At 35.1% G+C, this 82432-nt stretch carries 79 protein-coding genes and 1 riboswitch; of the genes, 40 read left to right on the top strand and 39 right to left on the bottom strand.

Annotated features, from left to right (window positions below; all coding sequences use genetic code 11):
* Nucleotides 1–138 precede the first annotated feature (138 nt).
* From B2R82_RS06515 to B2R82_RS06485, 7 genes are all read right to left on the bottom strand, one after another.
* The gene (locus B2R82_RS06515) at nt 139–1419 is read right to left on the bottom strand and encodes a hypothetical protein (protein ID WP_286924083.1); all 1281 of its coding nucleotides are present in this window, start codon (nt 1417–1419) and stop codon (nt 139–141) included.
* A 755-nt stretch (nt 1420–2174) separates the two neighbouring features.
* Nucleotides 2175–3224 carry a 2,3-butanediol dehydrogenase gene (locus tag B2R82_RS06510; RefSeq protein WP_286924082.1) on the bottom strand — a complete coding sequence of 350 codons (1050 nt, stop codon included), beginning with the start codon at nt 3222–3224 and terminating at the stop codon, nt 2175–2177.
* Between the two features lie 143 nt (nt 3225–3367).
* Nucleotides 3368–3967 (bottom strand): nitroreductase family protein, encoded by a 600-nt coding sequence (locus B2R82_RS06505; RefSeq protein ID WP_286924081.1) that lies wholly within the window; start codon nt 3965–3967, stop codon nt 3368–3370.
* 467 nt (nt 3968–4434) lie between these two features.
* On the bottom strand, nt 4435–4908 hold the full coding sequence (locus B2R82_RS06500) for a DUF4358 domain-containing protein (protein ID WP_286924080.1): 474 nt from the start codon (nt 4906–4908) through the stop codon (nt 4435–4437).
* Between the two features lie 21 nt (nt 4909–4929).
* Nucleotides 4930–6069 (bottom strand): DHHW family protein, encoded by a 1140-nt coding sequence (locus B2R82_RS06495; RefSeq protein WP_286924078.1) that lies wholly within the window; start codon nt 6067–6069, stop codon nt 4930–4932.
* Between the two features lie 36 nt (nt 6070–6105).
* Complete coding sequence (locus B2R82_RS06490; protein WP_286924077.1) at nt 6106–7512, bottom strand: MBOAT family O-acyltransferase; 1407 nt, start codon at nt 7510–7512, stop codon at nt 6106–6108.
* Nucleotides 7513–7592: 80 nt separating this feature from the next.
* Nucleotides 7593–8282: a GDSL-type esterase/lipase family protein gene (locus tag B2R82_RS06485; RefSeq protein WP_286924076.1), complete on the bottom strand. Its 690-nt coding sequence runs from the start codon at nt 8280–8282 to the stop codon at nt 7593–7595.
* Nucleotides 8283–8865: 583 nt separating this feature from the next.
* Between B2R82_RS06485 and B2R82_RS06480 the strand changes: the two genes are divergently transcribed.
* The 8 genes from B2R82_RS06480 (at nt 8866) to dut (ending at nt 17023) form a co-directional block, all read left to right on the top strand.
* Nucleotides 8866–10026, top strand: a complete 1161-nt coding sequence (locus B2R82_RS06480; RefSeq protein WP_286924074.1) for a sensor histidine kinase — start codon at nt 8866–8868, stop codon at nt 10024–10026.
* Between the two features lie 2 nt (nt 10027–10028).
* Nucleotides 10029–10712 carry a response regulator transcription factor gene (locus B2R82_RS06475; RefSeq protein WP_286924073.1) on the top strand — a complete coding sequence of 228 codons (684 nt, stop codon included), beginning with the start codon at nt 10029–10031 and terminating at the stop codon, nt 10710–10712.
* A gap of 330 nt (nt 10713–11042) precedes the next feature.
* Nucleotides 11043–12059, top strand: coding sequence for an alpha/beta hydrolase (locus tag B2R82_RS06470; RefSeq protein WP_286924072.1), 1017 nt, complete (start codon nt 11043–11045; stop codon nt 12057–12059).
* A gap of 589 nt (nt 12060–12648) precedes the next feature.
* Nucleotides 12649–12826: riboswitch (cobalamin riboswitch) on the top strand.
* Between the two features lie 120 nt (nt 12827–12946).
* Nucleotides 12947–13171, top strand: a complete 225-nt coding sequence (locus B2R82_RS06465) for a glutaredoxin family protein (protein WP_286924071.1) — start codon at nt 12947–12949, stop codon at nt 13169–13171.
* Nucleotides 13168–13527: a class Ib ribonucleoside-diphosphate reductase assembly flavoprotein NrdI gene (nrdI, locus tag B2R82_RS06460; RefSeq protein ID WP_286924070.1), complete on the top strand. Its 360-nt coding sequence runs from the start codon at nt 13168–13170 to the stop codon at nt 13525–13527. Before B2R82_RS06465 ends, nrdI begins: the two co-directional genes overlap by 4 nt.
* Nucleotides 13524–15617: a class 1b ribonucleoside-diphosphate reductase subunit alpha gene (nrdE, locus tag B2R82_RS06455; RefSeq protein ID WP_286924069.1), complete on the top strand. Its 2094-nt coding sequence runs from the start codon at nt 13524–13526 to the stop codon at nt 15615–15617. The genes nrdI and nrdE overlap by 4 nt, the downstream gene beginning before the upstream one ends.
* A complete protein-coding gene (nrdF, locus tag B2R82_RS06450) occupies nt 15605–16573 on the top strand; it encodes a class 1b ribonucleoside-diphosphate reductase subunit beta (RefSeq protein WP_286924068.1) in 969 nt (322 codons plus the stop codon). The genes nrdE and nrdF overlap by 13 nt, the downstream gene beginning before the upstream one ends.
* Nucleotides 16574–16585: 12 nt before the next feature.
* The gene (gene dut / locus B2R82_RS06445; protein WP_286924066.1) at nt 16586–17023 is read left to right on the top strand and encodes a dUTP diphosphatase; all 438 of its coding nucleotides are present in this window, start codon (nt 16586–16588) and stop codon (nt 17021–17023) included.
* A gap of 156 nt (nt 17024–17179) precedes the next feature.
* Here dut and B2R82_RS06440 read toward each other — a convergent pair whose 3' ends face one another.
* Nucleotides 17180–18178: an NADPH:quinone oxidoreductase family protein gene (locus B2R82_RS06440; RefSeq protein WP_286924065.1), complete on the bottom strand. Its 999-nt coding sequence runs from the start codon at nt 18176–18178 to the stop codon at nt 17180–17182.
* A gap of 126 nt (nt 18179–18304) precedes the next feature.
* Between B2R82_RS06440 and B2R82_RS06435 the strand changes: the two genes are divergently transcribed.
* Nucleotides 18305–18892 (top strand): TetR/AcrR family transcriptional regulator, encoded by a 588-nt coding sequence (locus tag B2R82_RS06435; RefSeq protein ID WP_286924064.1) that lies wholly within the window; start codon nt 18305–18307, stop codon nt 18890–18892.
* A 228-nt stretch (nt 18893–19120) separates the two neighbouring features.
* Nucleotides 19121–19897, top strand: a complete 777-nt coding sequence (locus B2R82_RS06430) for a DUF817 domain-containing protein (protein WP_376781221.1) — start codon at nt 19121–19123, stop codon at nt 19895–19897.
* A gap of 239 nt (nt 19898–20136) precedes the next feature.
* Here the strand turns inward: B2R82_RS06430 and B2R82_RS06425 are convergent, their stop codons facing one another.
* Both B2R82_RS06425 and B2R82_RS06420 read right to left on the bottom strand, forming a co-directional pair.
* Nucleotides 20137–21138: a LysR family transcriptional regulator gene (locus B2R82_RS06425; protein ID WP_286924062.1), complete on the bottom strand. Its 1002-nt coding sequence runs from the start codon at nt 21136–21138 to the stop codon at nt 20137–20139.
* Nucleotides 21139–21193: 55 nt separating this feature from the next.
* On the bottom strand, nt 21194–21823 hold the full coding sequence (locus tag B2R82_RS06420; RefSeq protein WP_286924061.1) for a YczE/YyaS/YitT family protein: 630 nt from the start codon (nt 21821–21823) through the stop codon (nt 21194–21196).
* Between the two features lie 113 nt (nt 21824–21936).
* Between B2R82_RS06420 and B2R82_RS06415 the strand changes: the two genes are divergently transcribed.
* From B2R82_RS06415 to B2R82_RS06395, 5 genes are all read left to right on the top strand, one after another.
* Nucleotides 21937–22389, top strand: coding sequence for a MarR family winged helix-turn-helix transcriptional regulator (locus tag B2R82_RS06415; protein WP_286924060.1), 453 nt, complete (start codon nt 21937–21939; stop codon nt 22387–22389).
* Between the two features lie 181 nt (nt 22390–22570).
* Nucleotides 22571–23089: a GNAT family N-acetyltransferase gene (locus tag B2R82_RS06410; RefSeq protein ID WP_286924059.1), complete on the top strand. Its 519-nt coding sequence runs from the start codon at nt 22571–22573 to the stop codon at nt 23087–23089.
* A gap of 534 nt (nt 23090–23623) precedes the next feature.
* The gene (locus B2R82_RS06405; protein WP_286924058.1) at nt 23624–23929 is read left to right on the top strand and encodes a hypothetical protein; all 306 of its coding nucleotides are present in this window, start codon (nt 23624–23626) and stop codon (nt 23927–23929) included.
* 3 nt (nt 23930–23932) lie between these two features.
* Nucleotides 23933–24565 carry a hypothetical protein gene (locus B2R82_RS06400; protein ID WP_286924057.1) on the top strand — a complete coding sequence of 211 codons (633 nt, stop codon included), beginning with the start codon at nt 23933–23935 and terminating at the stop codon, nt 24563–24565.
* A 251-nt stretch (nt 24566–24816) separates the two neighbouring features.
* Complete coding sequence (locus tag B2R82_RS06395) at nt 24817–26091, top strand: NtaA/DmoA family FMN-dependent monooxygenase (RefSeq protein WP_286924056.1); 1275 nt, start codon at nt 24817–24819, stop codon at nt 26089–26091.
* A 683-nt stretch (nt 26092–26774) separates the two neighbouring features.
* On the opposite strand, the gene B2R82_RS06390 is transcribed toward B2R82_RS06395, so the two are convergent.
* Nucleotides 26775–27671: a LysR family transcriptional regulator gene (locus B2R82_RS06390; RefSeq protein WP_286924055.1), complete on the bottom strand. Its 897-nt coding sequence runs from the start codon at nt 27669–27671 to the stop codon at nt 26775–26777.
* A 136-nt stretch (nt 27672–27807) separates the two neighbouring features.
* On the opposite strand from B2R82_RS06390, the gene B2R82_RS06385 reads away from it, so the two are divergent.
* The 8 genes from B2R82_RS06385 (at nt 27808) to B2R82_RS06350 (ending at nt 36124) form a co-directional block, all read left to right on the top strand.
* The gene (locus B2R82_RS06385) at nt 27808–28773 is read left to right on the top strand and encodes an ABC transporter ATP-binding protein (RefSeq protein ID WP_286924054.1); all 966 of its coding nucleotides are present in this window, start codon (nt 27808–27810) and stop codon (nt 28771–28773) included.
* Complete coding sequence (locus B2R82_RS06380) at nt 28770–29795, top strand: ABC transporter substrate-binding protein (RefSeq protein ID WP_376781220.1); 1026 nt, start codon at nt 28770–28772, stop codon at nt 29793–29795. Before B2R82_RS06385 ends, B2R82_RS06380 begins: the two co-directional genes overlap by 4 nt.
* 60 nt (nt 29796–29855) lie before the next feature.
* Nucleotides 29856–31517 carry an ABC transporter permease gene (locus B2R82_RS06375; protein WP_376781223.1) on the top strand — a complete coding sequence of 554 codons (1662 nt, stop codon included), beginning with the start codon at nt 29856–29858 and terminating at the stop codon, nt 31515–31517.
* Complete coding sequence (locus B2R82_RS06370) at nt 31510–32601, top strand: MBL fold metallo-hydrolase (protein WP_286924052.1); 1092 nt, start codon at nt 31510–31512, stop codon at nt 32599–32601. The genes B2R82_RS06375 and B2R82_RS06370 overlap by 8 nt, the downstream gene beginning before the upstream one ends.
* A 274-nt stretch (nt 32602–32875) precedes the next feature.
* Nucleotides 32876–34186: a M48 family metallopeptidase gene (locus B2R82_RS06365; RefSeq protein WP_286924085.1), complete on the top strand. Its 1311-nt coding sequence runs from the start codon at nt 32876–32878 to the stop codon at nt 34184–34186.
* 85 nt (nt 34187–34271) lie between these two features.
* A complete protein-coding gene (locus B2R82_RS06360) occupies nt 34272–35087 on the top strand; it encodes a YitT family protein (protein WP_286924051.1) in 816 nt (271 codons plus the stop codon).
* A gap of 95 nt (nt 35088–35182) precedes the next feature.
* On the top strand, nt 35183–35557 hold the full coding sequence (locus B2R82_RS06355; protein WP_286924050.1) for an MmcQ/YjbR family DNA-binding protein: 375 nt from the start codon (nt 35183–35185) through the stop codon (nt 35555–35557).
* A gap of 414 nt (nt 35558–35971) precedes the next feature.
* Nucleotides 35972–36124 carry a hypothetical protein gene (locus B2R82_RS06350; protein ID WP_286924049.1) on the top strand — a complete coding sequence of 51 codons (153 nt, stop codon included), beginning with the start codon at nt 35972–35974 and terminating at the stop codon, nt 36122–36124.
* Nucleotides 36125–36219: 95 nt separating this feature from the next.
* Here B2R82_RS06350 and B2R82_RS06345 read toward each other — a convergent pair whose 3' ends face one another.
* From B2R82_RS06345 to B2R82_RS06320, 6 genes are all read right to left on the bottom strand, one after another.
* Nucleotides 36220–36564, bottom strand: a complete 345-nt coding sequence (locus B2R82_RS06345; RefSeq protein WP_283871456.1) for a GIY-YIG nuclease family protein — start codon at nt 36562–36564, stop codon at nt 36220–36222.
* 87 nt (nt 36565–36651) lie between these two features.
* Complete coding sequence (locus tag B2R82_RS06340; RefSeq protein WP_286924048.1) at nt 36652–37404, bottom strand: DUF2087 domain-containing protein; 753 nt, start codon at nt 37402–37404, stop codon at nt 36652–36654.
* 120 nt (nt 37405–37524) lie between these two features.
* On the bottom strand, nt 37525–38400 hold the full coding sequence (locus B2R82_RS06335; protein WP_286924047.1) for an ABC transporter permease: 876 nt from the start codon (nt 38398–38400) through the stop codon (nt 37525–37527).
* Nucleotides 38400–39320, bottom strand: coding sequence for an ABC transporter ATP-binding protein (locus B2R82_RS06330; RefSeq protein ID WP_286924046.1), 921 nt, complete (start codon nt 39318–39320; stop codon nt 38400–38402). The genes B2R82_RS06335 and B2R82_RS06330 overlap by 1 nt, the downstream gene beginning before the upstream one ends.
* A 6-nt stretch (nt 39321–39326) precedes the next feature.
* Nucleotides 39327–39731 (bottom strand): DUF3021 domain-containing protein, encoded by a 405-nt coding sequence (locus B2R82_RS06325; RefSeq protein WP_286924045.1) that lies wholly within the window; start codon nt 39729–39731, stop codon nt 39327–39329.
* A gap of 1 nt (nt 39732) precedes the next feature.
* Nucleotides 39733–40182: a LytTR family DNA-binding domain-containing protein gene (locus B2R82_RS06320; RefSeq protein ID WP_286924044.1), complete on the bottom strand. Its 450-nt coding sequence runs from the start codon at nt 40180–40182 to the stop codon at nt 39733–39735.
* 230 nt (nt 40183–40412) lie between these two features.
* Here B2R82_RS06320 and B2R82_RS06315 point away from each other — a divergent pair, with 230 nt between their 5' ends.
* On the top strand, nt 40413–41441 hold the full coding sequence (locus tag B2R82_RS06315; RefSeq protein WP_286924043.1) for an AbrB family transcriptional regulator: 1029 nt from the start codon (nt 40413–40415) through the stop codon (nt 41439–41441).
* Between the two features lie 158 nt (nt 41442–41599).
* Here B2R82_RS06315 and B2R82_RS06310 read toward each other — a convergent pair whose 3' ends face one another.
* Nucleotides 41600–43294 (bottom strand): methyl-accepting chemotaxis protein, encoded by a 1695-nt coding sequence (locus B2R82_RS06310; RefSeq protein ID WP_286924042.1) that lies wholly within the window; start codon nt 43292–43294, stop codon nt 41600–41602.
* Between the two features lie 236 nt (nt 43295–43530).
* Here B2R82_RS06310 and B2R82_RS06305 point away from each other — a divergent pair, with 236 nt between their 5' ends.
* The 3 genes from B2R82_RS06305 to B2R82_RS06295 all read left to right on the top strand — a co-directional run bounded on the left by B2R82_RS06305 (nt 43531) and on the right by B2R82_RS06295 (nt 46360).
* Entirely contained in the window at nt 43531–43674 is a 144-nt protein-coding gene (locus tag B2R82_RS06305) for an RAxF-45 family protein (protein ID WP_283871464.1), read from the top strand.
* A 102-nt stretch (nt 43675–43776) separates the two neighbouring features.
* Entirely contained in the window at nt 43777–45576 is a 1800-nt protein-coding gene (abc-f, locus tag B2R82_RS06300) for a ribosomal protection-like ABC-F family protein (protein WP_286924041.1), read from the top strand.
* Nucleotides 45569–46360, top strand: coding sequence for a GNAT family N-acetyltransferase (locus B2R82_RS06295; RefSeq protein WP_286924040.1), 792 nt, complete (start codon nt 45569–45571; stop codon nt 46358–46360). The genes abc-f and B2R82_RS06295 overlap by 8 nt, the downstream gene beginning before the upstream one ends.
* Nucleotides 46361–46424: 64 nt before the next feature.
* Here B2R82_RS06295 and B2R82_RS06290 read toward each other — a convergent pair whose 3' ends face one another.
* Nucleotides 46425–47987 (bottom strand): bifunctional metallophosphatase/5'-nucleotidase, encoded by a 1563-nt coding sequence (locus tag B2R82_RS06290; RefSeq protein ID WP_286924039.1) that lies wholly within the window; start codon nt 47985–47987, stop codon nt 46425–46427.
* A 215-nt stretch (nt 47988–48202) separates the two neighbouring features.
* Here B2R82_RS06290 and B2R82_RS06285 point away from each other — a divergent pair, with 215 nt between their 5' ends.
* From B2R82_RS06285 to B2R82_RS06260, 6 genes are all read left to right on the top strand, one after another.
* Nucleotides 48203–49243, top strand: coding sequence for a phosphate/phosphite/phosphonate ABC transporter substrate-binding protein (locus B2R82_RS06285; RefSeq protein ID WP_376781222.1), 1041 nt, complete (start codon nt 48203–48205; stop codon nt 49241–49243).
* Between the two features lie 130 nt (nt 49244–49373).
* Entirely contained in the window at nt 49374–50177 is an 804-nt protein-coding gene (gene phnC, locus B2R82_RS06280; RefSeq protein WP_286924037.1) for a phosphonate ABC transporter ATP-binding protein, read from the top strand.
* On the top strand, nt 50134–50949 hold the full coding sequence (phnE, locus tag B2R82_RS06275; RefSeq protein WP_286924036.1) for a phosphonate ABC transporter, permease protein PhnE: 816 nt from the start codon (nt 50134–50136) through the stop codon (nt 50947–50949). The genes phnC and phnE (B2R82_RS06275) overlap by 44 nt, the downstream gene beginning before the upstream one ends.
* 10 nt (nt 50950–50959) lie before the next feature.
* On the top strand, nt 50960–51766 hold the full coding sequence (gene phnE, locus B2R82_RS06270) for a phosphonate ABC transporter, permease protein PhnE (protein WP_286924035.1): 807 nt from the start codon (nt 50960–50962) through the stop codon (nt 51764–51766).
* Nucleotides 51767–51935: 169 nt separating this feature from the next.
* Nucleotides 51936–52670 (top strand): hypothetical protein, encoded by a 735-nt coding sequence (locus B2R82_RS06265; RefSeq protein ID WP_283871470.1) that lies wholly within the window; start codon nt 51936–51938, stop codon nt 52668–52670.
* Nucleotides 52671–53511: 841 nt separating this feature from the next.
* Nucleotides 53512–54387 carry a helix-turn-helix domain-containing protein gene (locus tag B2R82_RS06260; protein WP_286924034.1) on the top strand — a complete coding sequence of 292 codons (876 nt, stop codon included), beginning with the start codon at nt 53512–53514 and terminating at the stop codon, nt 54385–54387.
* 180 nt (nt 54388–54567) lie between these two features.
* Here the strand turns inward: B2R82_RS06260 and B2R82_RS06255 are convergent, their stop codons facing one another.
* The 20 genes from B2R82_RS06255 to B2R82_RS06160 all read right to left on the bottom strand — a co-directional run bounded on the left by B2R82_RS06255 (nt 54568) and on the right by B2R82_RS06160 (nt 77590).
* Nucleotides 54568–54933, bottom strand: a complete 366-nt coding sequence (locus B2R82_RS06255; protein WP_286924033.1) for a hypothetical protein — start codon at nt 54931–54933, stop codon at nt 54568–54570.
* 63 nt (nt 54934–54996) lie between these two features.
* Nucleotides 54997–55656, bottom strand: coding sequence for a M23 family metallopeptidase (locus tag B2R82_RS06250; protein ID WP_286924032.1), 660 nt, complete (start codon nt 55654–55656; stop codon nt 54997–54999).
* Between the two features lie 2 nt (nt 55657–55658).
* On the bottom strand, nt 55659–55937 hold the full coding sequence (locus tag B2R82_RS06245) for a phage holin (RefSeq protein ID WP_286924031.1): 279 nt from the start codon (nt 55935–55937) through the stop codon (nt 55659–55661).
* A gap of 17 nt (nt 55938–55954) precedes the next feature.
* A complete protein-coding gene (locus tag B2R82_RS06240) occupies nt 55955–56368 on the bottom strand; it encodes a hypothetical protein (RefSeq protein ID WP_054771196.1) in 414 nt (137 codons plus the stop codon).
* 485 nt (nt 56369–56853) lie between these two features.
* On the bottom strand, nt 56854–57174 hold the full coding sequence (locus B2R82_RS06235) for a hypothetical protein (protein ID WP_286924030.1): 321 nt from the start codon (nt 57172–57174) through the stop codon (nt 56854–56856).
* An 85-nt stretch (nt 57175–57259) separates the two neighbouring features.
* Entirely contained in the window at nt 57260–58591 is a 1332-nt protein-coding gene (locus tag B2R82_RS06230) for a hypothetical protein (protein ID WP_286924029.1), read from the bottom strand.
* Nucleotides 58566–58775, bottom strand: coding sequence for a hypothetical protein (locus B2R82_RS06225; RefSeq protein WP_286924028.1), 210 nt, complete (start codon nt 58773–58775; stop codon nt 58566–58568). The genes B2R82_RS06230 and B2R82_RS06225 overlap by 26 nt, the downstream gene beginning before the upstream one ends.
* Nucleotide 58776: 1 nt before the next feature.
* Nucleotides 58777–59064, bottom strand: coding sequence for a hypothetical protein (locus tag B2R82_RS06220; RefSeq protein ID WP_286924027.1), 288 nt, complete (start codon nt 59062–59064; stop codon nt 58777–58779).
* Between the two features lie 21 nt (nt 59065–59085).
* Nucleotides 59086–62157, bottom strand: coding sequence for a hypothetical protein (locus tag B2R82_RS06215; protein ID WP_286924026.1), 3072 nt, complete (start codon nt 62155–62157; stop codon nt 59086–59088).
* A 27-nt stretch (nt 62158–62184) separates the two neighbouring features.
* Nucleotides 62185–62613 carry a DUF1617 family protein gene (locus tag B2R82_RS06210; RefSeq protein ID WP_286924025.1) on the bottom strand — a complete coding sequence of 143 codons (429 nt, stop codon included), beginning with the start codon at nt 62611–62613 and terminating at the stop codon, nt 62185–62187.
* A gap of 103 nt (nt 62614–62716) precedes the next feature.
* Nucleotides 62717–62857 carry a hypothetical protein gene (locus tag B2R82_RS06205; protein WP_286924024.1) on the bottom strand — a complete coding sequence of 47 codons (141 nt, stop codon included), beginning with the start codon at nt 62855–62857 and terminating at the stop codon, nt 62717–62719.
* 202 nt (nt 62858–63059) lie between these two features.
* The gene (locus B2R82_RS06200) at nt 63060–66026 is read right to left on the bottom strand and encodes a phage tail protein (RefSeq protein ID WP_286924023.1); all 2967 of its coding nucleotides are present in this window, start codon (nt 66024–66026) and stop codon (nt 63060–63062) included.
* Complete coding sequence (locus tag B2R82_RS06195; protein WP_286924022.1) at nt 66014–66823, bottom strand: distal tail protein Dit; 810 nt, start codon at nt 66821–66823, stop codon at nt 66014–66016. The genes B2R82_RS06200 and B2R82_RS06195 overlap by 13 nt, the downstream gene beginning before the upstream one ends.
* On the bottom strand, nt 66823–73218 hold the full coding sequence (locus B2R82_RS06190; RefSeq protein ID WP_286924021.1) for a peptidoglycan DD-metalloendopeptidase family protein: 6396 nt from the start codon (nt 73216–73218) through the stop codon (nt 66823–66825). Before B2R82_RS06190 ends, B2R82_RS06195 begins: the two co-directional genes overlap by 1 nt.
* A gap of 162 nt (nt 73219–73380) precedes the next feature.
* The gene (locus tag B2R82_RS06185; protein WP_286924020.1) at nt 73381–73896 is read right to left on the bottom strand and encodes a hypothetical protein; all 516 of its coding nucleotides are present in this window, start codon (nt 73894–73896) and stop codon (nt 73381–73383) included.
* Between the two features lie 71 nt (nt 73897–73967).
* Entirely contained in the window at nt 73968–74966 is a 999-nt protein-coding gene (locus B2R82_RS06180) for a hypothetical protein (protein ID WP_286924019.1), read from the bottom strand.
* A gap of 36 nt (nt 74967–75002) precedes the next feature.
* The gene (locus B2R82_RS06175) at nt 75003–75758 is read right to left on the bottom strand and encodes a hypothetical protein (RefSeq protein ID WP_286924018.1); all 756 of its coding nucleotides are present in this window, start codon (nt 75756–75758) and stop codon (nt 75003–75005) included.
* Complete coding sequence (locus B2R82_RS06170; protein ID WP_286924017.1) at nt 75755–76297, bottom strand: hypothetical protein; 543 nt, start codon at nt 76295–76297, stop codon at nt 75755–75757. Before B2R82_RS06170 ends, B2R82_RS06175 begins: the two co-directional genes overlap by 4 nt.
* 247 nt (nt 76298–76544) lie before the next feature.
* Nucleotides 76545–77021 (bottom strand): hypothetical protein, encoded by a 477-nt coding sequence (locus B2R82_RS06165; RefSeq protein WP_286924016.1) that lies wholly within the window; start codon nt 77019–77021, stop codon nt 76545–76547.
* Between the two features lie 65 nt (nt 77022–77086).
* Nucleotides 77087–77590, bottom strand: coding sequence for a hypothetical protein (locus B2R82_RS06160; RefSeq protein WP_286924015.1), 504 nt, complete (start codon nt 77588–77590; stop codon nt 77087–77089).
* A 186-nt stretch (nt 77591–77776) separates the two neighbouring features.
* Here B2R82_RS06160 and B2R82_RS06155 point away from each other — a divergent pair, with 186 nt between their 5' ends.
* The 7 genes from B2R82_RS06155 to B2R82_RS06125 all read left to right on the top strand — a co-directional run bounded on the left by B2R82_RS06155 (nt 77777) and on the right by B2R82_RS06125 (nt 82361).
* Nucleotides 77777–79093, top strand: a complete 1317-nt coding sequence (locus B2R82_RS06155; RefSeq protein WP_286924014.1) for a hypothetical protein — start codon at nt 77777–77779, stop codon at nt 79091–79093.
* Nucleotides 79094–79103: 10 nt separating this feature from the next.
* Entirely contained in the window at nt 79104–80093 is a 990-nt protein-coding gene (locus tag B2R82_RS06150; RefSeq protein WP_286924013.1) for a hypothetical protein, read from the top strand.
* A 164-nt stretch (nt 80094–80257) separates the two neighbouring features.
* Nucleotides 80258–80719: a hypothetical protein gene (locus B2R82_RS06145; protein WP_286924012.1), complete on the top strand. Its 462-nt coding sequence runs from the start codon at nt 80258–80260 to the stop codon at nt 80717–80719.
* Between the two features lie 41 nt (nt 80720–80760).
* On the top strand, nt 80761–80937 hold the full coding sequence (locus B2R82_RS06140) for a hypothetical protein (RefSeq protein WP_286924011.1): 177 nt from the start codon (nt 80761–80763) through the stop codon (nt 80935–80937).
* 58 nt (nt 80938–80995) lie between these two features.
* A complete protein-coding gene (locus B2R82_RS06135; RefSeq protein ID WP_286924010.1) occupies nt 80996–81289 on the top strand; it encodes a hypothetical protein in 294 nt (97 codons plus the stop codon).
* A gap of 41 nt (nt 81290–81330) precedes the next feature.
* Complete coding sequence (locus B2R82_RS06130; protein ID WP_054771232.1) at nt 81331–81513, top strand: hypothetical protein; 183 nt, start codon at nt 81331–81333, stop codon at nt 81511–81513.
* A 125-nt stretch (nt 81514–81638) separates the two neighbouring features.
* A complete protein-coding gene (locus B2R82_RS06125) occupies nt 81639–82361 on the top strand; it encodes a 3D domain-containing protein (RefSeq protein ID WP_286924009.1) in 723 nt (240 codons plus the stop codon).
* Nucleotides 82362–82432 lie beyond the last annotated feature (71 nt).

Here is an 82432-nt window from a genome sequence, read left to right as displayed (position 1 = left end):
TATATATAGCTCTCTTATTTATAAGGGGGCTATTTTTTATGGTTTGTTGACATGCGGATAGGATGTTTATCGATGTCATGGGCATAAGCGGATAAATTAAAAAGACCACTCCGTGATGGGGGTCATAATTGATGTGTCTTATATAGGTGGAAGAGTCCCACCTCCAACCCAAATCGCTGTAATTTGCCCAAGAGCTGTTAAGGTAGCTGTACCGCCCCCAATTGCATTGCCAAACAAACTGCCCACAGAGCCAGCTAAGGAAATACCTGAGAAGCCAGAGCCATCTAACCCAGTAATGGCACCGACGACTGCTAAAGTGATGACTGCGATTTCCTTTGTTAACGGAACTACTGCAGCAAGACCAACACCGAGATCATTGACAATGCCATGAGAGGTAGCGGGTAAATGGTCTCCAATAATTTGTATGAAGCCGGCATCTCCAAGATAGAAGAAAGCGGCAATGGGAATAACGGGCCCAAAAACCTTAAAGCCGAATTGGAATCCTTGAATCAAATAGCTTGTAGTCTTTTCTAGCCCATCTTTTTTATGTGCCACAACACTAAGCAGAAGTAAGATAAAAACAGAGGTCCCACCGATTAAGGCTGTAGCATCTCCACCTTGTAGCTTGAAAACCGACATAGCGATAACATCTACTATAAAGGCGATTGGAATAAGCAGGGCAAAGAAACGTTTTTGCCCAACAGACAGTAAATTTTCCACCGTTGCTTGTTCTGTATTTTCAGATGTTTCATTGGCCATGTTTAGTAGCAAAGTCCCTCGTCTCATATCTCGTCTTAAAAAAATATAAGCAGTAATTGTCGTTACTACGCCCATGGTGATAACGAGAGGGATACTAGCTGAAACAACTTCACCGACTGGAATCCCCGCTGCATCAGCAGTAAGCTTTGGAGCCCCCTGTATAACAAAATCGCTCGATAGTGCAATTCCATGTCCAAATAAATTCATAGCCATCGCAACTCCCAGTGCTGGTAAGCCCGCTCGAATCGCAACAGGCAACAGAACCGCCCCTAACAATGCTACTGCAGGTGATGGCCAGAAAAACCAGGAGATTAACATCATTAAAAGACCAATCGTCCAATAGGCTAGAGTAGGAGTTTTAATGAACTTTGTAAAAGGAGCAATCATGACCTCATTAATGCCAGCAGTCATCATCACCCGGCTCATGGCAACAATAATAGAAATAATCAGAATGGTCGATAACAGCTCTGTAATGGCATAAATAAAGCTATTAAAAACACCACTAATGGATGAAGTTAAATCGCCAGTAGCAACAATCGCAAGCATGAAGATGCCTAGTACACAAATGAGGGTGGTATCGCGACGTTTAACCATAAATCCAATGATAAGCACAATAAAAACAACATAAATCCAATGGAGAGCTGTGAATTCAATCCCCATATGTTTCCCCCTCAATATTCGATCTGATTCTATAGAATATGAAGAGAAAAAAAGTTGGTGATGATTTTGAAAAATTTCGTTTAAGTAGATAGGTAGTATAAATGGATAATTGAAAAAGTATCAATAATATAAAATGAAAGCTATTTTTCTGAAGGGTTTGGTGCAAAAAACCATAAGATTAAGATAAGGAAAAAATGTAATCATTACGTTTGGTATTTCAGCATTTTTAGTAGGTAGTGGACATACTTACGCTAAACAAATTCAGAAAGATGAATCAGTATTATCAATGGAATGGTTCGCGGAAAATGGCGATGGGTAGATGTATTATCCTAGAAGCCCACACCTTCAAGCTATCAAGTAGCGAATGGAAAGAAGGAGTGGAGTGTTGGGGAAATTTCCCTTACCCACTCCTTTTTTTAATTCCTTGTTTAAACAATACAACTCTGTTCAGTTTTATTTCAAAATAAGTAAATCCCTTTTTAGAATGTAAATTGTAAGACCAGGAACTCAAAAATAATCGTCAAAATAAAGTAGCAAAAGCATTAAGAGGTGAATCAGACTGTATTGAACTTCACTTTATTATGCTTTCGCTAACAGTTCCTACTGCTGAGCCTGAAATAGTCTTTCATCACCTAGTTGTTGCCATGTCAAGTATACATAAAAAGGGCATGTTTTGAAAAAAATTCAAAACATGCCCAATACTATTTTTTATGCGGCTACAATAGTAGGAAATCTAATCTTTCGATGGTAAATAACTATTCAGCTTTTACCAAAATTTTAATATGATTTCTTTCTTTTAATAGTCCTTCGAAACCTTCTTCTATGACTTCATCAAGTTTAATACGTTTTGTCACTAATTTATCAGCAGCAAAGTATCCTTGAGCCATTAAATTAATAACAGCTGGGAAAACATCACGGTATCCAATAATACCAGTAAGATTACGCTCTCTTAGCACAAGATCTTGTGGATGAATAGGTGCTTCTTTTTCGAAGATACTAACAACCATAGTTTCACCGTTAAATTTTGTAGAGTGGATGGCCTGTTTTAATACTGGCGGAACACCAGTAACTTCAAATGCAACATCAACGCCACCATTAGTAAGTTTTTGGATTTGTTCTACCGCATCACCAGTAGCAGGATCAATAGCAATTGCACCAAATTCTGCCGCTTTTTCTCTACGTTGCTCAGATAATTCCACAGCATAGATTTCAGATGCACCAGCAGCTTTTAATGCTTCAATTACTAGTAGACCGATCGGACCTGTACCAAATACAGCTGCTTTATCGCCTACTTTTAATTTACTTTGTTTTACTGCGTGAAGTGCTACAGCAGATGGTTCAACAAGTGCCCCTTGTTCATAAGAAACACCTTCTGGTAATTTGTGTAGCATGTGCTCTGGAACAGAAGTGAATTCAGAGAAACCACCGCCGCCTCCAGCAAGACCATAGAAGCCCATTTTTTCGCAAAGATTGTATAACCCTTGTTTACAAGGCTCACATTCACCGCAATTATAGATTGGCTCTACTGCAACACGATCACCAACTTGTACTGTCGTTACACCTTCGCCAACTTCTACAACTTGTCCTGAGAATTCATGTCCCATAACAATTGGTGCTTTATCGCCAGTTAAAGGATGTGGTTGATCTGCTGGTATAAAGATAGGACCTGCTGTATATTCGTGTAAATCACTACCACAAATACCGCACCATTCAACTTTAAGTTTTACTTCGCCTTTTTTTGCAGAAGGCTCTTCAATATTTTCTAATCGTAAATCTTTAGCGTTGTGCCATCTTAATGCTTTCATTATATTGCATCTCCTAACGATAAAATCTATTACAAATCTATTATAGTACTATAATACAAATAGGGGAACTATAATATCTTATTCGAAATTATTAGATTCTTTAATCATTCTGAATAGTGTTTTCTTTCTACTACTCAAAATAATTATTTATAAAACTTTACACGTCCTTCAAGTGGTTGGTACTCTTTTTCACCTGGTTGAGCAACTGGATTACCAAACGGCATTTGCGCAATTAATTTCCAGTCTTCAGAAATATTCCATTCTTTTTTCACTTCATCATCAATTAACGGATTATAGTGTTGTACAGAGACTCCTAGTCCTTCTGCTTCTAATCCAGCCCATACTACTAACTGATGCATCCCTGACGCTTGGTTAGACCAGATTGGGAAGTTTTCAGCATAAGAAGGGAATTGCCCTTGAAGAGATTTAATGATTGACTCATCTTCGAAGAATAATACTGTCCCGTATCCTGATTTAAATGAATCCATTTTTTGTTGAGTTCCTGTGAAATCTCCTTCTCCAACTACATTGCGTAAAATGTCAGTTGTAATATTCCATAATTTATCATGAGCTTCACCTGTTAATACTACTAAACGAGCAGTTTGCGAGTTGAAAGCTGAAGGTGTATGCTGAACAGCAAATTCAATAATTTCCTTAATTCTCTCATCAGATACTTGTACATCTTTATTAATTCCATAGTAAGAGCGTCTTTCTTTTAATGCAGAATAAAATTCAATTGCCATAATGTTTGTTCCTCCTAGTAATTCCTATAAATGTTGAGGTTTCAATATATCTTATATGATGCTACTAATTGTAATCAGTCATTCTGTCAAAATGATAGACAGTACAAGTGAACATTCAATTAATATCTCTATTCAATATATCTCGAGCTCGAGATAATTTTAGTACAAATATATTTTCAAAGTCAAAGCCTATGCTCACTAATATTCTAAGAGCTCCAATTATTTTCACATACTTAAGCCAATAGCTTTAAAAAAACATTGTCAAAATCCCCAGCTATTATCCTCAAAAATTGCTAAATTATACGGCGATAACACTGGAGAACTGTGAATTCAATCCCCATATGTTTTCCCTCAAAATCAAGCTAATTCTAAAGAATATGAAAAGAAAAAGGGTGGTGATGAATGACTTAAGTCCTTCATTCAAGAAAAAAATAGAGAGTGGGGAACACTTTCTATTTTAGTCAATTTTATTTAAGCGCTTTATCAAACGCCTTTTCTATTTCTTCAGAGTCTTTTGAAATAGCTAAGAGAATATAGCTATCTTTTGTTTTCAAGACATGCTTTTCTATTAAGAAATGTTCTTCTGGTAAATAGTTTTTAAAGCTTTTTGATTTTTTTTCGATTCTATTGGAAATTTTCTCTTTCATGTTGTCTACATTTTTCACATCTTTCGCTTTAATCACAGCAATTTCATCAGCTTTAATGTTTGTGGGGGCAGTATAAAGAACAAAGCTTTCAACTTCATCGGTATTTATGTGATATAACTTTTGAAGTTTTTTATGATCTCCTTCTTTCATTTCGTCTAAGTTTGTGGTGTGACCAATTTGTTCTCCTATTTCTGTAGCGGATGGATTCGTTTGTTTTCCTGAACAACCACTTAAAACTACTAGAATAATAGTGCAAACAAAAATAGTCATACCGGATTTTATTAAATTTCTCATAGGGCTAATTCTCCTTGTCGTTTATTCGGATAAGTCAGATATAGATGAATCCTCAAAGAAAGTATTTGCATTGTAAATTAGTAGCATTTCATCGATTTTGTTTTTTTGTATGAATAAATGTAGGCTATCGCTATAGTATCTAAGATCAATCACTTGAATTTCACTAAAATGTGGTAGTAAAAAAGGAAGTAAGGCATTTGCATAAGAATCCTTTACAACTACTATTTTTTTTTCACTCGTATTTTCAGTTGTTATCTTCACTAATGGATGATTTCCGTTGAAAAAGACGGTATATTTATCTTTTTTCTTGATGTTATTCATCTCATAAAGGGTGCTAGAGGTTTTATCTTCATCAACATATTCTACTTTGTATTTGATAGCTTCCTTAGGCTCGTATAATTCAATGCTATCAGGATCTATATGTCGAAAACCTCCTTTAGAATATAGTGAACCATAGAAACTATTAGTAATTTTTTTTATGTTGAATGACTCTTTTTGGGTGGGAGTAAAATTTAAATTTTTACTCAACTCTAGGTAGGCATAATATGCGCCTTTAGTAGTCCAATGATGATCGGTTTTATAATAGATATATTCATTCTCTTTTGAACGCAATGTAGGATATACATCAATAAAATTGATTTTCGTATTCAAGGATTTCTTTACTTTATCAATATACGTAAGCTCATCATCATGAGAAACAAAATTAGGAAGTTTCTTATCTAAAATACTAATTGCTGTAGGAATCAACATTATGTGCTTTTCCACATTTGGATTTGCTAAATGAAAATCATTTATTGCTGCAATTTTACTTTTCACATCTTGATCTTCAGGTTTATTAAATTTTTGAAGTAAAAAACCATTCTTACCGATATATACTCCGTTATTTTCTTTTTTCCCTATTGTTCGATCTATATCAGATTTCATGCCTATCCAAAAATCTCTAAATGCAAACTGGTCAGACATATATGTTTCATAGTGTGAAGTGAATTTTTTATCTAAAAGATTTTGAATAGAGAACGTTGGTAACGGTTCTAAGTTTCTATTCTCTGAATCAGAAAATGATTTGTTTGGAGTTAATAAATTAATACTGAACATGCCACCTATAAATAGCGACAACAAACTCGCCATTGTGTATTTGTATATTTTTTCATACTGATTCAAGCAACTCACCTCTTTCAAACTAAATATAGCTAATACTTAAAATCTAAAATATAGGAATGGATTATATGTGTCGTTTACTAAATATGCAGTTGATAGAACTACTAGTATCACATAAAAGATTGGCATACAAATAGCTCCTGAAATTTTCAACTTTTCTCTTAAATATACAAGTGTCTTTTGGGGGAATGGTGTTGAACAAATTGCTAAGATACAAAATAATGTAAAATTAGTTGTGAGATAATAGAGTGTATTCTTATCCAAGAAAGCAGTTTGATTAAAGCCAAACATTGTTCCAATGAAGCTAATGGCTACTGATAAGTTATCAAATTCAAAAAATACCCATCCAATTAATACGATGATAAGTGTGTACACATGTGCAAAAACATGCATTCTTTTTTTAAGCCATTTTAAAAGAAAAAGCTTTTCAAGTGTTACAAATAATCCAAAATAAAGTCCCCATACAACGAAATTCCAGCTAGCCCCATGCCATAATCCTGTTAAGAACCAAACTATAAACAAATTTCTAAGCTGTTTGAGTAATCCTGACCGATTTCCCCCAAGAGGAATGTATACATACTCTCTAAACCAAGAGCCTAATGAAATGTGCCATCTACGCCAAAACTCAGTGACACTTTTAGATATATAGGGATAGTTAAAGTTTTCTGGCAAATCAAAACCAAACATTTTTCCTAAACCTTGCGCCATAGCTGAATATCCCCTAAAATCAAAGTAAATTTGGAAGGCAAAAGCAATAATCCCAAGCCATGCTGTTAAAATAGTTAGTTCTGACATTGAGGTTGATTTAACACTCGTCCAAAGAAGTCCTATATTATTAGCTAAAAGTACTTTTAGGGCAAGACCTCTAATAAATAGCTCCATTCCTTCGCCAAAACGATCTAATGTTACTTTTCTATGTTGTAATTGGGTTTCAATATCACTGTATTTTACAATAGGCCCTGCGACCAGTTGTGGGAACATCGTTACATAAGTACCAAAAGAAATAATATTTCTTTGTGCAGATACTTTACCTAAATATACGTCTATCACATAAGACATAGTTTGAAATGTATAGAAAGAGATTCCAATTGGAAGAGGGAGAGTGTCAACATGAATATTTAAGTGAAAAATGGAATTGATGTTGTCCACTACGAAACCATAATATTTGAAGAATCCAAGTATTCCTAAATTTATAATGATTGAGTTAATGAATATAGCTTTTGTAATACCCTTGTGACCTCTATATTTGTCTATAAGTACTCCGTTCATATAATCAAATAGGGTGGAGAATATCATAATTACTATATATACTGGTTCACCCCATGCATAAAAAATTAGACTAACTACAAATAATACAAAATTCCGAAGAGCCTTAGGAGATATATAATATAGAAGAATGGCTAATGGTAAAAATACAAAAAGAAAAATTAAGCTACTGAATACCAATATTTGTCACCACCTAAATAATTACACTTTTTTTAAGTACAGTTCCTTTATTAGAACTGTGAATTTTTAGAATATGGACACTACTTAACAGAAATTTTTAAAATATCGAGTAGCTGCGTATAATATTTAGCTTTAAAGTGTACGCCATCTTCATCATGTAAATCAGTGTTTTTATCAAAAATCGGGGATAAATCAATGTATTCTGCTTTTTCAGCTTTTGCTAATTCTTTAAGTTTCACATTATATTCATCAATGTGTTTATATTGTGAAAACTCCTGTAATGCTTTATCAGTAACAGGTGTTACAGATAAAATGTGTATTTTTACATTAGGAAGCTTTTCCTTCACTTTCTGTACTAGTTTTGAATAATTATCTATTGAATACTCAACTGGGTTATCGATTGGATTTCCTTTAAGATCCATTCGCATCAGTAAATCATTAATACCAAAACTCATAAAAATGTGTTCAGGGTTTTTTTCTACTACTTTACCAACATCTTCTTCTACGGCCATAACTGTAACTTTACCTGCGTCAGCGATAACATTTGTATCATCGATTAATTCTTGATAATTAAGTCCCTCTGTAATAGAATCTCCAAAAAATAAACTATTTTTAAAAATAGACTCATACTTCCTACTTTCCGATTCCTTCTTATAAGCCGTATTTTGTGTGATTGTATTCGATGTCTTTTCGGTCCCATTGTCTACACAGGCTACTGAGCACAATGCAATAGCTCCCATTAGTACACAAATAAATATTTTCTTTATCATTTTATTCTTCCTCTCAAATCATATTTTGTAAGCGATCGTCATTGTATAAGCAACTGCCGTTTACAAAACATAGACTAGCTGCTATAGATAAAGATAATGTGCAGATAGGATAGAAATTATTTAAAGAATAGTCCAAGTAAAGAAGAGAACTAAAAATGACAATGTGGTTATCTGTAGAAAAAACATTCAGACGCTAATTTAAATTAGAGACAATAGATATGAAAAAAGGAAGCAAATCTGTTATTACCAACTTGCAAAATAGAAAAAACTATTCTTTCTTATTTTAAAATCAGAACGAATAGCATTTTGTATGTATTGGTTTATTATTAGCTTAGGAAGGAAATGGTCTAATCAAAAAATAAAAAATTATTATTAAAATACACATAATGGATATTTTTCTATAAAAAATGTATCTCTTAAAAGAAGTACAGTTTGCAGATATAGTCAAGTACATACAAATAAAAATAGGGAAATATTGTATAATGTGAACAACAGTACAGTCACTTTATCATCATTAACTATGAGCGGAAAATAATTATTTATAGGAATGGTGGACTACACACCGAAGATAGGGGAATTAAGTATGAAAGCAATAAAAGATCAAAGGAAATGGCATTGGTTGGACTATTTTTTATTTCTAATGCGTACGATATGGTTTGCATATAATGGCAATTCAATATTCATTAGTACGATTGGTTCAGAAAAGTGGATTTTACTTTTATGGGCTAGTTGTTCTTATATAATACCCCATCTATTTTATCGACCTGGGCTTATAAAGTTCCAATATTATATAATGACCGAGGTGTTGTTAACTGGTTCATTGTTTATTTACTTATCAAGTCAGCATGAAATAGCAGTGACTTATAGTTTTTTACTCGTGCCTATCCTAACTGTTGCCTATGCTTGTCAAGTTAAGCCATTAATTTGGTTAGGTCCTTTCTTAGTAGTTGGTACATGGGCCGGCAGTCTTTTCATTAATAAGGATTTCTTTGCACTTTTTATAGACACAATTATTTTTTATGGGATTGGGTTTTGCCTAGGAAGAACGACTATTGTCATTACCGCTAATAAAGAGTTAATTGCCTCTATTGAGGAAAAAAATAAGCATTTGGAATACTATTCAAAAAGGATTGAGGAACTGACGATTAGAGAAGAACGAAATCGAGTTTCACAAGATTTGCATGATACCGTCGGCCATATTTTTACATCAGTCATAACCAGTTTAGATGCCCTTCCTTTTCTATATCAGGCAGATAAAAAAGAAGCAGAAAAAAGTATAAAAGAGATTTCGGATTTAGCACGAAATGGATTGAATGATGTGAGAAAAACAATTCATCATATGTCGCCAATGGACCATCAAACACTTGTTGAATCGGTGCAAGAATTGATTGCTGATTTTATGAAACATACAGCAACAGATATAAAGCTGAATGTTGAAGGGGAAGCTATCAAAGTTAGTGAAAGATTAAAGTTTGTTATTATTCGTTGTATACAAGAAGGGCTTACAAATGCGAAAAGACATGGTCAGTCAACTTTTATTAAGGTAAATATTTCGTTTAAACAAGAAGAATTAATTATTCTTATTGAAGATAATGGAAATGGTTGTGATGAATTGAATTTAGGATTTGGATTACGCTCAATGAAAGATCGAATATCGGCATTAGCGGGGACAGTTACCTTTTATTCTAAATTGAATAATGGTATGAGAATAACGTGTAACATACCAATAGCAAAGGAAGTTTAATGATGGTGATTAAAGCGGCAATAGTTGAAGATCAAGAGATTTTAAGAAAAAGCTTAAAAATTGTGATTGAAAGTATTTCTGACATTGAGATTGTTGGTACTGCAGAAAATGGGGAAAAGGCAATTGATTTATGCGAAATGGAAAGCCTTGATATTCTATTAATGGATATTCAAATGCCAGTGATGGATGGTGTAAAGGCAACAGATGAAATAAAAAAACGTTGGCCACATATAAAAGTGATAATACTGACTACTTTTCAAGAGGTTAATCACGTTTTGGATGCTTTAAACGCCGGTGCAGATGGTTATATATTAAAGGCTGTTGATCCAGAATTTTTAATTCAGGGTATTAAAATGGTCTACAACGGAGGTTCTCTCATCCCTCAACAATTAGCAAAAGAGGTGTTTGGTCAGATACAAATAAAGAAAAACGAGCACCCAGAACATCTTGACGATAACCTTATAAATCATCCATATGATTTAAATAATCAAGAATTAAGGGTTTTAAAATATTTAACCCAAGGATTATCCAATAAAGACATTTCAGAAAAGATGTTTCTTTCAATTGGAACTGTAAAAAACTATATTTCTACCATTTATTCAAAATTAAACGTTAAAAATAGATCTTCAGCTATTATTAAAGCAATGGAAGAGAGTCTTATAGTAGATAAAAAAACATTAAAGTAAAAGAGTGTAGATAAAGTTCAACCGACTTTGTCTACGCTCTTTTTTTATATTAGTAGATTTAAATTCATGGCAAAAGCCACTTATTTTTAAAGAAGTAATATGTATTAGCCAAAGGTCATAAAATGTCGTTTTTTAATGACTTTTTATTGACTTGCTGGCACTACAGCATATTACCTTTCATTGGTAGAGTAATGAATAAGGGAGGTAAAAATACACAAGCTTAAATCCATTTCATAATAAGGATTGCTAAAAAATGGCCTCACAATATTTAAAAGCATGTATTGGATCATAAATTAAATTACATTAGCAGAAAGGAATTAATAGAATTAGATGAAAAATATAAAGAAAATAATAAAATATATGGGAGTAATTATTATAATAATATTGTTATTAGTACTTTTTCGTCCCACATGGACTTCGAATATAAAAGGGGATAACAGTATTAGCGTTTTAGAACAAGTTAAGATCAATGGTACAAAACAGCAAATCATGATTAGAGGTCGTGATCAAAATAACCCGGTCATTATATATGTACACGGGGGACCGAGTGTGTCCGAAATTCCTTATGCCAAGTACGAAGACTTATTAGAAAAGGATTTCACTGTCGTTAATTACGATCAAAGAGGAAGCGGTAAATCGTATCATTTTAATGAGGATTATTCTAACTTAACGGCAGATGTACTTGTAGATGATTTATTAGAACTTACGGATTATATTTCAAAACGATTTGGTAAAGAGAAAGTGATCCTAATAGGTCATTCTTACGGCACATACTTAGGAACAATGGCTGCTTATAAAGCTCCAGAAAAATATGAAGCCTATATTGGGATTGGTCAGATGAGCAATATGCAAGAAAGTGAAATAGATAATTTGAATAATACGATAAGTGAAGCGAAAAAAGCCGGAAATACAGAAGATGTGAAGTACTTACAGGGGGTCGCTGAAAAAATACATGCTGGAGAGGCAGTGACTCCAAGAGGCTATGTGTATAAGTACGGCGGCGCTACAAGACTTATTAATATGTCGGATGGCGATATACTATTAAGTCGTGAATATAATTTATTAGATTTAATTCGCTATACATATGGAGTTGCTAATTCACAAGAACAGCTTGTAAAAGAAACCTTGGATAAGCCGCTACCTAAGATCGTTACCAAACTTGAGCTACCATTTTATTTTGTAATGGGTAAATACGACGCTATGACTTCATCTAATGCAGCAAAAAATTATTTTGATAGGATTGAAGCGGATCAAAAGGAGTTTATTTCTTTCGAGGAGTCAGCTCATTATCCAAATTTTGAGGAGAAGGAAAAATTTTATCAATGGATGTGCGATACATTTAAGTAGAGCAGCATAGATACATGCCTAAATGGAATGAAAATACTTTTCCTAACAAATAGAATTTACGACAAATGGAAAAATGATATTTAAAGAGTGAAGAGGCTAATAGTTTCTTTTGTAGTTCAAAAAATGGTAAAGTGAAGGAAGTCTATGATAGAGAACATAAAATGCGCTGGACGTCTGAATTTAATAAGGACTATCTTTATTTATCGGCTAGAATAATATGTAAGGATTTATCAACAATCAAAAGTTTAACAGTCTATTATTCTTCGGAATAAGGACTGTTTTTATGTAAAGAATTATTGTATTAGCTTATGCCTATATTTTTGATGTTATATTCCAAAAAAGTATTTACATAATTACTTCTTGCAAGGAAAGGCAGGAAAATGACTTTAAATACATAGTGTTACTACTTTCATAAAAATAATTCTTTATCAGATGTCTATTATTGTTTATAGCGTTAGGAACTATTTATCCACTTGCTTAATATCATTTTGCGGAAAATATCGAATAATCTTACTATTAAGAAGTCTCTAATCTAGATTTACTTTTATTTTGAAGGATGGTACACTTAGTTCTATCGGAAAACAATATATTGTGTTTGTTTTATTAAGGTACTACTATATGTAGTTTAATAGGGAAGTTCGGTGCAATACCGACGCTGTCCCCGCAACTGTAAAGCTGACGATGATTTAAGCCACTGTGCTTTCGCATGGGAAGGAAATCAGAGAATGAAGCAAAGCCAGGAGACCTGCCTATATAAAACACAACAATCATTTCTTCGGGGATTAAGGAATGGGGACGTAGCTATTTTTATGTGTTTTTAACGTTTCCATTTTAGGCTGTCTCTCTTTGAAGAGATAGCCTTTTATTTTATGAAAAGAGGGATTTATATGAAACTTTATACAAAAACAATTTGTCCTAAATGTCTTTGGGTAAAATCTGAATTACAACGAGTAGGAATTGAAGCAGAAATTGTAAATATTGACCATGATGAAAAAGCAAAGCAAACTATTATAGATGCAGGATTTTTAAGCGTGCCAGTTCTTGAATATAATGAGACATTTATAGGGGATGTTAAGGAAATTGTTTCTCAAATCGAGCTGATTTCACTATGATTATTTATGCTAGTCGTACAGGTAATGTCCGAAATGTTGTCTCAAAATTAAAGGGGAAATCAATGGAGCTGTCTGAGGAATTACAGTTGAGTGAGCCCTACCTTTTAATCACATACACAGACGGATTAGGTGATATCCCTGCAAAGGTAGCTCGTTTTTTAGAACAAAACGGAAATTACTGTAAGGGAGTAGTTGTAAGTGGCAACAGTAATTTCGGCCATACAGTATTTGGCGCTGCTGGCGAGAAAATTGCAGCAAAGTATCATGTGCCTCTAGTGCGTAAATTAGATTTACGAGGAAATCAAACTGATTATGATGCAATACAAACGTTTTATGAAATGAGGGTCATCGCGTGAAAACATATTTAAAGCTTAATAATGATGTACTAAATCGTTATAGTACAACAGGTCAATTAGAGTTAGAAAAGGATCGAGAAGCAACACGCCGTTACTTTTTAGAATATGTAAACGTGCGTCTCCGTTACTTTATTGATATTGAAGAAAAAATCCGTTATTTAGTCGATGAGGGTTATTATGAAAAAGAATTTATCGATATGTATGAGATGGAATTTATTAAAAAGCTATACAAAAAGGCATATGATTATCATTTCCGTTTTCCATCCTTTATGAGTGCAAGTAAATTTTACGATAGTTATGCCATGAAGAGTCGTGATGGGGAAGAAATTTTAGAAAAATATGAGGACCGTATTGTCATTATTGCTTTGTATTTAGCACAAGGCGACACAATATTAGCAGAACGCTCTGTTGAAGCGATGATGGAGGCGTATCAGCCTGCAACTCCAACGGCTTTAAATAGTGGAAAGAAAGCACGTGGAGAACTAGTAAGCTGCTTTAAATTATCAATGGATGACTCTATGAATAGTATTGCTGAAAATATAGGGTATTGTTTGGAGCTATCACGCCTTGGTGGTGGAGTTGGAGTAAACTTAACAGATTTACGTCCTTTAGGAGATCCAATTAAAGAGATTCTAAATCGTGCAAGTGGTGTAATCCCAGTAGCGAAACTATTAGAAAATTCTTTCAGTTATTCCAATCAGCTTGGACAACGAAATGGCTCGGGCGTAGTCTATCTAAATATTTTTCATGCTGATATAGAAAATTTTATTTCATCCAAAAAACCAAATGCTGATGATAAAATTCGTCTCGCAACTCTATCGACAGGCATTATTATACCAAGTATTTTCTTTGAACTTATGAAACGTGATAAAGATATTGTATTGTTTAGTCCTTATGATATTTTTAAAGAATATGGTAAGCGTATGTCTGAAATTTCAATTACAGAAATGTATTACGAGCTGCTAGATAATCAGAAAATTCGTAAAATTAAGCGTTTGAATGCACGTAAGCTTTATACAGAGGTAAAAAAAGCGCAATTTGAATCGGGCTATCCATTTGAAATTTTTGATGATAATGTTAATAACGTGCATCCGCTTAAAAATATTGGTCGTGTGAAAATGTCAAATTTATGTACAGAAATATTGCAAGTTCAAGAAACAAGTATTATTACTGACCAAGATGTGCCGAATGAATATGGGCTAGATGTATCCTGTAACTTAGGTTCAATTGATATCCATGCAGCAAGCAAAGTAACTAATTTTGAAACATTAGTCGATACAGCTATGCATCTATTAACAAATGTGTCACAAATGACGAACATCAAGAATGTACCCCCTGTTGCAAAAGCAAATAAATTAATGCATTCAGTAGGGCTTGGTTGTATGAATCTCCACGGCCATCTTGTTACTGAGGGAATCATGTATGGCTCAAAGGATTCTATTGATTTTATGGACCATTTTATGGAGGCGATGAATTATTTTTCACTCAAATCTTCAATGGTGATGGCAAAAGAAAGAGGCGAAACATTCTACCGATTTGAGGAAAGTGACTATGCTTCAGGTATTTACTTTAATCAATATATAAATAAAACAGAGGAAGAACTGTCACCTGCTGTGCTAAAAGCGCTTGGAAATATTCCAATCATAACAGCAAAAATGTGGGAGAATTTAAAGCAGGATGTTATGCAATATGGATTATTTCATTCATATCGTTTGGCGATTGCACCTACTGGAAGTATTTCTTACATCCGTAGCTGTACGGCTTCTATTGCTCCTTGTACAGAGCGCGTAGAGGTACGTGATTATGCGGATAGCCGAACAATTTATCCAATGCCACATTTAACAAATGAAAACAGTCATTTATATGTAGAAGCATATGATATTGATCCATATGACTTAATCGATTTATATGCAGCCTCTCAAAAACATGTTGACCAAGGCATTTCGATGACGCTTTATGTAACTGACAATTGGACTACAGAACAATTGGCTAAAGTATATATTTATGCATGGATAAAGGGAATTAAGTCCGTTTACTATGTTCGCCAACGTTTACAAAGCTTAGAGGAGTGTGTAGCATGTCAAATATAATATATGAGGCAGTCAATTGGAATAAGGCAACGAGTGAACTTGCACAAATATTTTGGGACCAGCAATGGAAGCAAATTTGGTTTCCTGAAGAAATTGCGGTCAGCAAAGATATTAAACAGTGGAAAAGCTTTGAGCATCAAGACACGTATAAAAAAGTGTTCGCAGGATTAACGTTACTGGATACCGTCCAAACAAATATAGGGATGAATCGTGTGGCCGCTTATACAGACGATTTACAGGAGAAGGCGGTCCTAACTGTTTTTGATGCATTTGAGGCCATCCATGCCAAATCCTATTCTTATATTTTCACAACGCTTTGTACAAACGAAGAAATAGATGAGCTATTTGAATGGGTTAAGAAAAATGAATTTCTACAGTATAAGGCCAATAAAATTGCAGCTATTTATAATAGTATTGAAGAAGACAATCCAGAAAGCTTATGGAAAGCGATGTTCTCCTCCGTTATGCTTGAATCTTTCCTTTTCTATTCTGGCTTTTTCTACCCGCTATACTTAGGAGGACAAGGCTTCCTACGAAACAGTGCTGAAATTATTTCGCTTATTTTACGCGACGAATCCATCCATGGTGTCGCAGTTGGCTTTTTTGCTCAAAATCTATTCAAGAAATTTTCAAAAGAAAAACAAGAAGAGCTACGTTTATGGGGCTATGAATTATTACTAGATTTATATCAAAATGAAATGAAATATACGGATGATATTTATGCGGAAACAGGATTATCTCCTGAAGTCAAAGCCTATGTACGCTATAATGCTAATAAAGCGTTAATGAATGTCGGCTTCGAATCAATGTTCCCAGAAGAAGAAGTCAATCCTATTGTGATGAATGGTATTCGTAATGAAGGCTCCACATATGACTTCTTTTCACAAAAGGGCTCGACTTATGCCAAGGCAAAAGTAGCACCGATTACAGACGACACATTTAATTTTAATCGTTAAGGATGAAAAATAATGAACTTAGACGTAAAAATCAAAAGAATACATGCTGATGCTATGCTTCCGATGCAGGCCAATCCAGGTGATGCTGGAATGGATCTTTATTCAATTGAGGCAGCAGAGATTCCAGCAGGACAAGCTAAACTAATTAAAACAGGCTTACAAATTGAATTACCAAAAGGAACGGAAGCTCAAATTCGTCCAAGAAGCGGACTAGCATTAAAACATAGTATAACAGTTCTAAATAGTCCAGGCACAATTGATGAAGGCTATAGGGGCGAAATAGGTGTTATCTTAATCAATCATGGTAAAGAGACATTTATAGTAGAAAAATCAATGCGTATTGCTCAAATGGTCATTCAGCTTGTGCCTACAATTCAATTGCTAGAAGTAAATGAATTATCGCCTACTGTTCGTGGAACGTCTGGGTTTGGGGCAAGTGGTGTAAAATAAGGTTAGTTAAATTTTGAAAGAAATTCTATAACTGAAAAGGAATTAGGTTCGGTATTACTGAACTTAATTCTTTTTTTATTGCCACCATAAACAATGCAACCAACTGGCATCCGATAAAATAAAGAAAGCAGATGGCTGCATAGTATTTTTAGGCTACTAATCGCATAATTTCACAAGTATTCTCCCTCTAGCTTGACCTTTTAGTAAAATAGGGAGAACATCAGGAAGTTGCTGAAGTGTTACTTCTTGATGAATGAAATTTTCAAGATTTGCTGGTTTAAAATCCTCCGCTAAACGATTCCATGTTTTCAATCGAATGTCCATTGGGCAATAAACAGAATCAATCCCCAGTAAATTAACCCCTCGTAAAATAAACGGGAAGACGCTTGTAGGAAGTTGTGTTCCAGCTGTTAATCCGCTGATAGCAACAGCCCCACCATAGTGAATTTGACTTAATAAGGAGGCGAGTGGCTCTCCACCTACAGAATCAACAGCAGCTGCCCATTTCTGTTTGCCTAATGCTCTGATTTTCCCGTCAAATACTTCTTCACGAGAAACAATCGAAGTGGCTCCAAGACTATTCAAATACTCATGTTCAGATTCTTTTCCAGTACTTGCTTCTACCTGATAACCTAGTGTTGATAAGATAGACACAGCAAAGCTGCCTACACCACCTGTTGCACCAGTCACAAGTATTTTCCCTTTTTCAGGGTTAACACCATTCTCCTCCAACCTTTGAATAGACAATGCTGCTGTAAATCCTGCAGTGCCAATAACCATTGCTTCTTTTAGGGAGAGACCCTTTGGAAGTGGAACAACCCATTTAGATGGGATACGAGCATATTCACTAAAGCCACCAAAATGGGTTACACCAATTTCATAGCTAGTTGCAATCACCTCGTCACCTTCTTTAAATTGAGGATCTTCTGAGGAAACAACGATCCCAGCTAAATCTATTCCAGGTACGAAAGGATATGAAGTAACAATTTTACCATTGGGAATCGTAGCAAGACTATCTTTATAATTAATGCCAGAGTAACTTACTTTAATTAATACCTCACCATTTGGTAGATCATTTAAAGTAAGATTGTTAACATGTACTGTGAATTCTTCATCTTGATTGACTACTAACGCTCTAAAGCTTTCTATTGTCATCGTAAACATCCTCCTACAATTTAATTCCATTAAACAGTAACAAAATTATTCTGACCGGTCAATATAAAAATTGGCATTTACCCTTTATTCATGTATAATGCTTTTAACAAGTCACTGGAGGCTCCTATGAAAAAGAAAGAGGAAGAACGAAAAAAGCAGATTATGAAAGCAGCCTTTAATGCTGTTTCAAGCTTAGGCTATGATAATGTCACACTACAGGATATTGCCAATCATGCGAATGTTTCAAAAGGAGTAGTTCACTACTACTTTACGAGCAAACAAAACATATTATTAGAATTACTGGAATCTATTACCAATAAAATATATAGTTATGAAATAAAAGAAATCGCCAAGTATCAGACGGCTATTGAAAAACTTCAAGCCTACGTAAATGCTGTTTTTGTATCACCCCAAGAAAATAAAAAATTTTATAGAGTGTATTTAGATTTTTTAGCTCAAGCAAACGGTAATGAAGAGTATAAAAAAATCAACTTAAAATTTTACGAGAATTGTTGGGGAATTGGACGAGAAATCATTGAATTAGGAAAAACTGAAGATGTTTTTAGTCAGGATATTGATTCACTAACAAATGCAAAAATGATACGTGCCATTATTGATGGTTCATTAATTCAATGGCTAACATGTGATTTAGAAGAACAACATAAATTTTATAAAGATACCTGTTTTCATAGTTTGTTGAAATTATTAAAATAGCAGGAGTGAGTTTATTACCCGATAGTTAGATAAAAATCTAACTATCGGGTTTTTTATGACGTATATAAGTATTACCACCAATGAAGAAAAGAAAAGACGTTTTTCACATATTTTAGTTCCAAGATACAGCCTAATAAATTTATTGATTATCAATAAAAATATATTCATTTTTGATAAAATATCTTATATTCTTCTAACAAGAGTTTGAAGTTAGTTCTATTGAGGTGAATGAATTTGAAGAGTTTTTTTAAAGATTTAGCTTACTTTATTTATCATCAATCATTATCTTGTATTTTCCCTGTTGTGATATTTATGACACTTGCACTTTCAAACGCAATCCAAATACCTGGCATTTCAAGATACGACTTTATATTAATCATTTGTCTTTTGGCACAATATCTTATGTATAAATTTAAATTGGAATCAAAAGATGAATTGAAAGTTATTTTTCTATTTCATATGATTGGGCTTGTACTAGAAATATATAAAGTGAATTTTAACTCTTGGTCATATCCAGAAGAAGCGTGGACAAAAATTTGGGGGGGGCCTTTATATAGTGGTTTTATGTATGCCAGTGTGGCAAGCTATATTTGTCAAGCCTGGCGCAGGTTTGATTTAGCAATCGTTAACTGGCCAAAGAGTTATTTTGCAATCCCACTTGGAGCCATGATCTATTTAAATTTTTTTACCCATCATTTTATTTATGATTTTCGATGGCTTTTAATGGCTACTCTTTTTATTGTATTCTACCGTACGATTGTCAAATTTACAGTGCGCAAAAAAATTTATAAAATGCCGATCGTTATATCATTCTTTTTAATTGGATTTTTCATTTGGGTAGCCGAAAATATTGCAACGTTCTTTGGCGCATGGTCTTATCCCAATCAAGAAATTTCATGGGAAATCGTCCATTTTGGTAAAATAAGCTCTTGGTTTTTACTTGTTGTGATAAGCATCATGATTGTTGCGCAGCTTAAATTATTCTATCGAAATACGGTAGAGTGAAAGCATTATTGATTATCTATTGAAAACCTTATGCTTTTCATGTTGTCGAAAACTATTAGGTCAATGACATGAAGGGATGGCTGTCAGCTTTCGCACAATTCTCTTGCAGCATTAGAGAAGGCTGGTAATCATTGCATACCACATTTTATTAGAAGAGGCACTTATCTGTTCAACTTGCAAAGACAAAATGAAAATCCACTGCATTCAGCAAATATGCTTAGTACAGTGGATTTTGATTGTTATGGAGACTTTAATAATGTTTGAATTAACCGTTTACTCTTTTCTGAAATGGACAATCCTGCTTTTTCAAGTCCCTCTATCATAAGGTGAATAAAAGCTTTCGCAGCAAAATTAATAAATTTATCTTTTCTATAAAGAAGTACAATTTCTCTTGTTAATGGTGGATTGCATATAGGGCGCTCACAAATTGCAGTCGATTGATGTAAATTACAAAGTGTTTTGGAAATAATTGTTGCGCCAACATTTTGTTCTACTAATTTAAAAATAGCGTCTATACTTGCTGTTTCTATCTTAGGCTTGACATGAAGCTTTTCTTTATGAGCTGCACGATCAATTACTTTTCTACATTGGTGAATTGTTGGAAATAATATAAGTGGGAGCTCTAAAATATTCTTAAAAGGTATTGTTTTAGAAGCTGCTAATGGATGATTACTATGAGCAACGAATCGTAGTTCCTCCGTAAACAGCGAAATGATTTTTAGCTGCTCCTCCTCATAATCGAAATACTCTTGCTTATAGGTTATAGCAAAATCAATTTTATTGTCTTTAAATTGTTTTAGCACATCATCCGAGCTATTTATGCAGACTTGCACATCTGGATATTCCAGATGATAGTCTAACAAATAATCTGACACTAAATTTGTTAATTCACCAGGTAAAGTTCCAATAACTAATTTCCCTGCTTTTACCTCTTTAAGCTCAATAATTTGGTTTGTTGTATTATCAATGGCTCGAAATATATGGGTACATTGCTCATATAAAATTTTACCAGCATCTGTAATAGCTATTTTTTTCCCTAGACGATCGAAAAGTGGGATGCCAAGTTCATTTTCTAATACTTTAATTTGATGGCTTAACGTAGGCTGAGAAATATTCAATTTTTCGGCAGCCTTTGTAAAATGAAGCTCCCTACACAGTATTAAAAAATATTCAAGCTGTCGTATTTCCATATACGTACCTTCTTTTATTAAATAAATTTCTTCTATTATAGCATTATTCATAGAGAGAAATGGATTAAAGTATGGAGGAACTTACGAATCAATCATTTTGAGTTATCTAATCATTATAGTCATTTGGTAATGTACTGGAGTAACTAAAAATGTGTTCGAGAGCTTTCTTAGTAACTGGCATAAAATAATTTAGTAATAGTCCTCCAAAACAAACAGTTAATAAAGTTCCAATGCCGGTTGGTCCATGTAAAATCATTGCCATTATTAAGAATACAAGGTAAATGATTGTCCTTGCCAAAAATATATTTGTCCTAGTTAATTTTTGGATGATGAATGTTAATCGGTCCAAGGGGATTGGAGCAAAATTTGTCTGCAAATAAGTTGCCGTTCCCAAACCGATAACTACTAAGCCGATACTAAAATAGACAATTTTACTGTACCATAACTCGGGTGTTACAAAATTGTGCAATAAGAACAGCCACATATCAATTCCTATACCTGTGATCAATGCTGTTAGCAACCCTAAAACTTCTGGCCTTTGTTTTTGTAAAAGTGAATTACAACCTACTATTATTAAAGCGATTATTACCTCCCAGCTACCCACCGTAAATCCTACACTTTTGGACAGCCCTACTAATAGGGCATCAAAAGGTGAGGTCCCCAAATCTGATTGTATTGTCAAAGAAATACCAAAGGTTAATAGTAATATTCCTACCACGTAAAAGATATATTTCATTGCACTTTACCTCTTTATCATTACTTTTTTGTTGTAAATACAACAAAAATCGGTTATATTAAATATATTCCTTTTTTATTGTATTTACAACAAAAAATTGTGAGGAGATAGTGATGAAAGAAATCCTACGAGAGATTGGAATGATTGCTAGGGCATTAGATTCTATAAGTAATATAGAATTTAAGGAATTAGATCTTACAAAAGGACAATATTTGTACCTTGTTCGAATATGTGAAAACCCGGGAATCATTCAAGAAAAGTTAGCTGAGATGATTAAAGTAGACCGAACAACCGCAGCCCGTGCAATAAAACAGCTGGAGGTTCATGGTTTTGTTGAAAAAAAAGGTGATGAACACAACAAAAAAATAAAAAAACTCTTTCCAACAGATAAGGGAAAACAGGTATTTCCATTTATAAAAAGGGAAAATGATCATTCAAATCGTGTCGCATTAGCGGGACTTTCAGAAAGTGAAGGAGAAGTCCTTTTTCAACTTCTCCAAAAAGTTAGAAAAAATATAGAAATTGATTGGGAGTTTGTAAAAAAGGGGAACAAGAGAAATTATTAATTTTATCTTCATTCAGCAAATGTTTTTTGTAGCGGAAACATAGTGTTAAAACACCTACTGAATAAAGATAAAACCTCTACCGCGGATATCACGGATTTTCAAAGGAATAAATTGTGTGCACAATTCAAAATCTGGACGCAATTACGCCAAGGCGAAATTGATCTATAGGAGCTGATCGTAAATGACTATAAAAATAAATAAGTGCAATCAACAAGATCTACAATTACTTCAAGAAATAAGTATTGAAACTTTCAATGATACATTTAAAGATCAGAATTCAGCCGCAAATATGAAGGCTTATTTGGACAGTGCCTTTAACCTTAAACAATTGGAAAAAGAATTGTCTACGATTTCTTCGAATTTCTTTTTTATCTATTACAATGAAGAGTCTGCTGGATATTTAAAGATAAATATAAAGGATGCTCAATCCGAAAAAATGGGTGATGAGTCACTTGAAATTGAAAGGATTTATATTAGAAATAAATTTCAAGGTAAAGGGCTTGGAAAATATTTAATCAATAAAGCGATAGAACTGGCTATTGAACAAAACAAAAAGATGATTTGGCTAGGAGTTTGGGAAAGGAATGATAATGCCATTGGTTTTTATAAAAAGTTGGGTTTTGTCCAAACGGGCGCACATTCTTTTTATATGGGGGATGAGGATCAGATTGATATTATAATGTCCAAAACACTGAAATAGCTTTAATACGTAAATTTTAATAAAATGGTTTGTTGTCCCGTTCTTAATAGCTGGCGACAATTCAGAACTTCAAATAGAAGCATGCTTTCATTTAGGCATGCTTTTCTTTATTGTTTCATTTAAGTGCAGGTTTATCAAATAATACGTTTAGGTAATTAATGAATTTCGAAAATATCGATGCTAGGGAGGCCATTTAATAAAAAGATGGTGTTTCCTCACTTATAACCTTCAACAATTATTTTTCTTAAATGGTGAAAATAATAATGAATTTTTAGAGATGTTAAATGCCTTTTTTAAGCTTATTATTTGATTACTGTTTTTTTTGAACTATTTTAAGTGTTAACAAATAATGGGATTTTGTGTGTTGACGACAATACAAATATGCAGTAATATATATAATATAACAAATCAATACATATTATGGTAATAAATATATTTATTTGTAAAATATTGATAATTTATGGTAATTCCTCGATTTGTACGAAATAGAAATGAAGTTAATTTGAAGTAATTGGAGAATCAATCATCCTGTATATGACTTATGATACAACGACTGTTGCTCTATTTAAGCAGAATGGGTCTGGTTATCAGATGGTTTCAGGTTTTTACAATTATAATTTTGCTGGTCAACCTGTTAAACAAAAATGGTTTGCTAGTTTCAAAGCATCAAAATTCAACAGCTCATGCTATATACAACCTGTTTTAACATTATTATGGGAAGATTCTACAAGTGCAACATCTGGTACTCTAATGTTAAGTGATTCTGTTAATGCTGGTCTAATTGTGAAAGATAATGTTGTTGAAAACAAAGAAATTATATATGAACTAATGGAGGAGTAATTGATGAAAGTTACTTTTAATCCAATTAATAATTTAGGAACAGTTTCTACATTTCAAACAAAGCAAAGCAAACAAACTTTTAAGATTGAAGTTGGTGAAACTGATTCTAAACAAGAAAAAATTGAAGCATCGCGTGAAAAATATGCAGAATTTATACAATCTTGTAATGCCATTTATCAAGAAGCGGCGCCTACGCAGCTTGTTGATAAACAAACAAATTCCATCAATATTACTAACGGTGTGTACTATCATTTAGGTTCAGTAAATGGCAACCCTCTTAATGGCACGGCCTTGACTGGTGGTGGCTTTAATTCTAATTTTAGTCCTATGTTTAAAGAGTCAGCGCCTGGGACAGGGCTAACACCTGAACAAGCAGCCTCACTTAAAAGGCATCGGTCTTATTCACAAGCTGAGCATCAAGGGGCAAATGAACTTGTGGCTGTCTTTATGAGCCTCTCTCGGTTAGCAGAAGGAAAAAAATCTGTGGATAGTATGAATGATGATGCTATGTTTGCGCAACATTTCCCAAAATTCGCTGAGGGGATAGGGCTTGATTTAAGTCAACCGTTTACTATCAATGGTAAATCGTTTACTTATTCACAAGGAACATTGCAAACGATAGATACAGAAGATTAAACAAAAATTATCGGTAGGTATTCCAGTGAAATTAGTGGTAGATGTGTATTATATGTAAATACGGCAATAGGTTTCACCCTTTACGCTAGGATAATAATAGTTTACAAGAGCTTTGCTACGTTCGTGTAGCAGGGCTTTTTTCTTTTCACACGTAGAACAGTTACAGCTAATGCCGCTTATATTTATTGCATTCTATGAAAATAATCTATAAGATGGTAATGATAATCATTTTCAATTAAAAAGGAGAGTTAATGATGACTAAAAGACATCTTGTAATTGGCATGCACCTAGCTGTACATGGTGAGCAAGGTAAGACAGGTACTTTAATTGATGAACATATAGCATTTGCCAAGCGAGCAGAGGCGGCAAAATTAGATTTTATATTTAAGGCTGATTACTTAATAGCCCATCCAGAGTTAATTGCCAAAATGAAAGGGACGGTAGGGTTAGATCCTAGCTTTTTATTGGCAATGGTGGCAAGAGAAACGAAACAAATTGGTTTAGTAACAACCATATCAACATCATTCATACCACCTTATTTGATTGCACGTCAATTACAATCCTTGAATTGGATAAGTGAGGGGCGTGTAGGGTGGAATCTTGTCACATCCATTGATGGGGCGTATAATTTCAGCAATGATTTGATGCCTTCCTCAGAGGAGCGATATGCAAAGGCAGCGGAATGTAAGGAAGTTGTAGAACAGCTGTGGCACAGTAATCCTTATGAAGCATTAGAAGCTGATGGTGATTTTGAGAAAATTAAGGAGCTTGTAAAGCCAATTGATTATGAGGGAGCGTTTTTCCAGATTAAAGGACCATTAAATATACCGATGCATCCAGCAGGAGATATTCCGTTATTCCAAGCCGGTGCATCTGAGTCTGGACGTCAATTTGCTGCAACAGTATCAAATGCAATATTTGCTGCTACGCCAGTGATGGAAGTGGGTATTGAACTGCGTAACGATTTACGCAAGCGTGCTGTTGAGGTAGGACGTTTGGCAGATGATATTCGATTATTGCCAGGGCTCTATTTCTTTATTGGTGATACATATGAAGAGGCACTAGAAATGCACCGTCAAGCACACGCTCATTTAACACTTGACCGTCGTCATAATGCTTTAGAATCTGTTATTGGTATGAATATTCGTCATTTAACGTTACAGGATTATGTAACAGCAGAGATGCTACCGCCAGAGGATCAAATGGTACGTAGTAAAACACATGCTCAGCTTGTACGCCGTTATATTATTGAAAATAAACCGACAGTAGCCGAATTATTAGCACGTCCAGAGGTAATTGGTTCAGCACATCTTGTAGCAATTGGTACACCTCAAGATATTGTAGAGCAAATTGTCACATTTTATGAGAAAGGAGCATTAGATGGTTTTATTGCTGTGCCAGGTGGTCCTGCAAAATCCTTAGATTTATTCTTTAGCGATGTTATACCAGCGCTGGTGGAGCAGGGGTTATTCCGAGCTGAGTATGAAGGAAATACATTGCGCTCTCACTTAGGTTTAGATACTTAATTTATTAAATAGAGATGAAGGGCAAAGCGATAACACATGCTTTGCCTTTTATTATGTAGCGATAAATTGCAAAAGCAAAACATGAATCAGTGGTTGGGATAGTGTGAATAGCAAGTAGCTAGCGAAGAATGCAAAGCTCCTGACGATCACATTACTAGTCGATAAACATTAGGCCAGGTTGAACAACTTTACAATCCATAACTCAGGTTTCTTCAGAGCCGATTACAGGGCAGAATTAAATGGACCTTAGCGTTTTATTGAAACAATTAAGTTACAGTTTAAGTTTTATGATTGCCATTATCAGCCTCTTTCAAAAAAACGCTAGTTGAGCGATTAGGTGAAGCAGAAGAAGTTAACATATAGCTATTCCCTCAAGTGTTGTCATGGATGGAACAGTTTTTTAAAATGCTGAGGTGCGAAAAAATTCTAATATGTGCAACTTTTTCTAGTGCTAAAACTGGGATAGTGTGAAAGAGATTGTGATGTAATTTTTAGAAATCCCGAATTTCATCTTCTAAGTGAATTCGGGATTTTCTTGTTTGCTTAACCGTCTAAACCGCACCAAATAAATTTAAGACATTAATGGTAATAATCCCTACAATGTCGAAATTAGAATCACCAAAAGTTGTTCCTTCATAACTGATATCACCCATAAATATAAGTAGAGTTTATGTCAAAGTTTGCTATATTTTTAACTGTTTGGCTAAATCGTAAATGGACGATTTGACAAATGAATCTATTTTGCTATCTAAGCGAGATTTAGGATGAATTAGTTGAATTTTCCGATTTAGTGTATCATCTTCTAAATCTCTCTTCATTAATAGACCTGATCTTAATTCATCCTCAATGAGTGCAACTGACAGAAATGCAATTGTTTTTCCGAAAGTAAGCATTTTCTTTATGGTACTAACAGAATCCAACTCGATTGTATGAATGGATGGGTGGATTGGGTCCATCCATTTTTCGATAAAATGATTCGTTGAACTAGAGGAAGTGTGCAACAATACTTTATTTTTGAGGACATCCGATTTGGTGATGTCCTTTTTTGCTGCAAGTTCGTGACGAGGGCTTAATGCTAAAACAAGTGAATCTTCTCCAATTGTTTCATAAACAAGTGCCGCGTTTTCTTGCTTTGTTTCCATTATCAAACCAAAGTCTAACTCTTGAAGAGCTACCATTTTTTCAATGTCTGGGGCTGTTTTTACTTCAAGTGATATTCGGATTTCTGGATAAGCTGTCGAAATCTGATGAATAAGTTCTGGCATAAAAATATGGGCAGGTAATCCGCTAGCACCAAGACGAATGGAGCCGATATCACCTGCCAAAAGATTATCGACAAAGCGATTCATATCCTTTTGAAGCTGAACAATTTGGCGGGCATAGTGGTAGAGTCCTTCGCCGGCTTCTGTTAAACGATATCCCCCTGCATTTGTGCGAAATAAATGAATCCCATATTCCTCCTCAATCGAGCGGATATGAAAGGAAACTGTTGGCGCAGTAATGCCAAGCACTTTGGCAACAGGGGCTAATTTTTTTAATTCTACGAGTAGGCAAAATGCCTGTAATTTTACATTATTCATTTTATCCTCCTAAAGTAAATTAGAAAAAATCTTGCATTTGCTTAAGTTTATTAGAATTTTTTTAACGAGTTATTAATAGAACATTAATATTTTCTAAATATCTAGGATTTATAGTTGTATTAGCGAGGAGGATATGATGAAAATCTCACTAACAAATATCGAGAAGAAATTTGGACATGCTCAGGTGCTATGGCCAATTAACCTGGAATTAGAAAGTAAATTTATTACGATTCTAGGTCAATCAGGCTGCGGGAAGACTACATTATTAAAAATATTAGCCGGACTTGAACAACCAACAAGTGGAGAGATTCGATTTGATGAAACGATGATTTATTCATCTAAGCTTCATCAAAATATCAAACCAAATAAACGTAATATTGCAATGGTTTTTCAAGATTTTGCACTCTGGCCCCATATGACAATTTTTCAAAATATTGCGTTTGGCTTGAAGGGAATTGTTCCAAAGGAAGGTATTCCTGAACGAGTGCAGTATGTGATGAACTTAGTGAAAATGAAGGGGTATGAGAAACGTAAACCTGGGGAGCTTTCAGGAGGGCAGCAGCAACGGGTAGCACTTGCGAGAGCGCTTGCGACAAATCCCAAGCTTATTTTATTTGATGAGCCCTTATCAGCCCTTGATGCAGTACTTAGAGAACAGATGCAGGCTGAAATTATGCAAATTATTGATGAACTAGATTGTCAGGCAATTTTTGTCACTCATGACCAAACAGAGGCGATGACAATGTCTGATCAAATTATTGTGATGGAGGCAGGCAGAATCGCACAAATAGGAACACCTCAGGAAATATATCATTCGCCAGCAACTCCATATGTGGCTGATTTTATTGGTAAAGTGAATTGGTTTGAAAAAGGTAATTATATTGTGCGACCTGAGGGGGTTTCCAGAATACAACGCCCAGGAACAATTGCAAAGCTTGCAACAATCATAAAAAGCACCTTTGTTGGGGATCGTTATTTAGTGCAGGCAGAGGTAGAAGGTAAGCAATGGAGCTTTTATGAGGCACAGCCCATAGAGCATGGTATAAAACTTGAAGTGTTTATTGACAAAAAACAAATATATCAATTGGAGGGTTCACATTGAAGAGAAGAGGTTTAAAGCTTTTTACGACTGCTGGTATTCTATTGACATTGGCATTAGCTGGATGTGGTAACAAAGAAGTAGAGAAAACAGAGAAAGTAAGTGCACTGCCAAAAGAAGAGCAAATATTAACAGTATATTCAGCAGGTCCAGATGGATTAGCAGCAAATATTCAACAAGCATTTGAAGAAAAAACAGGTATAAAAGTTGAGATGTTTCAAGGGACAACAGGTAAAATTTTGTCACGATTAGAGGCAGAAAAAAATAATCCTGTAGCTGATGTTGTTGTACTGGCATCTGTCGCTTCTATGGATGGCTTAAAGGAAACGTCACAGCTACAAAGCTATCAAGATGCTAAACAGGCAGAAAAAATCAATTCTGACTGGTCAGATGCTGAGGGCTATTATTATGGATACAGTGCTTCTGCATTAGGTATAGCTTATAACACAAAAAATACGCAAGAAATACCGACAGATTGGTCAGATTTAGCAAAGGAACAATGGCAAAATAAAATCAATATACCCGATCCAAGCTTGTCAGGCTCTGCTGTAGATTTTTTATATGGCTATGCGCTGGTGGAAAAAAATGCTTGGAAAACAATGGAGCTATGGAAGAACAATGGCTTACAAGTGAATGGTGCGAATAAGGAAGCTTTAGATGCCGTCATAACAGGTGATAAAAATGCTACGATTGCAGGCGTAGATTATATGGCTTATAAGGCAAAAGCAGACGGCGAGCCAGTGGAAATTATGTATCCGAAAAGTGGAACAGTTGTCAGCCCAAGAGCAGTTGGGATTTTAAAGGATGCAAAGCATATTGAGGCTGCAAAAGAATACGTAGATTTTTTACTATCGGATGAGGGACAAAAGCTTGTAACAGAGGCTTACTTACTGCCTGGCAACAAAGAAATATCTGTAAAAAATCGTGCTGCATTAGATGAGATTCCACAGTTAACTGTGAACTGGAAAGGTGCAGAAGCAGACCAGCTTGAGATATTAACGAAATTTAATGATATGTTTCGTTAAGAAATAGGAGGAGGTTTTGCGACCTCCTTCAAGTTTTGGCATGGAAGGATGGAAACATCAATGATAATGGAAGGCAGACGAACTTTTGGTTTTTTACTGACAATAGTTGTCACATTTGCTATTGCCCCATTAATAGCTATTTTAGGTTACACCTTTTTGAAGGATGGGCAATTTGACATCTCACAAATTAATCGAATGCTGGAAGCTGAAAGAGTGTGGAGGACGCTTGGGAACTCCATACTATTAGGGGTACTTGTAATAGTTGGAACAACCATTATTGCATTTCCGATGGCACTTATTAGAACGAAAACAAGCTTATATCGTTATGATTGGCTTGATATTATTTTAACCATTCCATTTATGACTCCTCCGTATATTGGTTCAATGGGATGGATTTTGTTTATGCAGCATAATGGCTTTCTTCAACAGCTATTTCCAAGCTCAGCCTGGTTGACGGAAACCTTCTTTTCTTTATTCGGTATGGTGATGATTATGAGCTTACATCTCTTTCCTTTTTTATATTTAATGTTGAAAAATACGCTCCTTCGTATGAATGGCTCCTTTTTAGATGCAGCACTCATTTTTGGACGAAGCCCCTGGAGAAATTGGACGAAAATCGTTTTACCTTTAGTGGTATCAAGCTATGTCTTAGGAAGTCTGCTTATTTTTATAAAAACACTTGCGGAATTTGGAACACCTGCCACTTTTGGAAGTCGAATTGGATTTCAAGTATTTACAACAGAAATTCATACTTACTTATCAAGATGGCCAGTAGACATTAGCATGGCGACATCCCTGTCTTTATTTTTACTATCGGTTTGTCTTGTCATCTGGTATATTCAAAATCTTATTGGACGCAAACATACATATGGCGTTCTATCTGGTAAAACACCGGCAATGCGTGTGGTTAGGGATAAATGGTATATCAAATTAGGCTCATGGATATTTGTGGGAGCTGTTCTTTTATTGTCAATCGGTATTCCTTACTTTTCCATTGTCGTAACATCTTTGCAAAAAGTAAGAGGAAATGGTTTGCAAGCAGGAAATTTTAGCTTTGTATCCTATCAAGAGGTGTTTACAGGGGGAAGCGCAGGATTATCGGCATTTTTAAATAATGTGATGTTCTCTGTTATAACAGCTGTTGTGACGGCTATTATTGGATTGTGTATCGCACTATATATTAAAAAGGGTGAAACGAAAAAGCAGCAACTCTTAGATTTCTTTAGTTTAATGCCTACTATTGTACCTGGAATTGTCTTTGTAGTTGGTTTAATCATGTTTTGGAATGCGCCATGGTTACCGGCAACTATATATAATACAAAGACAATGGTTGTTGTCACGTATTGTATTCTTTTCTTACCGTATTCTGTGCAATACACAAAATCCTCATTATCCCAAATAGATTCGTCAATCTTTCAATCAGCAGCTATTTTTGGACGAAGTAAATGGGATGTTTATCGACAGATTATAATTCCTTTATTAATGCAAGGAATTCTCGCTGGTATGATGATGACATTTATTATTTCCATGCGTGAGCTTGTAGCTGGATTATTAATTTTGCCTCCATCAGTGGAGACTGGGGCAACATTTATTTACAGTCAGTTCGAGCAAGGAAATGTTGGGGTGGGAATGGCTGTTGCAGTTATTACTGTGGTCATGACCGTTATTTTCATGTTTCTACTCGAGTGGCTGCAAAAGCGGGGAGGGCATGAGAATGCTTAATATCGAGATTTTAGGTGGAGTCGGTGAATATGGCCGTAATTGTTTTTATATTGAAAAAGAGGGGCGGGCTATTTTACTGGATTGTGGCGTGATGAACAATCCTCAAAAGACCTTGCCAAACTTAACAGAGGCCCACGTAGCAAAGCTTGAGGCAGTATTTATTTCCCATTCCCATATTGATCATGTAGGTGCTATTCCGTTACTCGAAAAGTGGGGATATAATGGGCCAATTATAATGAGTAATATGACGGCACAGCAACTAAAAATGACCTTTTCAAATATTAGTATTTTTCATCCAGAATCAATTGGAGAATGGATATTTGTGAATAAGGATGTGGCTTATCAGTGGGGGTATAGTGGTCATCTTATTGGAAGCGTTTGGTATCAGATTCGTTTTTGGGGGAAGATGCTCTTTTACTCTGGCGATTATGTCATGGATTCCTATTTATTGAAGGCTACGCTGCCAGTAGCGGATGGGACGATTTATGATATTGCATTTATCGACAGTGGTCATGTTGAAAAACAAATCAATAATTTTCAAACATTGCAGCAAATAATGGAATATATAAGCGTTTATCCAGAACAACCATTTATTTTTCCATCTTCATTTTCAGGAAAAACGGTCGACATTGCAGCCTACCTACATCAACATACACAACGAACCCTGCATATCGATCAGGATTTAATATCGCTATTTGAACAGTATGAGAAGGCATCTGAAAATTTATTACCTACTAAAGCTATTTTGCCATCTTTTAAACAACAATGTTCGACAAAGAGTGCTGATCTTGGGGATATTTATTTTGTGCCTGATCGTAATGCGTCAAAGCTATTGGAGCTACTACAAAAAATACCGAAAGCAATCGTTATTTTTACAGGCTATTGGCAAAAAGATAACTATAAAATGATGTTATCAAAAACGGAATACAAGGAATTTTTTTATAAAACACATCCTGATTATCATGATATTTTAACGCTTTCTAAAAAAATACATGCTCAAACGACCATTTATTTTCATAGTTCATTTACGAACAGAGAAACTACATTTTTGCAATTACTTAAAAATAAGAAGGCACTAACATGATGTCCTACATTAAGAACATTAATGGCATGTATGTAATACCATGCTTCCGATTTCCAGTTAAACATTTGCTAAAATTCATCTGAAGACTGTGAACAGGCTTTGTACTCTTGACTTGTACAAGGCTTGTTGCTGTTTTTTTGCAATTACTTTGAATTTTGTATGTAATTGGCTAAAAGGCAAATAAAAACACTGAAAAATTTGTTCTAACTTTTTTAATTTCGCTTACACTTACTATAGGACGAACTCTTAGCTTTAACACAAGGGAGGAAATGACATAGCGAAAAAAATGGGAATTGTCGCGCTACTATTATTCGGTGTTTATTTGCTGTGTATGTATTGGTATATATTCCATAGCGGTGGTGGTACAGTACCAAGAGCATTCCAGGGAACCGTTGCAGATCCAGTTATGTTTATGTCTGAAAAAGAGCTTTTTCTAAGTGGTGAATATTCAAAAATAAGAAACTTCCTTTTCTTTGTTGCAACTCCATTGGAATGGTTAGTGTACGCTTTCATTTTGCTAACAGGTATTTCACGTTATTTCGAAAAAGTGGCGACAGCACAAACGAAGTGGAAGTTATTACGGAACGCAGGTTATTTATTCTTATTATCATTGCTACTGTATCTTGTGCTATTCCCTCTAGACTATTATCGTTACTATATAAGCAAAAGCTACGGTATAAGCACACAAGCATTCTCGTCATGGATGCGAGATGGCATTATTGATTTTTGGGTTAATTTTGGCACGAGCCTCATCGTAGTATCAGTCATATATTGGCTTATTAAAAAGAGTGAAAAAAGATGGTGGCTGTATACTTGGCTTTTAACGATTCCATTTACAATATTTGTGATGTTTATCCAGCCAGTTGTCATTGATCCCTTATATAATGATTTTTATCCATTAAAAAATAAGGAACTAGAAGCGAAAATTCTCTCTATCGCTGACCAAGCTAATATTCCAGCAGAGCATGTTTATGAAGTGAATATGGCAGAGAAAACAAATGCCTTAAATGCATATGTCACAGGTATTGGAAGTAATTCAAGGATTGTCTTATGGGATACAACCTTAAATCGGCTCACAGACAATGAAATATTATTTATCATGGCACATGAAATGGGACATTACGTTGAAAAACATATTTATTTTGGTATTACTGGGTACCTAGTGTTAACTTTAGGAGGATTGTGGTTAACCTCCAGATGTATGCGATGGGTGATTAGAAGATATGGACAGGTATTAAAAATAAAAAAAATGGGTGATATAGCCTCTTATCCGTTATTTTTACTTATTACCTCCATATTGCTGTTTGCTTCTAACCCTCTGACAAATTATGTGTCAAGGTATCAGGAAACAAGAGCCGATCAATACGCTATTTCACTTACGGGTGATCGAGAGTCTGCCGTTACTGCATTCCAAAAGCTAACGATATCTGGTTTAAGCGAGGTAAATCCACAGCTTCTTGTAAAATGGTTCCGCTATACACACCCACCGATGCTGGATCGAATTGATAGGGTAGCGGAAAAAGAGGGGCAAAAAAAGGAGGCTCCTGTTAAAGAGGAGCAGAAAAAAGAACAACAAAAGCAATAAATAGGCAAGGTTTCTTGGACGTAAAAGTTGGGTATCCTAGTAGAAGGATTGAAAACTTGTTTGTTCTTATGATAGGGGAATCGTTATGCGTAATATTATCATCATTACACTTTCATCGATTTTAGTGGCCTTTGCCTATAATTTTTTGTTAATTCCCCATGAAATATTAAGTGGTGGATTAAGTGGGATAGCTATTATGCTTGGTATTGTAACACCCTTAAATACAGGGGTTTTAAATTTACTATTGAATTTACCACTTCTTATTTTAGGCGTTATGAAGCTTGGTAAGCGGTTTATTGGATATACGATACTATCAGTGGCTGTCTTGTCAATTAGCCTGTATATTATTCCTATTTATAAGGCTACACAAGAACCCATCCTTGCCTCCTTATTTGGTGGTGTTATTGTCGGAATCGGCACGGGTATGATTTTTCGCGCGTCTGGCTCCTCTGGTGGCTTTGACATTATAGCCATGCTGTTAAGTCGAAAACGCGATTTCCCATTAGGTGCATTAATTTCTGGAATGAATGGAATAGTAGTAGCTATCTCAGGCTTCGTTTTTAGCTGGGATGCCGCCTTACTCACACTTGTATCGATTTATGCAACGGGCAAGATTGTCGATACCATTCATACAAGCCATATAAAATTGACGTTGATGATTATTACAGGTGAGGGTGAGGAAGTAAAGCAGCAACTTTTATCAAAGCTTCATCGAGGTGTAACGGTAATGGATGCGAAGGGTGCTTACTCTGGGGAAGGGCGTAAGGTTTTAATTACGGTAATTACACGTTATCAGCTTGCCGAAGTTAAAAATATGATTAAGGAAACAGATGCAAAAGCCTTTGTTAATATTTTACAAACAACAGAGGTAATTGGTGTTTTTGATAGGGGCTCAAAGTAAATTAAAATGGATATTTCTTGTACACACGTTATCGGTTATAATAAATATAATCGAACGTGTGTTTTTATTATGGGATAGATAGGGAGAGATTCAAAATGGACAAAGAGTCAATACATGCGTATTGTTTAAAGCTTCGAGGAACAACACATGATTATAAACTGGAGTGGGAGGCTGACCGCTACCAAGTTGGTGAAAAAATGTATGCAATGATAGGCGGGAATGCTACCGGAAAGCCAGTTCTTACCTTGAAATGCGAGCCCCAGCGTGCAGAAGAATTAAGGGAAGCTTACGAAAGTATCATACCCGGCTATTATATGAATAAAACTCATTGGAACTCCATTTACATGGATTCAGATGATGTACCCCTTGATTTGGTAGAAAAGCTTATCGAACATTCCTATGACCTAGTTTTCGGAAAGCTAACAAAAAAAGCACAGCAGGAAGTCCTTTTACTTGAAGAGACAATGTGACATTTTAGTGTAAGATGGAAGGTTAAAAAACTACCCTTTTTCTAAGATATATTGAGAAAAAGGGTAGTTTTTGTTTAGCCAAAAAGATGCTCATGCCCGAGAGAGAAATGCTTGGGCAAGACAAAGCAACGCTCAGATTTAAGAGAAAAGCGCTCGGGTAGGGTGAAGTAACGCTCAGGTTTAAGAGAAAAGCGCTCGGGTAGGGTGAAGTAACGCTTAGGTTTAAGAGAAAAAGGCTCGGGTGAGACGAAGTAACGCTCAGGTTTAAGAAAAAAGCGCTCGGGTGAGACGAAGCAACGCTCAGGTCCAAGGGGAGATCGCTCGGGTAGGGTGAAGTAACGCTTAGGTTTAAGAGAAAAAGGCTCGGGTGAGACGAAGCAACGCTCAGGTCCAAGGAGAAATCGCTCGGGTGGGGTGAAGGAACGCTCAGATCCAAGAGGAAAGCGCTCGGGTAGGTCGAAGCAACGCTCAGGTCCAAGGAGAAATCGCTCGGGTAGGGTGAAGCAACGCTCAGGTCCAAGAAAAAAATCGCTTATTGCAGTCGAAGTAATGCCCTGGTTTGCTTAAAAAGTCTACAATCGGATAAAAAAACCCAAGCCCATTGAAACGGCTCGGGTTCAAATGAAAAACGTTCTTCAAATCACAGTAAAGAAGAAATCAATTTATGCATTATAGCCACGGTCACCAAAAGGCTGTAGTGTATCGAGCCATTTTTGCTCTAGTTTTTCTAGCTCTCTTTTGGCATCAAAATAGCCCTCTTCTTTTTTCTTTAAGTATTCAACGATTTCAAGGTCAAAAGCATCTTGACCGAAAGTATTGAAATCTGCTTGTAGTTTTTTATTGGTATATGAATTAGTTTTAAGCGAAAATTGAAATCCGTTTAGGCGCTTTAAATTATTGAAGCTACCAACAAACACCTTTCCATTTTGTTTATTGGTCATTGTAAAAACGCCCGCTTCAATTTTCATTTCTTTATACATTTCCTTTAATTCTTTTTTATGGTCCATTGAAAACCCTTCTTTCTTATTTTTATCCTGCATTAACAAGCAGTCATTTATAATAACTAAATCCCCTCTGATTCAGCTTCTTCAGTTTTATTTTATCCAATAGGCACTGCCATCATCTGTACGGTCCATAAAACCATATTCAATTAAATAACGGCGGATTTGTACATAATCCTCATACATTGGCTGGATTGCCTCATTTAATTCTTTTTCTGTGTACTGTTTGGTCTTGTCGAAAAGCTTTGTGATTGCTCGTAGTATGATAATTTTATGCTTTTCCCGTTTTGGAAACCGGGTAAGCTCTTTACCAATTCCCTTTGGAAAATACTTTTCGAGTAACTCTTGTTCCTCAGATAGCGTAATATTATAGCGATCATCCACCATTGTTGCTGTTTTATGAATTGGAATAAAATGATCTTCCTTTTGATCCTTTTCTTTTAATAGTTCCATCATGGCAAGAAATGTTTTTGCTTGTCTCTCTTTTTCCTTGAGTGTAAAACGGTGATGACGAATCGTTGTTGCGCTACCTATATCAAGCCTCTCTTTTATTTCTTGATCCGTATGTCCCTCATAGAATAAACGCATGATATGACTTTGATGGTCTGTTAGCCCTGTCATTTTTTTATTTAATCCATTTAAATAATGAAAAACGGAATGATGTGCAGAAGTAATATGATGCTGCATAAATTTTTCTGCCTCATAAAGTACGCCTTCATAGGGATAGATAATACCTTTTTCAATTCGTTCGCCACAAAGCAAGCAAGTAAAATGTGCTGTTTCCTCTACGTAACCCTTTTTAATGTCCTCAATCGATGCTTGCCAAAACAGTTCATTAACATCCATAAAAAGTCCTCCTAAAAATAAACAAAATCTTATTTCGTTTGCTTATCTATATTAAAAATAACAAATTGTTTGTTTTAAATCAATGAAAAACACATCGCTTGATCAACGATGTGTTAAAATCTATTTATTTTTCTTTTTGAAAAGGATAATAGATAGGATGGCTAGTATAAGAATAGTAGCTAGAATAATAATGACACTTGTAGAGGTACTGAGAATATTTCCATGTAGATTATAGACAATACCATACATTTCTTTATATTCTTCCACGTTTGAAGCAGGTATACCCTCGAAAACTTTAGTGATGGAGCTTCCCATAAATGCATTGCGTAATAGTAAGGTTGTATGACTGATAGGGAAATACATAATCAAATTTTGTGCAAAGCTTGGTAATGCACCAATAGGGACATAGACGCCACATAAGAAGCCAAGTGCAGTTCCGACAATGGTACTTAATGTTGAAAAGGAGTTTTGAGTCGTCGCAAATAATACTAGAAAAAGATTAAAAACACTGGCAAGTAATACTGATAAAAATAATAGGCCTACTACATGAACGAAATCTCCAATGCTGAGAAGCTCACCGCCAGTGGATACAATAAAGATTTCACAGCCAATGAGGGCAATAAAGGAAAAGATACAGCCAATAATAAAGGCATTGAACACATAGCTAAATTGAATAGTGGCTCTTGAAATAGGGGCGGTTAAAAAATCTGCCTGTGCTTTAGATTCCAAATCCTGTACGGCAATTCCGTAGGCTGCGAGTGTTGTAGTTACAGCGATCATGGATAATAGCCCCGCTACAAGCCATTCATTCACCATTGTAATTAGTTCAGGTGTAGCCTCTGTCATTTGCTCAATAGCATCCACCTGCATTTTTTGTAGAAATACAGCATATAGCACAATTACGATAATGACAGAAAGCAGTGAATAGAAAACTTGTGTTTTATCTCTACGGAAAACCTTATTATTTCGTTGTACTAGGCTAATAAATGCTTCCATTATGCAGCACCTCCCTCCGCCATAATATGAAGAAAGACATCATCCATTGTCCCTTTTATTACTTCAAAGGAGGCGATGAACGGCTCTGCCTTTTTTAATAAGTCCAAAGCATAAAGCGTTGAGTCAACTCGAATAGTGTAAATACCGAGCTTTTCTGTGTAAGAAATGGCATTGTCCTTAAGCCACTTACTTCCTTCATCACTATTATGAAAAACAAGTGCCATCGAATCATAGGCATACTTAGTTTTCAAAGCATCCGGTGTTCCTTCAGCAACAATTTCTCCATGCTTTAAAACAATGACATGATGTGCAACAGCCGCTTCCTCCATGTAATGTGTAGTTAAAAATACAGTCATATTTGTTTCAAGTTGCAGTTGTTTAATTGCCTGCCAAACAAATTGACGTGTTTGTGGATCTAATCCGGTTGTTGGCTCATCTAAAAATAAAATTTTCGGTCGATGAATAAGCGCTCGTGCTATATCAGCACGTCTTTTTTGACCGCCGGATAATGTTCCATATTTACGTTTTTCTATATCCTCTAAATGTAAATAGGTAGAAACAAATTGATAGTTTTCAGCCAGCTGTGCTCTTGATAAGCCATATGTTTTGCCGCGATGCAGTATATTTTCACGAACGGTTAATCGCTCATCAAGTAGGCTTTGCTGAAAAACCACGCCAATGGATTTCCGTATGTCAGCATTGTGATTGCTTGCATCAAGGGTATGACCGTTAATTTTCACAGTACCGCTTGATTTTTGTAATAAGGTACAAAGTATTTCAATGGTTGTTGATTTACCTGCACCATTTGCCCCCAAAAATGCGAAGAGGGTCCCTTCTTCTACAGTAAATGAAATCCCTTTGACAGCCTGATGCTCACCATATTGCTTACGTAAGTTGTCAACTTGTATAGCAAATTTCATAATAGGTTATTCCTTTCTTTTTTGTATTGCATGATTGATTTCCGCAATATCAATTAATTGAAAAACATAAAGTATACACCAGACGATGAAATAAATAATAGCTTCTGATACAAGCACACACATAATGCTAGAATGTTCAAACCATCGACCGAAATAGCCAGCGGTAATAACACATAATGTAACAGCCACTAAATGCAAAATAAGTTGTAGAATAAATGGCAATCGCTCTACATCAAAGATGAATGACAATGGACCTATTACAACACCCAAAATGGCGGCAATGATAATTTGCTCAAGTAGTTCCGTTCCCGAAATCATCGTATTTTGAGATAAGACACTTATGGTTACTAATGTATAGGAAGAACTCAGCGAAATAAGTAGACCAATAATCATCATGCGCAATGTTTTCATATTATGAATCCCTCCCGATACCTAAATGACGTTTTAACTCTTTTAAATATTTTCGGCTGACATGCACGGTAACATCATTTTCAAGTATTAGTTCAGTCGCTCCCAGTTTCCCCATTTGAATAGAGGCAATTTTATGAATGTTGACGAGTGTTGATTTACTCACTCGTGCAAAATCTTTTGCAAACTGCGCTTCTAGTTCATATAATTTGCGTTTTGATTCAAATTCCTGCTCTTCTGTCTGCAAAAATACCTTTGCATCCTCTGCATAAATCGAGAAAATATCAGAAATCTTTAGCATATGAATTTCCTGCTGTATATAGCCATCTATCATCGTTGTTTGTGAAGCTTGGAGCTGCTTCATCAGTCGCTCAATTTGTTCGTTATATTCTTTCGCATGTATATGAATCTCATTTTCTTCTAGTGCGCTATTAATTGTTAAATGAATCTTCATTAGAGGCCTCCTTTACCTATCCCCATTACCGGGATAACACTGAATCAGGTAATAATAATGTAGCATAGAAAAAATTGGCTGGGACAATTTCTTCGATAAGAGGTCAAAATTTAATGATGACAGGTTTATTATTCACAATATAGATCTTGCAAAAAGCGGCGAAGTAGAAAAAGAGGGAAGTTAGCGGCATAATGGACTTATTCAGTCAGTCATGAGGGGTTGCTTCTATTATGTTTGTTTTTGATCGACACATGTTTATTACACTATGTATTGGGCTAGCAGGTGCGTTTATCTTTCAGGCTGTTCATATTCCAATGCCCTGGTTACTAGGTGCCATAGCGGCAGTGCTGATTGTTCAGTTATCAACAAAAGTTCAACTGAAATGGCATCCGTATTTTCGAAATTTTGGTTTAATCGTAGCAGGATATTCCATTGGGTTTGCTTTTACACCAGAAGCTGTGCAGGATATTAAACAATTTTTAGGGAGCATGATTGTCCTTAATCTTCTATTTATTGCTCTGTTCTTTGCTGTAAGTTATATTGTGGCAAAGCGTACTGATTTAGATTTTGCGACCGCCTTAACTTGCTGTGTACCTGGAGGAATGTCACAGGTTGTGGCCTTTGCTGAGGAGCAAGGGGATATGGATATGGTCGTCATAACATTTTTTCAAATACTGAGGGTACTGCTAATCGTTGGCTTTGTACCTTTAATGGTAGCAGGTTCCAGTGGAGGTGGTAACACTATAGATGGGGCATATACATGGAGCCTTATAGGAGTCCTTGTTTTATGTAGCGCTGTGGGATGGCTTGCGCAAAAAATAAAAATCCCAACAGGCTATATGCTCGGTCCTGTATTTTTATTAATGGGAATCAATATAGCAGGAGTAGAGGTCCCGCAAATGCCAATATCCTTACTTCATATTGCTCAGCTAATGCTTGGTATTTATATTGGGCTTTTACTAAAAAAAGAGGATTTACATTTATCCAAGAAGCATGTTTTTTATGCATTTGTATCAGCTGGTATCTTTTTAGGGGGTGCCTATGGTTTAACATTTGTTATGCAGAGCTTGTACAATCTTGAATTTAGGACAGGCTTTCTAAGTATTGTACCAGGTGGACTTGATCAAATGGGTATAATCGCTGCTTCTGTTCATGCCAATGTCACGATTGTCACAGCCTTTCAGCTTTTCCGTGTATTGGTCGTATCGATCTTCCTTGTTCCATTTGTCAAAATGTTTGTGAAAAAGGTGAGAGTATAGTAGGCAACAAGACGAGCAGGATGGCAACAGGTAAATGAACCGTGTTAATCATACTAGACTGCGAATGTTCTTGTCAGTAGCGTTATCACAACAAATCAGCTCTAAGTATAAAAAAGATTGTCCATTGGCATTTACCCAATGAACAATCTTTACCGTCTTTAATATTTAAATTGATGAATTAAATCCTGCAGTGTCTCTGCATTTTTGGTAAGCTGTAAGGCTGCTTTATTAATATCCCCCATGGATTCAAGATTTGCTTCTGCAATTTGTGTTACGACCTTCGACTGCTCCCGTGCTTCAACGGCAATTTCAGCCATAATATGTGTAGATGCATTGGCCTGCTCTATTCGCGCGTAGAGCTCTTCAGCAATCCCTGAAACCTCTTGAATTTTATTGGTTACGAGAGAGACCTTAGCTGTTATCTCTTCAAATGCAACACTTGTTGTCTGCACAACCTTGGCACTTGAAGCAGCTTCTTGTTCACTCTCTTGCATATGCTCCCGTGCTTCTTTCGCTAGCTGCTGCATCGTATGAATCGTCTTGGTAATTTCTGCGGCAGATGTTTTTGATTGCTCTGCTAATTTACGAACCTCTTCGGCTACCACCGCAAAGCCTTTACCGTGTTCTCCAGCCCGTGCCGCTTCAATTGAGGCATTTAACGCCAGTAAATTTGTTTGATCTGCAATGGCATGAATCACTTCTACAATTTCGTCAATCTTATTAGCGTGTGTATCAAGTGCAGCGATTGAGTTGGCACTCTCTTGCACAGCTACTGCCATAGCCTGCATTTGCATTTGCATCTCCTGTGCTGTCTGTTCTCCATGTTTAGCTGTATCAAAGGCATCAGAAGCATAGGATGAAACCTCACTATTTGTTTCCGTGACTAATTGAATACCTCCAGCAATATCCTGCATGGCCTCCGCATTTTCATTGGCACTATGCTTTTGCGTACTGGCACCGCTTGCTAGTTCCTGCATATTAGCTGTTAAATTCTCCGTCGTGTCTGTCGTAGAGCCAGCGGTTGCAGAAAGCTCAGCAGATGATGCAGATACCTGATTAGCTGTTTCATCTACTCGTTGCATCATTTTACGTAATGTTGCAAGCATTGCGTTGAAGGAATTTGCCAGCTCACCGATTTCATCCTTAGACTTAACAATAAGCTGCTGTGTTAAATCGCCCTTTCCAGCAGAGATGGTTTCTAGTTGAGCATTTAAGTGCTTTAATGGTTTAACAATTCCCCGTATAAATAAGATACCTGCAATTACGGCAATGATCGCTGTAATAATTGCGAAAATACCCATTTTAAAGAGCGTTTTTTGGGCTACTGCATTGATATCAGAGGAAGGTACGCCTGCAAAAATCATCCCTATTATTTCTCCATCCGCGTTACGTAGCGGCTCATACTTTGTCAAATAGGGTTCACCCACAACCTCTGCTGTGCCTGTATATATTTTTCCCTGTGATAGCACAGCTTCTGTTACTTTTGGATCTGCAGTTGTTCCAATTGCTCGCTGCCCATCCACCATAATATTTGTATTAATACGAGTATCATTGGCGAAAATTGTAATTGCCGCTTGTGATAATTCTCCTAATTTATCGATGATGACAGTCTCGTTCGCTACCTTCGCATCCCCTTTATAAAGCTCTCCGTTTTTTAGCTGCCAATCTCCAGGCAAGGTTTGATGGAGATTATGTACACTTAAATCTAAAATCTGATTCAGACGTATATTGTATTCATCTTGTAAAGCTGTTTTCATTTCGCTTGTATTCACTAGACCAATCACAATTAGAACAAAGGCTATAATCGCAACAATCAACAAACTCATTTTGTTTTGTATACTTCGTTTTTTCATCAATGCCCCTCCACATTTTGCCACATAAAATAGACAGTAAGCTACTGCTGAGAAAGCTTACTGTCAAATTACTAAATATTGAAATAATTCAGGAAAACATTCCTATTTTTAATTAGTATATAGCTAGATAGAACATTTGTATATTTACAAAAAAGTGACAACTTAAATTTTTTCTTTTCTAAAATCTTGAATTATGGTATTATTAATTTAACTATTATAAACGGAGGTGAAAAGGAATGAAACAAAACGCTACGAAAACATGTGTAAAGGTGGATACAGCTATGTATTTTGCACGTGTTATTACTTTCGATTTTGCGAACAACGGGAGAGGTCTGTCCATTTTTAAGCAAAATCAAATAATAACAAACGTAGCGGATTAACCATTCTTTTTCACAAAAAATGAGGAAAAGACTGCTTGTTAATGGAGCAGTCTTTTTTTGTGTCTATAGATGTTTTCGCACGTTTCATTGGAGGAAAAAACGATGCAAATTAAAGCTGAACAAATACAAAAAATTATTGGTGGGAACGTATTATTTGAAGAACTTCAATTAGAAGTGAATACTGGAGAGCATGTTGCTATAGTTGGCGTGAACGGAAGCGGGAAAACGACTTTATTACAGCTATTATCTGGTTTAGATACACCAGATAAGGGACGGATTATAAAAAGTAAGGAAGCGACCGTTGGCTATCTTCATCAAATTCCGCAATATCCTATGCTATCTGTAAAGCAAGTGCTAGAGGAGGCATTTACTGAAATTTATGCATTGAAGGCAAAGATGACAAAGCTAGAGCAGGAAATGCAGGAAGCTGTATCTGATAAGGTTCTTGAGCAATATGGTCATGTGCAGGAACTATTTATGCTGCAGGGAGGCTATGAGATTGATGCGCAATTGGCGATGATTGCTAATGGCCTTGGTATTACACCATTACTTGAGCAACCTTTTACTAGCCTAAGCGGTGGAGAGAAAACAAAGGTGATGCTTGGGCAAATCCTTTTAAGTAATCCTTCTATTTTGCTATTAGATGAACCAACCAACCATTTAGATATGCAGGCAATTGAATGGCTGGAAAATTATGTGCGGAACTTCGCAGGGATAGTGATTGTTGTATCCCATGATCGCCATTTTATGAATCAAATGGCTCAGAAGATTATAGAAATTGAAGATGGCGTGGCTTTTACGTATATTGGCAATTACGATGCATTTGTTAAACAAAAAGAAGCGAAGGTTGAACAGCAATTTGCTGAATTTGAGGAGCAGCAAAAGAAAATAAAAAAAATGCAAGAAACCATCAAGCGTTTAAAGCAATGGGCAAATGAAGCGAATCCACCGAACGCCTCCATGCATCGACGTGCTAAAAGTATGGAAAAGGCATTAGCTCGAATCGATCGGGTCAAGAAGCCGTCAACGAAGAAGAAAATGAATTTAGCCCTGACAATGGCTGAGCGTAGTGGTAAAGAGGTTGTGCAAATGAAGGCAATTAGCCATGCATTTGATAAGCCGCTATTAAAGGAATGCGATTTGTCTGTCTACTTCGGAGAACGACTGGCGATTGTAGGTGGTAATGGCAGTGGTAAATCAACATTATTAAAAATGATATTAGGGGAGGTCATACCAAACGAAGGCATTTGTCGTGTTGGTAGCAGTGTAAAAATTGGCTACCTTTCTCAGCAGTTTGAGCATGAGCATCCATCGATTCGTTTAATTGATGCCTTTCGAGAAAGTGTCTCAGTATCAGAGGCGGAGGCACGTCATTTACTGGCTCAATTTTTATTTTATGGCTATGACGTTTTTAAGAAGGTGAAGGATCTAAGTGGTGGCGAAAAGATGCGCTTACGTCTAGCTCAGTTAATGCATGAGGATATTAACTTATTGATACTGGATGAGCCGACCAACCATTTAGATATTGAGGCGAGAGAGGTATTGGAGGATACATTGGAATCCTTTGAGGGAACTATTATTGGCGTTTCTCATGACCGCTATTTCCTTCAAAAGATTTTTACAAAAGTCGCATGGATCAGGCATGAAACTATTCAAGTATTTGAGGGTGACTATGAGTGGGCAAGGAAAAAACATGCTGAACTAGTAGAAGTACCTGTCATCAAAGAACTAACAGAAAAGACCATGAGTGCTAAGAAAGAGCTGCCTATTGAGCAACAAATTGAAAAGCTTGAACTAAAATTAAAGGAACCAACACTTGCAAAGGAGCAACGTCAAAAGCTTGAACAACAGTTAGAGGTTTTATTTGAAAGATGGATTGAGGAAGGAGCAGAACATGCATAATTTAGAACATATTATAGAGCTAGATCTTCATTATCTTAAAGGTTTTAGCAAGATGGAGACATGTGAGGATGGCGTATTATTTTACAATGAGGATAACCCAACATATTACGATGCAAATCATGCACATATTTGGCGTAAAATAAATAATCCGAATGTGCTATTGAGCAAAATAAAGAAATTCTATCAATCGAAATCACTTATCCCAAGATTATATCTATACAACCTAGAGGAAAATCAGCCTTGTATAAACGCTTTAGAAATGCATGGCTTTCAATATGAACGCTTTACAGATGATATACAATGTTGGAATGGTAAATCCGTATTATTACCACATAATCCAGCAATAGCTATCGAACGTGTAACAGATACAAATGTTGAGGAAGCAATGGCAGTTGAAATGAGTATTTCAACATTTGGAGAACCTTCATTAATAAAGACGGCTTTTCTGCAAACATACCGCTCCCCATACTTTACGTATTATGTATTAAAACTAGACGGAAAGGCATGCTGTACTGCTAAGCTTTTTGTCTCAGGAAACCAAGGGCGGATTGAAAGTGTAGCCACACTCGAAAGCTATCGAGGGCAAGGGCTAATTGGTTATATCCTTCAGCATATTCAACAGCAGTCAATCCAGCTAGGTTTAGACAATCTTTGGATTATGCCAATAAATGCGCAGGTGGCAAAGGTCTATGACAAGGCAAACTTTAAATCAGTAGGCAAAATAACATCCATTCATGCATTTACAGAAGGAAAAAGCATTCATCAAATACGACAAAATTCTTAATTTGATAGAATAAAAATTCGCCATATTCCCAAAGAATATGGCGAATTTATTTTATAAAGGTTCGTTAAAATGTTACCCGCCAATTATGATTACATGTGGCTTGGATGAAAGAATGCCTTAGAAGATAATCTGCAATCAGCTCTGTCATATCTATTTGGATCTCCTTCACAACAGGTCGATTTCTTAAAAATTCAAAATTACCTGCTCCTGTTGCACGATAGCTGCTCATCACCACTTCAAATTCTTCCTCCATTTTTATAGGCTCACCCTGAATGGTTAGCATAGTGACGCGCTCTCCAATAGGCTTTGAAATATCTAGGATATACTCAATACCCTCCCACATATCATAATTATAAGGTTGTGCCTTTGGATATAGAAATGATTTAGCGACTTTTAGCTCATCTCCCTCAACTGTAAAATAGGTTGCTGATTGTTCAAGGGCCAGGAGGATGTCCAGCCCAGATAGGCGCAGCACCTTTAAGGTATTTGCGTAAATATAATTCGTGACTATATCTCGCATTGTTACCGCTTGCTTTAAGCCACCATGCTCATCGTGAAAGAGTGCTGTAGAAGAAATTGCAGCTCCTGATGCTTCCATTTGAATACGGTTTATAAATTCTATATAGGGATGCTCTTGAATACGGGCAAGAAACGCATCCTCTACTAGCATATTTCCTTGGATAGTTCCAATTGTCTCATCCAGCCATGCATCAGTTTTTTGAAAAGTAGGGGAGATCATCTCGCAAACAGTTGCTTCACATATCGTATCTTCCCTCACATACAGTAGAGATGGTGTATGAGCTAGAGAATGAATCCTCTGCTCGTTATCCAGTGTAATAGCTAATTCGATAGCAGCTAAGCAATTGCCCTTAGTGCCAGGCTGAACAACTGATTTTCCGTTGATGTTTGAACATATTTCACGATGCTGGTGTCCAGAAATGATGATATCTATTTCTTCAATTTCTGTGCACATACGGTACCCTTGGTTTTCTCCATTTTCATCTTCCAGTAATTCTCCAGTCTCTAGGTCTCGTTCAAATCCGCCATGATAGCAAAGGATAAGAACATCTATTTGTTCATTTGTACGCATCCATTTTGCCCAATAACCTGCACTTGAAAAGGCGTTTTCAAAATGAAGCCCAGAAATATGCTGTGGTTCCTCCCAGTGTGTCACAAAATGGGTTGTCACTCCTAACACTCCTATACGAATACCTTCTATTTCCTTAATGATATAAGGCTTTGTCAAAGGCCTGCCGTCTTCCGTTAAAATATTTGCACCTAGCCATGGAAAATCCGATTGGTTGATGATGGATTGTAACGTAGGTAGTCCGTAATTAAATTCATGATTACCAAATACCATGGCATCGTATTGAAGAGCATTAGCCACCTGAATAAATGGGTTTGGTATGTCCGCTTGAAATTTTTGATGATAAAAGGTCATGGGACTTCCCTGGATAAAATCACCATTATCAAGTAAAAGAGTCGGTCCTGCAAGTCGTTTCTCTTGAATAATGGATGCTAGCTTGGCTAATCCTAGTGCCTCATTCTGCTCATTGCGAAAGGTAGTAGGCATGATATAACCATGAATATCACTAGTAGCCAATATTTGTATAGTTTTGACAGTCATAGAGAGCCCTCCATTAGTTAGTATAAGTACAGTATATAAGGTTTTTATGATTCATTTCATGTCTTTACGATATCCAAATATTGATTTACGAAATAGAAACATATATTTACGTGCTATTCATACTAGGAAAATATTTACTGTTTATACTGAGGAAGCATTTCAAACATGAGGAGGACAATAATTTGAAGAAATTACTATTTTTCGGAATAACATTCATGCTTGCCATATTGCTGATGGCATGTGGAAATGAGGTCTCTAAAACATCTGATGACAAAGAAACCGAAGATGTTTCTTCAGATGCAGGTGGGAATGAGTCCATAAAAAAATTAACAATTGGCTTTGTACCTTCGCGAGATCCGGATGAAATTATTACAGCTACGGAACCTTTAAAGGGCTTACTAAAGGACGAGCTAGCAGGATTAGGCTTTGATGTAGGTGAAATTGATATTACTGTAGGAACAAATTTTGAAGCGGTTGGCGAAGCATTGTCCGCGGGGACTACGGATATTGGTTTAATTCCTGGAGGGACATATGTACTTTATGATGATGGCGCTGAAGTAATTTTAACAGCGACACGTGCAGGATTAAGCAATGATGCAGATAATCCTATTGATTGGAATAAAAATGAGCCTACTGTACCAACAACAGCACAAACGACATCTTATCGAGCAATTTTAGTTGCAGGTCCATCGGAGAAAGGAAAGGCTTTAGCAGCGAAAGTAAATAATGGTGAGGAATTAACATTTGAGGACTTAAATAATGTTACCTGGAATGTGATGTCAAGCTCATCCCCGGCAGGTTATATTTATCCAACATTATGGCTACATGAGAAATTTGATAAAACAATTCCTGATTTAGCACAGGTTGTACAGGCTGATTCCTATGGTAATGCTTTTGCACGGTTAGCTGCTGGTCAAACAGATGTCCTAGTAACGTACGCTGATGCACGTCGCGATTATGAAGAAAGCTGGCAAGGAGAATTTAATCGCGACGCTTCTATTTGGGAGGAAACAGATTTAATTGGTGTTATGCCTGCAATCTATAATGACACAATTAGTGTAAGTAAAAACTCAAAAGTCATGAGCGATGACTTAAAGAAGGCTATTCAGCAAGCATTTATTAATATAGGGTATTCGGAAAAAGGGAAGGAAGTAATCGCTATTTACAGCCATGAGGGCTATCAGGCAGCAAAAGACAGTGACTATGACAATGAACGTAAGGCACAGGAGCTAGTTCAAAATCTTGGTTCGAAGTAAATGGCATGAGAAAGGACTAACCATCAAAAACATATACGAAATCTGCGAGGGCGGCTTATCCGTAGAAAGCCTCGCAGATTCTTAATTTTTAAATGCTGATTTAGTTCTTTATCAGAAATGGAGCGTTATTATGATTGAGTTTAAAGAGGTAGAAAAAAGATACCCTAATGGCTTTCTTGCATTGAATCACATTAATCTTGAGATTGAGCAGGGGGAGTTCGTTGCGATTATCGGTTTATCCGGTGCAGGAAAATCAACCCTATTGCGCTGTATTAATAAAATGCATGATATTTCAGGGGGAACTTTGCGGGTAAATACTATAAATGTGGGTCAGTTAAAGGGTAGGGAGGTACGAAATCTTCGTCGAAATATTGGTATGATATTCCAATCCTTTAATTTGGTAACACGTGTATCCGTTTTGAAAAATGTCCTAGTTTCCTTTGTTCCTAATATGCCCTTTTGGCGAAAAATCTTTGGTGTTTTTACAAGAAAAGAGAAGCTCCAGGCATTAATGGCACTGGATCAGGTAGGCATTTTAGAGAAGGCCTATGTACGAGTCGATCAGTTATCAGGTGGTCAGCAACAGCGTGTAGCTTTGGCACGTACACTTGCTCAAAACCCCAAAATTATACTAGCAGACGAGCCAGTCGCATCATTGGACCCTGTAACAGCTAAGCAAGTGATGGAAGATTTTAAACGCATTAATCAAGAATTAGACATGACAATTTTAATGAATATACATCACGTTGATTTGGCATTGGCTTATGCAACACGTGTTATTGGGGTAAGGAATGGGGAAATCGTTTTTGATGGAAAGGTGAATGAAATCAACGAGGAAACGCTTGCATTTATTTATAATGATACGAAAGAGGGGAGAGGTGTCAACCATCATGCAATGCAAGCTACTATTGCCGAAAAAAATAGTATTGCCTAATGGGAAGGAAGTGCTGGAAAAACGCTCCATCATTCCTCTACTATGGCTTATCCTCTTTGTTTTAACATTGCTGTCTATTCGTATCACGGGCTTTAGTCTTGAAGTCTTGAGGGATCGAATTGATCAGTTTTTCGTAATTATCCAGCAGATGGTACCACCTAATTGGGGCTATGTAGCGAAACTATGGCAGCCATTATTCGATACCATTAAGATGTCATTGCTCGGCTCCGTTGCAGGTGCTATATGTGCCTTGCCTATCGCTATGCTTGCTGCAACCAATATTACCAAAAATAAATGGATTGCGATGTTGAGCAAATTTATGCTGAGCTTACTTCGAACATTACCAACATTAATCATTGCGCTGATTGCAACATTTATATTTGGGCTTGGAACAATGGCAGGAACCATTGCCATCTTTTTATTCACCATTGCTTATGTGGGAAAGCTTTTATATGAACAAATTGAAAATGTCGATATGCAGGGATTTGAGGCTATGCAGGCAATGGGATTGCCAACAATTCAGGCATTTCGCTATGCTATTTTACCGCAAATTCTCCCAAATTACATATCGACATCATTATTTTGCTTTGAAGGAAATGTTCGTTATGCATCCATTCTAGGGTATGTCGGTGCTGGTGGAATTGGTTTGCTTCTTAATGAAAGCATCGGGTGGAGAAGCTATGCTAATGTAGGTATGATTTTACTAATGCTTGTTTGTACGGTTTTTATCATTGAATCAACTAGTGAATATTTTCGTAAGAGATTAATGTAGGGGTGAAGCTATGAATGCCATCGAAAAGCAATTACAATTACAACCGAATCGACGGATGTCATACTTTCTAACCCTTTTAATTTTAGCTCTGCTATTTATATGGTCTCTATCGACGTTACATGTTGACTCAATATCTAACAATGGGACAAAAATCGCAAAAAATATAGTAGTGGGACTGCTGCAGCCAGATTGGACATTACTATTTAATGCTACTACAGGTGGGATTCCTTATTTATTAATTGAAACAATGGCCATTGCCTTTCTTGGTACGATTGTAGGAGCATTTCTAGCTATTCCACTAGCCTTCTTATCAGCCTCCAATATTGTACCGAAACCTATCGCATTTGTGGTACGTTTGCTATTAATCGTTATACGTACCATTCCTGCGATTGTTTATGGTCTTATGTTTATTCGAGTTACAGGTCAAGGGCCATTTGCTGGTGTGCTTACGATGTCGTTAACATCCATAGGCATGCTGTCCAAGCTATATGTTGATGTGATAGAGGATTTGGATAAGAGTATATTAGAATCGATGGAGGCTCTCGGCTGTACGCTGATGGAGAAGATTCGTTATGGTATATGGCCACAATTGACGGCGTTATTTTTATCGATTGTCATCTATCGTTTCGATATGAATTTGCGAGATGCAACCGTACTTGGTTTAGTAGGAGCTGGAGGAATAGGTGCACCCCTTATTTTTGCGATGAATGCATATAAATGGTCTGAGGTAGGTGCTATTTTAATAGGATTAATTTTCCTTATTTTAATTGTGGAATATGTGTCAAATCGTGTGAGAACAAAGCTTGTCAAAGGATAAACCAAGCAAGCTCTTAATATTTAAAATCCTGAATAGTATCAACTATTCGGGTTTTTTAGCATTGTTTAAAAGAAGATTTTCAAATATTAAAAGTTTTTTACTTGAAAAATTGCCGTATTCGATTTATTGTCTTTAGAGATACTTGTTAATTGGACTTGGAGGATATGGAATGCACGGAATTTATATACGCTATAATGTCTCAGAAGAAACCCCAGCAGCAAAATGGCCCAAAAAAATGGATGCATTTGCGTATGTTCAACGAGGAAAACCACAACAAGACAATGACAACTTGCTGTCGATGGAAGAGCTAAAGAGCCATGCCATCCGCTATATTAAAAGCTTAAAGGACAATGCAAGTGTACATTTAGTAGAGCAACGCAATGGCGAAATTGAGCACTTTGATCGACGCTATATGGAATCATTAAAGCTTAAGGAAAGCATCGATTCACAGCTAATCAATCTTGAAGAAATCCGTTTATTATTGCAATTGATGAATGTCCTTAATCTATCACATGGTTTCGGCGAAAATGCAGGGAAGCTACTACGTCAAATTACCCCATATGCAAAAGAGGTAGAGCACCCAACATTCCAAACCACTCGTGTCGAGCGACATTTTTACTCAGAATTAATTGAGCAAATTGAAGCGATCTATGCACGAATTATGCGTCAGCACAACCCATCCACGACTGAAATGCAGCAGTCTGAAAAGCTTTGGTCCGCTGTTTGTGAGCAAGCGATTGAAAAGGTGGAGGCACGAATTGAACGTCTGTCCTCTATCAAGCTCAAGCATGAAAAAAATTTGCTAGAGTTTAGTCAATTAAAGCAGCAAAACATCGAGGCAAAGGAACGCCTTGATCTTGCAGTCAATGAACTTGATGTTATTTTAAACGTACTAGAATCTTAAGGGCTTAAAGCGGTTTGAATGGGGATTAGCAATGAGCTAGCCCCACTTTCTGCACAAAAAAAGCATCGCTCCATGAGAGTAGATGCTTTTTTGTGTGGTTGTATGACCAAGACTGTATTCAAGGAAACTTTAATGGGTAGTTTTAACAATATAAAGATAAGAGAAAAAAGCTGTAGCATTGGTAGACGCTACAGCCTAGAATTGATTATGCCCTTTGAAGTGCAGAAATAGTTTATCATGTAGCTTTAATATATGGCAATCAAAAAGAACTTACAGAACAACATAAGGTTAATAATTAGCACATACTCAAGCTGGGTTCCTATACATTAATTCAAGAGCATTTCTTTAAGTAATCTTCATATATGGTAACCTCTGTAAAAGCACCGACTTTATTATTATGGTAAGCTCCGTCTTCAAGAAACTCTTTCCTAATTTTAGGCCTTTACTGCTGTCAGAAGCAATTCTAGGACGTTAAAATTTTTATAGCATTATTCTCCAAAGTAGCCATTCGCTATCGCACTACCAGTATCGGGGTTCACTCATTCTCCTTTGAGGTGCGGAATAACCTTCTATCCGAATCAAAATAACCATCGTCCTCTGAAAAATCAATCTCAAAAGAACTTTTAATGTTAATCCAACCATCCCAAGAAGGGACTCTAAGACTTTTCAAGATAGATCGTCACTATAAATAGACTGAAAGATGGGCTTTTATTTCTTGGTAATCGCCAGTTTTGCAAAGCCATGCCGGTTTATCATCAAAAGTCTTTAAAAACACCGCAAAAAAGATCAAAAATTATTAATAATGATTCATTATGATTATGAATAGAGGAGGTGAAATGCTTTGAAATATGAATGGGTAATTCAAAAAACAATACATTGGATTGAATCTCATTTACATGAGCAAATTTCTGTCAATGATATTGATCATATTACAGGCTTTTCAAAATATCATTTTCATAGAATCTTTCAAAATTCAGTAGGAATGTCTGTCTCAGAATATATTCGAATGCGACGCCTTGCAAACGCGGCAAGTACGCTTCTTTATACAAATGAGAGAATAATTGATATAGCTGTCTATTATCAATTTGAATCACAAGAATCTTTTACACGAGCATTCAAAAAACAATATAAATTACCACCAGGTCGATATAGAAGTGTTATGAAAAATATAAGTGAAAACAAGGAGGAGAAAATAATGGGGGAAAAAGTGAAGGGCTGGATTTTAAGTGGAAGTCATCCTTTTAATTATGAAATAGGAACAGATCGAAGAAATATACATCAAGGGAAAGCATCTGGTTATTTAAAGTCGAAAACTGTACAAGAACCAGGAGAATTTGCAACCATGATGCAGGAATTTAAGGCTGATAAATTCAGGGGGGAAAGGATTATGCTCTCAGGATTTATTCAAACCAAAAATGTCCAACAATTTACAGGTCTATGGATGAGAATAGATAGTGCCTCAGACGAGATTCTTCAATTTGACAATATGAATAATAGACCAATCATTGGTACTAATAATTGGAATCGCTATTCTATAGTTCTAGATGTACCAGAAAACAGCGCAATCATCTCGTTCGGAATTTTATTAATAGGAAAAGGAGAAGTTTGGTTAGATGGCCTTAGTTTTGAGGTAGTTGATAAAAATACGCCGACAACAAATTTTAGTGTTGAAACCATTCTTTTGGATGAACCCACAAATCTATCCTTTGAAGAATAATGAAGTGGTTGTTTATTTGATTTAGAAAAAGCATGTCCACCGAATAAAGTAGATCGGTGACATGCTTAGTGATGGATAGAAACGCCAAAGTGACGGATAGAAAGATTGAAACGATGGATAGAACAGTTCAATTGATGGATAGAATCATCAAAGTGATGGTTAACGCTTCGAATTCTGCTATTATTGCTTTTGTTCCAACTTAGATTGGCGATATATTCGAAGCAAATCCAGCCCTAGTAATAGTACGATGATATAAAATATAGGGCTGTCGAAGGATAGGCCAAATTGAGATTTGCCACCAAGCAATGTTAAAACAATCCATAGTCCTACGGTATACAGCGTTACGCTAACATATGCTTTTTTAGATAGCTTTTTATATTGCCCCTTATCAATTGTGATTTGTACAATGACCAATATGACTAAAATAAGCAGAATTATTTTTTGGCTTAGTACTGCAGCTAATGTAGTATCAGGGAAAAAATCATTGACGAAAAGTAGGGTAAAAAATACAAGAATACAAAAGTTAAAGATAGTAGAAAGCCTCATGCAAAATCTCCTTAGTTGCCAGTATTCCTTTCATTGTATCATGGTTTTACTGGCGGAGAGAAATTATAAGTTGGACTCATGATAACGTTTGAGCATTGATGCAAATTGCTCACGTGTTACGAAATTTTGAGGGTTCGAGCCATCCGTAATACCTTGACATTGCAGCCAATCCCACGCAGCTTTATGCGTTTCAGTGGCTTTACGCGTTGGAATAATAGTTTGTTTTGTTTGCAAAGCGTTTTCCAGTTCTTTTATTTTGTTTAGCAATTCATTGTATTGTGACATTGTTAGCTCTCCTTTAGCTTCATTCGTTAATGTTATGTATTTCATAGGATCAACGGCATTTGGTTGTCCCGTTTGCCATAGACCATTATGTATTTCGAAGTGTAAATGAACACCAAATGCACGTCCTGTATTTCCCATAATTCCGATTTGCTGTCCCTGCTTCACCTTTTGTCCTACCTGAACGCAGGAAGAATCCAAATGAGCATAATTTGTTTCATATGTTTTGCCATGGATTGTATGCCTAATCATCACAACATTTCCATAGCTGCTGAATGCCTGTGCTCGCGTAACAATACCAGCCGCACTAGCAACAATCGGAACCTTTCCTGTTGATGCTAAATCGATGCCTTGATGCCATTCCTTGCCAAAGCCGATATTTCGCCAACCAAATTTACTAGTTAACCGAGCATTCTTCACAGGACTCATAAAATCAACCATTATCATTCATCTCGTTTCGGTTTATTATAGGTTAATGCTCTTGAGGAATCACTTAGGCTAGCCGTGGTCGGATCAAGAATAGCATTATATGTACTAACGGCAATTAACGCTAACACATATGGATTTGAAACTGCATCCATAATTAAAGTCCACACACTTTGCCAAGTAGTTAAATCCGCTCCAGTAATGCCATAATAAGCAAAGAGGGGAGTGATTACGGATAATCCTACCGTCATCCAAAATTGAGGATTGCGAATGCGAACCTTCCAATTAATTTTCATCGGGCATCATTCCTTTCTTATAAGCCAAATAATTTTAAAATAAAAGCACCAATTATAATTGTAGGAAGAAGTATCCACCAATGCAGATATTGTTTAATGATGTCACCAATAGAGATATAATCCTTCTCAGATTCCTCCTTTAGATCTTCCTCAATACTATCCACACGTTTTCCAATTCCTTTAACATCCTCCTGTAATTCAACCTGGGTCATATTTAATTTTGTAAGATTGATATTAATATTATTAAAGGTTTTATCCATTCGATGTAATTGGATTTGCTGATGCTTATTCATCTCCTGCTGCTGTTCGGATACTAATGTTAAACGATATAATAATTCATGATTACCTTCTAATTTTGAAATTCGGTTCTCTTGATTCTTAATTTCAACCTCAGCACTGGCTAATCGTTCACCTAGTTTTTCATTAATCAATTTTTAATCACCGACTTTATCAAAATAGTAAAAGAGTAGGGGAGGGATAGCTCGCACCTACTCTAGTAAAGTATTAATATGTACCTTTTATCGAATGTACTCGCTTGTACCACTGAAATTGTCTACATCCGGTTTTAATTCATCAATTAATTTATCCATATGCTCATGTAGAGTTATTTCGTATAAATTAGCCACATCTTCTACATTTTCATGATATTGATTCTTAGAGAATCATTTTGTGAATGGTAATTCTTTAGGGAAGTACTTGAAAGAATTACCAATGTTCAATAATACTTCTTCACGTTCAGTAGGAGTTGGTAATTCATTAAAAATTTAATGGTTCTGATTGGTTTCCTAACTCAACAAAAATCATATTATCTCCCTTTCTTATTCTGTTGTGAAATAATTTACATTTCTAACTTGATTTACACTATTTTATTGTAAATAACACGGTTCTCTAATTGCATGATTCTCTCCTTTTTATTTTATTTAAATGCTTCCCAATAATAACTTCCTAATAAATTAGGTGCAGTTGGTATAAATCCATTGGGTAGTAACTGTACATTTGTACCTCCGTAATTATGCCATCTATAGTTGTTTGTATCGAAAGCAAAAGTGTCTGCAATATGACTGACCATAGGATTGTATATTATTCTTGCTCCGCCATTGGATGAATAGATGTTTATAACTCTAGGCTCGAATGACAGTCCAGACACACTGAAAATTGTAGAAGAGTCAGACATATATGAAGTTCCATTCCCTTTTGCTCCTCCGATTGTTTGTATAGCATTAATATTATTAGCCATTGTTGCAAATGTAGCATCCGAAGCAGTTTGAACTCCTTTACCATTACTTACAGATTTTAGTTCCTATTTTAAATTAAATACCCCCTTATTCAAACGCAATCCATGTATATGTTCCAGTGTCATCTACCCCTTGCACATAGCTTGCCACATTCATCTCAAACCCCCCATAGGATGAATGTGCAAGAGCACCATATACAGTGTTAAAACTCGTATCTCTAGAGTTATAATATGTGTACATATTGATACTAGTGGAGGCTGGCATAAAAGCATTTCCATCTACATATATAGATTTCCACATTACATTAGTTTCTGGCATTCCCATTCTAGATATTAATATTATAGACGGTTTAAAATCTAATCCAGTGACTACAATTCTGAGATATTGACCGACTCGTTGCAAGGTTCCACTACCTCTAGCGTATTTTTTTCCTGTTTTTATTTGTCCAATATTATTAGCCATCGTTGCAAACTCTGCATCTGCTGATGTGGGCACTCCCTTTTGGGTAATGGCGTTTGCAACTTGAGATTTACCATTACTTACAGATTGCTTTAAATCAACACCATCAACAATTAGACCTTTTATATTTCCATAACCATTAGGGTCTAGTCTCAGACCATTATCCCAATTCCATCCACCTACGCCATTTACCTCACGGGATGGAGCTATATGCAACGCACCATCTGCCGACTTATGAAAAGCATGAGAATGTACATCATCTCTTTCGAAAATAAAAGGGACTTCTGCCGTGAATGTGTTTACACTGCCGATAGTATTGTTCTGGTTCCTCTGTACGAAACTAGATGTTTGAGGTTTCCATGGATAACTATGCCATGATGTACCAAAGTCCTCATGTACTATATATGCATCTTTTAACATATTGAAAGCTTCAAATATACCTAACAATTCAACCTTAACAGTCAATCTGTTCAGTGCGTTTGGTCTTCGAACAATAGGAATGGTGAAAAGATGTTCATTTCGATTAAAGTCAGGGAAATAATATTGAGTAGCTATACCATCATCTGCTTTATATATAATTCTATTGTAGGTGTGTACAGTATTGTCTATTTTAAGATAGGATGTTTCATACTCAAAAGCACCTGAACCGTTTGTTCCCACATAACTTCCAGTTACACTGACTTTAACAGTTCCACTAAAGATAGTTGCTGGAATCACTATTGACGCTTGTTCAATATTACTGTCGGGAGCTTCCCAATTATATATATGGAATACTCTAGATACACTTGTTTGTCCAATATTGGTAATATCGGTGTCATTAAACTTACCTAACTGCCACGAATTATCAACTTTAGAAGTGAGAGCCGAAACTTGACTCTCTACTCCTTCTGCTTTATCTACTTTTACTTTTAATTCATCATTAAGATTATTATAATTAATTTGATTCCCTTGGTATGCCATCAGCATCTAACTCCCATCCATATACTTCTACTAAATGATTAATAATATGTGGACGATAATCTTCGTTTGTTACATCACTAAGCAAATATCTTTCCATTGTACGAGGATTATAGACACCAGTAGCAATACGTCTAGCAACAATTTCAACTATTTCCATATCTACGATTGTTTTCTTCTTTGCCATATTAGATAATACCTCCATCTTCTAATTTTAATAGTCGAATATCTTCTTCTAATTGTTTAATAAGTTTTTGTTCTTCTGTTTCTTCAACAGGAAAATCTTCAAAGATTACTTCTCCACCTTCTACTTTTAAAGCAAACTGTTTAGAGTAATTAATTGAGCCATAAGGTACATCAATGAAATCAAGTTCTACTTCTTGTTCATGTGGCACTACATCACCTTTAGCTTCTCCTGTTTGGTGTAAAATTGTTCCTGTTACTTTGTTATAAATAATGCGATTATCTAATTGCATAAAATTCTTCCTTTCTTTTTATTATTGTTCATGTAGTACTACTTGGAATGTATTACGGTATCCTACTATTATCATTGGATTTTTTATTTTAAACGATAATGTGAATTGACCGTTACCTATGCCATTAACAGTAATTTCAGAAATATACGGAACACTAATATATTGTGCGTTGTCGCCAACGTTTCTAACTTGACCATTGAATATTACTGAACCTAACATATCAGTTGTAGTATTCAAAGGTAGGAAGTTTACTGGCTGAGAAGTTACCGTTGTAGTTTGATTAGGAGGGATATCGTTATAAGATATACTTATTGTTGCTTTTTTACCGCCTGTTGGTATAGCTCTAATATTGTTTGCCATATTGTCAAACGTTTCTACTGGCGAGGTATAAACACCTTTGTCAGAAATGGCACTCGCCACTTTCGTTTTTCCATCACTGACAGATGTAAAAAGCTGTTGTATAGAAGGTGACCAAGCAGACCATCCTGTATCTGGATGATAATGTCTAACTTTCATATCAGCATTCCCTAAATAACTTCTAGCAAACTGAGAACGTGCATTAGTTGCACTATTACCACCATAAAACACTTGCTCGATATACCAAAAACTATTTTCTCCCGCATTTTGGGCATTAGCATGATTAGTTATAAATGTCGTATCTAAGAAAGTATTAGGGTCAGGGTAAGTAGTACCGTTTGACTTATCAAAAGCTATTGAATCTGATTTTCTATCCCATCTATAAATAGCGTCATAAGTTGGTATTTGGCTTGCTTGTGGTGTCCACGGATATCCTAATCCAGTAGGTGAGCCTGTGTCAGATGTACTAGTAAAACTATCTTTTAGAGCATTAAATAAATTGCTATTGTATGTAGAGCTACTATAAGTACCGTCTACTGTTAGAGTAATTTCTAAAGGATTGTTTGCATCAGGTGCTCTATATAACTGAATAGCAATGTCACCTGTAGTATTATCAATATATGGTTTACCTACCTTAAAATCTCGCATCATTGCACTACTTGCTGTTACTATAGTAAAATCATTCAATTTAGTTTCAGGAATAAAGCTACCGATATTATAGACTACTTCTGTACTTCCCCACGACCCAGACATTCCCCACATAACAGAATAGGTTGCTTTAATAACACCTGAGAAAGCACCTCTAAATGGAATAATAATATCTAACAATTCAACATTCCCTGTGTTTTTCCAATCAGATTGATTTATGGTAAATGTCCTAGTAGCTCTTTTACTGCCTAAGTTGGTAATGTCAGTATCATTATAAACACCTTTTTGCCACTTTTTATCTAGCTCTTTTTTAATAACAACGCCTTGAGAAGCCGCTAGAGCCTTAGTAGCATCATCTGTAGTTAAGTTGTCTACTAATTCAATCTTACCTCCAGCATTGTTGATAGCATCTTGTACGTCTTGACCTAATTTTGATAGAGGAATAGAACCATCAATAATGTTATTACCATCAAATTCTACTTTCATATTAGGCATGTTACGGAATACAACTAATACAACATTATTCTCTTCAATTTCAGTATGTGGATTATCAGGAATAGAGAGACGGTTATTAGTAAGTGTATAAGATACCTGCTCAAGGAAAACTGTATTATGGAATACCATTACTGAGTCAGTCACTTGATTGTATATTCCTATTGGTAATTCCCATATTGTTTGACTTACACTGTCAGTAACTAATGGATAAGAATTAACACTTACATTTCCACCGCCACCAGTACCTGATCCACCTCCACCTTCAATCCATCCGGAATCATGGATTAATGAACTTGTATGATCGTACGTATAAGTACGCATATAGGAAATAGCAGTAGTGGGGTTAATTACGTTGAATATCTTAACAACATTTTCGTTATCAGGATTTTCATAAACTAGTAAAGTAGCTGCATGGTCTGCTTCTGTAGGAAGAAAATCAAGGGCGTCATTTTTAACCCAAAACATACCATTATAATCAGCATCAATATAATCTTGTTCTGAAATAACGATTACCTTATCACCGATACCTTTATCAGTGAAATATTCTTTTATTGCTGTGTCTTTATCATCAATCTGTTGTTGTGTATAAGTTCCAATTTCATCTACTGTTAGCTCTACATTACCTGCACCATCAGGACTTTTACCATTAACAGTTGAGACAGCACCAGTACCATCTACACCACGTAATGCTAATAGAATCCAGTTTGCATTCGTTTCTGATGGAATAGAATTAAGGTTGTTATCTCCCTTAGATTGCCATGTACTACCGTTATAAGTTACAACGTTATTTTTAGAATAAGTAGTAGTGCTATTCCATACAGTAGCCTGACCCCAACCTTTTATAGATTCTGCTGCTTGATTAGCTTCATTAGTAGCTTTCTTAGTATCTGTAATAGCTTCCTCAGCTTCATTAATTTTGTTATCAAACTCTTTCTGACGATTTTGTTCATTTTTAATTCTGATAGCTTCATTGGATTCACGTATACTTTCAGCATTTTTTCTATCTAATTCATTTTGTTGTCGAGCACTCTCATTAGAATTTCTAGTATTTTCTGAAGTGATCCGATTTTGTTCATTTGTATTTCTTATTTGTTCTGCATTATTTGCCTCAATCAGTACGTTGTTTAATTTGTCTTTTAAATTATTTGCTTCAGATAGGGTACTTTTCACTTCTTCATTAAGTAATTGAACCTCGGCGATCAAATCTTGAAGAATACCGATATAGCTTAGGTCTTTATCTTTTAGGTGGTCAAATATGAAAATAGAGAATGGTTGAATTGATACCATTGAAGTACCAGAATATATAGAAAGAATGGTTGTTAGCTTTCCGGCTTCATTCATTTCTACACCAACGAAATTATAAACAATCATTTGAGTGTTAACGTCTATGTATGGTTCACCAACAATTGTTTGACCTGAAGGCAATTTAAATGTAATTTCAGCCCTCGTAAAAGCAGCTAAATCGAACTTTTTGCCATCATCAAATAGTTTAAATTTTAATGTTGCTGAATCTCCTTGCTTAAAGGTAGGAACAACACTCGTCATTCTTCTTTTGATATCTACGTTTAATGTATATTCATTTTTAAATGACATCAATAAGCTCCTTTATTTATGTATTTTTTAATCTTGTGATTCGTAAAATTGAATTACATATTCAAATTGTTCACAAACTGAATCATATGTTTCTGCTAATTCTCCTGAAACGATCATCAATTCTTCATCTAGGAATAGGTTAGCTACAGTGAGTAACATTTCTTTGTTTGCTTCATTTAAATCAATATGTAATTCTTCATTTAATAAAATACTCATTTCATTTAAATACTCTTCTGTTACTTTAAAATTACCTTTGTCATCAATAATAATTTCGTTATTTTCATCTTTAATGGCATATTGATTTCTTAACTCATTTTCTTCAATTTGCACAGTATTGTTGTAATGATCATGTAACAAGCGATTAAATCTTGAACGCAATCTAGATGTTTTACCTTTAAGCTCTAAATCAAAAAGCATTTTATATGTATTTGAAATATCTTTATTTTTAATTTGCATTTCCTAATTCTCCTTTAAAAATAAAATAAAAAAGAGTTACTCAATTAAGAGCAACTCATCCACTATAATTTTGTAATTGATTTAAAATTTTGCGCTTCTCTTTCTAGATAATTCTATATTTTACATCAGTTTCAAGTTTAGTTCCTGACTTTTCAACTTCTTCATTAGAAAGGAATACTGGAATTTCTTGACCGCCAATTTTAGTAAAGATGTGAACACCTTTATATAATCCAATATACTTCACAGAAATTTGTGCACCTTATTCTACTTGAGTTTGTTTAACATCAACTTCTTTAGCATCTACTGTAACTGTTGCAAATGTCAAACCTAGACCTAATGTAATTGCTAATAATAACTTCTTCATTAAATTCATTCTCCTTTACAATCATTTACACTTATAATTATATCTAACTGTACTTTTAAGAATAATCCAATAAAATAATTCATCAAGCATCACTTCGTTTTAATTGCGCTACGTTTTGTCCTGAACTGTCACGTATATAAACAAACGTAGAGTTATAAGCTATATATAGACCTTGTACATATTTTGAATCATTTGAATTGTTAGATGTTTGACAATATGTTGCAAAGTTTGAGAACTCAGCGTTTTTAGCATACCCAACTCTAATGTTTTCACCGTTAGCAGACCTACCACCCATAAAATCTATAGTAGTTCTATCAGAATAACCTAAATATAAGGTATGTGGTGCTGTTATAGTAACACTACCCAATGCACCAAGCATTAATCCATTAGAATTGGAAGTAATCCAATTTATACCGTTAGTGAATTCAATTGTAGAAGTTTCACCCTGTAAGGATAAGTTGCTACCAATCATTACACTCTCAGTAATATTGATATTAGCTGAGTTAATTTGCACACCATTGATAGTACCACCATTGATAGTGGTTCCGTTTATAGTTGTTCCAGAAATAGTACCACCATTTATCGTAGTTCCATAAATATTCGAAGCTGTGATATTCCCACTAAAGGTAGCATTCCCATAAATATCAATTTCAAAGGTTTTTGTACCATTCGTATTGTATCCACGAATACCATAGTCGTCGATTTTAACCCCGCGATTTGGAGAAGTAGATGTCTGAATAAGAAAGTTTTCCTGAGATGTCATTCTACCTGAATTAGCATTTAGCTCAAAAGTAATGCCACCAGAAGCGTTATAACCTGTAATTCCTGAAGAAGTAATCACTACACCACGATAAGAGGAAGGGGAGGACTTAATAGTTAAATCGCCGATAATTTCAACTTGACCTGTTGTTGCATCGACATTAAAGGTACGTACACCGTTGTTATTAAAAGCTCTAAAGCCGCTTCCATCTAATTGAGTGCCTCGATGGGCATTGGAGGATGATCGAATATCAATTGCACCATCATATACCCGTAAGCCATATTTATATTGGGAAGGGGCGTCTGGATGAGGGTACCTGCCAAGATGCACTTTAATTTTTCCATTTGTATCATAAACGGATTGAAGTCCGTTATAAATCGTGACTATGCCTAATTCATCTTCGATATGTAGTTTATTCCCTAACAGTAGTCGTCCAGCTATTACCTCTGCGTGTACTCCACGCTTAGAAATCGCCACAGCTATAGAGTTGCCACCGTCAGGAGTTATGGCCATTAAGGCGTTATTAATTACAAGGTAGGTTTTATCATCTTGTAAATCCTTGGAGTATAGTCCTCGTTCATTGATTGTAGTAGAATTTGCATAACCTCCGAGGAGGATATTTTTAGCCGTATCAAATTCACTATTAAGAATTTGTGTGACACCGTCCATTGCATCTTTGCCTTGATTCCATTTGTACTTATCCATATTGACTGTGGTAGATGTATTGGAGATGTCATAAATGACTTTCTTTAATTTCCCATTCTCATCCACAACATCTTTGCCATTAGCAATCGTTAAATTGACAGAGTCATTATTAAAATCAAATTGCATTTCTATAATTTTTAATGTTAGCCTGACACGAAGTTCATCATTTTGAACTCGGATAATGTCACCAATTGCAATTTGTTTCATTGACATGGTTTCATGAAGATTGCTTAAATAACCTTCTAATCCGACATTGACATGAATAGGTGGTTCGTTTAGCATTTTAAATATTTCTTTAGCCTCTTCCAATAAATCCTTTTCATCCGTAATAGAATCGTTGTGGTGTTCTTTGACAATGATGTATTTATTTAATTCTGTGATTTCTTCAGGGGAAAAGTTATGTTCCATTTTTAATTGAAGACCTAAATCCAACATCTGCTGCTCAATATTCATTAATTGTATGTTCAAAGTTGCGATCTGCGAATTTTTATTATTAATTTCATTTTGTTTAGTATTAATGCGGGAAATAACATTTGACCAATCAGCTCTACCAGGTGCTTGATCTTGATAGGTATAGTTGATAACATCTCGTTCATTTAAATAGGTTTTTAATTGAGTTTCTAAATTAGATAATTCTTGTTCTTCTTGCTGAATGTCATCTTGTTTTGTTTTCTTCTGTGCTACTAATGAATCGAAATGACCCTGGAATGATTGTAATTTTCTTTTGTATTTTGTCAGAGCTATACATAATTGATTAGACATATAATCCGATTGTTTTATTACGTTGTAGTTAGTGTCACATTCAAAAGGATACATAAAGTAACTAAAATCCTCTAAGTAGTTTGAACCAGTAGGGGAGAGCGTTCGAAATTCTAAGCCGTCCTGACCGTAAGCTTTTAAGCGGGTGACCATATCTTCGGCCTTAGTTGCTACTGAAAGGGAATCAAGTAATATGCCCTCTTTTAGCCTAACACCGCGATTCATTCCTATATGATTAGGCTGATGAAGATTAACCTTACGATTCTTCGTATCCCAGACAATTAATGCATTAAACCTTTCCGCAATATCAAATAAGCACTGTAAAACTGTGGCAGAACTTACATCAAATGAGCGATATTTCAAATTAAATGCAGCATCCACATAGTCTAACTTCCATTCCGTTTCTGCTAAGAAAAAATTTACATATTCAGATAGAGTTTTAGAGGTTTCTTCATAGTCGCGAATGTTTTTGTCTGCTAATTCAATACCACAGCTATAGGCTGTATAAGAAATTGAATTTCCATCGTTGCCTACTTGCTTATTTTTATCTAAAAAAAGGAAATATTCTACTTGATTGTTGTAGGTCATTTTTAAATAATAGCGATCTTTGATTAGATCAATTAAAGGATTGTCTACTAAAATATGCTGTCGTTCAATTTTTGTAGGAATCGTAAAACTGATTTCGTTAATAGCTCCTAGGCGAATAGTTAAACTTAATCCATATATTTCCTTTAATGGTGAGATAACAGTACGGTCAGGTTTACAAAGTTTTAATAGTGGATAAGTATGATCACTTACCGTATTTGTATAGCTTATAGCTCCCATGTTAATTCACCTCCTTCCTGTAGGTATTTGTATTCAACACTAAATTCAATTTTATAATTCCCTTGGAACTGTATCTCATAATTAGAATTACATTCTCTCGCTTCCTCCCCCTGAAAATCTAACCAATAGTCATTATGAAAATCATATAAATAACGAGAATTATATTCTTGAGAGGACACAATCATTTCATTTTCACAGTCAACTGTAACGATTTCATTAGCTAAAACGTTTGTAATGATAAATTCCTTATTATCTGTGATGTTTCGAATAATAATCGGAATCTTATCTCCAATTTGTGTTATTTTTAAAAAAGGTCGAATGGTTGCATCGCCTTCATTGAAAAAACTCCAAATTTCTTCACCATCCACATGAAAATCATATGTTTTCTTAGGGGAGTAGCGGTAGGCATCTTTACATCTAAAGGTTAATTCAATAAAACCTTCCCTCAATCCGTTATGAATAAGCTTGGGTTCGCCTGTCAACATTGCATAATAGATTTTCTCAGGTTCATTATTAAACCAAAGGGGGCAATAGAAATCCGTCCATAACCATCTTGCAATAGCTCGAATATTATTTCTATCTCTCCAGTCTTTAATCCAAATAGCCATAGAAAAAGAGAGTGGCTCAATCTCCACTCCCTTAAAGTAACGCTTTTTTCCTTTAAAAACAGACGTATCAATTATATTCCTTGAAGGAAGGAATGTCTCTTCGTAAAGTCCACTGCTTGGATTAATCATCATTACTCCCATATCCTCAGAGGATATCCCATTGAAAGTAAAGCTAGTGTTTTCGAGCATTATTTCACTCCTTTCTTAACTCTTAAATCATTCCAAATATCTTTTGCAAAATTATTAGCCGTTGTTTTATTGGCGATCATTTCACCAATATCAAAATTGAATTCATATGTATCACCCCCCATACTAGCTACATTACTAATTAAGCTTGTAGGATTACTAATAGTATGTATCATTGGTGTGAAGAAGTTTGCGGCTCGTTCCATTATATTTGCCATATCTAATAGGCGCTTTGTATCAATAGGGGAGTTGATTAATTCATTAGGATGAACAATTACTTCTTTGCCTCCTTTACCATCAATACCATTCCCACTCCATTTTGTCATCCCTCCATGTAAAGCAGAGGCTTTATTTCCTAATAGTAATTTTGCCCAATTTTTTAATTCATTTTGCATTTCTGTACTATCAAAAATAGTATAATTTTTCATGACAAAGTTACTTAAACGTACCAAATCTTCATTACTTAATTTACTTATCTCAGTATTGTAACTAGAATTTGTTTCAATAGAAGAGTTTTCTCTGCGTCCTGCTTTTGCTATCGTATGAGCTTTTTCCCGAATATTAGCAGCTCTGACAGGAGTTGCATTGCTAGCTAATACATCTGTCATATATTTCCCCATAATTACTTTAAAGTCAGCATCAGATAAATGTCTAATTTGTGAAGTTGAATTTGTATTTTGAGGAAGTTCATCTGGTGAATAATTCATCCCAGCTAAATATAATCGATTTGATAAATCTATAATCTTTCTTTGATATTCAGGTGTCATAACAACAGTAGCATTGCTTTTTAAAAATTCACTGAATGCTGTTAAATCGGACTTAGATAAGCTATTAATTATACTATCAAATGAATCTGTAGCTTTAAATTCAGAACCATTTTCCCGACCTTGTGAGGCTAGTGTATGAGCTTTTTCCCGAATATTAGCAGCTCTTATGGGATTATCAACTTGCAGTGCTAAATTATCAGTTAGATATTTTCCTAGTAAAACCTGCATATCTCCAAGACTGAGTTTACTATTTTTAATAGAATTTTGATACGAAGAATCGTTGTCAGCAGAAGAACCATAAATACCTGTAGGAATAGAAGAATTCTGTACAAGCGTCATAAGGTTCATAGCTTCTTTTAGTGTATCAATAATGTTTTGACGGATAGTTAGACCAACTGCTTTCATAGTTCCATCTAAATTGTTTCCTAATTCTGGCATGGTCATCTCTAGCCAGTCTATGAAACCACCGAATTCTAAACGGATATTTTCGAAGTTACCACTAACAATATCTTCTCGTATTTGTGCAAACTTTCGTTCATCGTTTAATAAATCATTGTAATGTTGTTCCCAATAACTCTTTAGGTCATCTATACGTTTCAATTCTTGATTATGATAGTCATCTTCAACTTTAGATTTACCATCTATCTCTTTGTCTTTCATTTCAAGAAGATCATTTAGACTTTGCTTCTGTAGTTCTATATCTCGATCATGACGTTTTTCTTGAATGTCCTCTTCAATGTTGAAGAGTTGCTCTTCAAGTTTTTTACGTTTAGACTTTGCCTCATGACTATCATCAAGAGAGAGGAGCGCAATTTGACGTTGAATATCATTTTTCTCTTTCTCTAATTTGTCAATATCCATAGAGTAATCCCGTTCAGCTTCTTGTCGATCAATTAATCGAAGTCGTTCTTCTATAGCTTCTCGAAATTTATTTCTCTCATCGTCAATATTTTTCATGATATTTTCATGACGCTTATTTTCAGCTTCAGTTTCAAATTCATATTGGCGAATAACGGCATCTTTTTGTTCCTGAATGTAATCTTTATAGGCCTTGATGAGTGTTTCTGCCAAGTCTTTTTTTTGTTTAATAATTTTAGATTCTATTTGTGTTTCTGTTTTAAGTATTTCCGATTTCTTATTTTTTAGTTCTAAATTATAATTTTGAAGATCTTCTTTTAAAGCTTTAATATCATCAGGATTCAACTCTACACTTCTTAATTGATTTTGAGTAATTATTATTTGGTTATTAATGTCTTCACTTAATCCATTCAATAAAGAAACCTGGGAGTTTAGCTCCTTTAGTACATCACCAGAGCGCTCTAATTCTTTAACTTTTGCTTCGTTTTCAGTCATTGAATCGCTCACAGTTTCATACATGGACTGAATGATTTTGCTTTGTTGCAGTTTGAACTCTTTTTCCTTAATTTTTTCATCGAATCTTGTTTGAAGATTAATGATAATCTCATAATTCCTATGACGTAATTCAACTGATAAATCTTGAATTTGAACAGTTAATGCAGCATATTTGTCTTTTAATTGCTCTAGAATTTCTCCTGAATATTTACCAGATTTTATTTGAGCTTCTAAATACTTTAATTCATTTTTATTAATAGCTTGCTTCTTCTCCATATGAGAAGTAATCGATTGAAGAGTTTGAATGTAAGCATTGGAATTAGAATCTAGTTCTTTCAGCTTGGAGCTTTCAAGTTCGATTTTGGAGTCCTCGGTTTTGCGCTGAGCTTCGTATACATCTAAATAAGCCAGAGACATCTCACCTAATGCTGAATTAACAGAATGCATTTCAGTTTTGAGTTCGAGCATTCGATTTGAATATTCTTCTACAGTTTGACTATTTAAACCTTTTGTAGTAGTTATCTTTTCTAAAAATTCTAGCTCCTGCTGATTGACTGCTTGTTTTTGCTCCAAATACTTTGTTTGCAAATCCAATGTTTTAGTGTATCTGTCAGATGATTTATCTACTAATTTTATCTTTTCTTCTTCATGAGATAGATTAGCATCGATAACAGAACGTTTACGATCAAATTTCTCTAAATATGTATCAAGAACTCTTTTTTCTAAATCTGTAATGTTTACTTTCTGTTGAACAATATTATTTGATAGGGAATTTAATTCGGAAATAGCTTGATCAATAGCCTGCTGTGATGTGTCAATAGCAGTATAATTTGTAGAACTTACAGAGCCTGATTTTGCATTGTTTAAGTAATCAATGGGGTTGATCGGTACATTTCCATTTTTATTAATTTCATAATGTAAATGTGGACCAGTGGTTTTACCAGTTGAGCCAACAGTTCCTATTTGCTGTCCTACTTCAATTGTTGAACCCAATTTAGCAACTGCTTTATCTAAATGAGCGTAAATATGTTTTAAATTATTTGCATCTTGAATAACAACGATATTACCATAGGTTGAATCGTAGTCATTATCTTCTGCTCGACCACTGGCAATTACTTTACCACTAATATTTGCGTCTACCTTAGTTCCTCGAGACATAGCAATATCTATGCCACGATGATTATCTAATTCACCGTTTAACATTCTATTTCCAAAGTTACTTGATATTTTACCTGACCAACCACTTAGCTTTTGAGATGTAGTAGATGTGGAAGCATTTGAAACCGTTCCAGTCTTATTAATTTTTCCGGAAGAAATTTGAGATTTAAGAGATTTTTCTTGGCTTTCAAGTAAATTTAACTTTTCCCTTTCAAGCTTAAGCTGAGCCTGCAGTGAATTTCGATATTCATCAGAATGCTTTGGGAAATTAGATTGAACTTTTACTTGATTTTCAATTTCGGAATTGAGCTTTTCTAAAGATTTTTTAAATGTGTCTGTGATATAGATGGAATCTTTTGTTGTTTTGTTGGATTCTTTCGCTGTTTTATTGGCAGCATTGAATGCCTTTTGTGATGAACCTTTGGCAGAAATAAATTTATCAATTGAGGATATATTACTATCTAAGATTTTTTGGAAGGAATTTAACTCATTTGTTTTTTCCTCAATTTTGTCATTATTAGCAGCTTGAACCATAGAAGCTCGCGATGCTGCAAGACCTTCTTCATTGGTCATCTCAGAACCTTTATCTTGTTTATCAATAAATTTCTGTAATGATAAATTAACGGCCATTAAAGATTGAATTTCACTTTTTTTAACCTCAATTCGATCTTTAGCCGCTTTGGCAGCATCCACTGTCATCTGTTGTTCAACACTTAATTTTCCATCACGAACCAATTGGTATGCTTTTAATAATGTTTCATTTGCATGATTTTCAGCTTGAATGGCATTAATTTTTTCTTCACTTAAGGTTATAGCTTTACCATCTTGGTCAAGAAGAGAAGGGTAGAGTTTATTTAAACTACTCATAATCAAATCTTTTGAATTCAATTTATCTATTAGACTCTGCTCTTCAGCTGATAAATTACCTTTTTGGTTAAGGTTACGAATTTCTTCTTCAGTATAACCATTTAACTGATTTGTTAATGATTCATATTGGAATAATAAATCCGAAGTATCATTTACTTTTTTCTGTGATACACCTGCTTGTTGTTCATAAATGGTTGTTAATTTTTCTACTTCTTCGTTGTAACCAAGAACTTTGTCTTTTGCTTCAGCGAATGTTAAGTTATTAACTTTCATTTCATTGGACAGTTCTCTTTGAGTTCGAGTTGTATCAGTAAATCGTTTTTCCAACGAACCCATAATACTATTTACTTCTTCTTCGCTTAAACCAAGCTTTAATAGGTCATCAGATATATTCTCTATTTTATCGTGAGTTTGACTTGCCATTGAGTTAAACGTTTCAGATGTAGCATTTTCCATATTTTGAAAGGAACCTATAACGTCATTAATTAATGTAGAGGCGTCTTCGTTTGAAAATAATGATGTTAATGATTCTTGCAAAGTATCTAAATCGGATGTATTTGCAGCGGCAATTAATTGAGCAGCAAAACCTTCAGCATTGTTTTTAACACTGTCTGTTAATTTATCGTTTTCATTGATAACATCAGCAATATTTGATATATAGTCATTTTTTTGAGCTAAAACATTTTGATTAAGCTCGGATTCGGTTTTAATAATTTCTTCTTTATGATACTTGAGAGCATCGCTTAGTTCTTTGTAATCATCTGCAAGTTTTTTATTGCCACTTTTCTCAGCAGCAGATTGAAGTTTATTAAATTTCTTTATTTTATCGTCAAAATCTTCTGGAGAATCTAACATTGGTTTATGATTATAACCATAAAACATTTCTTTTGTTGGCAAATTTTTAGCTTTTTTTCTTAGATCCTTTGCAGCATCATTTAGTTTACTGTCATACTCATCCTCTAAGTCAGAAATAGCACCTTTTCGGGTTTTTATATCTTCATTGCGTTTTTCTTTGGTAGCTTCGCCAGCAATTTGCGTTTCTAAAGCCTGCTGTTCTTTCAGAAGTTCGATTTTTACTTTCAGAGCCTCTGAAGAACCAATTATTTTATTACCATATTCATCTTCATGGGCAACCATATGAGGTAAAAGTTCACCCAGTCGATTAGAAATATCCTGATATTCTGCAAGAACAGTAGGATCAGCATTTCCTAATGCCATGGATTTCTCTAATTGAGTATATCTATCTACTTGACTATTGATTTCATTTGCATTTGAACTATAGGATTTCAATATTTCTTGGTCTTCAGCTTTTAATTCCTCAAGTTTTTGTTTTTCTTTTTCTTTATATTCTGAATACTTATTTAACGCAAATTCACCAATACTTATGAGAATTCCAGCTATATTAAATCCTCTAATTGCCTTAGGAGATAAAGTTGTACCGCTAACTTCTTCTGCAAATGTTTTAAATGTGGATACTTGACCCATCCAACTCGTTATAGTAGATATTGACACATTAGCACTTTGAGCCGCAGCGGCTGTATTTTTTCCAAAGGCCTCGATACCTTTGTTAATCTTTTCTAGTTGTTGTGGGATGTCTGATAATCCTGCTATGTTTAAGCCTTCACCAAGCTGAATATTGGATAGCTGGGTGTTTAAATCTGTTATCTGGGAAGTTAGTTGTTCGAAATCGGCTGTATCTGCATAGGCCTTATTCAATTCATATATCGAATATAAATTGGATTCTAAGGCTTGTAGATTTGCAAGTGTTTCTTGAATGCCTCCGAATTGAATATGATTAAAGCTGATAGTTTCTACTTCAGTTTTTAGTTTAGATACAATATTTTCTAATGTTCGTAGGTCACCAGCCGGGGTTTTTGCTAGCTGCTTGTAAAATTTGCTGACATTGATGTTGGCATCACCAAATGCTTGAGATAGTGTGTTAATTGATTTCACAGAGTGGGTGATCTGCTTCTTCAATTCGTCGAAAAATGAGAGGGAAGGGGTTGCGCCACTTCCGATTTCTTGATATTTTTGGTTAACGCTCTGTAGTTGTTGCTCCAGGGCTTGTAATTGTTTTTCAAACTCTAATAATATTTGAGTGTTGGGACCTTTTACATCTAAGTTCATTTTAATAGCAGGTATGTTTTTTAATCTTTTGATGTAGGTCTGTATATTTTTTTTTGAAATATCGTCATTGATACCTAGAGCAGCTAATAGCTCTATTGGTTTTGTTTGTCCACCACCAGTACTCAATCGATTTTCCCTCCTAATTTTAGATAACCGATCAATACAAGGCAGTGATCGATTCATCTTTCTTTATAGTTGTATAAAACAGTAAATATCCTAAAATATTCAAATACCCACCCAAAGAAGGTAGGGGAGTAGTTCAAAATTTTAACTATTTATGGGCAGAGGCTAAAATTCATCTGAAGTTCCTTCGGTGTCCTTAGCAGCAGTTGCTTGTAAAATATTGAAGTACTCTTTTTCCATTTCTAAAAATTTAATGCTTAAGTGCAATCGTTTATTAATTTCCTCTAATGCATTGGAGATTTCCTGCATGGTGAACATTTTTGTTAAAAATATGTCGTACCAGCCAATATCCACGAGATAATTCATTGTGGCAAAATGTGTTTCAATGGGTTTATCCTTTAATTCACTTTGTAAATCCGTAAAATGCTTAATGATTAAAAAGAAGATATAATTATTTAACTCATAATCATTTTCAAAATATTCAAGTTTATGCTGCTGAGCATATTCCAGCGAGTTCGCTAAATCATTGATCAATATCGTAATTTTACGTTTACTAAACTTTGGATAGTAATAGATGAACTTTCCTTGTTCTTTATCGATATAAAACTTTTGCTTCTTATTAATGGCATCAGCACTTTTTTGAATATCCGCTAACGTTAATTTTGTTTCACGTTTTGTCATTTTTTAAGCTCCTTTTATGTTCAATAGAAAGGGTAGAGAATTTAATCTCTACCCATTTTACATTAATTTATTTAAATAACATCTACGGCAATAGTTTCAACTAATGTTCCATCGGTTACTTCAATCATTGTTTGATCATTTGCTTTTGCGGAGGCACCTAACGTTACGACACCATCTGCATTAACACTTGCAATTGCTTGGGCTTTTGATGTCCACGTTAAATCACTATTTTGTAAAAGTACATTGCTATAGCCTGCACCACGAATACCTAATACTGAAATACGTTGAGAATCACCGGCAACCGCAGAATCTAGAACTAGACGTGATGGATTTGCAGCTAGAGCAGTAAATTGTACTTTTTCCTCAGATAAATTTCGAAGCTTAATATATGCATAGTTTCCTTTTTTATCTGCAAGTGAGCTCCCTGCTAGAGAAGAAGATGCTACACCCTCGTGTGTCATTGAAATTTCAACGGCACCATTCGGCTTGAAGTTTGGCACTTCAATAATAACTTCACCTGTTTTACCATTATTCGAACGGATATCTACATTTAATTCCATACGTACAGCCTTAGGGAAGGAATCAGCAGAGATTTCAATTGTATCCATCATCTCCTGAACAGCATAGACCACCTGTACTTCCTTACCTGCTAGTGCAGGAACCGTAATCTCTTTGCCAGCAGGCGTATATTGTGTAAATGTGCCGTTAAGCTGCTCAACATGAACCTGACCAATTGGTGTTTCGGCAAGCGTTCCTTTACCATTGGCATCAAGTAAAATAATTTCGTCAGTGTAGTACTCAGCCAGTTGGTGGTTGATTTCTGTACCGTTTTGTAAGGCGATATATGCCGTATCGAAAGCAGCATCTTCAATAGAGAATGTTAGTTCCTTTTGATAGTTCAGTTCATATACCTTTTTAGAGCCTTTTCCAGCATGAATGGCCTGAGTTTGAATAGCCTGTGTCATAGATGAATTTAGTAGTGTCTTACCATTTAAAATTAATTCATCTGTTAAGCGATCGAATAAACGAACATTTGCTACTGAAGTTAAAAATTGATTTTGTTGTGTCATAAAAGATTACCGTCCTTTTTGTAATTGTTTTTTATTTTAACTAGAGGCAAGCCCCAGTTTTTTCATTTGTTGATCAAATGCTGATTTTGTGATAATAACATCCTCATTTTTCTTTGGCTCCTCGATATGACTTAGCCAATGAGGAAGCTCATGCTCATTTTTAAATTCAACCATGCCTGAGTATCGAGCGTTGAGAATGGCATCACTGCTTACCATATAGTCCATTCGAATTAATCCTTTATGGAATTGGTAAAGCGTTAATTGTTCAATTTCATGATAGGGGAGTCCAGATTTACAATGGTAAGCTATTATTTGCTGCTCTAAGTCGGCCTGCTTTGTTTTTCTTTTTGCCATAAATGCCCGTGCTTCTTGAATGGCCTTTTTTGTATCTGGATCAATAAATTCATCCTCTAAATCAATTAGATTTTGCTCACTAATTAAAGTTTTAATCTTATCAAAATCACGTTCATGCAATGAAATGCCATTGACTGTTATCAAGACCATACCTTTTTCATTGATTGAAATTTGTATGTCCTCAGTTTTAAAGACTAGACGATATAAGGCAATTAATTTTTCAAGTAGGATATAGCCATCCTCGTTCTGCGCCATCGTAAGCAAAAACAATAAGTAAGACATTCTGATAATTTCTGGCTGCTGAAAGTCGTTTTTAGGTAAAAGTAAGCACTGTACAGCCTCATAAAATTCATCTGCATCCTTCATTTTTACAGGGTAGATCGATAACCCTTTATATGTAATTGGTTTGCCAAACGCCTTTTTAGTGACCATATTCATGATTTAAATCCCATAGGCTGTTGGCCAGAAGGCATGATGTAGGTCCAACGATAACCAACAAAACCATTTGGAACAGTTGTTATTGGGAGTCCGCTATGGAATCTTAAATCCCCAAATTCCTCGATGTCCTCCTGAAACAATACCTCATTTAGTACTTCACCAAGCCAATCTAATCGAAAATCAATATTGTTGGCAGAAGCAGGGGTATAGATATCAAAGATATACTGCTGGGTGCTTGAATATGGGTTATCTGTAAATTGATTGATGCTTTTCAGATAGTTTTTTTGAGGTATACGTGAACCTGTGTAGAAACAAATTCGACAAGTATTGGTTTCCAACGCTAAATCATTTGTTTTATCACCGATAACTAGTACATTTTGAAGAATATGATCTTTCTCAGGTAACTGTGAGACATTCATTTTTAAAGGATCGAGAGGATCATCCTCTGTATCTTTGGGCATGTAGTATAGTAAACGGAGGAGCTTCTCATCATTTACTAATAAGTGATAAAATTCAGTTATTGTTTTTACGATTTTCATTCTCCTTTATCCTCCTAAAGAAGAGTGCTATTTTCGAAGGTTTCAATATAGAAAATAACAATAGAATATGTATTTTTTACATTAGTTTAAACATACAATCGGCATCACCTTCTTTCATGTATTAATAGAAGTTAATCAAATGAGATCTACTTCTTATTGATCCTCTATATTATATGAAACCTTCATTATGGGGCTGTAAACTGAACAGCCCCATTAGAAAATTTCATATTTTATATTAATTCATTTATTAGGTAAAATCCTCTTCCGCATCTTCAATCCCAAAGCTAATTGCTTCAAAATAGGAGATACCTGAAAATGTGTTATGTCTGCTAGAGCCTTTTGCCATCTCTTTCAGCTTATGATGAGAAAGCACGTAATTATCCTGTAAACGATGTGACGTATTATGATTTCTTAATAGTTTCATAATTTGCCTGCTTCTTTTATGACGCTTTTTTGCTTCTTTTATATACGCTAAATTTTCTTGTTCTAGTAAAAGTTCATCCCTAGTAAAATATCCTTTTGTTATGTAATAGGCAAGCATGTCTAAAATAATAGTAGTATGATAGGTTTGAGCAGTTATGCTGAAATAGTCATCTAATGTGATCTCTTTCCCTCGGTAAACCACTTTTTCTTTTTCTAAAAGCGTTTGTATGTATTGGACTCTGTCTTCAATAGGAAGCTCCATTCGCAATTCAATGATTAAACTAGGTAATTGTAATTTCATATTATTTCTCCTTCTACCTATTAGGTTGGCTAGTGCAGGGTAAAATCCACCTTTTTCGCCCAGGTCTATTTTTTACATTTTTTGCATTGTGAATGGAGAAGATCTTTACTGCTACTATTGACACTAAAAAATTCATCTGTCGCAGGGAGGATATCTTTGCATTTACTACAGCTTTTTGTTTTTAAATGCAACTTGTTAATATAGGTAGCTTTGCGCCATTGTCGATCGTTTTCTTGTTTTATTCGTAAACAAATCGTGTTAAATTTACTTCCTACTGTTTTAACAGGTATTCCTAAAATTTTACCTATAGTATAGTAGGAATAGTCTTTAGCAATATAATGAAGTAATTTAATTTGTTCTTTATTTAAGGACTTTTTAATTAATTCATCTAAATCGGCAAATAGGCTAATAACTTCTGTGTTTAATTTCAATGAATTGGTCGCACATGCCCCTTGATTTAAGCTGGTATCATCAATAGAGCCTCTAAAAGTTAATAGTTCTTTAATAACGATTACATCTGATAACACAAGTTGTCTATACTTTGTATCCTTATAAGTTTGATATGCCATTGCTACATCCCCCTTTATTTTTATACTTTAGCCTATTATAATTCAGTTTAAAAATAAATCAATATTTTAAATTAATTTATCTATTAAATTTTGAGAATTAATTTAAATGAAATAATTTAAAAATTTACAAATTAAAATTGCTTATGCTACTATTGACTATAGTCAAAAATAAGGGAGCGTGTAGAGGTGAGAGTTGGCAAAACGAAAGAATTATTAGTTGAACAAATAAAAGCTAGAATCCCTCTGTTAGTGCAGCATAATGGGATTTTAGATGAGATTGCCATACAGCTTAATAAATATAACATAAGCTTAGGCAATATTATTGAACTGATAAATGATCACAATAAACTAATAGAGGCACAGCTACAGGAATTACTATTGCTTGGTGAACAGCTTCATTTAAAGTTTGCGGATAGTGACCAAGACTGGATCAAAGAATGGCTCAATCCTTCAGAAATTAAAGAACTGAGATTGTACATAAAAGAATCACCTTACGAAGAAATTATCACTTTACCTTATACTTTCGAGAACGTTATAAAAACAGGGCACAATGAATATGCAGCAATCATCCCTAATTCAATCATCGGTAAGCTGTGGATGAGTGGGATTACCATGTATAATCCTAATATTCAGCGACAGGCAAAAAAGAAGAGAGTTAAAAATGAAATAATAGAGGTTATGAATTTAAATCCTAAATCTTTGCGCGAGATTGAAAAGCAAACTTTAGATGGTGATTTAATAACTTCTACACTACGCTATAATGCCAAGGTTGGTACCGGGGAAGATGGAGTTGAATTAATTTATGATGATAGAGAAAAATCGCTCACATTATTAGAGGGCACACAAATAGATGTTTTAGATGGTGCGCATCGAACATTCTCTATCTATAATGCCTATATGAAGAAGGTTGATTTGGAAGGGAATATGATCGTAATTTTTTCGAATATGACGGAGGCACAATGTAAAAGAGTTCAGGTCGATATGGCAAAAGCCAATCCAATTCCTAAACCGAGATTACGGGAGCTAGCAAAAGATAAATTAGCGGATGAGGTTGTGATTGAATTAAAAGCGGATGGTGAATTAAAGGGAAGAATTACCTCCAATTCAAATGTTAAATATTCATATGGGGAAGTTGTTACTTTCTCGGAATTGTCGGATGCCATCGATCATAGCTTCCAACTAGAGAATCGTCTAGAAGTCATCGAGGTTGCGAAGGTGATAAATGATTATATGATGTATCTTTTCGCCTATTATAAATCAAATTTATCAGATAAAAACTCTTTAATGTTTAAAAGTAGAATGTTTATAGGCCATATTGAATTAGCGGCAAGAATGTTTGAGCATACAATTCCGTTTGATAATTTACGTCAATATCTCAATAAAATCGATTTTTCAATGGATAATCCATTATGGGAGGAAATTGGAATTCTTAAATATGGCAGCATGAGCGCGCGTAGCAGAACTAAAATTCAAACAGTATTTCAACATTTACTAAAAGAATGAGGTGTAAAAAATGATCCTTAAAGATAATGTTTTTAATAAAGATATTAAAGAATGGTATTTAACTTCATTAGACATCCAAGAAAACAGTTTAACTACTTATTTATCATTGTTTAATAAAGCAACCGTACTCGAAAATCAAAAAAATAAAGATATATTTGATATGAATAAGGTAGAGCTTGAAGAGTTATTTTACAGCTTGAAATCGCCTAGTCCACAATCTTTAAGTGCATCAATTGGTTTTATCATCAGATATATAGAATGGGCAATTGCCAATGGCTATACGAATAATCGTTCACAACGGCTTCCTACCAGCATTACTATGGACTATTGCAGTACATTTGTCTATAAAGCATCCATTATTCGCTATACTAGAGAGCAATTGTTTAGCTATATGAACCTGTTTGATGATCAAAGACATGCTGTATTTCTTCTCTGTTTATTTGAGGGAATTAAGGGGGAAGGCTACAGTGAAATCTTAAATTTAAAAATGGCTGATTTAGAAAATAGCAATGGGGTATACTTAGCAAAGCTGACGAATAATAAGGGCTATAGCAGGGTTATTGAAATTTCCGATGAGCTCTATTGGAGGCTAGAAAAATTAGATAAGATTTCCTCTACAAGTAAGAAGCCAAAACAGGGACAAAAATATTTTTCCGATAGTACCTACATTTTTAAGAAGGCAAATGCAAAGAGTGAGGATATCCAATTAAGGGCATCCTTTGGCAATAGAGCATTGGATTTAGCGAAAGTAATTTTTGATAATCATAATTTAATTGCAAGTACAATTCAGGCATCAGGGATGATGTGGTATATTTGGGAATTGGTTCGCCAGAATGAGGTGAAAGTCGTCAATAAAGAAATATTAGAGAAGGTTGCAAGTAAATATGATACTGGGTATGTGGATAAAAATAACCAGTATGTTAGTTTTTCTATACTTCGGCACAAAATAGACCTAGATTTTATAAATACAAATTATGGACAGATAATAATGGACGTTTAGAACTGGTTAATACCAGTTTTTTTTATTTATCATAGAATATCCATTCTAAATAATTGTAAATATTCTCTAAAAATAAACTTGAAAACGAACAGATGTTCGTGATAGAATGAAAACAAGCTAATTTTGTATGGAGTCGGTCCGCACAATTTTAAAGGGGGATGTAAATGAATGTAAGAGAAACAACGGCAGTAATAGAATTAGTGCTTTACAATGATCGAGATATCTCCAAAGAGCTAATGAGAGATTTCTACGGCGGTATAACGAATGTGATTTTAAACGATGAAGGAGGACATGCTCTCGAATGCCAATGTATGGATAGTTCAGTAACTAGTTTAATACTGATGGATAAACAAACGGAGGAGGAGGATCAATTAATAAAGGAGATAGGGGATAAAAAATTTATTTATAAAAAATCACCCAATTGGGAAATCCATTTTGACAGCTTAGTGCAATTAGATGCAGATCAGGAAAATATTTATTATGTTGTCGAATTTCAAAATATTATTTATTTATACAATGGAATACGACGAAAATCTATTATTGATAAAACGATCACATCTTTGAGAAGTCTTAAAGAATATTTAGATAAACACTACCCTGCCTATAAAATTCTCGAAAGGTTATAAAGAGCAACGTTGGGAGAAATCTAAAAAATGAGGTGTTACGCTTGGACAAGCATTTAATGAAAGAATTAGCATCTGAGATTGTCGAGCAATCGAGGGGAAGAATTAGCATGTTAGAGGCAGAAGCTCTTGCAATTGTTTCCATCAGTAAGATGAAAAATTGTAAGTTGACAAACTATAAGGAAAAAGTCATTCAAAAAATAATTCATAACTACGCATAGAGCCTTTTGCTAAAACTATTTAGATAAATTAATTAAAAAATACAAAGGAGAGATAAATATGGAGAAAATAATTTTAACGGAGATGAAACAGGTAATGAAAGATTTTGGGGAAGTTTTTAGTATGATCAATCAAGGAAAAGTATTCGAAAATGAAACAAATGTAAAGGAATGTATCAATAAGTGTAAAAAGCTTCAATTGGAATTGATGGATTCTATTAGATTAATTGAATTAACATTTATGGAATTACAATCGAAGCGTGATCAAGCTCTATTAGCTACTGAGTCAGATAGTGAATCAAAGCTTAGGCAGCTAGATGACCTTTTGTTAGCAATCAATAAAAAAACAACATAGTTTATCATACTATGCATCATTTAATGAAGGGAATGAGTTAAATGAGTACTGTAAAGAATGAACATACAAAGGGTTTCAAGGTTGATTGTCTTGCGATGGCATTAGCTTATAAGGAGATGGGGGATTTGAATTTAACGATTGCAAAGGAAATGGATTATCTGGAGTGGGAAGCGATAAGAATTATTGAGTCATTTTTAGAGAAAATGAATGCACTAGAGATTTGAGAAATTATACATACTTAGTAAATATGAAAAATACATATTCAATAATTAAAAATATAGTTGGAGATCTTATGAATGTATATAAAGTTGTTTTGATAGTATGCTTTAGCTTCCTCCTATCATTTTTTATGTTAGAACAAACCGGAGAAGATATCGTTTATCTTCATTCAGAAGAAGACTCCCACCTTGGTGGTGAGATGAATGCTGTCTTGGTTCCTTTTCAGTGGGTGTCCAAACGCCTACTGAATGAAGATAAAGTCTCCGGCGGATGTCACGGATTTTCAAAGGAAGGAATTGTGCAAGTACAATTCAAAATCCGGACGAAATTACGCCAAGGCGAAATAGATAAGAAATTAGACTTGGAAACAATTCTTCAAAATACACCAAAAAGCAATCATGGGCATGCATTTGAAATGATTCAAAGGGAAGCTGAAAGGATCAGACAGGAAAATCATCAAAGGCAACTAGAGCAAAATCGAATAAAACGGGAACAGGAAGTTCGAAAAGAGCGACTAAAGCTAAACAATAATAGTTTACAAGAGCAAAAATGGTTAAAATTTCACGCTACTTATTACGGTAGAGATTGTAGGGGATGTAGCGGCATTACTGCTACAGGGATTAATGTACAGAGGACCATCTATTTTAAGGAGCTACGAATTGTTGCTGTGGACCCTACCATTATCCCATTAGGAACTATTGTTGAAATTAAAACACCTAATGAAAGATTTAAGGCCATTGCTGCTGATAAAGGTGGTGCAATCAAAGGGCATCGACTTGATATACTCGTGGAATCTGAAGAGATTTCTGTTCAATATGGCAGACATGACGTGCAATTACGCATAATAAACTAATAGTACATACATTTAATACATATCATGAGGAGCATAATATTTTAGGCTCCTCATAGTGTTGAAAAACTAAA

It is taken from the genome of Lysinibacillus sp. UBA6686, assembly GCF_002455205.1.
Lineage (GTDB): Bacteria > Bacillota > Bacilli > Bacillales_A > Planococcaceae > Lysinibacillus > Lysinibacillus pakistanensis.
Note: the sequence above shows the minus strand (reverse complement) of the source record. Positions and strands in the feature narration are given on the sequence as shown.

What these genes read in the sequence shown, in the direction of transcription:
- B2R82_RS06515 (WP_286924083.1), bottom strand. Translation starts at nt 1,419, where the DNA reads ATGGGGATTGAATTCACAGCTCTCCATTGGATTTATGTTGTTTTTATT.
- B2R82_RS06510 (WP_286924082.1), bottom strand. Translation starts at nt 3,224, where the DNA reads ATGAAAGCATTAAGATGGCACAACGCTAAAGATTTACGATTAGAAAAT.
- B2R82_RS06505 (WP_286924081.1), bottom strand. Translation starts at nt 3,967, where the DNA reads ATGGCAATTGAATTTTATTCTGCATTAAAAGAAAGACGCTCTTACTAT.
- B2R82_RS06500 (WP_286924080.1), bottom strand. Translation starts at nt 4,908, where the DNA reads ATGAGAAATTTAATAAAATCCGGTATGACTATTTTTGTTTGCACTATT.
- B2R82_RS06485 (WP_286924076.1), bottom strand. Translation starts at nt 8,282, where the DNA reads ATGATAAAGAAAATATTTATTTGTGTACTAATGGGAGCTATTGCATTG.
- B2R82_RS06480 (WP_286924074.1), top strand. Translation starts at nt 8,866, where the DNA reads ATGAAAGCAATAAAAGATCAAAGGAAATGGCATTGGTTGGACTATTTT.
- B2R82_RS06475 (WP_286924073.1), top strand. Translation starts at nt 10,029, where the DNA reads ATGGTGATTAAAGCGGCAATAGTTGAAGATCAAGAGATTTTAAGAAAA.
- B2R82_RS06470 (WP_286924072.1), top strand. Translation starts at nt 11,043, where the DNA reads ATGAAAAATATAAAGAAAATAATAAAATATATGGGAGTAATTATTATA.
- B2R82_RS06465 (WP_286924071.1), top strand. Translation starts at nt 12,947, where the DNA reads ATGAAACTTTATACAAAAACAATTTGTCCTAAATGTCTTTGGGTAAAA.
- nrdI (WP_286924070.1), top strand. Translation starts at nt 13,168, where the DNA reads ATGATTATTTATGCTAGTCGTACAGGTAATGTCCGAAATGTTGTCTCA.
- nrdF (WP_286924068.1), top strand. Translation starts at nt 15,605, where the DNA reads ATGTCAAATATAATATATGAGGCAGTCAATTGGAATAAGGCAACGAGT.
- dut (WP_286924066.1), top strand. Translation starts at nt 16,586, where the DNA reads ATGAACTTAGACGTAAAAATCAAAAGAATACATGCTGATGCTATGCTT.
- B2R82_RS06440 (WP_286924065.1), bottom strand. Translation starts at nt 18,178, where the DNA reads ATGACAATAGAAAGCTTTAGAGCGTTAGTAGTCAATCAAGATGAAGAA.
- B2R82_RS06435 (WP_286924064.1), top strand. Translation starts at nt 18,305, where the DNA reads ATGAAAAAGAAAGAGGAAGAACGAAAAAAGCAGATTATGAAAGCAGCC.
- B2R82_RS06430 (WP_376781221.1), top strand. Translation starts at nt 19,121, where the DNA reads ATGAATTTGAAGAGTTTTTTTAAAGATTTAGCTTACTTTATTTATCAT.
- B2R82_RS06425 (WP_286924062.1), bottom strand. Translation starts at nt 21,138, where the DNA reads ATGAATAATGCTATAATAGAAGAAATTTATTTAATAAAAGAAGGTACG.
- B2R82_RS06420 (WP_286924061.1), bottom strand. Translation starts at nt 21,823, where the DNA reads ATGAAATATATCTTTTACGTGGTAGGAATATTACTATTAACCTTTGGT.
- B2R82_RS06415 (WP_286924060.1), top strand. Translation starts at nt 21,937, where the DNA reads ATGAAAGAAATCCTACGAGAGATTGGAATGATTGCTAGGGCATTAGAT.
- B2R82_RS06410 (WP_286924059.1), top strand. Translation starts at nt 22,571, where the DNA reads ATGACTATAAAAATAAATAAGTGCAATCAACAAGATCTACAATTACTT.
- B2R82_RS06405 (WP_286924058.1), top strand. Translation starts at nt 23,624, where the DNA reads ATGACTTATGATACAACGACTGTTGCTCTATTTAAGCAGAATGGGTCT.
- B2R82_RS06400 (WP_286924057.1), top strand. Translation starts at nt 23,933, where the DNA reads ATGAAAGTTACTTTTAATCCAATTAATAATTTAGGAACAGTTTCTACA.
- B2R82_RS06395 (WP_286924056.1), top strand. Translation starts at nt 24,817, where the DNA reads ATGATGACTAAAAGACATCTTGTAATTGGCATGCACCTAGCTGTACAT.
- B2R82_RS06390 (WP_286924055.1), bottom strand. Translation starts at nt 27,671, where the DNA reads ATGAATAATGTAAAATTACAGGCATTTTGCCTACTCGTAGAATTAAAA.
- B2R82_RS06385 (WP_286924054.1), top strand. Translation starts at nt 27,808, where the DNA reads ATGAAAATCTCACTAACAAATATCGAGAAGAAATTTGGACATGCTCAG.
- B2R82_RS06375 (WP_376781223.1), top strand. Translation starts at nt 29,856, where the DNA reads ATGATAATGGAAGGCAGACGAACTTTTGGTTTTTTACTGACAATAGTT.
- B2R82_RS06370 (WP_286924052.1), top strand. Translation starts at nt 31,510, where the DNA reads ATGCTTAATATCGAGATTTTAGGTGGAGTCGGTGAATATGGCCGTAAT.
- B2R82_RS06360 (WP_286924051.1), top strand. Translation starts at nt 34,272, where the DNA reads ATGCGTAATATTATCATCATTACACTTTCATCGATTTTAGTGGCCTTT.
- B2R82_RS06355 (WP_286924050.1), top strand. Translation starts at nt 35,183, where the DNA reads ATGGACAAAGAGTCAATACATGCGTATTGTTTAAAGCTTCGAGGAACA.
- B2R82_RS06345 (WP_283871456.1), bottom strand. Translation starts at nt 36,564, where the DNA reads ATGGACCATAAAAAAGAATTAAAGGAAATGTATAAAGAAATGAAAATT.
- B2R82_RS06340 (WP_286924048.1), bottom strand. Translation starts at nt 37,404, where the DNA reads ATGGATGTTAATGAACTGTTTTGGCAAGCATCGATTGAGGACATTAAA.
- B2R82_RS06335 (WP_286924047.1), bottom strand. Translation starts at nt 38,400, where the DNA reads ATGGAAGCATTTATTAGCCTAGTACAACGAAATAATAAGGTTTTCCGT.
- B2R82_RS06330 (WP_286924046.1), bottom strand. Translation starts at nt 39,320, where the DNA reads ATGAAATTTGCTATACAAGTTGACAACTTACGTAAGCAATATGGTGAG.
- B2R82_RS06325 (WP_286924045.1), bottom strand. Translation starts at nt 39,731, where the DNA reads ATGAAAACATTGCGCATGATGATTATTGGTCTACTTATTTCGCTGAGT.
- B2R82_RS06320 (WP_286924044.1), bottom strand. Translation starts at nt 40,182, where the DNA reads ATGAAGATTCATTTAACAATTAATAGCGCACTAGAAGAAAATGAGATT.
- B2R82_RS06315 (WP_286924043.1), top strand. Translation starts at nt 40,413, where the DNA reads ATGTTTGTTTTTGATCGACACATGTTTATTACACTATGTATTGGGCTA.
- B2R82_RS06310 (WP_286924042.1), bottom strand. Translation starts at nt 43,294, where the DNA reads ATGAAAAAACGAAGTATACAAAACAAAATGAGTTTGTTGATTGTTGCG.
- B2R82_RS06305 (WP_283871464.1), top strand. Translation starts at nt 43,531, where the DNA reads ATGAAACAAAACGCTACGAAAACATGTGTAAAGGTGGATACAGCTATG.
- abc-f (WP_286924041.1), top strand. Translation starts at nt 43,777, where the DNA reads ATGCAAATTAAAGCTGAACAAATACAAAAAATTATTGGTGGGAACGTA.
- B2R82_RS06295 (WP_286924040.1), top strand. Translation starts at nt 45,569, where the DNA reads ATGCATAATTTAGAACATATTATAGAGCTAGATCTTCATTATCTTAAA.
- B2R82_RS06290 (WP_286924039.1), bottom strand. Translation starts at nt 47,987, where the DNA reads ATGACTGTCAAAACTATACAAATATTGGCTACTAGTGATATTCATGGT.
- B2R82_RS06285 (WP_376781222.1), top strand. Translation starts at nt 48,203, where the DNA reads ATGCTTGCCATATTGCTGATGGCATGTGGAAATGAGGTCTCTAAAACA.
- phnC (WP_286924037.1), top strand. Translation starts at nt 49,374, where the DNA reads ATGATTGAGTTTAAAGAGGTAGAAAAAAGATACCCTAATGGCTTTCTT.
- phnE (WP_286924036.1), top strand. Translation starts at nt 50,134, where the DNA reads ATGCAATGCAAGCTACTATTGCCGAAAAAAATAGTATTGCCTAATGGG.
- phnE (WP_286924035.1), top strand. Translation starts at nt 50,960, where the DNA reads ATGAATGCCATCGAAAAGCAATTACAATTACAACCGAATCGACGGATG.
- B2R82_RS06265 (WP_283871470.1), top strand. Translation starts at nt 51,936, where the DNA reads ATGCACGGAATTTATATACGCTATAATGTCTCAGAAGAAACCCCAGCA.
- B2R82_RS06255 (WP_286924033.1), bottom strand. Translation starts at nt 54,933, where the DNA reads ATGAGGCTTTCTACTATCTTTAACTTTTGTATTCTTGTATTTTTTACC.
- B2R82_RS06250 (WP_286924032.1), bottom strand. Translation starts at nt 55,656, where the DNA reads ATGGTTGATTTTATGAGTCCTGTGAAGAATGCTCGGTTAACTAGTAAA.
- B2R82_RS06245 (WP_286924031.1), bottom strand. Translation starts at nt 55,937, where the DNA reads ATGAAAATTAATTGGAAGGTTCGCATTCGCAATCCTCAATTTTGGATG.
- B2R82_RS06235 (WP_286924030.1), bottom strand. Translation starts at nt 57,174, where the DNA reads ATGGCTAATAATATTAATGCTATACAAACAATCGGAGGAGCAAAAGGG.
- B2R82_RS06230 (WP_286924029.1), bottom strand. Translation starts at nt 58,591, where the DNA reads ATGGCATACCAAGGGAATCAAATTAATTATAATAATCTTAATGATGAA.
- B2R82_RS06225 (WP_286924028.1), bottom strand. Translation starts at nt 58,775, where the DNA reads ATGGCAAAGAAGAAAACAATCGTAGATATGGAAATAGTTGAAATTGTT.
- B2R82_RS06220 (WP_286924027.1), bottom strand. Translation starts at nt 59,064, where the DNA reads ATGCAATTAGATAATCGCATTATTTATAACAAAGTAACAGGAACAATT.
- B2R82_RS06215 (WP_286924026.1), bottom strand. Translation starts at nt 62,157, where the DNA reads ATGTCATTTAAAAATGAATATACATTAAACGTAGATATCAAAAGAAGA.
- B2R82_RS06210 (WP_286924025.1), bottom strand. Translation starts at nt 62,613, where the DNA reads ATGCAAATTAAAAATAAAGATATTTCAAATACATATAAAATGCTTTTT.
- B2R82_RS06200 (WP_286924023.1), bottom strand. Translation starts at nt 66,026, where the DNA reads ATGGGAGCTATAAGCTATACAAATACGGTAAGTGATCATACTTATCCA.
- B2R82_RS06195 (WP_286924022.1), bottom strand. Translation starts at nt 66,823, where the DNA reads ATGCTCGAAAACACTAGCTTTACTTTCAATGGGATATCCTCTGAGGAT.
- B2R82_RS06185 (WP_286924020.1), bottom strand. Translation starts at nt 73,896, where the DNA reads ATGACAAAACGTGAAACAAAATTAACGTTAGCGGATATTCAAAAAAGT.
- B2R82_RS06180 (WP_286924019.1), bottom strand. Translation starts at nt 74,966, where the DNA reads ATGACACAACAAAATCAATTTTTAACTTCAGTAGCAAATGTTCGTTTA.
- B2R82_RS06175 (WP_286924018.1), bottom strand. Translation starts at nt 75,758, where the DNA reads ATGAATATGGTCACTAAAAAGGCGTTTGGCAAACCAATTACATATAAA.
- B2R82_RS06170 (WP_286924017.1), bottom strand. Translation starts at nt 76,297, where the DNA reads ATGAAAATCGTAAAAACAATAACTGAATTTTATCACTTATTAGTAAAT.
- B2R82_RS06165 (WP_286924016.1), bottom strand. Translation starts at nt 77,021, where the DNA reads ATGAAATTACAATTACCTAGTTTAATCATTGAATTGCGAATGGAGCTT.
- B2R82_RS06160 (WP_286924015.1), bottom strand. Translation starts at nt 77,590, where the DNA reads ATGGCATATCAAACTTATAAGGATACAAAGTATAGACAACTTGTGTTA.
- B2R82_RS06150 (WP_286924013.1), top strand. Translation starts at nt 79,104, where the DNA reads ATGATCCTTAAAGATAATGTTTTTAATAAAGATATTAAAGAATGGTAT.
- B2R82_RS06145 (WP_286924012.1), top strand. Translation starts at nt 80,258, where the DNA reads ATGAATGTAAGAGAAACAACGGCAGTAATAGAATTAGTGCTTTACAAT.
- B2R82_RS06135 (WP_286924010.1), top strand. Translation starts at nt 80,996, where the DNA reads ATGGAGAAAATAATTTTAACGGAGATGAAACAGGTAATGAAAGATTTT.
- B2R82_RS06130 (WP_054771232.1), top strand. Translation starts at nt 81,331, where the DNA reads ATGAGTACTGTAAAGAATGAACATACAAAGGGTTTCAAGGTTGATTGT.
- B2R82_RS06125 (WP_286924009.1), top strand. Translation starts at nt 81,639, where the DNA reads ATGTTAGAACAAACCGGAGAAGATATCGTTTATCTTCATTCAGAAGAA.